This is a genomic window from Bacillus sp. RC252, assembly GCF_044909215.1.
In the GTDB taxonomy this organism is placed as follows: domain Bacteria; phylum Bacillota; class Bacilli; order Bacillales; family Bacillaceae_G; genus Bacillus_A; species Bacillus_A mycoides.
This window is the reverse complement of record NZ_JBIYDV010000008.1, coordinates 1-115,343: the sequence shown is the minus strand read 5'-3', so window position 1 is coordinate 115,343 and position 115,343 is coordinate 1. Positions and strand designations below refer to the sequence as shown.

Genomic DNA, 115,343 nt, shown 5'->3' with positions numbered 1-115,343 from the left:
CGGATACGGATTGATAGAAGAGGGGGCCTTGTAGGAATGCTGCAAGGCCCTTTATCTTTTGGGAATGAATAGAAAGCGAATCATATAAATGCTATACTAAAAAATGTTTGTAATGTCAGTTTCATACTATTGTATAATGCTGACTTACTAGAAAAGATATGAGGAGAATGAATGTGAAAAAGATACAGAAATTATTGCTGTTAATGATGGTAGTAGGATTAACAGTAGGTGTTTTAGCAGGGTGTGCAAATCCGAAAGATACTACAGAAGAATTTTTAACAGCGATACAAAAAGGTGATGTAGAAAAGGCTCGTACATTTGTTGAGAGTGACAAGGAATTTAATAAACTAAATGAAAAAACAGATGATGCTGAGGCAAAAGCAATGCTGAGTGCAATTACGAAAAACTTTAAATTTGAAAAGCCAGAAGAAGTATCGAAAAAGGATGACAAAGCAGAAGTGAAAGTGAAAATTACATCTGCTGATCTATCCGTTGCTGTAACAAAAGCAGTGGGAGAAGTTATGCCAATGGCGTTCGCTAGTGCCTTTAGTGAAGACAAAGAACAATCTGAAAAAGCGATTGAAAAAACGATGACATCAGCAATCGTCAAACACTTATCAGATAAAGATGCAATCATGGCAACTCGCGAAGTTACATTGAACTTAAAGAAGAACAATGATGGCGACTATAAAATCGTTGCAGATGATAACTTGAAAGAAGTATTGTTTGCTAATGCGAAGTCTTTGGAGAAGATGTTTGGTGGGAAGTGATTAACTGGAAAGATTTTTAGTTTTTATAAGCAGTGACTTGGATAAAAAGAGATACCATATCACCTAATAGGTTGATATGGTATCTCTTTTTTATGACCCCGGAGAGGCTCGAACTCACGACCTCCACCCTGTCAAGATGTGGAGGTCTATACCCTGAAAGAAACTTGCATGTTCTAAAGTTGCTTAGAGTCAAGATAAAGTTGCTCAGTTGAGTAAATTAGTGTTTTCTAGTATTCTAGAGTTTCTTTTCGTTTGTGACCAAAAACGTGACCAAATTCAAATGGTTAGCACAGCCCTTATCTAGATATTAATTAAAGCATTTTCACCCTCTTTAAATTCCTCTACTAAGTGAAATTGTTCAAGTTGAGCTTCTTCCCAGATTGATTTTGGAATGTGTTCTAAGATAATAATTTGGAAATCTTTTTTTAACTCTTTGTTTACATACAGGATAAAATCATTTAATAATTTCATCGCGATGGTAATTTTTTTCTTATCTCCTAGATTTACTTCTTCCCATGTTTTCTGTTTAGTCTCTTTCAGTTTAGTATCTTCTCCGTAATAAGGTCTACTAGGTTGGTCTAATATTAAGAACTGAGGGACAAAAGGACTATTTTGTTTTAGGATTAATTCGTGTAAGCCTAAGAAAAGACAAATATGTAGGAAGAGATGATTTGAGCTACTTCCTATAGTTGATGGATTGGCGGTCTTGGGTTTTCTAAGATTTAATTTTTTATTTTTATCATCAAATAAAGCTTTATAGCCAGAATAAATTCCAAGTGCTTCTTTAGATTGTTCTAGGTATCTATCAATTAATTCCTCTAGTAATTTTATAGCGGCATCCTTATCAGTGTTTTCATCTAATGAATCTATAAGTTCAGCTAAGTGCTCTCTTTTAGTTATGATTTGGGTTTCGTAATCTTGGTCAATAGAAACCTTTCTGTCTTCATAAATGGATAATGTATGCTTTAGCTCTCCAATAAAGATATATTTTTCAATGTCATTTGTAAAAGTGTTTTTTTCTGTTGGAGCTAGATTGAGTAATGCTTCAACAGATTGTAATTCTTCTTCAAGTTTTTTGACTTCGGCACGTATGTTTAAGTTAAGAGGATATTTTTGGTTAAGTGTATTTTTAATTCGATAGAGTTCTTTTTCAAAGTCTAGCAAAAGTCCTTTCATATCAGGTGTTTGTATAACTTCGTAGAAATTATCTTTAATATATGTAATAGGTTTTAGGCTGTGAAGGTTATTGCTTTCCACTTCTTTATATTTTTTATATTGGCTATCAAAAGTTTTATAAGTTTTTATTTTTCGAATTAAAGCGTTTTGTTGACTCTTAAGATTACTTATATTGTCTGGTTCGCTAGATACAAACTCTCTATAATTAAATACAACTTCTTTTAATTGTTGTAAACATGTGTCTAAATCCATGATACTATCATCAATTAAATTATATTCTTTAGCCTTCCTTATTAATTCGGCTTTGTTTTCTTCATACAACGATGCTGAATCTTCGTATGAGAGCTTTTTCTTTTCTAATTTATTTATTTCTTTTTCAATGTCACGTATTTTTTCACGAATCAGGATATTTTCTACGGTGTCTATTCCAGTAGCGATGTCAAAAATTCTTTCTAACGCTTCTCTGTATTTTTCATCATTTTGTTTATCGAAAAATACATGCTTGTTGGTGATAATATCTTCGGATTGGGTATTAAACATTAAAAAGTATCTTAATGATATTTTACTTCCGGCGGATAGTTTGTTCCCACCGTAGGGTATAACAATGTTTTTATCAATACTGAATTCTTGTTCCAAAATACTTTTACACTCTTTTTCACTAATATTGGATGATGGAAGATCGGGTATATTGCCTATAGCTGAGAAATAATATTCTTTTGATAATGACTTTGAAGAGCGGAATTTACTTCTAGCTATAGTAAATGTTTTGTTGTTAATACTAAAATTTAAGCCATACCATTTAACATTTTCATTTATTTTTTCATGAGGAATTTCTGTTTTACTGGCAAAAAAGCAATAATCAATGATATCAAGGATTGCAGTTTTACCTGTACCGCTGTCACCAGTTATTACATTTACTTTGTTTTCCTGAAATTCAATTTCACGGCATGTATCGTTTTCTAACCACAGTATCATCTTATGAATAATAAATCTCATAATATCACCCTCAATTGTAAGTATAGATTTGCAATATCATCATTTAATAAACAAGCAAGCGTAGATGATGATTTTATAATATCTTCAACTCTTTTCCCTAAAGTTTCATTTGTATATTCAAATTTATTTTCATGAATATAGTGTATAAATTCATTTTCAATATTCACTAGACCAATTTCTTTTAATAGAATAATGGAATTCATTGAAACAGGAAGTAGTGAAATATATCTTTGATCAAAGTTTACAAAGAAATGAGGTTTTTTAGTTATAAGTTCCTCCATGCTTCTTACTACAGAGTTTTTTCTTTTTAAAAAGTTCAAAGTACCTTTGTGAGAAACTAGAGGGAGAATCAATGTGCATTGAGAAATAGTAGCTTTTTCTAAGTGTTTTAATACAGATGCAATTGCTATACTTCCAATCAATTCATTGTTGTATAAATATCTAGAGAAACTTTTGTTATTAGAATCTATTGGCTTATTCATTTGATTTGTACTTCTCCTCCCAATCTAGCTTCCAGCCTATTCTTGGTGTGTCAGCTAGTAAGTAGAATTGCCCATTACTAAATTCTGTATCAAAACGTGTCTGTTCAAAGTCAAGAATTTGCTTTAAAACTTCGAAGTAGCATTTACGAGCATGATCAATTAAATCATCTTCATCAACACTATTTTTATCTCGTTTCCACTGTCTATGTATAGATTGATGAGCATCATTAAATATATTCTTCCACCGTAATATACAAGTGTCATCAAATTGTTTTCTTTGTAAAGCGGTCATATCACCTTCTTGTTCCCATTCTTCTAAGTTAGTGTATGCAAGTAGCTTATATCCGATGAAAGTTAGAAGTTCTTCGATGTCTTGTTCTTCAATTACTTCAATATCTAGAAGCTGTTTGATGAAAACTTGACTAAAAGGATCGCCTGTGAACTCAGTGTATTTTTTTCTAATGGGTAGGCTACTATCACGAGTTTTTTCAAAATAATTTTCTGCTTGTTTTCTAAAGTCCTCAAAAGAAATTATTATCTTTTCTTTATTTTTAACATTCATATAATTATTTGCGCGTATATTGCTATCTAGAGATTCAAAAACAGAGTTTATCCTATTTTCTTTTACGAGTTTTTCACGAATTTTACTCTTTATTTTATTTATTAAGTCATCCTGATCTAATTCAAAAGATAGTTTATTGAGGAAACTCTTAAGCCATCTATCATTTTGACTTTTGAAGCACTCTATATATCCTTTTATAGTTTTGTCTTTAACGGTTGTATGTAAGTCATCTAGGTATTCTTTAAATTCTTTTATTGTAATAGTCTTTTCCTTAAATTTTGATACATTTTGTAAAAATGTGTTAGATTTATTGCTAGATTTATTAGAAACTAAAATGAATTTTGTAGAATCGATAAAATCCATTTGCTTTTTTAAAGTGCCTCGCTTCTGAGTTTTATCATTTATAATATGCAACCAATTGGAAATGGTTTTCCATAAATCACTGTCTAATTCGGTTAGATTAATGATTGCACCGGATGTCTTTGTTTGAATAGAGTGTTTTAACTGTAACAAAATTTGATTTCCATTTTTTAAATCGATATGCACATCATCTTTGACTTCTATACCAATTTGTTCTCCTTCTTTAAGATTAAGTAGTAAATATAAAAAATAGTAATATTGATAATCAAATCCTATAGATTTATTATCCGCAGTTGTTTTCTCTTGAAAGGATGTCACCACATTTCCTCCTTGTTAATTTTATGAAGCAAAATATTTATTGGGTTGAATAGTACTTAAAGGTTGTTTCGATGTATATAAATATGATATCACAATATAGTGATTTTAATGATCATGAATAAATTTTTATATAAGGGAAGAAGAATAATATTTTAAATCCGGATAGGGGGTGGTTATAAGTTAATAACCACCTGAAAAATAAAATATTTTATGAAACATAGAGAGATTATTGATATAGAACTTTAATAAGATTAAGGATTTTTTGTTTATCGGAATTTGTTAGAGTTTGTCCATTAAATTTAAGCTTTACATTGGAATTTAATAGTTCTTCAATATTTAAATCATTATTTAAGAATTGAGCTACTAGTTCGTATCCAAAATTGTCTGCAAAAGTTTGAACCCATGTACTAACTGCCATTGTCCCTGTAACATAATTAGTAAGTTCTTCAGTACTATGACCAGTAAGAATCATATTTGTATCAACATTAAATTCGTTTGCCAGTATTTTAATATCTTTGGCAGTAGGAATTGTATATCCCCTTTCCCAGTTTGATATCACTTGAGAAGAAACATTAATATTTTCTGCAAGTTGTTGTTGTGTCCATTTTCTTTCTTTTCTCAGTGATTTGATTTGAGATCCAATTGAAAACTTCTCAAGTATTTGCTTCTCTTTCATAAATAATGTTCGCTCCATTCCTTGTTATGTCTATATTTATTTTAGCATTATTAACGGATTTTGAGAAAAATATATAAAAAACAGTTGAAAATAACGAATTACGTTAGTATAATTTAACTAAATCCGTTATATTAAGTTTCTATCTATATTTTTTTGTGTAAAACTAACGAAATCCGTTATAAATGATATTTTGTATTGGTGCACATAGTTTTTTAGATGAGATCAAAAAATATTTAAAGCGGTTATAAAAATGAATAATTCAATAAAAGGTTTATTTTAATTGAATTATAGAAATTTGAAAAAGATTTTGTACAGGTGAAGTCGATACACAGATGAGGATTGGCTAGGTCTTGATTTGGAAATGCGAGCAAGCCCTGCCAGGTTGTTGATAGCTAGGCTAGAAAGGCCAGGCCTCTTAAAGGACTGGCCGTCTGGCTAGCAGAGGCTTACATAGGTTGTATATCAAGATTGGGAGTTTTTATTGATTAAGAACTCCGCAACCATATAACATGCGGGGTTCTAATTACAACATCAGGTAAGGAGGAACATATATTGATTATTAAAGGTATTGATACAGTTGAATTTGGAGTTGAAGTCTTTGACTATTTTCAATCTTTTAAAAGCACATTAGATATGCTAGCTTTATTAAAATCTAAAGCTCAAGAAGAATCCAAAGAGTATGAAGTTGAAATAAACGGAATTAGTTTAAAAGTACATAGAAATGGGATTCCTTTCTATTCCTATAAGGTATCATGTAATGATTTTCTAATGTACTTTATGGATAAGCAAGTAAAAAATACGTCACCGATTAAGGTGCGGTTTCTTGCATCTTATTTATGGTCACTTGGCTTTGAAAAGGCTGTTAAAGAATTTCTTAATTGGTTAAGTGGTTTTGGAGTCTCTATAACAGATACAAAGTTATCAAGGATTGATGTATGTGTAGATAGTGATGAAACTCCTTTTACTAAATATGATTTGGAGAAAGTAGTAACTAGAGCAAGAGGGAAAGTAAATCATTTTGTAAATGATGAATATTACAATGGAAGTGAATTTAGTGGTTTTACAATAGGGCGTGGCGATCCATTGTTGGCACGTATATATAATAAAACGCTTGAAGTGAAAAAATCTCAAAAGCTTTGGTTTTATGATTTGTGGAAAGAACATTTGTGGGATGAAATAAAATCTGTATGGAGGGTTGAATTTCAAATTAGAAGAAAATGTCTAAAAGAATTTGGAGTTAGCTCTATAGAAGATTTTATTCTAAAGGAAAATAACATTTGGTCTTACTTAACAATGGAATGGTTAACCCTTAAGGTTCCATTATCAGATAAAAATAAAACTAGGTGGCCGCTAGATCCTAGGTGGACTGTCGTTCAAAAAGCAGATTTAACACAAAATTTTTCTCCCATTATAAGAAAAAAAGTGAAAATAGGGAATACAGAACAGCTATTAGATCAAATTGCTGGTTTACTGATTTCAGTAGGAGCTTTAAATAACCATGATAGTTTAGAGGTTACTACTAGAATTGCAAAGAGATGGACTGAATCAAAGTTGGATAAGAAAAATACTACTTTTGATCAAGAAAAAATACAAAGAAATAGACGTTTTTTATCAACTCATTCGTACTAAAATAGGAGGATTTTATGAATACATTAGAACAATACCCATCAGTACTAGATGTTGTACATATTCAACAAATATTAGGAATTGGAAGAAGACAAGCTTATGAGTTGGTTAACTCTGGTGATTTTCATATAGTTCGCATAGGGAGAAGAATTAAAGTATTAAAGACTGTCTTTATCTCTTGGTTAGAAGGTAGCGATGTAAAGGAGGAAAATTAATTGGCTGGTTCTGTAAAAAAAGATGGTCATAGTTGGTATTATGTACTAGAACTAGGGAGAATAAATGGAAAGAGACGGCAAAAAAAGAAGAGGGGCTTTAGAACAAAAAAGGAAGCACAAAATGCTTTGACTGAAGCAGAACATGCTCTTTTAAAAGATGGTACATTTAGTGAACCTTCTAAAATGTTGTATAAAGAATATTTAAATAGTTGGCTTGATGATAAAAAGATACTTATAAAAGAATCAACTTTTAAAACTTATAGTTGGTTAATACATAAATATATTATTCCTAACCTAGGAAACATAGAAATTTCCAGAATAAGACCTATAGATATCCAAAAATTGTATAATGAGATAATAAAGAATAATTTATTATCAAGGGAGAATGTACAAAAAATACATTCTTTAATAAATGATTCTTTAAAAAAAGCTGAAAGGTGGGGGTTAATAAAACGTAATGTTGCCTCTTTGGTTGATAGACCTAAAGCATATAAAAGTGAATTAAAAGTCTGGGATATAGGAGAGGTAAAAGGCTTTCTAGAGGTAGCAGAAAGTAGTAGATATTATATTGCATTCCTTTTGGCACTTACTACAGGAATGCGACAGGGTGAGATATTAGCCCTAAGATGGAAAGATATTGATTTTAATAATAATACACTTTCAATTAAGCAGACTTTAAATCATGCAGGGAACAAAATAATAGCAGGAGCAAAAACAAAGTCTGGACAAAGAAGCATTGCATTACCTAATGAAACAATAAAATTTTTAGTAAAGCATAAAGAAACCATTGATAATGAAAAAAGAGTAGCAGGGATTTTATATACAAACCATGATCTTGTTGTATGTACAAATATTGGGACACCATGTTTACCTAGAAATTTATTAAGGTCTTTTTATAGCTTAATAGAGAAAATAGATATAACAAAGATTAGATTCCATGATTTAAGGCATACACATGCAACTTTGTTATTGAAAGAAGGTGTTCATCCTAAAGTAGTTGCAGAACGACTTGGACATTCAAATATACGTGTAACATTAGATACTTATAGTCATGTATTACCGAGTATGCAACTTGAGACTGCAAATAAAATAAATCAGCTATTATTCTAAGTTATTGTACAGGAGGATGTTTAAAATGGAGAAAAATGTTTTAAATGATTTATTAAAACAAAATACACCGATTAATTTTATTGAAGGCAAGGATATAAGAGTGGTTATTCAAGATGATGATATTCAAAATGAAGGATGGAAATCAAATGTTAAGGCTATAAAACTTTTAATTGATGAGTTGCCCGTCGGATTTATTCAAAAAGATACAGAAGACTTTTTAATTAATGAAAAAATTACTTTTCTTTTACTTAATTCAATTGCTGAATTGTTGAAGGATAATGATCCTATTGGATTTATACGCAACAAAAATAATATGGAAGTAATAAGCTATTTTATAGACTTAGTAAGTGATCAAAAATGGGAATCTAATCCGGCTTTTCAAGAGTATATTTAAGAATGAAACGACGATTAAACAAAAACATTTGAAGGAGATTATTGATGTCTTATTGCTATTGTACGAAGTGTGAGAGTGTTTATAGATGTGAAGATGTAAAAGTGTGTTGTGGTAATAAAAATAATTTAATTGATTGGGCAGAATTTGCTTTTATTATGGGATATCCTTTATATCCTGTTAAGAAGAAATATGCTGGGTTTCATTTAGATTTATATAAACGTTTAGATGCTAAATCTATGTATAATCTTAGGGAATATGATCCTGAACTTTTTTATTATGAGTTTAATGGTTGGAAAGAGATTGAATTAAAAAAACATAAATAATAACGTAATATTATTATAATTTGATTAAATGTTTGGGATAAAAGTCGTAGAATAAATATCCGAATTGTATCCTTTACGAAATGATTTAGGACAACGTCCTAAATTATTTTGTAGAGGACAGCAAGCGGAGCGCGGTAGTAAATGAACAACTTTATGGTAGGGTGACCAATATGTGACCAGAGAATCTGTGAAGGCTTTAAAATTAATAAATATAAAATAGAAACCCCTTGACTATCAAGGGGTTTTTCATATGATCCCGACTGGGTTCGAACCAGCGACCTCCACCCTGTCAAGGTGGCGCTCTCCCTGCTGAGCTACGGGATCTTCAAAAATGCTTATGTAACAGCATCTTTAATAATTATGCTAAAGCAATTATATATAATTAACTGAAATTTTACAATATTTTTGTGGTAATCTTTTAAAGGTAAAGTATTTGGAATCAGGCTAGTAGTGTATTAAGGAATATATAAGAAGAGCATTTAATTGAAAGTGGATTTTGAATAAACCGGTTATATTATGATTTCCGATACCAATCCAAAGGACCTTTATCGCTTAAATCAACAAGAAAAGGGAATAAGAAGTGTAAAGGTAAGCTTATAAGTTCTGGCATAGCGTTCAATGTTTTCTTTGATAGATATTGTCTTTCGAAACAATACGGACAATCTTTTTCAAATGTCACGAGTATTGACCATACATCTTTTATTTTCCACTTCGTTTTACAATACGTACAACGCGCCATGGAGTTCCTCCTCATTTTAAGGTATTTTCTAATATATTCGATTTCATTGTACTAAAGTCAAGTGTGTTTGGTGTGATATAATGTAAGTTGGTTTGTTTTTTTATATGGATGTATTCCGTAATTTATGACTAAATGAATGTAGTGTGAGGGTTATATAATAAGAGATTTTCATTTTTAATATGCAAATTGGCCAATATATCCTTTTTACAATTTTCAAGAAATCATGTATAAAAGAAGTACAAGATATTTATAAATATTCAGGAGTAGAGGGAGAATAATTGTAATGGTAAGAAAAACGTTCAAGATGCGTGTGTCTAGAAATAGAACGATTTCGATTGATGGTTCGATTCTTGATGTGGATGTGACGCATGATGAGTTTTTGCAAGAGTTCGTTGAGTGGGTCGATTCTAAAGGGTGGTCATTTATGGGGATGACGGATGAGATTACGGCCGAGGAAGCTGGACAAAAGTTAATAGATTCGTTGATTGATGAGAAGGATAAGAAAGAGTAATTCCTTCTTATTTTTTATTGTATATTTATGTTATTTATCGTAAAAGTATGATATAGTAAAAAACAGTGAATATTCTTCCAATTTAATACAAATTACATATAGATTGGTAGAGTCATTTTATAGAGTGTGAAAGTAAAGTGAAAAGGGAGAGTCATATGGTTAATTTTAAGAAAATTTCGGCTTTTATTATGGTTATTTGTTTATTTTTTTTGACACCTATGACGTTATATGCTGAGACGAATGTTGGAGTGAATCAGGAGCAAGTGGCACCACCACCTGCGGAAGGGCCGAATGTTTTTAGTCAGTTTGCGACTACGATTGATGCGAAAACAGGGGATATGTTGTACGACAAAAATGCACATCATCGTGCGTTCCCTGCTAGTATGACGAAAGTGTTAACGGCGATTTTACTGATGGAGCATACGAAGCCAGAGGATCAATTTACGTTTTCACAATTAGCATTAGATCAAGAGAAGAGTAATTATCAAATTGAGTTTCAATCTGGTGAGACTATTAATAGAAATACTGCACTTATGATTTTAATGGTGCTGAGTGCGAATGATGTGTCGTATGCGATTGCGGAGCGTATTGGAGGAAGTGTTGAAAATTTCGCCAATATGATGAATGAAAAGGCGAAGCAATTAGGGGCTAAAGATAGTCATTTTGTAACGCCAAATGGATTGCATGATCCCAATCATTATACGACGCCATATGATATGGCCATGATTACGAGAGGTGTGCAAAAGTATCCTGAAATTTTACAAGCGATGAATACGAAAAGAACGACGGTTACGACATCTACGCAAACAGTTTCTATTTTTAATAAGTCTACTTATTTTGAAAATCCATATAGCATTGGTGGTAAGACAGGATTTACGAATGAAGCGCGCAATACGCTCGTTTTATTAAATGAGAAAGATGGAAATCGTATTATAAATGTAGTAATGGCTTCTCAAAGACCTGAAATCTATGAGGATTTAAAGCAGATGGCGGAATATTCTTTTGGGCAATTTACGAAACAAACGGTGCTAGATAAACATAGTTGGCATCAAAAGACAACATATTTAAATAAAGATGTTGATTCTGAGTTAGAAAAAAGTGTTGAGCTTATGCTTAAGAAAGATGAAGGGAAAAATGTGAAAACTATTTTTCGAGCCGCTTCATTAGATAAAGACTCTTTGTATCATAAGGGAATCCATCGTGGTGAGATAGTTGGTGTAGTTGATATTACGAAGAATAATCAAACAATTGCGACGATAAATGTTCTTTCAAAAGAAGATGTTACTTTTGCGATGCCTAAAAAAGATACAGTTGCACCTGAAGTAAAGGTATCGAATGTGAAAGTGATAAGTGTTGGGATCGGTGCGATTGTATTATTTGGAGCGATTTTATATGTAGTGCTGCGCCGAAATAACCAAGGGATGAAATCAGAAGAAAAATAAATTGCTAGTAGACCGTGATGAGATTTTGTCACGGTCTTTTTTGTATGCATTTCAAAAGTGATTTAACTAATAATTGTAAATTTTCTTATTGCATTTCCAAATCGTTCGTTATATTATTTACTTGTGTTCTTGTTAGAGAACTAAAGTGGATATTGTATACTTCAAATAACATAAAACAACGGAGAGGGAGAGAGACGATGAAATTAATTTGGAAGGTGATTAGCAACGTTATCTCATTTGTTTTATTTGCGGTAATGGTTTGTTTAGCTTTTGTAGTTATTTCTTCAAAAGCGAGTGGCGGGGATCCAACAGTGATGGGATATCAATTTAAGAGCGTTCTTTCAGGATCGATGGAACCAACATTTTTAACAGGATCAATCATTGCGATAGAGCCAACGAAAGATGGTTCTAAATATAAAAAAGGTGATGTTATTACGTTTAAAGAGAAAGATGACAAAATTATCACTCACCGTATTATCGGTGTGAAAGATACAAATGGAAAAGTAATGTATGAAACAAAAGGGGATAACAACAACGGACCAGATTTAGCACCAGTACTTGCAGAGAATGTAATTGGAAAGTATGCAGATATTACAGTTCCATACGTTGGTTATGGACTGAATTATGCGAGTTCAAAAGCGGGAGCAGCATTACTTCTCATTATTCCTGGAGTCTTTTTACTTGGCTATTCCGCAATTTCTATTTTTGGCGCTATTCGTAGCATTGACGGAGAAAAGAAAGATAAAAAAGTAGAACAATCCGTCTAGTTCGTTTGGTTATACTTTCCGTTTAGGAAGTTAACAAATATATATATTAAGGGGATATGGACATGACTTTAAAGAAAAAATTAGGAATGGGTATCGCATCAGCAGTATTAGGAGCAGCATTAGTTGGTGGAGGAACATTTGCATTCTTTAGCGATAAAGAAGTGTCAAATAATACATTTGCGGCTGGTACGCTTGATTTATCATTAAGTCCATCAACAGTTGTTAATGTATCGAATTTAAAACCTGGTGATACAATTGAAAAAGAATTTAAACTAGAAAATAAAGGCTCTTTAGATATTAAAAAGGTTCTATTAAAAACAGACTATAATGTAGAAGATACGAAGAAAGATAATAAAGATGATTTTGGTAAACATATTAAAGTAACATTCTTAAAAAATGTAGATAAGCATGAGACGATTGTGAAAGAAACTACATTAGATAAATTGAAGGGTGATACACTTACAGCAGTAAATAATGATTTAGCTGCTTGGTTCTGGGATGAAAAAGGTATTTCTGCAGGTAAATCTGATAAATTCAAAGTGAAATTTGAATTCGTTGATAATAAAAAAGACCAAAATGAATTCCAAGGCGATAAGTTACAATTAACTTGGACGTTTGATGCACAGCAAGGCGATGGTGAAACGAAATAATAATGACAACAAAAAGAGACTATCAAAAGTGGTAGTCTCTTTTTGTGTTAAAAGAGAAATGTAAAAAGAAACATAATTTTTATATCATTTTGTAATTCACTTTATTATAATAAAGGTATAGTTCTTGATAAAGAACAAGTTGTTCGATAGGAGAGATTAAAATGCTGAAGGCACCTCGCAAATTCAAAAAGATGCTTATATTGCCATGTTTGTGCTCTATTACTTTTTATTTAGGTTCTCAAATGATGACGTATACAGAGGCAGCTTTCATTCATGAGACGAAAGTGCAGGCAACAATTTCTACAGCAAGTATTTTTCCAAAAACAGTTGATCAGTTGACAGAACAAGCTAAGCAACATAAGGAAGTAATTTTGCATGAGTATGAAGAGATGAAATCGAAAGTAACTTTCACTTCCACTCAAGAATTAGAACAGGCGCTTGTTACGTGGAAGCAAGGACGTGAGAAAATTGTTACTGAGAGGGAACTGTTACAAAAGGTATATGCATCAATAGAAAATCCTTATAACAAAGTGAAAGAAGAGTTAAAGGGAAATAAAAGTGAATCTAATAAGCAAGTATTCTCGTATGTGAATGCTGGTTTTCATATAGTTAAAGAGCACTGTGAGTATGTTGATAAAGAGGTTAATTTACAGGTGATTGATAAACAAATTCAAGCTTTTGAAAAATTATTAGTAGATGAAACAGCAAAGCAAGTGAGTGAGGCTGAGAAGCAAAAGAAATTAGAAGAGGGTAAGAAGCAAGAAGAAGCGAAAAAGCTAGAAGAGAGCAAGAAACAAGAAGAGGCGAAAAAGTTAGAAGAGAGTAAGAAGCAAGAAGAAGCGAAAAAGCTAGAAGAGAGCAAGAAGCAGGAAGAGGCGAAAAAACTAGAAGAGAGTAAGAAGCAGGAAGAGGCGAAAAAACTAGAAGAGAGTAAGAAGCAAGAAGAGGCGAAAAAACTAGAAGAGAGTAAGAAGCAGGAAGAACAGAAGGAATAGTAAGTAAAATACAGCAGCATTTCGGAAGGAATAAATACAATGATAAGAAAAATAGGTGAGAGAGCCTTACGACTCACCTATTTGCTTTGTTTTTCTTATTTCACTATTCGTGGGTATAGGTCTTCACCTAAAAATTTAACGAATGCGAGGAAGTTAGTTGGCAGCCCACCGCTTGGTGAAGGTTAATGATCAGTGGGGATGGACAGAAAAACACTGATTAAGGCTTCACTTTATTTCTCAATACTTTTCTGAAAAAAAGGAAAAAATGTTGAGAAATAAAAATAATCAAAATATATATTGTATTTATATAGTCTTGTTCGTTATAATGAACTTAAGGTTTTAAAAAAAGAACAAATATTAGCTAAGCTAATATAGTTTTAGTTACACCTCTTATTTTGAAATAAGAGATAAAAATACAAAAAACAGCTAGGGGGAATTGATTGTGAGTCTGAAAAAGAAATTAGGTATGGGAGTTGCATCAGCAGCATTGGGGTTATCTTTAATTGGTGGAGGAACATTCGCTTACTTTAGCGATAAAGAAGTATCAAACAATACATTTGCAGCTGGGACGTTAGATCTTACATTAAACCCTAAAACGCTTGTAGATATTAAAGATTTAAAACCAGGGGATTCTGTTAAGAAAGAGTTCTTATTAAAGAACGACGGTACTTTAGCAATTAAAGATGTTAAATTAGCGACAAAGTATACTGTGAAAGATGCAAAAGGTGATAATGCTGGTGAAGACTTCGGTAAGCATATTAAAGTGAAATTCCTTTGGAACTGGGATAAACAAAGCGAGCCTGTATATGAAACAACTTTAGCTGATTTACAAAATGCTGATCCAGATCTTTTAGCTAAAGACATCTTTGCTCCTGAGTGGGGAGAAAAAGGTGGCTTAGAAGCTGGTACAGAGGACTATCTATGGGTACAATTTGTATTCGAAGAGAATGGTCAAGATCAAAACAAATTCCAAGGCGATTCATTGAACTTAGAATGGACATTCAATGCTAACCAAACAGATGGAGAAGAAAAATAATAAATAAAAAAAGCGGGGGATTCCCCGCTTTTTTTTATAAAGAAAAAAAGAAGTGCCCGTTTTAAGCACTCTTTTATATGTATTATTGTTGATTTTTCTTCCATTGTGTGAATTCGAGAAATTCACGAAACTGTTCTTTTGAGACACCAGAGCTCATCGCATCTTTAACGAGCTGTGTCCATTCGGAGTCTAGGTGACCCTCCGTTGTTGTTTCATCGTGAAGTAAAGTATCAACTGGAATTTGTAGAACAGCTGCAATTTTTTCAAGAAACTGAATAGAAGGGTTTTTTTGTAAATTCCGTTCTATAGAACTAATGTAAGATTTAGCGACACCAGCTTTTTCGGCGAGTTCTGTTAGTGAAATGCCTTTTTGTAAACGAAGGCGTTTTATACGTTCTCCTATCATATTTGCGCACCTTTCTATCAATATGTAGTCGTCTTATGATGTGATTATTATAACATAAACTTCGTTAAAAAGAACGAGGCTATTGAGCCTGGCTCGTATGCTTCATACGTTGAAAAAAGTGTTCAATATCTTGCAGGGCAATGCCAGCATCTAGAGCTTCAAGTATTAAATCAATCCATTCTTGATCTAGTGAGTCAGCCTTATCTTTGTACAAATGTAATTCCTCCCTAATTAGTGGTCATAATTGCTGCTACAGAATATATGATAATGCAATCGGATTTTGTATTTTATATAGTGAATTATCAAATATTTTGTAGATGAAACAAAGATAAAATCCCCATTAAATTCCCTCTATGGCGATTATAAAGTTTCTGACAAATATTTTCAATATTTTCTGAAAACATTGTTGAATTGTGATATATTCGTATACTAACTATGAAATTTTTACAAATATATTAAAAAAATTACATAATATAACTAAATATTGAAAATATATTGAATTTTTAATAATATAAAGTATGTAATACATATTTTATATTAGGGGAGGCAATAAGGGATGAAAAAGAAACCATTTAAAGTGTTATCATCAATTGCTTTGACAGCTGTTCTAGGCTTGTCGTTTGGTGCTGGAAGCCAGTCTGTATATGCTGAAACGCCGGAGAACAAGACAGCTACAAGCCCAGTTGATGATCACTTAATCCCAGAAGAGAGATTAGCAAATGCGCTAAAAAAACGTGGGGTAATTGATTCATCTGCTTCAGGGACAGAAACAAAGAAAGCTGTCGAAAAGTATGTAGAGAAAAAGAAGGGTGAAAATCCTGGGAAAGAAGCGGCAAGTGGGGACCAACTTACGAAAGATGCATCTGACTTTTTAAAGAAAGTGAAAGATGCAAAGGCAGATACGAAAGAAAAATCAGAGCAGCCAGCAAACGGGACTACAGCAGGAACAGGTCCAGTTAGAGGAGGCTTAAATGGGAAAGTACCAACTTCACCTGCTAAGCAAAAAGAGTATAACGGTGAAGTTCGTAAAGATAAAGTACTTGTTTTACTTGTAGAGTACGCTGATTTCAAGCATAACAATATTGATAAAGAGCCTGGCTACATGTATTCTAACGATTTTAACAAAGAACATTATGAAAAAATGTTATTCGGTAATGAGCCATTCGCGTTAGAGGATGGAAGCAAAATCGAAACGTTTAAACAATATTACGAAGAGCAATCAGGTGGTAGTTACACAGTGGACGGAACAGTCACAAAATGGTTAACAGTTCCAGGTAAAGCTGCTGATTACGGTGCAGATGCTGGTACAGGTCATGATAATAAAGGACCAAAAGGACCACGTGATCTAGTAAAAGATGCATTAAAAGCGGCTGTAGATAGCGGACTTGATTTATCACAGTTTGATCAGTTCGATCAATATGATGTAAATGGTGATGGGAATCAAAATCAACCGGACGGTTTAATCGATCACTTAATGATTATTCATGCGGGTGTTGGACAAGAAGCTGGCGGTGGTAAATTAGGTGATGATGCAATTTGGTCACATCGCTGGACAGTTGGACCAAAACCATTCGCAATTGAAGGTACACAAGCGAAAGTTCCATATTGGGGCGGAAATATGGCAGCTTTCGACTACACAATTGAACCAGAAGATGGCGCGGTTGGTGTATTCGCACATGAATATGGCCATGATTTAGGTCTTCCAGATGAGTATGATACACAGTATAGCGGTGATGGTGAACCGGTTGAAGCTTGGTCTATTATGAGTGGCGGAAGCTGGGCTGGTAAAATCGCAGGAACAACGCCAACGAGTTTATCACCACAAAATAAAGAGTTTTTCCAAAAAACAATCGGTGGTAACTGGGCGAATATCGTAGAAGTAGATTACGAGAAATTAAATAAAGGTATCGGTCTTGCAACATACTTAGACCAAAGTGTTACGAAGTCAGATCGTCCAGGTCTGATTCGTGTTAACTTACCAGATAAAGATGTAAAAGGAATTCAGCCTGCATTTGGTAAACAGTATTACTACAGCACAAAAGGTGATGACCTTCATACAACGATGGAAACACCACTATTCGATTTAACGAAAGCAACGACTGCAAAATTCGATTATAAGTCATTGTATGAAATCGAAGCAGAGTACGATTTCCTTGAAGTACACGCTGTAACAGAAGATGGACAAAAAACGTTGATTGAAAGAATTGGTGAGAAAGCAAATAGTGGAAATGCAGCTACGACAAATGGAAAATGGATTGATAAATCATATGATTTAAGTCAGTTCAAAGGTAAGAAAGTGAAATTAACATTTGAGTACATTACGGATGGTGGTTTAGCGTTAAACGGATTTGCTCTTGATAATGCGTCATTAACAGTAGATGGTAAAGTTGCATTCTCTGATGATGCAGAAGGTACACCACAATTCAAATTGGACGGTTTCGTTGCATCTAACGGAATGGATAAGAAAAAGCATAACTACTATGTAGAGTGGAGAAACTATGCGGGTTCAGATAACGCATTGAAATTTGCTCGCGGTCCAGTATATAACACTGGTATGGTTGTATGGTATGCGGATTCAGCTTACACAGATAACTGGGTTGGCATACATCCAGGACATGGTTTCCTTGGTGTAGTTGACTCTCATCCAGAAGCAATTGCAGGAACTTTAAATGGCAAACCAACATTTACAAGCAGTACGCGATTCCAAATTGCTGATGCGGCGTTCTCATTCGACAAAACGCCAGCTTGGAAAGTTGTATCTCCAACGCGTGGAACATTCGTATACGATGGATTACCAGGGGTACCGAAGTTCGATGACTCTAAAAAGTATATTAATGAGCAGATTCCAGATGCAGGACGTATTTTACCGAAGCTTGGTCTGAAGTTTGAAGTAGTAGGACAAGCTGATGATAATTCTGCAGGTGCTGTTCGTTTATACCGTTAATACAGTAAAACTACCGGGAGATTTTCTTTCGGTAGTTTTTTGTGAGCAATGAATTTTATATAAAAGAAAAAATTATATATAATGTAATTTTACGAGTAAAAAAGTTCTATATAAATAATGAAAGAATTGGATAAAAATAGTGGGAGAAGGTGAATAGATGAGCATTTCTTCTATTGTAAATAAACAAAAGCAATATTTTTATAATGGATATACGAGAAGTATAGAAACAAGAAAAAATAATTTAAAAAAGCTTTATGATGGAATTCAGCGTTTTGAAGGTGAGATTTTTCAAGCGTTGAAATTAGATTTGAATAAATCAGTTCACGAATCATTTACAACAGAAATTGGATATGTACTAAAAGAGATTTCTTTTCAAATGAAGCATATTTCATCTTGGAGTAAACCAAAGCGTGTTCGCACAGCTCTTACTCATTTTGGATCGAAGGGGAAAGTGGTGCCAGAACCGTATGGTGTGACGCTTATTATCGCACCGTGGAACTATCCGTTTCAATTAGCAATTGCACCACTCGTAGGAGCATTGGCAGCTGGCAATACAGTCGTTTTAAAGCCGTCAGAGTTAACGCCAAACGTTTCAAAAGTGCTTACGAGAATGTTAGGTGAATTATTCCCAGAAGAGCTTGTATCGGTAGTAGAAGGCGGTGCTCAGGAAAGCACTGCACTTTTAAAGGAATCGTTTGACTATATTTTCTTTACAGGTAGTGTTGGTGTCGGAAAAGTTGTTATGGAAGCAGCGGCGAAAAAATTAACGCCTCTTACGTTAGAGCTTGGCGGGAAAAGCCCATGTATTGTACATAAAGATGCAAAGCTAGATGTAACCGCAAGACGTATCGTTTGGGGCAAGTTTTTGAATGCTGGGCAGACGTGTGTAGCGCCTGATTATATGTACGTTCATTCTTCAGTGAAAGAGCAGTTAATCGAGGCATTAAGACATGAAATCGCAGAGCAATATGGAAAAGATGCTTTGCAAAATGACAATTATGTACGAATTGTGAGTGAGCGTCATTTTGAACGCTTATGTACATTTTTGCAAGATGGTAAACCTGTGATTGGCGGGAATTATACGAAAGAAACATTACACATCGAGCCGACAGTGTTAACGAATGTTACATGGCAAAGTGCTGTTATGGAAGATGAAATTTTTGGGCCGATTTTACCAATTATAGAATATGACAAAATAGAAGAGGTAATTGAAACGATTCAGCACCATCCAAAGCCGTTAGCACTATATGTATTTTCTGAAGATAGAAAAGTGCAAGAGAAAGTGACGAGTAATATTTCATATGGCGGAGGATGTATAAATGATGTCGTATATCATCTTGCAACGCCATATTTACCTTTTGGGGGCGTTGGAAGTAGTGGATTAGGCAGCTATCATGGTGAACAAAGTTTTCGGACTTTTTCCCATTATAAAAGCATTTTGTCCCAATCTACAGCATTCGACATGAAAATTCGTTACTCTTCTACAAAAAGTGCTTTAAAATTCATACGAAAGTTGTTAAAATGATGATGGTGTTTATCAGTAGGCGTAGCCGTATGATAAAAACCCCTTCGCAACTGAAGGGGTTTTTCTGTTCGACATATGTATCATGCGAAAATGAATCAAACATACTACATAAAGAATAGAAGAGAACGCTGCTAAACAACCATTTTTGTTTGGATCGAAACAAAAAATAGTCTATAGAACATAAATATTTATTCATGAATATAAAAATTAAAATTTAAGGTAGATAGGACGGGAAAATGAAAAAGATTATTAAAGTTGAAGCAGTAGAAAAACATTTTGGAAATCAAGTGATTATCCCCCCTCTTTCTTTAGATATTAAAGAAGGAGAATTTTTAACAATCTTAGGACCGAGTGGTTGCGGGAAAACGACTTTACTTCGTATGATCGCAGGATTTGAAACCCCAACTAAAGGGAATCTTTTATTAGATGATGAAAAGATTAACGATTTGCCGCCATACAAGCGTCATATGAATTTAGTGTTCCAACATTACGCACTATTCCCACATATGAATGTTGAAAAAAATATTTGTTTCGGTATGAAAATGCAAAAAGTATCAGCAGCAGAACAGAAAGAACGTGCGGAAGAGGCAATGCGTTTAACGCAGTTACTTGAGTTCCGTAATCGTAAACCTTCGAAGCTTTCTGGTGGACAGCAGCAGCGTGTAGCAATTGCAAGAGCAATTGTAAACAACCCACGTGTATTACTATTAGATGAGCCACTTGGAGCGCTTGACTTTAAGTTAAGAAAAGATTTGCAACGTGAATTGAAAAACTTACAACGTAATTTAGGAATTACATTCATATATGTAACGCACGATCAAGAAGAAGCGATGAGTATGAGTGATCGTATTGTCGTTATGAATAAAGGGCATATCGAACAAGTCGGCACGCCTAAAGAAATTTACAATAAGCCGAAAACATTGTTTGTTGCGACGTTCATCGGTGAAAATAATATCGTGAAAAATGGGGAAAACTACGTAGCAGTTCGCCCTGAACATGTAAAAGTTCGCTCGGTTGAAGAGCCAATTTTAAAAGAATACCATCTTGGACATATTGAAGATATTGAATTTGTTGGAAATATGGAAAAGCTATATGTACGTGAGGAGAAAACAGCGGAATTACTAATGGCATACCAAACTGCTGAAGAAGCAACGCAGTGGAGCATTGGAGATAATGTATATGTAGGCTGGGAGCAAGAGGACGAGGTGACCTTAAATTGAAGAAAGGGAAATTACTCGCATTACCTACAGTCGTATGGCTGTTACTCTTCTTCCTAATTCCACTTCTGTTCGTATTAGCATTTGCCTTCATGCAGCGCGGAGCATACGGGACAGTGGAAATGAAATTTACATTAGATAACATAGCACGTGTGTTTGATCCATTATATATGGGGACATTATGGGAAACAGTGAAGATAGCTGTTATTACGACAGTACTATGTTTATTAATCGGTTATCCATTCGCCTATACAATTACAATTGTTGATCGTAAATATCGTTCTATCCTTCTATTATTGGCAACGATTCCGTTCTGGATTAACTTTCTTGTTCGTTCATACGCATGGATTGTTATTTTACGTTCACAAGGACTTGTAAACACATTGCTATTGAAACTAGGTATTATTAGTGAACCTTTAAATCTGTTATACAATACACCTTCTGTAATACTCGGAATGGTATATTCTTTATTACCATTTATGATTTTACCAGTGTATGCAGCAATTGAGCAGCTTGATAAGCGTAAGCTAGAGGCAGCTTATGATTTAGGAGCAACACCAGTAAAGGCATTTTGGAATGTAACAGTACCGATGACGATGTCAGGGATTACTACGGGTTCTATTTTAGTATTCGTTTCGTCTATCGGAATGTTTGTTGTATCAGACGTTATGGGTGGATCGAAAGTAGCATTAATCGGAAACGTAATTCAAAACCAATTCTTAGGTTCACGTGACTGGCCGTTTGGTTCCGCGTTATCTATGATTGTTGTTCTATTCTCTGTTCTGTTAATTTACTTATATTATCGTGCAACGAAAGTATATAAATATGATGGAAACGGAGGGGAATAGGCAAAAATGAAGAAGTTTTTAGTTTCTTATTCTTGGTTAATCTTATTGTTTTTGTATTTTCCAATGATGGTTTTAATGGTATATTCCTTCAATGATTCTCGCATTAATGCGGAATGGGAGGGCTTTACACTCCATTGGTATACAGATTTATTTCAAAAACAAGATGTTATTGATGCGTTTGTAAATAGTATTACGATTGCTCTTATAACGACAATTGTGACGACAGTTCTTGGTGTGATTTTTGCTATTGCAATACACCGTTACAAATATCGTTTTGAAGGGGCCATTAACGGTCTTGTATATTTACCAATTTTAATTCCTGATATTTTAATGGGATTATCTTTACTTATCCTATTTAGTCAATTAGGTATAGAACTTGGAAAAACAACAATTATTATTGCACACATTACATTCAGTATTTCATTTGTTGTTGTTATTTTAGCGGCACGTCTTTCTGGTATGGGACGTGATTTAGAAGAGGCTGCAAACGATTTAGGAGCGACGCCGTGGCAAACGTTTCGTTATGTAACGTTTCCAGCAATTGCACCAGGAGTTATTTCAGCCGCATTATTAACATTCACATTATCGATTGATGATTTTGTAATTAGTTTCTTCGTATCAGGACCAGGATCAACAACATTGCCATTATACATTTATAGTATGGTTAAGCGCGGAGTATCACCTGAAATTAATGCTCTTTCTACAATATTAATTGTTGTAATTGTAGGATTAATGGTGCTATCGGAAATCTTCCGTAATAAAGGTGCAGACGGTGAAGAAAACTCTGGAGGACACCTTCCTTTATAATACGAATGATATAGAAAGAACGAGGAGGTAATAAACCGATGAAATTAGTGAAGAGATTAGCTGGTATAGCAATTAGCTTCAGTCTTGCTGCAGGTGTACTTGCTGGTTGTGGTGAGAAAAAAGAAGAATTAAACATTTATAGCTGGGCTGACAATTTTGATGAGCAAGTTTTAAAAGATTTTGAAAAGAAATATAACGTGAAAATTAACTATGATAAATATGCAAGTAATGAAGAAATGCTTGCGAAATTACAAGCTGGTGGCGCGACATATGATTTAATTCAGCCATCTGATTATATGGTGAAAACGATGGCGAAGATGGACTTATTAGCGCCTTTAGATAAGAAGAACATCCCGAATATCGAGAACCTTGTTTCTAACTTTAAAACACCTGCGTTTGATCCAGAGAATAAGTATTCTCTAGTATATACTTGGGGTGTAACAGGCATTGCATACAATAAAAAGTATGTGAAAGAAGCACCTACAAGCTGGAATGATTTATGGAACGATAAATATAAAGGACATGTTACTTTATTAAATGATTCTCGTGAAGTATTAGGAATGGGACTTAAGAAAAATGGTTTCTCTAATAGTACAAAAGAGGATGCACAGTTAAAGACAGCGTCTAATGATTTACAGAAGCTACTTCCAAACTTATTAGCATTTGATACAGATAATATTAAACAAAAATTCATTACAGAAGATGCGTGGATCGGGACTGTATGGTCTGGAGACGCAGCATTTATCGCGAAAGATAACAAAGATGTAGGATACGTTGTACCAAAAGAAGGCGGCACAATTTGGGCTGACACGTTAGCGATTCCAAAAGGTGCGAAACATAAAGAACTTGCAGAGAAGTTTATGAATTACTTATTAGATGAAAAAGTAAGTGTGAAAAACTATGAGTCAATTGGTTACAGTAATCCAAATGAAAAAGCTCGTCCTCTTCATAGTAAAGAATATCGTGAAAACCACATGATTTTCTTAACGAAAGAAGAATTAGATCGTACAGAATGGCTTGTTGATGTAGACGATAAGTTAAAAGATTACGATCGTTACTGGACAGAGCTGAAAACAAAAGGTAAATAAGTAAGAAAATGCGGTTTCTAAAGTAGAAATCGCATTTTTTCATAAGTAGGAGGAAATTGTTTGAAGAAAAAGTTACATCGATATGAGTTCATGTGTATGATTTTATTACTTGCTTTATTCGGCATTATCGCTTGGAGAGTACAAGCAAGCGGAGTTACAGCAGTGGATACATATGCCCGAGAGATGGTAAAAGGATTACAAACAGAAAGCTCAATTACATTCTTCACATATTTTACAAAGTTAGGATCTGCAATTGGAGTTATAACGACACTAATTATAAGTTTGCTCGTTTTTTGGAAAAAACGTTATTATGCTGCTATGATCGTGTATCCAATGGCTATATTAACGACACATCTTGTTAATAAAGGGATAAAAGAAATTGTAAAAAGAGACCGTCCATCATTAAACGAGGCACTTGATGCACTTGGATATAGCTTCCCAAGTGGACATGCAATGCTATCTATTATGACATTTGGTTTTCTTGCCTATATCATTGCTGCCAATTTGAAGAGTGTAGCTGGGAAATATGGTATTACGATTTTGATGGGAATATTAATTATATTGATTGGATTAAGTAGAGTTATTTTAAATGTTCATTATCCGACTGATATTTTAGCTGGTTACTGCGCAAGTGGTATTTTGTTAATTATAGCAATTTATTGTCATCGTTTACTTACCGAGAGATTGGGACTTAATAACGAGAGATAGAAAAACGTCTAGAAAAACTAGTATTATAGTTTTTCTAGACGTTTTTTGTTTACGGGGAGATGTGATACAGTATAAATGACAAGTGAATTATATAAAGTAGGTGAAAATGTGTGAAGACAAATGTACATAAAATTGATAAGTGGGGGAAGTTAGGAACTTTTTTGTATCAATTTCGTTATACAGTAATTGTAGCATTACTACTACTTGCGATAGTGCTCGGTATTTTTGCTCCAAAACTTCCGGGAGTATTGGGCGGTGATGGTTTCCAAACAGAAGGGGATTATCAAAAGACGAAGGGAATTTTAGATAAAGATTTTAAGCAGTCTCAGGATACACTTTTACTCATTTTTGAGAAGAACAAGAATGCTACACATGAGGAGTTTCAAAAAGGTATAGAGGGAATTATAAAACATATTCAAGAGAAAGAAACGTATGAGTCTTTCCATCATCCGATAGAAAATAAAGTGATGCTACAAGATGATATCGGTTATGCGACGATTTTATTTTCCGGGAAAACAAATAAAGAACGAATGGAAAAGACATTACAATTTGCCGGAAAAATCGAGAAGGAAAGTAATAGCGTATTAAAAGTAACACCGACAGGATATCCGAAAATTAATCAAGAGATTAATGAAAGAACGCAAAATGATTTAAAAGTAGCAGAGATGATTGGATTACCTATTGCTTTTCTCGTACTATTATTCTCATTTGGTAGTCTGATTGCGTCTATTTTACCGATTGTAAATGGCGCGCTTAGTGTAATTAGTACGATGGGGATTTTATATTTTATAGGTAGTGATAAAGAGCTATCTATTTTCGTGTTAAATGTTGCGCCGATGATTGGGCTCGCATTATCAATTGATTTCGCACTGTTATTTGTAAATCGTTTCCGAGAGGAAGTTGCGAAGAGAACAGTGAAAGAAGCGATAGCGATTACGTATCAAACGGCAGGGCGTGCTATCGTATTTTCAGGGTTATGTGTATTCGTCGGTTTATCAGGCTTATTTTTCTTTAAGATAGATTATATTCAGTCTGTTGCTATTAGCGGGATGATTGTCGTTATTATGAGCATTTTGTTTTCGCTCACACTTCTTCCAGCGTTATTATCTTTAATTGGTAAAAGGATATTAAAAAAGAATCAGGCGGCGCCTACCCCATCAAATGTATGGCGTAAATTTGCACAGTTTGTAATGAAACATCCAATCGTCATGATTATTGTTGTTACAACATTTATTGTTATTTGTTTATTACCGCTACGTACAGCTAACTTGCAGTTTCCTGGTGTTGAAGCGTTACCTGAAAAGAGTGATACGAGAGTTGCATTTGAGAAGTATGAAGAAGCCTTTAATAAAACTGTCCAAACACACGCTGATGTTACATTAGTAGTAGAGACGAAGAAAAACATAACAGAAAAAGAAAGTTTACAAAAGATAGAGGCTGTTGTTCAAAAGTTAAAAGATGATAAGCAAGTATATAAGGTAAAAAGTGTATATGACGGGCTAAATGGAATGAAAGCAGATCAAGTTGCTGGAATATTGCAGTCGCCAGAAGCTGCGAAAATAGCTCCTGTATTTGAAGCGTATACGAAAGGAAATAAAACAACAATGGAAGTCTTTTTGGATACGAAGCCAAGTACAGAAACTGCAAAACAATGGGTTCGTGATTTCAAAAAGAATTATAAAGAAAATGATGTTACTTATTATTTGGGCGGTATGACAACGTTCCAGCAAGAGTTAGAAGATGAAATTAAAGATAAAGTTGCAATTGGTATGTCTGTTATATTTGGATCAACCTTTGTCATTTTATTATTCGCATTCCGCTCTATACTCATTCCAATTAAAGCTATTATTATGAACGTACTTAGTTTAAGTGCAACAATTGGAATTGTTATTTGGTTATTTGAAGGTGGCCATTTCGGATTAGAAGAGAGTTCAGTTTTATTTGTATTACCAATCTTTATTTTCGGCCTCGTATTTGGGCTTAGCATGGATTATGAAGTATTTCTTATTTCACGTATTCATGAGCTCTATGAAGAAACAGGAGATAACGATCAAGCAACGTTAGAAGGACTTGTATCGACAAGTAGAATCATTACGTCAGCTGCTTTAATTATGATTGTTGTTACCGGTGCGTTCGCCTTTACTGATATTTTACCAGTAAAGCAGATGGGGCTTGGGGTTGCATTAGCAATATTTCTTGATGCAACAATTATCCGTCTTATGCTCGTACCAAGTTTAATGAAATTGTTTGGGGATTGGAACTGGTGGCTACCATTTCGAAAGAAAAGAGAAAAATCATCATAACAAACTCATCTATAAGATGAGTTTGTTTTATGAATAGCAGGGCCTATATTTTGCGCATAGTATGTGATAAGAAGATTACATACAAGTAGGTGAAGGCAATGTTTCGTTATTTTAAGTTTAAGCTAAATGATACAGTACAGTTTGCTGAAAACGATGGGCATATGTATCGCATTGTCGGTTATCGGTTAGAAAAAGGGTTTTACCCAAAAGATGAATGGACTCATATTATTTATGAACTACTTAGAGAATTTGACGGGTATACGATGGATGCGGAAGAAGAGGAAATTGTAAAAGTTATTCAAGTAGAGGATGAGTATTATAAAATACAAGAAGTATCGGGGTATCGTTATCCAGTAAAAATGAAGCAAAAGCAGCAAGTTATGAAAGGAGAGAAAATAGACGACTTATTAGATACGTACAACGACTATAAACGATTGGCGGATTTCTTTAAAGATTTGTTGTATGAACAAAAAGCTGAAGAAGTGTTGCAGGAGATGAAAAGGTTTAGAGCGTGAGGGGACAGTCGATTATAAGACTGTCCTCTATTTTTGACGGTGCATCAAAGTATGTTTTCCGTTACAATGAGAGAATCAATAGAAATAAGGTGATTATAGTATGGAAACAAAGAAAAAGGGCGAATGGTGCGAAATTACGGTTCCAGCGACGTGGAATGGTATAAGTATTGAGTCGTTGTTAAAAATGGAATGGGAAGTACCAAAAAAGTTATTACATCAACTTCGTATGGAAAAAGGTGTTACGGTTAACGGAGAACAAAGGAGATGGAATGAACTTTTAAAAGAAGGAGATAAGTTACAAGTTCATATGTTTATGGAGGAGGAGTACGGCGTAGAGCCGGAATATGGTGAATTAAATGTAGTGTTTGAAGACGATCACGTACTCATTGTAAATAAGCAGGGGCAAATGGATACACATCCTTCTGAAAAAAATGGGACGGGAACACTTGCCAATCTTGTTGCTTTTCATTTTCAAATGCAAGGTTTAGAGACGAAGGTTCGGCATATCCATAGATTAGATAAAGATACGACAGGTGGTGTTGTATTCGCAAAACATAGAATTGCGGGTGCAATTATGGATCGTTTATTAATGGAACGGAAAATCAAAAGAACGTATATGGCACTTGTTGAAGGAAAAGTAAAAAAGAAGCAGGGGACAATTGATGCAGCTATCGGAAGAGATCGACATCATGCTACAAGGCGTCGTGTTTCTCCAAAGGCAGACCAAGCTATAACGTATTATAAAGTAGAGAAATATTTTAAAAAACAAAATGCGACGCTCGTAACGTTACAGTTAGAAACCGGTAGAACGCATCAAATTCGCGTTCATATGAGCTATAATGGAAATCCATTAGTTGGGGATGTATTATATGGTGGGCAAACAACATATATGTCCGGGCAAGCGTTACATGCGATGAAGATTAATTTTTTGCATCCGATTACGAAAGAAGAGATCGTTGTTGACGTACCTTTCCCTACAAATTTAAACGATACAATGAAAAAATTTGAAAGAGAAAATGGGTAAAGTGTAAATTTAAAGTTGAAAAAGGTAGATTTTTGCAGGGATTTCTCTAAAAGAGGCGAAGCCGTTAAGAGAAAAGAGAGGTGAGAATTACTTGATCAAATATAAATATATGCTAGGGACATTTTTCGCTTGTCTTTCACTTACTCTATGTATTTATCCATATTTACCAACTCGTATGGCAGTGCATTGGAACGAGAATGGTGGAGCTAACGAGTTTATGAGTAAACAAGTTGTCGTATTATTTATCCCTGTCCTTATTATTATTTTACATGGATTAGTATATGTTATTTTACATAATATATATAAGTTTAATGAAGGGGAGTACTTCATTATAAATGGATTTATAAAGAGTATTACTTTATTTATGATGTTTGTCCATATACTAATTCTCTTTATTAATTTGGGAAGTATTATATCCTTTCAGACAGGACTAACGATAGGAATTAGTATGTTTCTTTTTATGTTTAGTAAAGTGTTTAAAAAGGTGAAGGATAGAGAGAAAGAACCGATCAAATTACAAAAAATCCGTTTAGTTAGTAGGCGAATCTTTCAAGTGATGGCATGTAGCATATTATTTTCTTTGCTTTTGAGCCTGAAGTGGGGATTTTACTTGTTAATTAGTGTAATAATTTGCGGGGCTATTTTATTTATGTTCTATATTTTATACGCATACATATTAGAAAGCTATGAAACATAAAAAAAGAGTCTTCTAGGAGAAGACTCTTTTTCTATTTATTTCGTAATAAATTGTTGTGTCCAGTAGTTTCCGCTTTCTACATAGCCAACACCGATATGAGTGAAGCCACTATTTAAGATGTTTGCACGGTGTCCAGCACTGTTCATCCAAGCTTGTACAACTTCTTCTGGTGTACGTTGACCTTGGGCGATGTTTTCACCTGCAGATTTATAAGAAATACCAAATTTCTTCATCATGTCAAACGGAGACCCGTATGTAGGGCTGTTATGATCAAAGTAGTTGTTTTTTTGCATATCTTCAGACTTAATGCGTGCTACTTTGCTTAATTCAGTATCGATTTGTAATGCTGATAAGCCTTGTTTTGTACGCTCTGCGTTTGTTAATTCAACAACACGTTGTTCGAATTCGCTTAAAGATTTTGCTTCTTCAGCAGGCTTTTGTTCAGCTGGTTTTTGAGTTTCCTCAGCAGGCTTTTGAGCTTCTGGCTTAGCTGTTGGTTGTTCAGTAACAACATTTTCAGTAGGCTGTTGACCAGGAATGAAGCAATCTTGTTGGAATTGACCTTGATTCCATTGTGCTAATGATTCAACTCCCATAGATTGTAAGAATGCTTGTAATTCTTGTTGGCTCATTTGCTTCATCATCATTTTTGAATGCTGAATATTTTGAACCTTTATGTTAGATGGTTGTACTGTTGCAGCTTGTGCATCTAAAGAAGATACTCCTAAAGTAAGAGCTGTTGCAGCAGCTACAGATAATAAAACACGCTTTTTCATGATGTGTGTCCCCCTATATAAAGTTTTAATTTGTTTTCACACGATTTGTTTTTGACAGCCTGTCTGACTGACCAATTCATCGTAGCATACAATTTGCGAGAAAAAAGATGGAAAAAAATTCATAGACGTAAAATATTCCTAATTTATCCTAAGAGGAGGAAAGGGATGAAATAAGAGAAACATAGAGTATAAAAGGAATTTTTAGCATTTTTATACTTGATTTTAAGAGGGGGTTTTTGGATAAATGTACCTATATTAAAAATGAAGAATCCTATTGCATCAATGATTTTAGCATTTTTTTGAGGAATATACTGGATGTATTTTTACAAAACTGTAATGTTTCTGTTGTTCTTTTTTATAATAAAGTAACATATTTTTAATGTTGTAGCAGACAAAAAAGCGGCTATCTCTTTACATAGACGAAGGAGATAGCCGTTTTCCTATTATTACGTATGTTACGAGTTATTACGAGTTGGTTTCAATTGCTTCTAATAATAGATCTACAATGTGAATTCCTCTCATTTTATGAGAAAGATCTTCTCGTTCAATACCTAGTTTCATTTGTAATAGACATCCAGGATTTGCAGTAACAATTGTCGCTGCATCTGTTTCATGCACACGGTCCATTTTGTAATCTAGAAACTCCATTGATAACTCTGAATGAACAATATTATAAATACCAGCAGAACCACAGCAGCGGTCTGCATCTTTCATTTCACGATAGATTGCACCTTTGATGGCCTCTAGTAACATACGAGGTTCAGAAGATGTTCGCATAACATTGCGTAAATGACAAGAGTCTTGATACGTAATGATTTGCGGCGTGAGTCGTAAGTCATTACGTTTATGGAAATCTAGTTCTACTAATATAGCAGTAATATCTTTAATTTTAGAAACAAACTGCTTTGCGCGTTCTGCCCACTCTGGATCATCCTTTAGTAAATAATCATAATCTACGAGGTAAGCTCCGCAACCACCTGCATTCGTAATAATATAGTCGATGTTTAAATCTTCGAATGCTTCTATATTTCGCTTCGCTAATTCTTTTGCTCCACTTTTTTCACCAGCATGTCCGTGTAATGCCCCGCAGCAACTTTGTGATTTCGGAATAACGATATCACAACCAGCTAACTGAAGAAGTTTCATCGTTGCGTTATTTGTTTCTAAAAACATCGTATCCATTAAACAGCCTGTGAAGAATGCAACTTGTTTCTTCTTTGCCACCTCAGCAGGTAAAAATTCAGGACGATCTTTCATTGCTTTCATTTTAGGGACTTTTGGCAAAACGAGGTCCATCGTTGCAAGTGTTTCAGGGAATAACTTCATAATACCTGTTTTATGTGTTAGCGTTTGTAAACCAGAACGCTGGTAAAATCCGATTAGTCCTGTTAATGTTCGCATTCGGTTTTGATGCGGGAATAGTCCTTCAAAAACAACTTTACGAACAGCTCTCACGGGCATGGAGAACTTTTTATTTTGATTAATAATATCACGAGCTTCTTCTAATAAATGTCCATAATTCACACCAGATGGACAAACAGGTTCACAAGCGCGGCAGCCAAGGCAAACATTTAATGTATCTTCAACATCTTCATCCGGCTCAATTAAACCATCAGCGACGGCTTTCATTAAGGCGATACGTCCGCGTGGGGAATGTGATTCTTTATACCCAGATTGAATGTAAGTAGGGCAAGTTGGTAAACAAAAGCCGCATCGCATACAGTTTAGTAGTTCATCTTCACTTAATCGTTCTTTAAATTCCTTTTGAATGTTTTCTTTATTTAATGTGGTCATCGCTCAACCACCACTCTTTTACGAGAGTCTTTCGCGAACATCTTTCCAGGATTCATAATGTTGTTTGGGTCGAAGGCTTGTTTAATCCCTTGCATAGCAGCAATACCTTCTTTACCTAATTTCATTTCTAAATACGGAGCTTTCATTGCGCCAACACCATGTTCACCAGTAATCGTACCACCAAGCTCAATCGCTTTCGCAAATATTTCAGCAAAAGCTTGTTCGGCACGATGCATTTCTTCTTCATTACGGGCATCTGTCATACAAGTTGGATGCAAATTGCCATCACCAGCATGACCAAAAGTACAAATAGGAATATTATATTTCTTTGCAATTGCATTAATTGCTTCAACCATTGGAGCGATTTGTGAACGTGGTACAGTTGCATCTTCTAATATTGTTGTCGGTTTTAGTCTTGCAAGTGCTGATAGTGCACTACGGCGTGCTGTACGAAGCGCATCTGCTTCGGCTTCATCTTTTGCAATGCGAACATCGACCGCATTCATAGCACGGCAAACGTTAGCCATTTTTTCAATATCTCGATTGACAACCTCGGGCGGGCCATCTTGTTCAATTAATAAAATTGCTTTGACATCAGTTGGTAAACCGATTTGTGCAAACTCTTCTACAACTTCAATTGTCGGTTGATCTAAAAACTCAAGTGTCGCAGGAATGATTTTATTTGCAATAATAGCAGAAACAGCTCGAGCAGCTTCGTTAATATCTTCATATAGCGCAAGCATCGTTTTCTTCGTTTCAGGCATAGGGACAAGTTTTAATATAGCTTCTGTAACAACACCAAGTGTTCCTTCAGAACCAATAAATAAACGAGTTAAATCATAACCAGCTACATCTTTTGCTAATTTACCGCCAGTGCGAATGATATCGCCGTTCGGTAAAACAATTTTAAGCCCCATTACATAATCACGTGTTACGCCATATTTTAAACCACGTAATCCGCCGGAGTTTTCATTAATGTTACCGCCGATTGTAGAAATTTTCATAGAGCTTGGATCTGGTGGATAAAATAAACCTTTTTCTTCTACTGCTTTAATAATATCAAGTGTAATGACACCAGCTTGTACGGTAATTGTTAAATTCTCTTCATCAATTTCTAAAATATTGTTCATATGGCGGAAAATAAGGACGATACCGCCTTCTAGTGGACAAGTTCCTGCACAAAGGTTTGTTCCAGAACCACGAACATACACAGGGATTTTGTGAGCGTTACATACTTTTAACACTTCAGCTACTTCATTTGTATTACGAGGAGCAATGACTGCATCAGGCATCGCTTGGAAGTTTGGAGTGGCATCATAACTATAAGTTAAACGCCCCATATTGGATGTATCTACATTATCTTCGCCAACAATAGATACGAATGAATCAATAATTTGCTTTTCTAACATTGGAAATCCCCCTCAAACTGTTAACGTATTTCGTCATAATAAAAAACGTTGTAACAGTGCTTTCGTTATAATGATAAAAAAGTTGGGGGATTCTTTCTATGTACAATCATCTAAAGATTAATCTATTTTATCATTATTTTTTGTATGATTATCTAATAAGAGGAGTGCGAAGTATAAAACATTTAAATCTTTGAATTGTTTCGGGTCAAGTCCTGTATGCTCTTCAATCTTTTTTAGCCTGTAATGCAATGTGTTAATGTGTATATGTAATTGCTCAGCTGTCTGCTTATAAGATTGGTTATAATCGATAAATAAACGTAAAGTGTGCATAAGCTCAGGAGATGATACTAAGTTTTCAATGGTACGCTCTAGAAACTGTTCTCGAGTTTCAGTAGAAATATCTTGTAAGCACATTTCTAAACGTAAATCTTCATTAAATACAATTTTTTTCGTTTCAAGTGATACTGAAAGGGCGCGTAATGCTTGTTCGTACGATAAGTTCATATTGCTTGGCGTAACTGTTTGTCCAATCCCGATATATAAAGTAATAGAAAATAAAGTTTCACAGTCTTGCTTTAACCGTTTTAAAAATTGAAAGGTTTGCTCTTTGGATTGGATTGTTGTAAACAAAATAAACCGATCATTTCCCCAGCGAACAAATAAATTTTCTTTTGCTAAAATGTTGCGCATATGTTGCCAAATTTTACGCTGGAGCATCGTATTATCTTGGGCGATTGATAATAAAATAAGTTGTTTCTTCTTATATAAATCAATGCCAAGCGTTTTTGCACGATCGAGAAAACTTGGAGACCAGTCTGTATTTTGAAGCCAATCAAAGACAAATGCTTCATAAGAACGGTGCTCAAGTTCTAGTTGTTCTAAAAAGTAGTTTTCATGAATTAATAATTCGGTCATCTTACGTAATATTTCTCCGTATTGTGAAATATTTTCAGGTTCTCCTGTAATTCCAATCACGCCGATTACTTCGTCATGGAATAGTAAAGGAAGATTCATACCAGCTTTTACACCTTGCAGTCGTCGTTCATCATCTTTTGTAATAATGACAGTTTTCTTTTGTTTCGCACAGCGGAGTGCACCTTCATGAAATTGACCGATTCTTTCCGCATCTGTACTTGCGATAATAATGCCTTGTATATTAATAATAATAATGTTTTCAGTAATTAATCTGCGTACTTCACGTACAATTTTATTCGCTAAATCAGGAAAAAGCATAATTTACACACCTCAAATTCTATTTGTTGTACATTATATATGTAAGTTTATTAATAAAGGAAGATTTCACATTTTCCACACATTTATTTGTTATTTTACAATTATAACGAAATCATCTGAAGATGGAGGGAATCTTTTGAGAAAGTATGTTTTTCTTCTCTGTTTTTTATTTCTATTAGTAGGGTGTCAAGGAAGTTCGTATACACCGATTGCTAAAGATAAAAGTGTTATTATAACAACGAATATAAAGGAAGGTAGTATTAGTTTTATTGATAAAAAAACAAAGAAGCTATTAACAACATGGGAATTAAATGAGCCGATTGCGGGGGTTACGCTACTTCCAAATGGCGAAGAAATACTTGTTTATGGTAAGCAATTAGAATATATGTATGTATATTCACTAGCAGAAGGAAGACAAGTGGACAAATATAAGACTGGAAAAGGAATTGCTAATGTTATCGCATCAGATGATGGAAAACAATTATTTGCTGCCGATCAAAATGAACAAAAGGTAAGGTTCTTTACGATAAAAGGAAAAGAGACAGGGAGTGTTTCAACAGGAAAAGGGCCGATAACGATGGTAGAGCATCATAACCAGTTATCAGTACTCAACTTTTATGATACGAAACTAACGACCATTGATACAAAGAAAAAAGAAGTGATACAGTCCTTTATGATTCCACCAGCATCAACAGGAGCAACGGTTAGCGCTGATGGGAAAGAAATATGGATTGGTGGACATGGTGATGGAAGTCAAGTGAATGAGAAAGTATTAGTGTATTCTTTACAAAGCGGAGAGATGATGCGTTCTTTACATGCTCCGTTTATGCCTGTGAATATAACAAAGGATGATAAGTTTGTATATGCGCTAAGTCACGGTTCAAATACGCTTAGAAAGTTTGATGCAAGTACGTATCAAGAGGTAGGGTTTGCAGAAGTAGGATCTAATCCATTTGCATTTTTGAAAAGCGGGGCAGAAGGATATGTAGCTAGTTATGATAGCGATGAAGTATGCGTAATGGATATGAAGAATATGAAAATAAAACAAACAATTAAAGTCGGAAAAGGACCGTTTCAACTCATAGAGAGAGAAGGGGAAGGACAATGAGTAAATATAACGTGCTAGTCGTAGATGATGAAAGTGATATGAGGCAACTTGTCGGAATGTACTTAGATAACTTCGGATACGAGTGGGGAGAAGCTGAAAATGGAAAAGAGGCACTTCGAAAATTAGAGACGGATCATTACGATTTCGTTGTACTAGATATTATGATGCCTGAGATGGATGGGCTTTCAGTTTGTAAAGAGATTCGAAAAACGTCGGATGTACCTATTATATTTTTAACAGCAAAAGGTGAAGAGTGGAATAGGGTGAACGGCTTACGTATGGGAGCAGATGATTATATTGTAAAGCCATTTAGTCCCGGGGAACTAATTGCTCGTATGGAAGCTGTTTTAAGACGATATACAAAGCAAGAACAGCAAGAAGAGATTCAATTTGGACCGATTCTTATTAATGAAAAAAGTAGGAGGGTCGAGACGAATGGTGAGACGATTCCTCTTACGGTAAAAGAGTTCGATTTACTATATTTTCTTTGCCAACATAATGGACAAGTATTTAGCCGGGAACAATTGCTTGAAAAGGTGTGGGGATATGATTATGCAGGAAGTACAAGAACGGTAGATACGCATGTGAAAACGATGCGTCTAAAGCTAGGAGAAAGTGGAAACTACATTCAAACCGTTTGGGGTGTAGGTTATAAATTTGAGGTGTAACGTATGTTTACGATGGTACAAAAGCTTTGGCTTACAGTAGTATGTGCAGTATGTGTAACAGTTTCCTTTCTTTATTTTGTATCTTTATACTCATATGAAAAGTTATACGTTGATAATTTAAAAGATTCATTAGTAATGGAAGGGAAACGTCTTGCCACGCAATATGATAAACGTGAAGGAGTATCCACTTTTGAAGAGAAAGTAAGGGCATATGATCAAATATCTAGTTCAGATGTCCTTTTCGTATACAATCCGCGTGATTTAAGCGCATGTTTGCCTTTTGATGTTCACCATCATTCTCTTATAAGTGAAGGGGATAGACAGGCACTATTAGATGGGAAAACTGTGACAAAGATAGGGTATGAAGAACATTTTGATCGTAATATTATGGGTGTTGTCATCCCTGTTTTAGATAATAAAAAATTAGTTGGTATTGTATACTCTTATATTCCTTTAAAAAGTATAAAAGACTTAATATTTGATATGGGTCTTATTTTAGCGCCGTTAGCACTTGCAATGATTTTAATTACAATATGGATTGGTAGAAAAATTATTATCGCCATTACGAGACCGCTTTCGCAAATGGAACGAGTTGCAAATCATTTGGCTACTGGAGATTTCTCAGAGCGGATTACAATTTCTTCAGAAGATGAAATTGGACGATTGGGAAAAGCCTTTAATAAAATGGCAAATTCCTTAGAAACAGAAGATGTAAAGCGTAAGGAATTTTTAGCTAATGTTTCGCATGAACTTAGAACACCGCTTAGTTATATTAAAGGATATAGTGAAGCTATTTTAGACGGTGTAGCGAAGGGGCCGCAGCAGGAAAAAGTAACGCAACTTATTCATAAAGAAGCAGGTCGCATGCAGCGCCTCGTTCATGATTTATTAGATCTAGCGCAGCTAGAAGGTGAACACTTTCCCCTAAAGAAACAACCTATCGTTTTTTCACAGCTTATTGAAGATGTACTAAATACGTACGAGTTACAGTTTGTAGAAAAAACCCTTCGTATTTCAACGAATTTAAATCCTGAAATTATCGTAATGATTGATGAGGATCGTATGCAACAAGTACTTCATAATGTGTTAGATAATGCGATACGTTATACAAATCAAAACGGGGATATCATAATAACATTAAAGCAAATCGATGATTATTGTGAATTGCACATAAAAGATACAGGAATAGGTATTGATAGAGAGCATTTAGAAAATCTGGGGGAACGCTTTTACCGAGTAGATAAAGCGAGAAGTCGTCAACACGGTGGAACAGGTTTAGGTCTTGCAATTGTAAGGCAAATTGTTCATATACATGACGGTGAGTGGAGAATAGAAAGTGAAAAAGGTAAGGGCACGACAGTTAGTATTAAATTAAAAGCACAAGATGAGGAGAGCATATTCTAACTTTTGGAATATGCTCTTCATATTGAAGGTAAATAGTTACGCGTAAATGTATTAATTAATATCAAACAAATATCAAAAATTTGACTATTTTATGAACAAAACATTTGTACTTCTTACTAATTCGTTCTAAAATAGTTATGGATGCTAAGTTCTTATAAAACGTTACAATTGTTGTTTGGAAGATACTGAGGTGATTTAACTGGAGTACAAATCTATTAAACCGAAAAAAATTTACGAAGAAGTATCTGAAGCTATTTTAACAATGATTAAAAATGGTACGTTAAAACCTGGTGACAAACTACTTCCTGTTCATCAATTAGCTGAGCAGTTTCAAGTTGGCAGATCTGCTGTTCGTGAAGCGCTAAGTGCGCTAAGAGCAATGGGCTTAATTGAAATGAAACAAGGAGAAGGTACATATGTAAGGAATTTCGATCCTTCTTCATTAACAAAATCACTAAATAACAAGTTATTAATGAAGAAAGAGGATATTTTGAATTTATTAGAAGTACGGAAGGTGCTCGAAGTGGGGGCAGTTCGAGCGGCAGCGGCAAAACGTACGGGAGCTAATTTGCAAAATATGAAGCAGTGGTTAGATGAAATGGCAAAGAGCATTGGAGATGAGAAGGCTGGTGAAAAAGCAGACTTTCATTTTCATATGGGAATTGCAGAATCTTCGCATAATAACATCTTGCTTGAGCTCATGAATCATGTTTCAGAGATGATTGCTGAAACGATTGGTGAATCAAGACGCATTATTTTATATGGTGAACAAACAACATCAGAACGACTTTTAGAAGAGCATCAATCTATATATGATGCGGTGTTAAAGCAAGATGTGGAATTAGCGCAGCAAGCGATGCTAGATCATTTAACAAATGTAGAACATATTGTCACAGGTAAAAGCGATATAAATTCGTAATTTAATCTTTTAAAAATCTAATTTTCTGATAAAATAGAGAGAGATTAAGTAAGCGTTTTCTTTAGAAGGGGGAGAGGATAGGCCATGGTTGAGCCTACTTCTTCTAATCTTAGTCATCTGATGACCATATGATTTTTGGCGGAGTTGTAATGAGGGGGAATTATAGTTATGAAAGTTACTTTATTTGTTACTTGTTTAGTCGATATGTTTGAAACAAACGTCGGTAAAGCAACAGTTGAAGTATTGGAGCGTTTAGGTTGTGAAATTGAATTTCCAGAAGCACAAGTTTGTTGTGGTCAGCCTGCTTATAATAGCGGCCATGTAGAAGCAGCAAAAGAAGCGATGAAACATATGATTGAAACTTTCGAAGATGCAGAATATATCGTTACGCCATCTGGATCTTGTGCGACAATGTTTCATGAGTATCCGCATGTTTTTAAAGATGATCCGAAGTGGGCTGAACGTGCACAAAAGGTTGCTGATAAAACATATGAATTTACACAATTTATTGTAGATGTTTTAAAAGTTACAGATGTTGGTGCAAGTTTACCAGGGATAGCTACTATTCATAAATCTTGTCATATGACACGCCTGCTTGGAGTAAAAGAGGCACCAGGAATTTTATTATCAAGCGTAAAAGGATTAATTGTGAGAGAACTGCCGAACGTGCAAAATTGTTGTGGGTTTGGGGGAACGTTTTCAGTTAAGATGACTCCAATTTCTGAGCAAATGGTAGATGAAAAAGTAGATAGTGTAATGGAAACAGGTGCTGATTATTTAATCGGTGCAGATTGTGGGTGTTTGTTAAACATTGGCGGACGTATTGAGCGTTTAGGAAAAGAAGTAAAAGTAATGCATATTGCTGAGGTCTTGAATAGTCGCTCATGAAGGGGGAACATAAGCTATGTCTATGAAAATCAGTGAGAAAAAATTTAATGATCGCGTTGGCGATGGAATTCAAGATTCGTTTATGCGCGGAGCGGTATCTTCTGCACAAACGCGTTTATATACAAATCGATTAAAAGCAGCTGACGAGTTGGGAAACTGGGAAGAGTGGCGTGAACTAGGTGAACAAATTCGTCAACATACGTTAGAAAATCTTGATTATTATTTAATGCAGTTAAGTGAAAATGTATCAAAAAGAGGCGGTCACGTTTACTTTGCGAAAACGAAAGAGGATGCAGCAAAGTATATTCAAGACGTTGCAAAAAAGAAACAAGCGAAGAAAGTTGTAAAATCAAAATCAATGGTAACTGAAGAAATTAGTATGAATCATGCCCTTGAAGAGATTGGTTGTGAAGTGTTAGAGAGTGACTTAGGAGAGTATATCTTGCAAGTAGATAACGATCCACCATCACATATTATTGCGCCTGCACTTCATAAAAACAGAACGCAAATTCGTGATGTATTTAAAGAAAAACTTGGATATGAAAATTCTGATGATCCATACGAAATGACAAAGTTTGTTCGTAAACAACTTCGTGAGAAATTTATGGATGCAGAAATTGGTGTGACAGGTTGTAACTTCGCTGTTGCAAATACTGGCTCTCTTTGTTTAGTGACGAACGAAGGTAATGCCGATCTTGTCATGTCGATTCCGAAAACACAAATTGCAGTAATGGGTATGGAACGTATGGTTCCGACAATGGAAGAATTAGATGTTTTAGTTGGTTTACTATGTCGTAGTGCGGTAGGTCAAAAATTAACAAGTTATGTAACAGTAGCAGGACCAATTCAAGAGGAAGAGGTAGATGGACCAGAAGAGTTTCATTTAGTCGTTGTTGATAATGGCCGCTCTCAAATTCTTGGATCGGAATTCCGTTCAATATTGCAATGTATTCGTTGTGCCGCTTGTGTTAACGTATGTCCCGTATATCGTCACGTTGGTGGACATTCGTATGGATCTATTTATTCAGGACCAATCGGTGCGGTATTAACACCACTTTTAGGTGGGTATGACGATTACAAAGAGCTTCCTTATGCATCTAGTTTATGCGGAGCATGTACAGAAGCTTGTCCAGTAAAAATTCCATTACATGATTTATTATTAAAACATCGTCAAGTCATCGTTGAGCAAGAAGGTCGTGCCCCACTTGCAGAAAAATTAGCAATGAAAATGTTTAGTATGGGTGCTTCTTCAGCAGCTTTATATAAAATGGGATCGAAAATGGCACCGGCAGCAATGAGTCCATTTACATCTGGTAACCGTGTATCAAAAGGTGTTGGACCACTTAAAAACTGGACGGATATTCGTGAATTCCCAGCTCCAAGTAAAGAACGATTCCGTGATTGGTATAAAGATCATAAGAAAGGCGGGGACAAATAATGACAGGATTAATTCAAAACCGTGAGTCCTTTCTAGATAATATCGCAAAAGAACTTGGGCGCGCGCGTAAAACAGAAGGCGTAGAACGTCCAGCATGGAAAAGTAATGTGAATGTAGAAACGTTAAAAGATTATTCACAAGAAGAATTGTTAGAAGTATTTAAAAAGCAATGTACAAACATTCATACAACTGTTGTGGAAACGACAAACGACCGCTTACGTGAAGATATTCAAAAAGTAATCGTTGAAAACGGCGGAGGACCTATTATATTATCAGCAGATGAACGTTTTGATTCCTATGGATTGACTTCTTTATTTAAAGAAGAGCTTCCAAAGCAAAATGTTGAGGTAAATGTATGGGATCCTGAGAAAAAAGAAGAGAATATGCGTATAGCGGAAAAAGCGAACATCGGTATTGCATTTAGTGATTATACTTTAGCTGAATCTGGTACGATTGTTGTACAAAGTTATAAAGGACAAGGGCGTTCTTTACACTTTTTACCGACTGTATACTTTGCTATTATTCCACGTGAAACACTTGTACCGCGTATTACACAAGCAGTTCAACATATGAACTCACGTGTGGAAAAAGGTGAAGCAGTCGCATCTTGTATTAACTTTATTACAGGACCAAGTAACTCTGCGGATATTGAAATGAATCTTGTTGTCGGAGTACACGGGCCATTAAAAGCCGTATATTTCATCGTATAAAATAGGGGAAAGCAGGCCGGAAAACGGCCTGCTTTTTTAATAGAATAAAGATAATATGAAGTAGAAGTTCTCTCCTTTTTTTGTTATGTTCTTTTGGAAAGGAGAGGAAGGGATGTTCACTTATTTATATGCATTGTTAATAGGTATGGTGTTTGGTTCTTTTTTTATGGTGATTGCGATGAGAGTCCCAGTAGGGGAATCTATTATTACACCGCGTTCGTACTGTCATTACTGCAAGTATACGTTACAGCCGAAAGAACTTATTCCAATCATTTCATTTTGTATACAAAAAGGGCGTTGTACGAATTGTAAAAGGAAAATCTCAAGTTTGTACATAGTATTTGAATTTGTTACAGGCAGTTTATTTTTTCTTACTGTATATGTAATTGGAATGGAACGAGAGCTCATCATCATTTTATCGCTTTTTTCGTTACTTCTAATTATTTCAGTTACAGATTTAGTATATATGCTAATACCTAATCGTATTTTAATTTGGTTTGCGCTTTTGCTTATTTTAGAATGTATTTTTGTACCGTTAGTTACTTGGATAGATAGTTTAGCTGGCAGTGGAACTATATTCATTTTGTTATATTGCATGCAAAAGATTTATCCAGATGGTCTTGGCGGAGGTGATGTAAAATTACTTTCGTTACTCGGATGTATAGTCGGAGTGAAAGGGGTTTTTATAACTTTATTTTTAGCATCTTGCTTTAGTCTTTGTTTTTTCGGAATAGGTATAGCGCTAAAGCGTATAAAAATAAGAACTCCAATTCCGTTTGGACCTTTTATTAGCCTTGGAGCAATATGTTATGTGTTGGTCACATATGCAAAATAGAGAGGAGATAGAAAATGAATGTATATATGGATGATCAAAGAAGTTGCCCATACGGATATGTTTTGGCAACTACAGTAGAATCTGCCTTGCAAATTGTTAGGGACAATGAGGTGAATATTATTTCCCTTGATTATAATATGGGATGGCGACAAAAAAGTGGGTTAGATTTCGTAGAAGCTTTCTGCAACGAAGGTTTATATGTTAATGAAATTCACCTTCATACAAATGATGTCATCGGTATGCATCAGATGAAAAAGAGCATAGAGAGAGGGAAGGAAAACGGGGGAATTAATCCTTATATTGCCTTGAAATATGTAGGGAGCTAAAAACTCCAAAGTGAAACTTTGGAGTTTTTAATGTTTCATATGTGCTTGTAAAGGAATAATTTCCTCTGTTTGAGCTCCAACTAATTGAGTTTTCTCTTGTTCAACAACAGGTGCTTTCTTTGTTAAGTAATGATATACCATACCGACAAATACGGATCCGCCAATAATGTTACCGATTGTAACTGGAATTAAGTTATGAATAGCGCCCGCAAAAGAAATTGTCTCAGGATGTGGTGATACTAAAGATAAAGCAAACAGTGATAAGTTAGCAATGCTATGCTCATAACCAGATAAAAAGAAAGTGAAAACGAGCATCATCATCATTAATATTTTGGCTGTGTCACCTTTCACTTGAGAAGGTAAGAAGCAGGCAAGACATACGAGCCAGTTACATAAAATCGCTTTAAAGAATAATTGCATTGTAGGTGTATTCATCTTTCCTTCAACAACTTTATTCATTAAATGACTGTGATCAATTGCTTCGAAAATTCCAGTTGCGTAAAATAGTAAGGCAAAGAATAAAGCGCCAGCTAAGTTACCTGCATAACAAGCAACCCAGTTGCGAAGTGTATCAGAAATCGTTGTTTCTTTTCTTAAAGTTGCCACTGTGAAGTACATCGTATTGCCAGTAAATAATTCAGCGCCGCCATATATAATAAGTACGAGAGCAATTCCGAAAAACATGGAGGAAGCTAAATATGTTGCTGGTGAATCTGCAATATGAAAAAAGTTACCTAATTTAAAACATAGTACAATAATAAAACCGATATAAATGCCCGCAAGTGCAGCACGAATGAAATATTGCATTGGATTTATATCTAGCATTTGTTTTTTGCTCTTAGCCAGTTTTACAACGTAATCTAATCCTTGTTCTAGCATGAGTAATACGCTCCTTTAATACATCGTCTATAAATACTCCTTATATGAATAAGGTACATGGATTTGTTCATAGTTTCAATAAGTTTGTGCAATGTTTCACAAAAAGGACATACATCTAGAAGGGAAGCGCTTACAAAAGGTAGTATAATGGAATTTTTTCTAAAAATAGAGAGGGGGATTGAAACGAGAAAAAAGAAAAAGCGCTGTAATTACAGCGCTTTTTCGTCTAAATTCTTTTCTACTTTTACTTCTACTTCTTTCGAGAAGAACCAACCGCCAACTGCGATTCCAACTAATACAATCCAGAAAGTAAGTTTCCACGGAGTAGATGTTGGGAATGAATGCGGAATTACATTTAATGCAGGGTGTGCTAATGTATAAACTGCTAATTTCACACCAACCCAACCTACAATTAAGAATGCTGCAGTTTCAAGTCCTGGTTTACGTTTTAAAATTTGTACGAAAGCAGTTGCTGCAAATCGCATAATGATTAATCCGATAAGTCCACCTACAAAGATAACAATGAATTGTCCAGTATCAAGACTACCGATTGTACCTAATCCTGTTTTCGGTAAAGTCATTGCTAATGCAACAGCAGCTAAAATTGAATCAACTGCGAAGGCGATATCAGCAACCTCGACTTTAAATACAGTCCACCAAAAGTTCTCTTGTTTTTTCTTTGCTTCTTTTTCTTCTGTTTCTTCATCTGAATTCTTTTTAACATACGTTTTAAATAAGTGATTACCAGCGATAAACATAAGGTAAATTGCACCGATTGCTTGCACTTGCCATACATCGACTAGGAACGAAATCATAAATAGTGATCCGAATCGGAAAACGAACGCTCCTGCTAATCCATAAAATAGTGCTTTCTTTCGTTTTTCTTCTGGTAAATGTTTTACCATAATTGCGAGAACGAGAGCGTTATCAGCCGCTAAAATCCCCTCTAGTGCAATTAGGATGAGTAATACCCAACCATACTCCAATAATAATGATACATCCATGTAAATTCTCCTCTCACTTCTATAAAGTCTAAACAAGTGAAGAAGTTCCCACTGTTTAGTTTCCCCATACTCCTGCGCATCAACGGTGGAGGAAATTTGAAAACAAAAAAGACCTCTGCCGTTGATAGGCAAAGGTCTTGCTAGACATATGTAATGAAAATGCCAACAAAGCCGGAAGAACTAAGTTCTACGTAATGACGACTTTGTTTCCAAGAAATAGTTCTTGGACGCTACTCCCCTTTGGAGATATGCTATTGTACTCTCATTATATGGATAATTTATACGGTTGTCAACCTGTTAAAATATCTTCGTTTGGATATTTTATTTTTCTTTGTTTTTTACGTGCAAATGAAAAGGCTAATGTTAAAGGCCCCATCTTTCCAAAAAACATCATAAAGATAATAATTGTTTTGCCGATGATTGTTAAGTGTGGTGTCAAATTCATGCTAAGGCCGACAGTTCCAAATGCTGAAAATACTTCAAAAGCACTCATTAATAAAGGAACCTTCTCAGTGATGCTTAAAATTAAAATGGAAAGAAAAATAAACGAAATTGAAATAATAGTAATCGTTAATGATTTGACAATGAGCGTATCTTTAATGGATTTTTTAAACACGACAATATCATCTTGTTCTTGCAAAAATTTAAATACGCCGAAAAACATAATTAAAAAAGTTGTTAATTTAATTCCACCACCAGTAGAAGCACTGCCAGCACCAATAAACATAAGAAGCATCATTAATAAAAGTGATGGTTTAGATAGAGCGGCAATATCCACTGTATTAAACCCAGCTGTACGAGTCGAGATTGCTTGAAAATAAGCAGCCATACCTTCTTCAAATGGTGTAAATCCTCTCATAGAAAGAGAATTATGGAACTCGAATATAAAAATAAAAGCTGTAGCAATAATATTGATGATTAGAGTAGAAGAGAGCATAAGCTTTGAGTGTAAAGTAAGGTTTTTAAAGTTTTTCTTTCTTTTTATATCTACGATAACCGTAAAACCAATCCCACCTAAAATAATGAGGGAAGAAATAACGAGATTGACGAGAATGCTATGGGAGTGCGGCATTAAATTATCGCTCCACACAGAAAACCCAGCATTGTTAAAGGCTGAGATAGAATGAAAAAAGCTATAATATATACCTTTGGCAACCCCGTATTTTGGTACCCATTCAAAAGAGAGAAGTAAAGTAGCGATACATTCTACAGTAAAAGAAAATAAAAATAACGCTTTTGCAAGACGAATGATTCCGCCGACATTTGTTTGGTTTAATGCTTGTTGTAATAAAATCCGGTTTTGAAGGCCGATTTTTCTGCCGAGCATAATTGCAATTAAAACAGCAAAGCTCATAATGCCAAGCCCGCCAACTTGTATAAGTGTTAAAATGACACATTGGCCAAATAAGGTAAATACTTTACCAGTGTCCACAACACCAAGCCCTGTAACCGTACAAGCAGAAACCGTTGTAAATAAAGCATCGAGCCATGAAATAGACGTTGTTGTAGCAATTGGCAATTTCAATAGGCATGTACCGATAATTGATAGCATAATAAAAGATACAGTAAGAACACGGGGAGGACTCATGCTAATGTTAATCCGTTTCATTTCACATATCGTTCCTTTCGATTTGCTCTTACTAGTATGTGAAGAAGCACTATTATGTATGTTAAAAAAGAAAGAGGCAGAGAATATCTGCCTCTAAGCCATAGGTTATATAGTTATCCGCGTAATTGTTGTTGAGCTAAAGCAACAAGACGTTTCGTTACTTCACCGCCAACTGATCCGTTAGAACGAGATGCTGTATTAGATCCTAAGCTTACACCGAATTCTTGTGCGATTTCATATTTGAATTGTTCAAGTGCTTGCTCTGCACCCGGAACTAGTAATTTGTTTGTTTTCACCATGTTGATACACATCCTTAAAGAGTAATCCAGTTTAGCTAAGTGCTATCTGGTAATGTTATTTTATGTGTAAACGACGTACTCATACACGGAAGTAAACGGTGTGATTAGAAGTTCTTGGATAGAAAAAAGAGTAGCAAATTTGCTACTCTTTTTTCAGTATTGTCGCTGTACCTTCTACGACAATATCATCAGATTGATTATATATGTTTGTTTGCAATGTGATAATTTTTTTATCGTCCCGTTTTTTAATAACTTCTGCCACAACGCGAAGTGTATCACCGATTTTGACAGGAGCACGGAATGAAACGTTTTGTGATAAATAAATCGTATTTTTGCCAGGAAGTTTCGTTCCAAGAATGGTAGAAATAAAACTTGAAACGAGCATGCCATGGGCAATACGTTCTTTGAACATTGTCGTTTTTGCAAAAGAGTCTAGAATGTGAATAGGATTTACATCTCCAGTCAATTTTGCAAAATTGATAACGTCCTCATCCGTAATTTTTTTTGTAAGCGATGCTTGATCACCGACTTGAATCTCATCGTAACGAAGCTCCGGAACAGTTTGTGCTTCTTGAAATGGATTCATTTTGTCCTCCTTCTTTTCCATATCGAAAAATGTAAGCCATCTTGATGTAGTAGGAGGAAGAAAGAGTTTTGTTTGTGCTGCAGTTAGTTGCCACATTTTTCTTACTTGATGGAAGTAAATAGATTTTTTGAGTTTTCCTCGAACTGCTTTGCGAGTTCTAGTTGTTTGGACTTGAACTCTCCCAAAAAAACTTCTAACTGTTTTTGAACCTCTTCACGTTGCGACTGTTGTTGTTCGATAAAGAGTTTTGTTGTTTCTTCAAATTGGCCGCTAGTTTGAGTAAGAATAGACAAAGATGTTTTCGTAGGCGAAACAGTAAGTTGGTGCATTTGATTAGAAAGCTCATTCCACTTTTCTTGCCACTCGTTAATTTGATCATTTAAGGAGTTTCCAGTTAATTGCTTCACATAGTCTGTATATTGGTTATTGAACTGAGCAGTGAATTGGTGTAGTTCTTTTTCTAGTTCATCTACTCCTGATGTTAATTTATGCAAAGCGTCTTGTTGTTGTTTTAACGTTTCTAAAGTAAGTTGCTCTAATTGTTTCCCAGCTGAAGAGAAGAGGGAAAGAGATTGAGACCAGTTTTTCCAAAATGCATCGACTAATTCGTATGGCTTAGTTTCCATTGTTTGACCTCCAAATGTTTTTTTGCATATTGTGAACGCAGATTACTCTGCTGTACCACCAGGTGAAGATGAAGAATCCTTTTCATCCTTTTCTGGAGAAGTAGAAAATGGAAAGAATGCATTGGTGTATAACGTGAAAAACGTCCGCAACATATTTTGATAATGTTCAAAAGAAGTCGCACATGTTGTTAAATATTGCTCTCCATATTCTGTTAAAGAATAAATTCGTTTCGCTGGCCCGCCTTCGCTTGTATCCCAAGTAGAAGAAATAAGATTTTCTTTTTCTAATTTGCGTAGTGTCCTATACACATTACCTTGGTCAACAGAAGAAAAGCCGATGTCCATTAGCATTTGAATAAGTTTGTAACCATGAAGACTCCAGTCTTTTAGACAGAGAAGTAAGAAAGGAACTAAGAAGTTTTTTGGCATGGAGTTTGGTTGTTTCGCTTGGTTTTTTTCCAAACTTTCTGGGTGTTCTGGTTCATTATGTAGCATGATTGTGCATCACCTCATGAATCAGTTAGATGGAATTTTTTGCTTATAAGTGCAATTTACACCTATCTGTTTTTAATGTCAATACATTTGTTAGAAAATAAAGAAAAATAAAATATATACTTGAAGTTTTATTCGGAATATTAGAAAATAGTGAATAGGTTGAATTGTTTCAAAAACGAAAAAGGGAGTGTAGTCGAAGTGATTGATCAAAAATTCGATCCATTGCAAGCATGGAAAAATGCTTATGAACAAACCGAAACATTTTGGGGAAAAGCGCTCAATGAAACAATTAAAACAGAAGAATATTCTGCTTGGATGGGCAGCGTTCTAGATTTGAATTTGTTTTATCAAAAAGCATTAAATGATACGACAAAAAATTATTTAGAACAGGTGAATGTGCCGACGAGAGAGGATATCGCTAGAGTAGCTACGCTTGTTATTAACTTAGAAAATAAAGTTGATAATATCGAGGAAATTCTAGAAGAGAAAGTGGATTCATTAGGACAAGCCCCTACATTAAAGCGTGATGTTACGAAAGTAAAACAAGATATGCGCACGTTAGAAACGAAAGTTGATCAAATTTTAGAATTGCTAGAAAAGCAAAATGCAGTACTAGCTAAACTACAAGTACCTGTAAAAGAAGAAGTAAAGCCTGTAAATAAGCCAGAAAATAAAAAATGATAATCGCGTTTGTTTATAACGTGTAAAAGAGAGAGGGAGAATCTCTTTTCATGTATAAACAACGAAACATAATTAATATATGGACTCAATTAGTATGAGTACCAAAATGATTCATAACAATCGTTCACAAATTCATTTAAGGGGGAAAAGAAATGGTTCAATTAAATGGCAAAGTAGCAATCGTAACAGGTGGGGCAAAAGGAATTGGAAAAGCAATTACAGTAGCATTAGCAGAAGAGGGAGCAAAAGTAGTTATTAACTATAACAGCAGTAAAGAAGCAGCTGAAAACTTAGTAAATGAATTAGGAAAAGAAGGACATGACGTTTATGCAGTTCAAGCGGATGTTTCTAAAGTAGAAGATGCAAACAGACTTGTAGAAGAAGCTGTGAATCATTTTGGTAAAGTTGATATTCTTGTTAATAATGCTGGTATTACAAGAGATCGTACATTCAAAAAATTAAATCGTGAAGATTGGGAGCGCGTAATTGACGTGAACTTAAGCAGTGTATTTAATACGACAAGTGCGGTACTTCCATACATATCGGAAGCAGAAGAAGGAAGAATCATTAGTATTTCTTCTATTATTGGCCAAGCTGGTGGATTTGGACAAACAAACTACTCAGCAGCAAAAGCAGGTATGCTAGGATTTACAAAATCATTAGCGTTAGAACTTGCAAGAACAAATGTAACTGTAAACGCAATTTGCCCAGGATTTATTGATACTGAAATGGTAGCAGAAGTACCAGAAGAAGTGCGTCAAAAAATCGTTGCGAAAATCCCGAAAAAACGTTTTGGTCAAGCTGATGAAATTGCAAAAGGTGTAGTATATCTATGCCGTGACGGTGCGTATATCACAGGTCAGCAATTAAACATTAACGGCGGATTATACATGTAATGAAGTAAGAAAAAAGTGCATATCCATAGCAGGAATGCACTTCTTTTTTTAGAAAGAAATTGACCAAAAAGGAGATAGAAAAAATGACTACATTCGTAACAGAATGGGAAAAGCAATTGGAGTTGTACCCAGAAGAATATCGTAAAGCATATCGCCGTGTGAAAAGAGCGAGCGAAGTTTTATTACGCGAACCAGAACCACAAGTTGGTTTAACACCGAAAGAGGTTATTTGGACGAAGAATAAAACGAAGCTTTATCGTTACATTCCAAAACAAGAAAAAACACAGAGAGTTCCAATCTTATTAATATACGCTCTTATTAATAAACCGTATATTATGGATTTAACTCCAGGTAATAGTTTAGTGGAATATTTAGTAGATCGTGGTTTTGATGTGTATATGCTTGATTGGGGCACATTTGGTTTAGAAGATAGTCATTTGAAATTTGATGATTTCGTGTTCGATTATATTGCAAAAGCAGTGAAAAAAGTAATGAGAACTGCAAAATCGGACGAGATTTCTTTACTTGGTTATTGCATGGGTGGAACGTTAACATCTATTTATGCAGCGCTTCATCCGGACATGCCAATTCGAAACTTGATTTTTATGACAAGTCCTTTTGATTTCTCTGAAACAGGGTTATACGGTCCTTTATTAGATGAGAAATATTTCAATTTAGATAAAGCAGTTGATACATTTGGAAATATTCCACCAGAAATGATTGATTTCGGAAATAAGATGTTAAAACCAATTACAAACTTTGTCGGTCCATATGTTGCTTTAGTCGATCGTTCAGAAAATGAGCGCTTCGTCGAAAGTTGGAAATTAGTTCAAAAGTGGGTAGGCGATGGTATTCCGTTCCCAGGTGAATCGTATAGACAATGGATTCGTGATTTTTATCAAAATAATAAATTAGTGAAGGGTGAACTCGTTATTCGCGGACAAAAGGTAGACCTTGCAAATATTAAGGCGAATGTCTTAAATATTTCTGCGAAGCGTGATCATATCGCTCTGCCATGTCAAGTAGAAGCTTTACTTGATCATATTTCTAGCACAGATAAAGAGTATGTATGTTTACCGACAGGACATATGTCTATTGTGTATGGTGGAACGGCTGTAAAGCAAACATATCCGACGGTTGGAAATTGGCTTGAAGAGCGTTCTAATTAAAGAGAAAAAATCCAACTAGCGTATGTTAGTTGGATTTTTTTATGGAAAATGACGAAACATAGAAAGGAGAAAATTATATGGTAGGAGTATAATTATGAAGCTTATGACTGGTAAGTTGTTTTGGAATTCTGGAGTTTCTGTACCTTGTTATCCAACGTTAGAAAATGATATGATATGTGATGTGCTCGTAATTGGAAGTGGAGAAGCGGGTGCTCATATAGCGTATTCGTTAGCTAAAATTGGAATGCGTGTTATGCTCATTGAAAAAAGAGCAATTGCATGTGGTAGCACAGCTGCAAATACAGGATTATTACAATTTGTTCATGATAAATCGTTAACCTCTCTTATTCATACATTTGGTGAAGAGAAAGGGGTACGAGCATATAGACTTTGTTATGAAGCGCTGCAAACAATGGAGAAGGTTGTGCCAACTCTCGATATTGATCCCCATTTTATTCCGCGAAATAGTTTGTATTATGCAAGTAGAGATGAGGATGTTTCATTTTTACAAGAAGAATATAATACGTTACGCCATTATGGATTTCCGGTTGAATATTTTACAGAGTCTGATATTAAGAAACGTTATTCATTTGCAAAACAAGCAGCGTTATATACAAGCGGTGATGCAGAAGTGAATCCGTATTTATTAGCGCATAGTCTTTTGCATAAAGCGAAACAAATGGGCGCTACTATATACGAACATACAGAGGCATTACATATTAAACAAATCCAAAATGATTTAATTTGTTACACGAATACAGGAAATAAAATAGTAGCAAAGAATATTATTATGGCGACAGGTTATGAAGCAATTTTTGGAAAGAAAGAAAAAAATACAACAGTAGAAACGTCTTATGCCGTTGTGACAAATAAGATAGATTATTTTGAAGGCTGGCATGAGCAATCGTTAATTTGGGAAACAGCACGTCCGTATTTGTATAGTCGAACGTATCAAAACCGCATTGTTATAGGCGGATTAGATGAGGCGCTGAAAATTCAAAAAATCGGCGATACGAAATTATTGCATAAGCGTGATCTTCTTATTAACATTGTAAAAGAAATGTTCCCGCAGTATAAAAATATACGGGCAGAGTACTATTGGGCAGCAGCATTTGGTGGCAGTCATGACGGTCTTCCTATTTTAAAAGAAGATAAAAAAATACATAATTTATATTACGCACTGCCGTATGGGGGAAATGGAACTGTATACGGAATGGTATTTGCGAAACTATTTCAGCAGTTATTTACAAATGAAGAAAGTGATGATTTTTCTTTATTTAATCGATAGAAAAAAAAGGTAGCGAAGTGATGGAATGAGAGATATAAAAAAGTTTTTACAAAAGTTACGTCCCGTACAACTTATCGTTGTATTTTATTTACTAGCAGTAGTCGTATCGGTAATTTTGCTTAGTTTACCATTTGTTACGAAGCCTGAAGTGAAATGGACATTTATCGATGCACTATTTACATCTGTTAGTGCGGTAAGTGTTACAGGACTGTCTGTTGTTACGATTTCAGATACGTTTACAACGGCAGGAATTATTGTTTTAGCCCTTATTTTACAATTAGGCGGATTAGGAATTATGGCGCTTGGTACATTCGTCTGGATTATAACGGGGAAAAAGATTGGTTTGCAAAGAAGAAGATTAATTATGGCAGACCATAACCAAGGGAATTTATCGGGCCTTGTAGAATTGATGCGTTCTATTTTAATTGTAATTATTTCGATAGAACTCATTGGAGCAATCCTGTTAGGTACAAGGTTTTTACTATATTTCCCGACTTGGCAAGAAGCTTATTTTCACGGTTTCTTTGCCGCTGTGAGCGCAACAACGAACGGAGGATTTGATTTAACAGGACAATCACTTATTCCGTACAAAAAAGATTATATTGTTCAAATGATTCATATGTTGCTTATTATTTTAGGAGCTATCGGTTTCCCAGTGTTAATGGAAGTAAAACAATTCCTTAGTAAAAGGCGACAACCACTATTTCGCTTTTCGTTATTTACAAAATTGACGACAACGACATTTTTTGTACTCGTTATTGTTGGAACAATTATGATTTTTCTATTAGAACGAAATCATTTTTTAGTAGGAAAGTCATGGCATGAAACTGTATTTTATACATTATTCCAATCTGTGACGACGCGAAGTGGAGGACTCGCTACAATGGACATACGTGAATTATCACAACCAACGCTTTTATTTATGAGTATATTAATGTTCATTGGGGCATCTCCAAGTTCAGTTGGGGGCGGAATACGTACAACAACATTTGCAGTTAGTATATTATCGTTATATACATTTGCAAGAGGCGGGAGAACAGTCCGAGTTTTCAAACGTCAGCTACATGAAGAGGACGTGTTGAAAGCATCTGTCGTTATGACGATGGGGATTTTATTATGTGCCTCAGCGCTATTCATTTTATCTATTACGGAAAATGTACCGCTTATGAGCTTAATCGTTGAAGTTTGTTCTGCTTTCGGAACGACGGGACTATCAACAGGTGTTACTCCTGATTTAACAACTGTTGGTAAACTTGTACTCATTGTACTTATGTTTATCGGACGCGTCGGTATTTTAACATTTATATTAGCTAGTGGCGGAAGAGAGCAACCAGCTCGCTATAAGTACCCGAAAGAGCGAATTATTATTGGATAGTATGAAACCATTCTACCTGAGTTAGGTAGAATGGTTTTTTTAGTCGTTAATTCCGAATTGGGGATGCATAAAAGCATCATTTTTATTATCAACTTCGTTTTTAAGTAATTCTTGATTTTCTTCTGCAATCCATCCGATATCATTTGTAGGATGGATCCATTCTTCCCCAGCCATAATGGCAGGATCTACCTCATCACTCCAATTATTAAGAGGACTGTTAGTGGAATCGTATTTACTGTCTCCAATTACAACATTATATTGATTTATAAAAGGTTGTTGCATCTTTTTGCCTGTGCCTTTAAAAGAAGGAAAGTTCATTTGATGAGGGAGCGTCTCGTCTAAAATTGGCGATTGTATCGTTTCTTTTTCTTTCAAAGTAATCGCTCCTTTTTGTAATGGCTTGTTCGTATGTAGTATTTCCATCTATAAGCTCTTATGTACTTGTTAACACTTCCCAGTAATAATTACTGTAAGTTGTTTCAAACTAGAATAGAAAGTTATTTCGTGAGAGCAGGTGAATATGTTGGTAAAAAGAAAAGTAAAACAAAATGCAGCAATTAATAATAATAAAACTCCGAAAGAAAGCTTACCAGATGCAGAATTTGCATTAGAGTATGAAGGAGAAAATAGTGCGAAGTATGCAAATCGTAATTCAAAAAAAGGTAAACAAAAATGAGGCGTTTTTTACAAACGCCTCATTTTTTTGTGGGATTATAAAGGTTTTTTTAATTATTTGTAAATTTCACGTTTGATATTAGCAGAAAAATGCGAAAAAACATAGAAGTAGCAACGTATTACACAAAAACAAACAACAAACAAAAGATTAATGTTGGTTTAATACTGCTTTTACACTAGTTGTTTATATTAGAGTTGTACATAAGATTTGTAAAAGGAGAGAGAGAGACAGTGAAAAAAACAATCTTTAAAGCTGTAGCAACTGGAATGGTATTTTCGTTATTAATGGGGTGTGGTGCAAAGAAAGAAGAAAGTGCTGGAGCAAAAGTAAAAGATGATAAATTATCTGGATCATTAACTGTCTACACAGCGATTGAAGAAGAGCTTGTACCGATTTATCTTGATTCTTTTAAACAGAAGTACCCAGACGTGAAGTTGAACATTGTTCGTGATTCAACAGGAGTTATTACAGCGAAATTGCTAGCTGAAGGAAAAAATACACAAGCAGATGTTGTATGGGGAACTGCAGCGTCTAGTCTATTAGCTTTAGAGAAAAAAGATATGTTAAAAGGATACTCTCCAAAAGGAGCAGATCGTGTCCTTCCGCAATTTAAAGACGATAAGAAACCAGAAAAATGGGTAGGAAATACTGCATTTATGACGGGGATTGCTGTAAATAAAGAAGAATTGAAGAAGAAAAATTTACCGATGCCAGAATCATATGAAGATTTAACGAAACCAGAATATAAAGGAACGCTAGTTATGCCGCATCCGGCTTCTTCTGGAACAGGATTTTTAACAGTTTCTGCATGGCTACAAATTATGGGAGAAGATAAGGGCTGGGATTACATGAAGAAACTTCATGATAATATGGCAACTTATACTCATTCAGGTTCAAAACCAGCGAAATTAGCAGGCGCAGGTGAATATCCAGTTGGTGTATCAATGGTTTATAGTGCTTTGAAAGAGAAACAAAAAGGTGCACCAGTTGAAGTTGTACTGCCGAAAGAAGGATTAGGCTGGGAAGTAGAAGCGAACGCACTTATTAAAAAAGATAATGCTAAAAATGATAAATTAGCGCAAGCATTTTTAGATTGGGCAATTACAGATGATGTAATGAAGTTATACTTCGAGAAAAATGGATTTGCGACAATTAAAAATGATTATAAACTTCCAGATGGATTCCCTAAAGATGTGACAGAAAAGTTATATAAAAAGAATGACTTTAAATGGGCAGCAGAAAATCGTGACAAAATTTTAGAAAAATGGGAAAAAGAGTTTGGCCAAAAAGCAGAACCGAAAAAGTAAGTGAGTGGGAGAGAGAAAAATGAGCGAATATTTATCAATTCAACACATTCAAAAACAGTTTGATGCATTTACAGCGTTAAAGGATATTTCTTTTACTGTGAAAAAAAATGAGTTTGTTTGTTTATTAGGCCCAAGTGGTTGTGGGAAAACGACATTGCTCCGAATTTTAGCGGGGCTAGAAGAGGCAACAACAGGTAGTATTGCTGTGAATGGAAAAGATATTACAGCATTACCACCTGGAAAGAGGAACTTCGGAATGGTTTTTCAATCGTATGCATTATTTCCGAATTTAACTGCACTTGAAAACATTGAATACGGCTTAAAAACAAAAAAATATGGAAAAGCAGAAGTAAAAGAAAAAGCGCTATTGGCGTTAGAACTTGTTGATTTGCTGAATGTAAAAGATAAATATCCTGCTCAAATGTCTGGTGGACAACAGCAGCGAGTAGCACTTGCACGTGCGCTCGCTCTGTCTCCCGATATTTTGTTACTTGATGAGCCATTATCTGCTTTAGATGCAAAAGTGCGTGAAAAGTTGCGCAGAGAAATGCGTGATTTGCAAGAAAAAGTGGGAGTAACAACTATTATGGTAACGCATGATCAAGAAGAGGCATTAACGATGGCTGATAAAATTGTTGTAATGAATCATGCGGAAATTATGCAGATTGGAACACCAGAGGAGATTTATCAAAGACCAGCCAATCCGTTTGTGGCAGATTTTATTGGTTCTATTAATTTCTTTTCGAAAAATAACGAAGAACATGCAATTCGTCCTGAACATGTAACAGTTGTACAAAATAATGGTATTAAAACAGTTGTAGAAAGCATGGAATTTCGCGGTTCTGTATACCGGACGGAAGTGCGGGTCATAGAAGAGAAAACACACCTTTATAATGAGAAAATTGTAGTGGATATATTGGCATCAGAAGTAGAGGAAACTGCTATTAGAAAAGGAAAGCCAATTCAAATCTCTTTCTCAGAAAATCATATGTTGTCATATGGAAAGAAGGTCATTGTATAGATGGAGATGTTAGAAAACTTTAAGGTAGAAAGTACAAAAAAAAAGATTAAGAGACGTATCGGTAAAGAAGAGTGGATACAAAGACTATTAATTATTGGTATGCTTCTTTCATTTTTTATCATGCTTGTATTGCCTTTATTACAACTGTTTACACAAGCCTTTTATGATAAAGATGGAGCTTTTGTTGGTGTTGCGAATTTCAGTAAATATTTCACAACACCAACGCTAGTTCAATCATTACAAAATACGATATGGATTTCGGGCGCTACAACAATTATTTCGGTTACACTCGCTTTCGCTTACGCATATGCGATCGCTCGTACAAATGTTTTTGGAAAGCGCGTATTTCAATACATAGCATTATTACCATTATTCGCACCAACGATGATGCACGGTATTGCGCTTACATATTTATTTGGTAATCAAGGGTTAATAACAAAAGGGATGTTTGGTTTATTTGAAGGAATACAAATACCGTTATACGGACCAGTAGGAATTGTAATGGCTGAAGTTATGTATACATTTCCGCAAGCATTCCTTATTTTATTAATTGCTCTCCAAGGTTCTGATTATCGTTTATATGAAGCTTCTAATATGTTGGGTGCAAGTAAAGTGAAACAGTTTCTTACGGTTACTTTACCTAGTGTGAAATACGGATTAATTAGTGCGATGTTCGTTGTATTTACACTTAGTTTCACTGATTTTGGGGCACCTAAAATTGTTGGAGGACAATATAACGTACTTGCTACTGACGTATATAAGCAAGTAATTGGACAGCAAAATATGTCCATGGGCGCAACTGTCGGAATGATTTTATTGATCCCAGCTATTTTCGCATTTGCAGTTGATCGTATTACGCAAAGAAAACAGGCGAATCTTTTATCTTCAAAAGCAGTACCTTACAGAATAATAAATAATAAGAAAAGAGATGTTATTTCATTCGTATATTGTAGCGTAGTCACGTTCATGATCATTCTTTTATTTGTGGCAGTTGGTATTGCTGCAAGTGTGAAAGTATGGCCCTATAATATGAGCTTTACACTTGAGCATTTTAATTTTTCAAGTTTGACAGGAGACGGACTTGAAGCGTTTAAAAATAGTGTAATTGTCTCAGCCGTTACGGCAGTTATCGGTGCGATTTTAACATTTGTGTTCGCTTATGCGATTGAAAAAATAGAACAGCTACATTTTTTCAGAAAAGTAGGCTACTTTTTTTCTATTGTACCGTTAGCGATTCCTGGATTAGTACTTGGATTAGGATATGTCTTTTTCTTCAGTCAACCAACAATTCAAATTCTAGGACTTTCAGTAACAAATCCGTTTCATTCCTTATATGGCACAATTGCTGTTTTAGTATTAGTAAATATCATACATTTTTACTCTGTAACGTTTGTTACCGCAACGACTGCTTTAAAGAAACTGGACCGAGAGTTTGAACTTGTTTCACAGTCGATGAGTGTACCATTCTATAAAGCTTTCTTTCGAGTAACAGTACCGATGTGTTTACCAGCTATTTTAGAAATGGTTATGTACTATTTCGTAAATTCAATGGTAACTGTATCGGCAGTAGTGTTCTTATACGCGGCTGATTTTAAACTAGCTGCTGTATCAATTGTAAATATGGATGATGCAGGAAATGTAGCACCAGCAGCTGCAATGAGTGTACTTATTGTTGTTACAAATATTGTAGTGAGGGTTGTATATGAATGGGGAACGAAAGCACTTCGTAACCGAACGTCACAATGGCAAAAAAGATAAGTAAGAAGGGTGATGGATAGAATGAAAATTGAAGCAGTTATTTTTGATTGGGCAGGTACGACAGTTGATTACGGATGTTTTGCACCATTAGAAGTATTCATGAAGATTTTTCATAAACGCGGTGTTGAAATTACAGCAGAAGAAGCTCGTAAACCAATGGGGTTATTGAAGATTGATCATGTTAGGGTATTAACGGAAATGCCCCGTATTTCGAATGAGTGGAAGCGTGTCTTCGGACAATTACCAACAGAAGAAGATATTCATGAGATGTATGAAGAGTTTGAAGAAATTCTCTTTGCTATTTTACCGTACTATGCCACGCCAATTGATGGGGTAAAAGAAGTGGTTTCTTCACTACGTGAAAGAGGTATTAAAATTGGATCAACAACTGGTTATACGAGAGAAATGATGGACATTGTTGCAAAAGAAGCAGAAATACAAGGGTATAAACCTGATTTTCTTGTGACGCCAAATGATGTTCCAGCAGGTCGTCCATATCCGTGGATGTGTTATAAAAATGCGATGGAACTCTGTGTATACCCAATGAATCATATGATAAAAGTTGGAGACACCGTGTCAGATATGAAAGAGGGCAGAAATGCTGTAATGTGGACAGTTGGTGTAATCCTCGGTAGTAGTGAGCTCGGTTTAACGGAAGAGGAAGTTGAGAATATGGATCCGTTAGAGCTTCGTGAAAAAATAGAAGTAGTTCGTAATCGTTTCATTGAAAATGGGGCTCATTTTACAATTGAAACGATGCAGGAGCTCGAAAACGTAATTGAACATATCGAGAAACAAGAACTTATTATTTCATAAAGGGGGGCACACGATCATGAATGAAAATCACTATTTATTATTAACACCAGGACCATTAACGACAACAAAAACTGTAAAAGAAGTTATGTTATACGATTGGTGTACGTGGGATGTTGAATATAACACGATGGTGCAAGATGTAAGAAATAGGCTTGTATCGTTAGCGACAAAGGAAGAAGAAAAGTACACAACAGTTTTAATGCAAGGAAGCGGTACGTTTTCGGTTGAAGCAGTAATTGGTTCTGTTATTCCTAGAAACGGAAAGCTGCTAGTTTGTACAAATGGTGCGTATGGTAAGCGGATTGTACAAATGGCAGAGATGTTACATATAGATGTGGTGGTCAGTCAAACAGAAGAGTGGGAGCCCACTAATATTGCAGAAGTAGAACAGTTATTACAACAAGATAAAGAGATTACGCATATTGTAGTTGTTCATTGTGAAACAACTACAGGTATTATTAATCCAATTGTAGACGTATGTAAATTGGGAAAACAATATGGAAAAGTTACACTGGTTGACGCAATGAGTAGTTTCGGTGGTATTGAAATAGATATCGCTGAGTTGCAAATTGACTTTCTAATTAGTAGTGCGAATAAATGTATTCAAGGTGTTCCCGGATTCGGTTTTGTCATCGCAAATCGTGATGAACTATTGAAATGTAAAGGACAAGCTCGTTCTTTATCATTAGATTTATATGATCAGTGGGAAACGATGGAAGAGCAAAATGGGAAATGGCGCTTTACTTCACCTACACATGTTGTACATGCTTTTTATCAGGCATTGCTTGAATTAGAAGAAGAAGGCGGGGTAAGAGCCCGTTACAATCGATATTATAGCAATCAAAAACTACTAGTGCACAAAATGAATGAAATAGGCTTTAAGCCATTAGTAGATGAAAAATATCAATCTCCTATTATTACATCTTTCATTTATCCAGAAGCAGGATTTGAATTTTTGCAGCTATATAATGAATTAAAGCGATATGGATTTGTTATTTATCCAGGTAAAATTTCGAAAGTAAATACGTTCCGCATTGGAAATATCGGTGATGTACATGAAGACGATATTAATCGCTTAGTTGATTGTATTGCTAAAGGGGTTGTTATAGGGTGAAAGTATTTTGCTTAGGTGGAGCAGGTAAAATTTGTCGTGAAGCAATTTTAGATTTAGTTCAATTTTCATCTTTTGAGACGATTACGGTAGCCGATTTTAATGAAGATGAAGGCCGAAAAGTAGTAGAGTGGTTAAATGATCCTCGTGTTGATTTTGTGAAAGTCGATGTGACAAATCATGAGGATACGGTCGCAAAAATGAAGGGCTATAACATTGTAATGGATGGTACGACGATAAAGTTAAATGGATTGTCTACTCGCTGTATCGCAGATGCCGGTTGTCACGGTGTGAACTTAAATGGATTTGGTGAAGAAAATGAATCCCACTCTAAATTTGTTCAACATGGAACAACATGTTTACCTGGGTTTGGTATGACACCAGGTGTAACGCAAATGATGGCCATGTATGCAGCAAATCAGTTAGATACTGTAGAGTCAGTTCGAGTAAGTCATGGCTCGTATCGTCCAATTGCTTTTTCTGCATCAATTACAGAGACAACGACATATGAATATGATCCACATTTGCCGACGCGTACAGTGTATGAGGAAGGTGAATTTAAGCAAGTACCTCCGTTTGCGCGCCCGAGAGAAATTGAATTACCAGCACCTTACGGAAAAACAATGCAATATATAATCCCGCATTCAGAAACGATTACGTTAGCGAAGGCACTGGAAGATAAAGGTGTACAACTTATTGAAACAAGAGGAACTTGGCCAGAGCAAAATATGCAGCTCGTTCGTGCTTTATATGATTATGGTATATTGCGTAATGATCAAATTGAAATAAACGGTAAAGAAATTGGTATTATGGATTGTATTTCGAAGTATCTATTAAAATCGAAAGAAGGACAAGCAACAGAGCTTTATGGTTATGCACTTCATGTAGAAGTAGTAGGTATGAAAAATAATCAAAAACAAAGGCATGTGTTATACCATACGCATCCGCTATCTGACGGTTCTGTAGTAGGTTGGGAGAAATTAAGGGCCTATACAAGAAATGTTGGTATCCCATTTGGAATCGCTACAGAGTTAATTGCAAAAGGAGTAGTTAATAAAGTCGGTGTTATTACTCCTGAAGAAGCTTTCGAAAATCCACAAATTATTTTTGACGAACTAGAAAAGCGCGGTATTTATATTCATGAAGAGATTTTCACTGAAAAAGAAAATTATAACTTTGTATAAGTAAGACAGTTTATGAGGTAGATATAAATGGGGTGAGGCTATGTCTGTAGTAGGTGAAGAGAGAAAGAGGACAATTCTTGAGAAGGTAGAGTTTAAAGGAAAAGTAAAAGTTTCAGAATTAGCGAGAGAGTTCGCAGTATCAACAGAGACGATTCGTCGGTATTTAGAAGAATTAGATCGTGAAAAAAAATTGAAGAAAGTGTACGGTGGAGCCGTTCAACTTCCGGGAGCTGGGATAGAGGCACCGATGTTAGAACGAGAGATGCTGCATATAGAAGAGAAGAAAAGAATTGGGTATAAAGCAGCAACGTTTGTGGAAGATGGAGATGTTATTGCGATTGATGATGGAAGTACACCACTTCAAATGGTGCCATATCTTGTTCATCGTAAAAATTTAACGATTGTAACAAGTTCATTTCCGGTAGCAACACAATTAATTTCTTCTATTAATAAAAAGATGTTTCACGGTGAAGTTTTATTTATAGGCGGGAAAGTATCCCCAAAACATTCACGTGTGTCGGGGTCTATTTCACAGCAAGTAATTCATCAATTTCATTTTCATAAAGCATTCGTTTCGATTGATGGGTTGTTGCAAGGTTTTGGGGTTTCTAGCTTTGAATTAGAAAAGGCGAAACTGTCAGAAGCGATGATGAAATTAGCTGAGAAAACGTATATTTTATGCGATCATACAAAGGTAGGCGTAAAAGGGAACTACCGAATAGCAGGATTTTCTCGTATTCAACATATTATTTGTGATAAGAAAATGCCCTATAGTTTTGAAGAAGAAGTCAAAAAGCATAATATTCAATGGACAGTTTGCTAAATGAATTGAATACGTTTAGACTCCCACCTGATTTTTAGGTGGGAGTTTTACTAGCAGCAAGTAAAAAAATAAAAGCTTTGTATTTATGCAAAAAGTGGACACATTTTCTCATCTCGTTCATATAATTTACCAATACAAAAAAAGTTGGTCGAAGGAAAGAAGGGAAAGTATGTCGGAACGGATATATAATAAACTTGTATTGTATGCAAACATTTTGCAAAAAATTGGTGTTATTAATGAAAAAGAAAAAAGTGAAATCCTTCATACGATAGGCAAAAAAGCCCTTTGAGTAAAGGGTTTTTTATTTTTTATCTATGGAAATATAAACTTAATGTAATATTCTTATTGACAATGATAATGAGATTCATTATCATTTATTATGTTAGTAATTGATAGTAATTATCAATTGAAATATATATAAGATAAGGGGATATTATTTTGAAAAAAAGTTATATTAAAGCTCTAGTAGTAGCAACAACATTAGCTATTCCATTTGCTGCGTATTCTACTCCAGCGTTAGCAGCAATAAAAATTGAAGCAAACCAGTCGGTAGCAGCAGCCAGTGATCGCACGTATGATACTGAGATTAAAATATATAAGGATCAAAAAGATGAGCCATCTATGGTTTCTCAGTACATAAAAAATCCTAAAGTAGCAATTAAAGACGGGAAAAAAATCGTTACTGTAACAATACAAGATAGCGATTATTTTCAATATCTTAGAATAGAGGATAAAAACCAACCTGGTGTATTTCAAGATGTGAAAGTTTTATCAGAAGATAAGAGGAAAAATGGAACGAAAGTAGTCCAATTTGAAATTGGCGAATTTGAGAAGAAGCATAATATGCAAATGCATATACTTATTCCGGCCATCGGATATGATCACAAATATCAAGTTCAATTTGAAATTAAAGATCCAACTGTAGGCGAAAAAGATACAGAGAAACCAGATGATAACTCTAATTCAGGCAATACGGAAACGGATCATCCAGTTGATAGTCAAAATATGATAACAGATAACAAATTAAGAGAACTTGTTAATAAAAAAGTATTTAATCGAAAAGATTTAAATACACCAATTACGAAAGAGGAGTTATTACAAGTAAAGGACTTGTTTTTAAACACGAATGAGATTCTGGATTATAGTGCATTAAAATATATGCCAAATTTAAAATCTTTAACAGTTGCGAATGCGAAGATAACAGATCCGTCGTTCTTTGCGAATTTAAAGCAATTAAATCATTTAGCTTTGCGTGGTAATGAATTTTCAGATGTAACACCACTTGTTAAGATGGATAATTTAGAATCTCTTGATTTGAGTAATAATAAAATTACAAATGTTGCACCACTAATTGAAATGAAAAATGTAAAAAGTTTATATCTATCAGGCAACCAAATAGAAGATGTAACAGCATTAGCGAAAATGGAACAACTAGATTACTTGAATTTAGCAAATAATAAAATTACGGACGTTGCTCCATTAAGCGCGTTGAAAAATGTAACATACTTAACTTTAGCTGGTAATCAAATTGAAGATATTAAACCGTTATATTCATTACCTTTAAAGGACTTAGTATTAACGCGTAATAAGGTTAAAGATTTATCGGGTATTGATCAAATGAATCAATTAAATAAATTATTTATCGGGAAAAATCAAATTGAAGATGTGACACCACTTGCTAAAATGACTCAGCTTACAGAATTAGATTTACCTAATAATGAGTTAAAGGATATTACTCCATTATCAAGTCTAGTAAACTTACAAAAGCTTGATTTAGAGGCAAATTATATTTCAGACTTAACACCAGTTAGCAATTTGAAAAAGTTAGTATTTCTAAGTTTTGTGGCAAATGAAATCCGCGATGTGAGACCAGTTGTGGAACTAAGTAAGACAGCTTACATTAATGTTCAAAATCAAAAAGTCTTTTTAGCGGACACAGAAGTAAATAAAGAAGTGAAAGTACCTGTATACGAAAAAGATGGTAAAATCTCTACAAAAATTCGTTTGAAGAGTGAAGATGGTACGTATAGTAACGATGTAGTTAAGTGGAGTACACCAGGTGAGAAAGTATATGAATTTGGTGTGAAAGACCCATTTGTAGATACAGGAATCTTCTTCACAGGATCTGTTATTCAAAATGTAGTAGAAAGTAAAGAGGACAATCCTTCTAAAGAAGACGAGAAAATAGAAGCAGTAATAGAATTTAATGATGTGCCGAAAGGACATTGGTCAGAGACAGCAATTAACTATTTAGCGAAAGAAGATATTTTTAAAGGATATGGAAATGGTAAATTTGGATTTGGGGATAATATTACTCGTGGACAAGTTGCGTCTTTAGTACAAAGGTACTTGAAATTAGAAAGTAAAGTAGAGCAGAAAGAGATGTTTACTGATACGAAAGGGCATATGTTTGAGCAAGATATTGCTACAGTTGCACAAGCTGGAATTATGCAAGGAGATGGTACAGGTAAGTTTCGTCCAGAAGGAGTATTAACTAGGTACGAGATGTCAGTAGTATTACAAAAAGTATTTCAGTTAAATGAAAATAATTTGGAGAACTTTACAGACGTACCAACAGGTCATTGGGCAGCAGGATATGTGAAAGCATTAGTGGATAATAATATATCAAAAGGTGACGGGAATGGGAACTTTTTAGGGGATGATTTCGTAACACGTGAGCAATATGCGCAATTTCTGTATAAGGCAATAAAAAAATAATAAATGAGAAAAATACGTTATTCTTTAATAAGAAGAATAACGTATTTTTTATATGTACAAAATCAAGTGCTAAATAGACAGGAGTGTTTACATGTGATAGGCCTATTTTTCCGATAGGTGCTGAAACTATATTGACAAAAAGGCATTCTCGTGTGATAATTCAATTAAATTTTTAGAATAATCAAAAAACATTCCTTTTATATAGAAAGGATTTGAACATTATATTAATATTACGCCGGGGGTGACGAAATGTTATTTTTTCTGAAAAAATGGAACGAATTAAAAGATGTGAAAGCAGAATTGGCACTTCGCGATTGGTTTTATGGTACGAAAATTAGTTTATCGATGTGTACGTCAAAAGAGCCATTAACATTTTTAGTGAATGTAGAGGGAAGAGATAAAGGGGTATTTTCTGAAGAAGATTTTATTGTCGTAAATTGCATGTGTGAGCCAGTATTTGAAAACGAAGAAAAACCAGCTATAGAGTCATTTATGCATGCGGATATTTATAAAAAAAGTAGTGCAGAATGCATTTTACAAGTACAGACTGTAGATAGTCATTTAATGTCAGAGCTATATGGGAAAGAAGGAGAAGTAACATTCGAAAAACGTAGTGTGGAACGTGTTTTTGGAAAAGATGGTATTACAGAAATGACAATTCCAATTGTAGAAGATGAAAAGAAATTCGCTAATTTATTAGAAAATAATGTTCCGAATTTTATTGAAGGTGGAGGAGTAGTCCTTGTTCATAATTACGGAATGATCGTGTGGGGGAAAACTCCAGAAGAAGCGAAAAAATGGTTGGAAGGTATAGAGTATTTAATGAACTATCACGTAAAGCTTTTAATGATAAAAGGGGCAAAAAGTTCTGTTATATAAAGATGTATTCACAGAGATTACCATTCTATAAAAATGAAAGCGTTTTAAAAAGAAATTTCACTCATAAAATATAGGTCTCCTTATTATATATAGATTACATGTTGACATGTAAGGAGGAACATATTTTGCGAGTTAAATATCATTTTCTGCCAAAACAGCAGGTGACATTTTGTAAAACGAATGATTCTGGTGAAAAGGCGTTACAAATTATGAATGAAACGGGATTTCGCGCAATCCCTGTATTAGCAGAAAATGAGAAGGAATTCACGGGGATTATTTATAAAGTAGATCTTTTAGAAAAGAAGTGTAATAGCAGATTAGAGGATGTAAGTACAGAAGATGTACTGGAAAATCCAAATTCGTTTATTTTTGAAAAGGATTCTTTTTTTAGAGCTTTTTACGTTATTCGTCGTCTCCCGTTTTTAGCGGTTTTAAATGAGTATAATGAATTTGTCGGCATTTTAACACATTCTAATGTATTTGATGTTATTGAGGATTCGTTCGGTATGCGGACGGGTGGTTATATATTAACAATTGCAACACAAGATTGTAAGGGAACAATTAAAGAGCTTGGGACATTATTAAAAGCATATAATATCGGTGGGCTGTTTACGCTTGATAATGGTGATCAATATATTCGCCGTGTTATCGTAAATATATCGGATGAGTTAAATGAAAAAAAATTAAAGCAATTAATTGAAAAGATAGAGAAAAAGGGATTCAGGGTGAGTCATGTAGATTATATTTAAGTTGAAAAGGAAAGGTACCTATCTGCTATACGTAGATAGGTACCTTTTTTAGTGCGAGAAATGAATCTTATTTTGAAACAGAAGGTGGAGATAACGCTAAATCAGATAAAAAAATAAAGTCTGCATGCTCACGAATTTTAGGAATAGAAGTTTCGATAATACGTGATGTAATTTCACCTGGAGCCCCAACGTGTCCGATAGCTACCATAATGGGTTTGTCTTGGATTTTTTTTATGAGTAATTGTGCTTGTTTTGAAATGTGACTTACCGTATATACATCATCAAAAAATAATTGGTTTTCAATAATAGGCACGCCTAATTCTTTACCGATTTTTGGGACAACACTATTAGGGTTTGTTTTACTATCTAAATAAAATAAACCGTGTTTTTTACAGGCAGAAAGTATAAGACGTACAATCCTTTCATCAGCGGTTACTTTTGATCCCATATGATTGTTCATTCCTATTGCATGAGGTATTTCTTGAATTGCTTGTTCGAGTCGTTTGTTTATTTCTTCATCGCTTAAATCTGTTGTAATCGCTTTTGGTCCAAGCCACTCTTTTTTTCCTCTAATTGGTTCCATTGGCATATGTATAATAACTTCATGCCCTTTTTTATGGGCAGCTATTGCGTCTTGTTTAGTAGAAGGAAGAAATGGCATAACAGCAACAGTGAGTGGAATTGGAAGTGATAACATCTTATCTGTGCCTTTCATATTATTGCCGAAATCATCGATGACAATAGCAACCTTATTCGTATGAGCGTTTGCTTGAATAGGAAAGAAGAAGAAGGGTATGAACAGGGTGAAGACGAGAAATGCAATGGTATATTTGCGCATATAAATATTTCCTTTCTATTTTATCCCGCTATTTGCGGGCAGTAAGACTCCCACCTCAAAATTCGGCTGGAGCAAAGAAGTTAGGTGGGAGATCCACTGCCCGTAAGCGCTCGATTGGTGAAGGCTAATAATTAGTGGGGGATGAACAAAATCCCCACTAATTCAAGTTTCACTTTATCAATCATCATTATGTTTTGCGTTTTTACATAAATTAAACAAAAAATGTCGAAGAAAAGTACATTGAAAATAGAGAATCCACTGTTTACTGAGTATTCACAAAAAAGAAGATGAAAAAAATGTCTATTATTGCGAATGTATTTACAAAGATAGAATAATTTGTAATAATTCTCAAAGTGAGGGTAAAGATTTGTAAATTACAGGGGAAAAATGTTAAATTTTCTGATTCTTCAATTTTAAATAGGATTAAGTGTTTAAAGGGCTAAAGTAGAAGAGGCGTTGAGAGTATTGAAGAAAAATAAGGGGGATATGGATGTTTACTGTAAAAAGGAAGTACACATTAGAAAAGCTTTCGCATGATATTCATATGAAACGTGAAGAAATGATTCATTTAGGATTAACAAGTGGGTTAAATAGTATGGAGACAATTCAAGTTAGTCAAGAATTGGACAAGCTTATCGTACAGTATCAGCGTTACAAAGAAAAACAAACACCGAAATGGTTTTCAATTATAAAGGTTCCTATTTTTCAAATTGGGTATGAAGGGAAATCAAATAATTTTTGGAGAATGTTTGTAGCTGGTTTTATGAAATAAGTATAATTACCCTTTTAAGATAAGGATAATTATACTATGTGTAATGGAATCTCTATATGAACTGTCGTTCCTTTGTTTTCTTTACTATCAATAAATATATGCCCATTGTACATCTCTACAATTCGTTTACATATAACAAGCCCAAGACCTGTTCCAGTATCTTTATTAGTAAAGAACGGATGAAAGAGGTGTTTTTGAATATGTTTAGGAATCCCTTTTCCAGTATCAATAATTTGCAAGTGTGCGTGTTTTTCGTTGTTTGTTACTACAATGGTTAATGTATCACCAGAAGCCATGGCTTCAATTGCATTTTTTGTAATGTTTAAAACCACTTGTTTCATATGGTCTTTTGAGCAACGTATATGAACAGGGTGGTCTGGCAAATGTAAATGAAATACAATGTTATGTAGATTCGCTTCAGATTGGATAATTAATGATACCTCATTAAGAATCGTTCTTACATCATATGTTTGTTCAGTGATGGCAGTTGGTTTTCCAAGAATAAGAAATTCGCTTACAATTTCATTAATCCGTTCTATTTCTTGTTCGATTACGGAAAAGTAGAACTGATCCTGTTCATCTTTATATTTCTCTTTTAACAGAGCAACGAGTCCTTTAATTCCAGTAAGAGGGTTACGGATTTCATGAGCTGTACTAGCTGCAAAAGTTCCAACCAATTCAATTTTTTGTAGTTCATTTTGTTGTCTTTCTAGTTTTGTTTGACGTTTTAATAACATATATTGAGCAAGTAAAAATAAAATAGACATTAAAAATAAAGTAGCTATACACTCTATTGAAACTAACTGGTATAAAGTTTGTTGATGAATAGGTAACGGAGAAACAGAGACTTTCCAATTTAATCTTTGGAGTGGGGTAGTAAGCATGTTAGAATACCCATCGCTTGTTTCGTTATTATCATCGGTTAGAAAAACTACATCATGTTTATCAGTCACTTCGAAATGATATTGTGGTTTAATAGCATTTAAAGAGGCTGAAATGTAGTCAAAGCGTAAACTTGCTAATAATAATCCTGAGAGTTCCTTTTGTCTATTAAATATTGGAGACGCAATCATAATAGCTTGATGTCCAAGAACGCGATCTGTAATAACTGATGATACAGTTGTTTTCTTAGATTGCAATGCATCTTGGATGTATTGGCGGTCAGAAACGTCAATAGGCGGCGAATCGCCTTGGGATGCGAGTGTAATCATCCCATCTGTCGTAGCGTAATATAGACCGGAAAAACGTTGATCATTTCCATCGGTATCATGTACAATCTGTTTAATCCCATTGATGTTGCCAGTTTCGGTCCCTACGACTTTTGCGAGCATTTCTAAGGCAGATATAGCTTCACCAAGGTGATGGTCTAAATAGTCTCTATATAAAAAGAGAACAGTGTGAGCAGATAGTTTGTTTGCCTGTTTCATTTGATAAGTGTGATATGAAAAAAATGTGGCACCAATCCCTATCGTTGGCAGTATAACAAGCAGTATGTAAAAAACTATGCTTTGTAATTTGACTTTCAAATTTGGTACTCCTTCTTTTTTTATTATCATTATATATAAACTATGTTAAAATTGTCATGTTTTTATTCAAGAATCATTTGCATTACATTAGGGAAAGGAAAAGGAATGAGTGAATATTCATTCGGAAGTTGTAATGAGGTGCTACGTTGCTTTTCTTTTTGTTGCGGAGAATTTAAGTGAAGGGTTGAAATGGTATGACATCAAATAATGAGCGAGAAGACATTTCTCAATCTTTAAAAGTATTTATTGCATTATCCCGTGTACATCGTTCTGTTATGGATACTACAAATAAATCCATACAAAGTAACGGATTAAATCCAACTGAGTTTGCTGTATTAGAATTACTATATCATAAAGGAGGCCAACCACTTCAGCAAATCGGTGAGCGTATTTTAATAGCTAGTGGCAGCATTACATACGTTGTAGATAAGCTAGAGAAAAAAGGGCTTGTAAAACGAATTCCATGTCCAAATGACAGGCGTGTTATTTATGCACAATTAACGGAGTCTGGAGAGAGCTTTATTGCTTCTATTTTTCCAGGTCATGAGCAAGTTATATATCAGTCTTTTGAAATGTTAACGAAGGATGAGAAGGATGAATTACTCGAGCTATTGAAAAAAATTGGAAAGTATGAAAAATGATGATATGTTCTAAAGGAGCTTTGGATAAAGAAATCCAAGGCTTTTTTGCATATAAGCAAGATGGAAGCTGCCGAATTTTGTTGAAAACTAAGAGGGGATTTGGGAATAAGTATTGAATTATAGTAAAGGTATACATAACGGAGAGGGGGCTTGTTCATGTCATTTAAAGACTATGAATATAAACGGCCAAATATTGAAGAATTAAAAGGGAAATTTACTGTTGCTTTAGAGAAATTTGATAACGCAAAAACTGTAGAAGAACAAAAACAAGTTATCAATTCAATTAACGAAATTCGTAATGATTTTGGTACAATGGGGAACCTTTGTTACATTCGTCATTCTGTTGATACGACAGATGCCTTTTATAAGGATGAGCAGGATTTCTTTGATGAATTCTCTCCAGTTGTACAAGGGTATGGTACAAAGTATTATAATGCGTTAATTCATTCTCCATTCCGCGAAGAATTAGAGGCGTATTATGGAAAGCAATTATTTGCTCTTGCGGAGTGTGATTTGAAAACATATTCTGATGAAGTCGTGAAAGATTTACAATTAGAGAATAAACTGTCTTCACAATATACACAGTTATTAGCATCTGCAAAAATTGACTTTGCAGGAGAAGAAAGAACGTTATCGCAACTTATTCCATTTATGCAAGGAAAAGAAAGAAGTGAACGTAAAGCAGCAAGTGAAGCATACTACGGATTTTTAGCTGAGAAAGAGGAAGAGTTAGATCGCATTTATGATGAGCTTGTTAAAGTGAGAACGAAAATCGCAAAAACACTTGGTTTTAAAAACTTTGTTGAATTAGGATATGCAAGAATGTATCGTACAGATTATAATGCTGAAATGGTAGCGAACTATCGTCAGCAAGTATTAGATTATATCGTTCCGGTTGCAACCGAGTTAAGAAATAGACAAAAAGCACGCATTGGTGTAGAAAAGCTCGCTTATTATGATGAAAACTTTGAGTTTGCTACAGGTAATCCAACTCCAAAAGGCGATGCCGATTGGATTATTAATCACGGGAAAACGATGTATAAAGAATTATCAGCTGAAACAGATGAATTTTTTAATTTCATGCTCGATAATGATTTATTAGATTTAGTTGCGAAAAAAGGAAAAGCTGGTGGTGGATATTGTACATATATCGAGAATTATAAAGCGCCATTCATCTTCTCAAACTTTAATGGAACGTCTGGTGACATTGATGTGCTAACACATGAAGCAGGCCATGCTTTCCAAGTATATGAAAGTCGTAAGTATGAAATTCCAGAATATAATTGGCCAACATATGAAGCGTGTGAAATCCATTCAATGAGTATGGAATTCTTTACATGGCCATGGATGAAGTTATTCTTTGAAGAAGATGCGGATAAATATTATTTCTCACACTTAAGTTCAGCACTTCTATTTTTACCGTACGGTGTATCTGTAGATGAATATCAACATTATGTATATGAAAATCCAGAAGCATCGCCAGCAGAACGTAAGTCAGCATGGCGTAACATAGAGAAGAAGTATTTACCACATCGTGATTATGAAGATAATGATTATTTAGAGCGTGGTGGTTTCTGGCAACGTCAAGGTCATATTTATAGCTCACCTTTCTACTATATTGACTACACGTTAGCTCAAATTTGTGCACTGCAATTTTGGAAACGTGCAAGAGATAATAGACAAGAGGCTTGGGAAGATTATGTGAATCTTTGTCAACAAGGTGGAAGTAAATCATTCTTAGAATTAGTAGAGGTTGCAAATTTAACATCACCATTCGCTGAAGGGTGTGTAAAAAGTGTAATTACAGAAATTGAAGCGTGGTTACGTGCTGTTGACGACACAAAATTGTAAAAAAACATGCACTTTTTTCCTATGTTTAACATCGACATAATAGAAAAATGATGAGATAATAAAAGAAAATTCAGAATTATTTTAGGGGTGTTTCTAATGGGGAGCGCCCCTTTTCACCAACAAAAGGGGGGAAAGCACTATGCTTCAATCTAATATGGATGTTAGTTTAGAAACTTTAGTCCACTCATTACAGTCTACACGAAGCACGCTGTTATCAGAAATTGAAATGTTAAATGATACGGAGGTGAATGTAAAGCCACGCCGTGATAAATGGAGTATTATTCAAATTTTGCATCATTTGCATTTAGTTGAACAGTCTGTCACATCTGCCCTTGTATATGCTTTGCAAAAAAAAGAAAGAAAACTTGCTCCATTTAAAGACCTCCAACTTACGCTTGATCGTACACATAAAAGGGAAGCTCCTCAACAAATGAAACCAACAGAAACATTAATGAAAAAACTGCAAGGAATTCAATTACTTGAACATTCACGACAAGAATTATTACATGCCCTTCATAGTGTAATAGATGAAAAAGAATTATTTGAAAATGGATTAAAACATCCTATTTTTAATGATTTGAATTTATATCAATGGGTTCAATTTCTAGATTTACACGAACAAAGACATCTTACACAGCTAAAAGAAGCGAAACATGCAATTTTACAGCGTTAAAATGAAAGAAGTGGGGAACCGCTTCTTTTCTTTTTTACTCATGCATAGTTTTCTTTCTCATTTTGGAATACTACATGGAGAAAAGAAGGAGTTGAAAAGCATGTCAAAGAAAAAGAGAGAAGAAGAGCGCGCCTGGAAAGCTCGGAAAGAAAATCAAAAGCCACATGGGAAAGTGAAAGCTTTTGCAGAATTAGTTGAAGGAACAGAAAAAACGTGATGAAGTTCATCACGTTTTTTGTATGAGTGGGAAAGTTAATAAGAAGGTTGTACCTGTCCCTTTTTCGCTTATAATATCAATCTTTCCATCCATTGCTTGAATGACGCTGAAGACGACCATCATTCCGAGTCCGGTCCCTTTTTCTTTCGTTGAGTAGAAAGGTGATCCAAGGCGTTTTATTTGTTCTTGATCCATACCAACTCCTGTATCTTTTATATATAATTGTATATGTTTATGGTCTGGAACTAATGTAAGAATAAGGTCGCCACCTGTAGGCATAGCCTCAATACAATTTTTAAAAATATTTAATAAACATTGGTTCAGTTTTTGCTTTTCGCCAGCGATAAAGAAAGATGTACTTTGTTTTATATAATTTATACGAACATTTGCTAAATTGGCGAGAGGTGTGATCAAAGACAACGCATGAAGTAATTCTTCCTCTACTTGTAATTGTTGTTCTTTTTCAATACTCGGTTTTGCAAAAGTTAAGTAGTCTGTAAGAACGTGATTTGCTTGTTCGATACCATTAATGGCTATGTCGATATATAATTTTCGTTCTTTCTCAGAACATGCATCTGACTGTAAAAGTTGTAAAAAACCTTTCGTTGCAGTTAAAGGATTACGAATTTCATGAGAGATAGAAGCTGCCATTTCGCCGATTAAATGAAATTTCTCAGCGTTCATAAGTTCATTTTGGAGACGAACTTGCATTTGTAATATGTGTAGTAAATATAAAATAAGGATCGTACCAATCATCGTACATAGTTCGTACACAATGATATGTGGTATATAATCTGCCTCATTTGTAACACTTGCAAGGAAAAATGGTATCCAACCAAATCCATAAGTAAGACTGTAAAAAATAGCAAGTGTTATTTTTATATGATTAGAACTTCGATTAAAAAATTTGTATGTTAATAGTAGAACAATAAATAGGAGAATAGAAGCGATAAAGGATGGAAATGCACCTATTCCTCCCAATAAAAAGCGATAAATGTTTAATACAGCTAAAATAGAACCACCAGCAATAGGCCCTCCCGTTAACGTGCCGACAATTAATACGATATGTCGCATGTCGAACTGAAAACCATTATTTGTTTTTGCTGCGAAAGTGATACATAGTATGGTAGCGAGGCAACACAATACAATAAATATGGCTGAATTTAATTTAGGAGATCGTTTCCCTTTCTGATTCCAAAATAAATGATATACGAGCATTGTAACGAGAATAGATAATATATTTAAAAAGAGGTAAATAATAAAGAGTTCCAGTGGGATGCCTCCTCTCTTCTAACATTAAATTAATCATACTATAAAATGAAATAAATGAAATGCGAAATAGCGGAAAAAATCAGAAATTTTTTCTGGTAGTATACAATATGTTACAATAATCTTTGTCAATGAAAGAAGAAATTCCGTGCACTGCATGGGAGAGGTTCGCGAACTCCCTCTATAAAAAACTATGGAAACAACAATATCATTAGGTATTGTTTTGTTTTTTTATTGTGACAGTTCAAGAACGTTCTTTCTTCTTATTCGTAGTAGAGAAGGAGAATGAGTGAAATGAAAAAAGAAAAAGCAGTTGTTGTTTTTAGTGGTGGACAAGATAGTACAACATGTTTATTTTGGGCGATACAGCAGTTTGAAGAAGTGGAAGCTGTAACATTTAACTACAATCAACGTCATAAATTAGAAATTGATTGTGCAGCGGAAATTGCGAAAGAGCTAGGAATTAAACATACGATACTAGATATGAGCCTATTAAATCAACTTGCTCCAAATGCGTTAACGAGAACGGATATGGAGATTACACATGAAGAAGGTGAATTGCCATCAACATTTGTAGATGGACGAAATTTACTATTTTTATCATTTGCGGCTGTATTAGCAAAACAAGTTGGAGCACGTCATATTGTAACGGGTGTATGTGAAACTGATTTCAGTGGTTATCCAGATTGTCGTGACGTGTTTGTGAAATCATTAAACGTTACATTAAATTTATCTATGGATTATCCGTTTGTTATTCATACACCACTTATGTGGATTGATAAAGCAGAGACATGGAAACTATCTGATGAACTTGGAGCATTTGAGTTTGTTAGAGAAAAAACATTAACATGTTATAACGGAATCATTGGTGATGGTTGCGGTGAATGTCCAGCATGTCAACTTCGTAAAGCGGGATTAGATACGTATCTACAAGAACGCGAAGGAGCGAGCAACTAATGGATAACTTTTTTGGATTTCGCATCGTAGAAAATTTGCAAAAAATGGACAAGGATATTCAGCGTGAACAACTCAAATATCATAATAAAAGAGTAATGGTCAGCAAGGAATTTACATTTGACGCAGCGCACCATTTACACTGCTATGAAGGGAAATGTAAAAATTTACATGGACACACATATAAAGTCGTATTTGGAATTAGCGGATATGTAAATGAAATAGGCCTTGCAATTGACTTTGGAGATATAAAAGAGATTTGGAAAAATGAAATAGAAATTTATTTAGATCATCGTTATTTAAACGAAACATTGCCAGAAATGAATACGACTGCTGAAAATATGGTCGTTTGGATTTATGAAAAGATGGCAGAAGCATTAACGAAAGATAATCGTGCGAACGAATATAAGGGAGCTCGTGTTGAATTTGTTCGTCTTTTTGAGACGCCGACTAGTTATGCGGAAGTAAGACGGGAGTGGATGCTCGATGAGTAAAATCCCCGTCTTAGAAATATTTGGCCCAACCATTCAAGGAGAAGGGATGGTTGTAGGACAAAAGACAATGTTTATCCGTACAGCGGGCTGTGATTATAGCTGTGCTTGGTGTGATTCTGCTTTTACATGGGATGGATCGGCCAAAGATCAAATTAAACAAATGACACCGGAAGACATTTGGAATGAGCTTGTAGAAATTGGTGGAGAAAATTTTTCTCATGTTACGATTTCGGGTGGAAATCCTGTTTTGCTGAAAAATATGCAATTTCTTCTTTCTATATTAAAGGAGAATGGAATGCGAACAGCGGTAGAAACGCAAGGGAGTAAATGGCAAGATTGGTTGCTTCAAATTGATGAGGTAACGATTTCTCCAAAACCACCAAGTTCAACTATGAAAACAGATTTTCAGATGTTAGATTCTGTTATTCATAAACTAGCAGGGAAAGATTTTAGTTTAAAAGTAGTAGTATTCGATGATCAAGATTTTGAATATGCAGTTAAGATGCACGAGCGTTATCCGAATGTACCATTTTTCTTACAAGTAGGGAATGATGATACGAAAACAGTGGATGATGCGGTGCTTATAAAAAAACTATTAGAAAAATATGAGTGGCTTATTGAAAAAGCTGTGAATTGTAAAGAAATGAATGATGCGAAAGTACTGCCTCAGCTTCATGCGTTAGTATGGGGAAATAAACGAGGGGTATAATGAGAAGGGATGTTTAAAATGGCAGGAAGATTAGATGAAGATTTAAAAGATGTAACATTATTAGGAAATCAAAATACAAAATATTTATTTGAATATAGCCCGGAAATTTTAGAGGTATTTGATAATAACCATCCAAATCGTGATTACTTTGTAAAATTCAATTGTCCTGAATTTACAAGTTTATGTCCGAAAACAGGACAACCAGATTTTGCAACAATTTATATTAGCTACATTCCAGAACAAAGAATGGTAGAGAGTAAATCTTTAAAGCTATATTTATTTAGCTTCCGAAATCATGGTGACTTCCACGAAGATTGCATGAACGTTATTATGAATGATTTAATTAAATTAATGGATCCACGCTATATTGAGGTATGGGGGAAATTTACACCACGTGGTGGTATTTCAATCGATCCTTACTGTAACTACGGCCGCCCAGGAACTAAGTATGAGAAAATGGCAGACTACCGCATGATGAATCACGATTTATATCCAGAAAAGATCGATAATCGTTAATATAGAAAGAAAGGATCTGTATGATATACAGATCCTTTCTTTCTATTATATTATGCATGTTGATTAATGACAGTATAGTTTTTATGGCTTACAACTGTAAGAGGTTCCATATCTAGTTCTCTAAAATTCTCCATAATTGTTATATCAACAATAACGGAGTTTTGATTTACCTTTTGAACACGGCCTTGCATTCCACCTTTAAATTCAATGATATCTCCAGTTTCTGCGATCTGCATAAGCAACTCTCCTTGTTCCAGTTTTCCCAAAAAAAGAATAATTTGGGCTTTTTTATTTCTTCTTATTTTGAACTATATTTACTACTTTGTAAATGTTTCCAAAGTAAAAATTCGAAAAATATTCACTTTTTGTAAGAAAATATGTAAAAAATATTGTTTAGGAGAAGAATGATGAAAATGCATACATCTTTATACGGGAGTATAATAAAAGATACAATGACCTACTAAAGTGGGAGGAATTAGGGGATGGAAAATGATGTTTGAAGTTGTGGGGAGCTTTATAGCGATTTTATTATTTTTATTTTCATATATACAGTTGAAGAAAGTGCGTCATCATGAAACAACTACATATTTTGATGGACTGGATGGTGTGCACACTTCGATAACACATGATAGTGGTGGGGATATATAACTTTCTTTTTATGCATGGTATGATGGCAATAAGAAATAGTACGTAATATAGTTCGTAAGTGATGAATGGGGAGTGGAAAGAATGCGAATTTCTTTTATTCGTCATGGTCGTTTGGACAGTACTATAGAGCCAATGACAATTATTTCATTTCGTGAATGGATGAAGCAATATGATTTAGGGACTACAGTAAAAGAAACTCCTATACCAATTGAAACAATTGAGGCGATGGAATCAGCGAAACTGGTTGTAACGAGTGATCAAAGGCGCGCTGTACAGTCAGCGGCTGAGTTATTGGATTCCCTATCTTTTGTGCAAAATCCTCTTTTTAGGGAAGCTGAAGTTCCAACGAGTTTTTATGCTCCAAAATGGTTGAAATGTAAACCGAATGTATGGATGTTTATTGGACGTACACGATGGATAGTTGGTTATAGTAAAGAGGTTGAGTCTTATAAGGAAGTACGAGAAAGAGCAAGGCAAGCCGCTAATATGTTGCACCGCTATGCGCTCGTACATGGACATATTGCCCTTGTAGGTCATAGTTATTTTAATGCGATGATTGGGACTGAACTGAGGGCAATGGGGTGGTCTGGTTCGCCTATTTTCCATAAGAAGCCATGGGGATGTACAACGTATACATTTCATGAGGCGATGGATGGAAATGTATTAAATACAAAATTAATTTAAAAGAGGCTGTCCCTTTGGCAGCCTCTTTCTCTACATAACAAGTAAAAAAGAATTGTCCTTTTAAGATATAGAAACCAATGACCGTAATGGTTTTATTAGATGGGCATACGGTTCACCGACGAGCATAACGGTTTTATCTTCTTTGTAACCAAGTTTTTCATATAGTGAAAAAGCGCGTTTGTTTTCTAAATTAACAAGTAAGGCGATTTTTTCATGTCCTTTTTCAGTTGCATGAAGTTCAGCTGCATCGATTAATTTAGAGCCAATACCACGTCCACTGTACATACTTGAAACTGACAACGTGTCAATATAATACTCATCGAGTTCAGCTTCTTTTTCTAACGTAATGGATTCGTCTTCATGTAGTTCTCTTAAGTAGTGCATGATTGGTGCATCAAGTTGTTCAGCGTCACTACCGTGATAAACGACAATAACCCCAACTACCTTTCCACCTTGTTCAGCCACTAAACAGTTTTCATAGCTCAATCGATTATTTTCTTTTTCGAACCATGTTTCAAGTCCTAGTATTACTTTTGCTTCAACTGTGCTACCTGTGATTTTTTCAGCAATTTCGTGCAGAGCGTTATACAATAAAGGTGCTACTTCTACCGCATCTGTCTTTTTTGCTTTCCGAATCATAGTATCCCTCCTAGTTCTAAATGTATATTGTAGCATAAAATAAAATATCAAACAGTGATTTGGAACTTTGTTATACAGGGCATCAAAAAGTTTGATATAGAGAAGTAGCTATGTTAGTATATGATATTTAGTGCGAATATAATAAAGTGATATAGATATAAAAATAATGAAAGTGAATTACATAATAGTAACGGGATAATTTTACCGTTGTCGACCTATAGAAGATGCGATAAAATAAACTATTGCAGAGAGGTGAAATACATGGATGAACAATTAGCAAATACAATTTTGGATCAGCTGAAAAATGGTGAAATAAAGGAGTATGTTGCGACGAAAGATGTATTTTATACGTTCAGAGAAGTTGTTGTAAATCGAGAAGATTTTAAACATATTATCGGGAACGCACAGCGCGGTGGACAGGTCATTTATACATATTCAGAAACACCACGTTCATAAATAGAAGATAAAGGAGAGGAGAATTATGGGGGATTTTAAACAAGGCATATTGCCACATTGGGATTACATGTGGAAAGATAGAGCTGGGAATAGGTTTATGGGAATGGTTATGTATCCAGAGAAACGAAAATGTTCAGCAAAAATGCTTCAGAAAATAAAAAGAGCATATGAGCAAGCAATAGAAATTAAAGTAACTGTACAAGTTCAACATATATATCAGTACGTAGAAGGAATGATCGTATACTTTGATGAAGAAGCTCCTGTATGTACAATGCTCGATAAAGATGAGAATCCACATCATATATTTGTAAAAGATATTTTGCGTATTGAGCAGCCTGAATGATTTTTTTCATAAATAAATTGAAGTTCCATAATAATAATCTTTTTCTATAATAGTTATCTTTTAGTATGTAACGAGGAACGAAAGAGTATGTATAAATATTTAATAAAGTAAAATTGATAAATGTAATCGTTTTTTGGAACAGATTATCGTTTAAGGTCTGTTCTTTTTTGCGTGATGCTGGAGAAATATATTACTCCAGCATTTACTGTTTTATGACAAAAAATATTGTTAACTTTTTTTAAAATAAGGTTAAATTCGTTGACAAGTTTTTTGAAAAGCACTTTATTGACATGAGTTTTAGAATGTTGTTTCATAGTCTTTGTATTGAAAAAAATCGACGGTCATGTCGAAAAGTAAAAGTTAAAAAAAGAAAGAATTTATACATATATCTTGTGTCTTATTTTGAAACGTAATACAATATATAGAGAAATCAAGAAACGACATACAGAGAATATAGATTGGAGAGGGAGGGTCGGAAATGTTAGTTGCATATGATTCTATGACAGGAAACGTGAAGCGTTTCATCCACAAATTAAATATGCCGGCCGTTCAAATTGAAGAAGCTCTAGTATTAGATGAAGACTTTATTCTTATTACGTATACAACAGGTTTTGGCAATGTACCGGAACGTGTTTTAGACTTTTTAGAACGCAATAATGAAAAATTAAAAGGCGTATCTGCAAGTGGCAATCGTAATTGGGGAGACATGTTTGGTGCAAGTGCTGACAAAATTTCTACTAAATATGAAGTGCCTATTGTATCAAAATTTGAGTTATCTGGAACAAATAATGATGTAGAATATTTTAAAGAAAGGGTGCGGGAGATTGCGACACATTGAACTGAATAATGAAATCACGCAAATGCAGGACGGTTTTTATCAGCTTCATAAAGATAAAGAGGCATTAGAAGTCTTTATGGAAGAAGCTAGAGAGAATACCGTTCATTTTAATAGCGTGGCAGAGCGAATGGAGTATATGAAAGAACATGATTACTATTACAACGTTCTGGACGAGTATAGCTTGGAGGAAGTAGAAGGAGTTTATAACATCGCTTATGGTGAAAACTTCGAGTTCCAATCTTATATGGCAGCATCTAAGTTCTATAAAGATTATGCGTTAAAAACGAATGATCAAAAACAATACTTAGAAAGCTATGAAGATCGTGTAGCAATTGTTTCATTATACTTAGGACGCGGTGATGTTGCGAAGGCAAAACACTTCGCAAGCATGATTGTAAAACAAAACTACCAACCAGCGACACCAACCTTTTTAAATGCGGGACGAAGCAGAAGAGGAGAAATGGTGTCTTGTTTCTTGTTAGAGATGGATGATAGCTTAAATTCAATCGGCTTTAACATTAATACTGCAATGCAATTATCGAAAATCGGTGGTGGAGTAGCTTTAAACTTATCTAAGCTACGCGCACGTGGTGAGCAAATTAAAGGTATTGATAACGCCGCAAGTGGTGTAGTACCTGTTATGAAATTGCTTGAAGATTCGTTTTCATATGCGAATCAGTTGGGTTAACTTTATGGCTCAACTATAAAACCGGGTCAATTGCTGGAACGCCTGAGTATATCGAGGTAGGATACTACGAAGAAATTACGTAGCGACCCCTGAAAATCCAAGATTGCAGGAAATCAGCAGCCAAGCTCCTAAATCTATTAGATAAGGAGAAGGTTCAACGACCAAGTGGCTATGTAGGTGACTAAGTAGCTCGAACCTGGCTTCTCAAAACAACCAAATTCAAAGGGTGTATACAGTTATTATAGTTTATGCCATATTCATGTGCATCAAACATATGATAAATGGTTAAATGAAGAATTTGGCGAGAAGAAGATATGGTCTGAACTCTATAGCGATATAGAGAGGGTAGCAGAAATGACTATCCCCCATACGTTTTGACGATATGGAGTAACAATATGCAACGAAAAGGTGCAGGTGCAGTATACTTAAACATTTTCCATTGGGATATTATTGAATTCCTTGATACCAAAAAAATAAATGCCGATGAGAAGAGCCGTATTCAGTCTCTATCAATCGGAATTATCGTTCCAAGTAAGTTCTTTGAGCTTGCTGAGAAAAACGAACCTTTCCATGTTTTCGCGCCTTATACAGTATTTAAAGAGTACGGAAAACATTTAGATGATATAGATATCGACGAAATGTACGATGAATTAATGAGTAATCCGGAAGTGAAGAAGAAGCCACTAGATATTAGTGCGCGTGATATGCTTATTAAAATTGCTATGATTCAGCTGGAGTCTGGTTACCCATACTTAATGTTTAAATCAAATGCAAATAACCAGCATCCACTGAAGGATATTGGAACTGTGAAGATGTCGAACTTATGTACAGAAATCTTCCAGCTACAAGAAACTTCTGAAATAAATGATTACGGTACAGAAGACATTATCCGCCGCGATATTAACTGTAACTTAGGATCGTTAAATATCGTAAACGTAATGGAAAATAAAGAAATCCGTGAAGCAGTTCATGCGGGAATGGAAGCTTTAACAGCTGTTTCTGATATGACGATCATTCCGAATGCCCCAACTGTGAAAAAAGCAAATGATGAGCTTCATTCAGTTGGACTTGGAGCAATGAACTTACATGGATATTTAGCAAAAAATAAAATGGCTTATGAAAGTGCTGAAGCGAAAGAATTCGCTCGTACATTCTTTATGATGTTAAATTACTACTCGATTGAGAAAAGTATGGAGATCGCTAAAGAAAAAGGCGAAACATTTAAAGACTTCGATAAGTCTGATTATGCAAACGGCACATACTTTGAAAAGTATGAAACGACAGATTACAGCCCAGTAACTGAAACAGTTCAGCAATTATTTGAAGGAATTCATATTCCAACAAAAGAAGATTGGACAAGTTTAAAAGAGCAAGTACAGAAGAATGGTTTATACAACTCATATCGTCTTGCAATCGCTCCGACACAATCGATCAGTTACGTTCAAAATGCAACTTCAAGCGTAATGCCAATCGTAAGTCAAATTGAATCAAGAACGTATGCGAATGCGACAACATATTATCCAATGCCGTATTTATCAAAAGATACGTTCTGGTACTATAAATCTTCTTACGATATGAATCAGTTTAAATTAATTGATTTAATCGCAGAAGTTCAAGAACATATTGACCAAGGAATTAGTACTATTCTTTATGTTAATAGTGATATTTCAACACGTGAGTTAGCACGTTACTACATTTATGCACATAAAAAAGGCTTGAAGAGTCTTTATTATACGAGAACACGTAAATTAAGCGTGGAAGAGTGCGTGGCTTGTACCGTTTAATATAAAAAGTGAGACATTATGAGCAGGGTTTTTCTGAACCCTGCTCATGCTTAGTTATCAATTTTTTATGTTTATTTAGAGAAGGGGCGATTTAATGCGTGCGGTAAACTGGAACAAAAAAGAAGATGATTTTAGTTTAATGTTTTGGAAGCAAAACATCGCTCAGTTTTGGACAGAAGAAGAAATCGCAGTGTCTTCTGACAAGAATACTTGGGCACAATTATCAAAAGAAGAGCAAATTGCTTATAAGCGTGTATTAGGTGGTTTAACACTTTTAGATACGAAACAAGGTGGCGAAGGGATGCCACTTGTACTTGTTCATCTTGAAAATTTACAAGCGAAAAGTGTATTAGCTTTCATGGGCGCTATGGAAGAAGTACATGCGAAGAGTTACAGCCATATTTTCACAACGTTAGCTACTGAAGAAGAAATTGATGATATTTTTGAATGGGTAGATAACCATCCATTACTTGAGAAAAAAGCTGGTATTGTTACTAGTTACTATCGTCGCTTATTAAAGCCTGAAGTAACGAAAAAAGAGTTATACATGGCAATGGTAGCAAGTGTGTTCTTAGAAAGTTACTTATTCTATAGTGGATTCTTCTATCCACTTTACTTAGCAGGTCAAGGTAAATTGACGGCAAGTGGTGAGATTATTAACCTAATAATTCGTGACGAGTCAATTCACGGCGTATTCGTTGGTATTTTAGCACAACAAATCTTCACAGAACTTTCTGCAGAAGAGCAACAAGAAGTACAAACGGAAACGCAAGAGTTATTAATGGAACTGTATGAAATTGAATTGGCATATACAGAAGAAATTTACACTTCTATCGGTCTTGTAGAGGATGTAAATCGTTTCGTTCGTTACAATGCGAATAAAGGACTTATGAACTTAGGGCTTGAGCCGAAGTTTGAGGAAGAAGAAATTAACCCAATCGTTTTAAATGGTTTACGTACAGATACGAAAAACCATGACTTCTTCTCTGTAAAAGGAAATGGTTACGTAAAAGCAACGAATGTTGAAAAGTTAGCAGACGATGACTTCGTATTCAATTTTTAATATAGTGTTATAGAAAAAGCTGTCTTTATAGAAAAGACAGCTTTTTTGCTGTGAATAGTTTACATAATGTTATTATTTCATGGAAATATTTTAATCTTGTAAAAGCCCAATTTTTTAGGAAGTGAGAATGAAAAAACAAGGATTAAAGTTGTATTTTTCATATTTAGTCGTATGAGAGATTGAATAACTTATGTCAAAATGAATAAAAAATGAGAAGAAATGAGGACCAACTCCACCTATACGTTCTTTCTAGTATTGAATTTTCAAATGCTAGAAATTTTGGCTTGAAAATTGCATGAATATTTAAAAAGTAACAAAAAGGGAGGTAATACTCGGTGTGATATATAGTTATTTGAAAACGCTTCCTTTTGAGTGTCGATTTTTAAATGGAAATTAGATAGAGAACGTAGGAGGAATGATAGGTGGGGAAAGTAGTTGGTTTAAAACGTTCATTAGGGCTTTGGTCAATTGTTATGCTAGGGGTCGGGTATATGACACCGATGGTTGGGTTTGATACATTTGGAATCGTTTCTGAAAAAACGGGTGGTCATGTTCCAGGAGCTTATCTTATTGCATTAGCGGGGATGTTGTTTACCGCTGCAAGCTACGGCAAAATGGTAAAGGCTTTTCCTACCGCAGGATCTGCTTATACGTATACACAGAAGACAATTAGTGCAAGGCTTGGGTTTCTTGTTGGATGGTCCGCGTTATTGGATTATTTGTTTCTACCAATGGTGAACGCACTATTAACGAGAATTTATATGTCAGCATTTTTCCCAAGTGTTCCTAGTTGGGTATGGGTCATTGGCTTTGTTCTCCTGGTTACATTAATAAATATGATTAGCGTAAATGTTACTGCTAATTTCAATACGTTCTTAGTAATATTTCAAGTGTTAGTAATGGCCGTATTTGTTTTTCTAGTTATAAAAGGCTTATTAGCGGGAGAGGGAACAGGAGAAGTTTTTTCCATTCAGCCGTTTTTTCAATCAGATATACAAATATCACCGTTAGTTGCAGGTGCAACAATTCTTTGTTTCTCATTTTTAGGTTTTGATGCAGTAACTACATTTTCAGAAGAGACACCAAACGCCAAAAAAACAATTCCTCGAGCTATTTTTCTTACTGCTTTAATCGGCGGAGTTTTATTCATTACTACAACGTATTTTACACAATCTATGTTTCCAGATACATCTGTATTTAAAAATCAAGAATCAGCATCCCCAGAAATTGCGCTATATGTTGGCGGGAAATTATTTCAAGCTTTCTTTTTAGTAGGAACCCTTATGGGGACACTTGCGTCTGGTTTAGCTTCTCAAACAAGTGTATCCAGGTTATTATACGTAATGGGGCGAGATAATGTAATTCCGAAGAAAATATTCGGATACATTCATCCTCGCTGGAGAACCCCAGTATATAATATTATTTTTGTAGGAATTATTTCGCTCTTCGCTATATTCATTGATTTAGAAACAGCAGCATCTCTTATTAACTTTGGAGCGCTTATTGCATTTACATTTGTTAATTTGTCTGTAATTTCTTACTATATAATCAAGAAAAAAAGATATAAGACGATAAAAGATTTCTTAAATTACTTAGTTATGCCTATTTTGGGTGCTGCTACTGTAGCCGTACTATGGTTTAATCTCAATATCCATTCACTTATTTTGGGACTTTGCTGGGCTGCTATTGGAATTGGGTACCTTCTATATGTTACAAATATGTTCCGTTCAGCTCCTCCGCAAATGCATTTTGAAGAAGCACAGGAAATATAAAAAGAAAAAGGCATCGGATAAGTTCCGATGTCTTTTTTTTATATTTGATAATCATGCAGCATTGCATAAGTCATTCAAAGATTCATAAGTAAAGGGGATGACACGATATGATTAACGTAGTATTTTCATTTGGCACGATTATTGCTTTGTACAATTAGTAAAAATATAAAGAGGGGTGTTATCGTGCCGATTCAATCAGAAAAACATACAAATACAGTTGAAGTTGAAAATCCTTTAGAGGAATTTCAAGCTATATTAAAAGAGGCGCTTCATTTTTTAAGTTATCCAGACGAAGTATTCGAATTTCTGAAAAAACCGATGCGTTTTTTAGAAGTAAGCATTCCTGTTCGAATGGATGATGGAACAACAAAGGTATTTCAAGGGTATCGCGCTCAGCATAACGACGCAGCAGGGCCAACAAAAGGTGGTATTAGATTTCATCCAGATGTTACGGCAGAAGAAGTAAAAGCACTTGCTGGCTGGATGAGCTTGAAATGTGGAGTGACAGGACTGCCATATGGAGGCGCAAAGGGCGGGATTATTTGTAATCCACAGGAGTTGAGTTTTAGAGAACTAGAGTTACTGAGTCGTGGGTATGTAAGAGCAGTAAGTCAAATTGTGGGGCCGACGAAAGATATTCCAGCACCTGATATGTATACAAATGCGCAAATTATGGCTTGGATGCTAGATGAATATGACCATATCAGGGAGTTTGACTCTCCAGGCTTTATAACCGGGAAGCCATTAATGCTAGGAGGATCACAAGGGCGGGAAACAGCAACTTCTAAAGGTGTATTGTATACACTTCAGTTAGTAAGTGAGTTAAAACAAATTCCGCTACAAAATATGCGAGTTATTATTCAAGGGTTTGGGAATGTTGGAGGTTATTTGGCAAAATATTTATATGATATTGGTGTGAAAGTAGTCGGGGTATCAGATGCTATAGGAGGAATTTATAATCCAGACGGTCTAGATGTTCCTTATTTACTAGAAAACAGAGATTCTTTCGGTGTAGTATCGAATCTCTTTAGTAAAATAATTTCTAATCAGGAGTTGTTAGAAAAAGAATGTGATGTACTCATTCCGGCGGCAATTGGAGGAGTCATTACAAAACATAATGCAGGAAAGCTTGGATGTAAGATTATCATTGAGGCTGCAAATGGACCAACAACAAAAGGGGCGATAACCATGTTAGAAGAAAAAGGAATTTTGGTTGTTCCAGATATTTTAGCAAACTCTGGTGGCGTGATTGTTTCATATTTTGAATGGTGTCAAAATAACCAAGGATATTACTGGACAGAGCAATATGTTGATCAATGTTTAAAGGAGAAAATTACATCTAGTTTTTCTAACGTACTTGATACTTCTAAACGCTTTGGAGTAAATATGAAAATTGCTGCTTATATGGAAGGGGTTCGCAAGATTGTAGAAGCATCGCGCCTAAGAGGTTGGTTGCATTTTTAACCTAAAGGGAGGGCTAAAATGAAACTGGATATTTTATTAGAAGAAGTGGAGAGACAACAAATCGGTTATTACTGTATTGTGTCGAATAGTCATCGTTACGATATAGCTGTTACGTATTCGCAACAGTTTCTTGGAAAAGCAATGGTTACCTCAATTCAAAATGGGAGAATGGTTTTATTAAGCCAAGAAGATATTGGAGAGGAACAATATTGGGCAACAAGGTTAGGCATTGAGGTAGAGGACATAGAAGAGTTTCAAAGCTTTTTCTATATGATTCTTCAGTCACAAAGGTTAGAAGAACAATATTAATAGAATAAAAGAAAGGGATGATTGATTATGTATTATGATATTATTACGAGTCCGTGTTATGGAATAATTGAAAAAGTGTCTATCGATAAGGATTCTCGAATTTATGAATGGGAGCCATTATTCGCTATTAAAGATATGAATGGTAAACTGGAAGTAATTAAGATGGGATGTAGTGGAGAAGTTCAATCTTTAGAAGTAGAAGCGGGAGATAAAGTAATTCCAGGTATGGTATTAGCTTATATTCAAGAAGATCTTTTCGTTAGTGGTAGTGATTAATGATAGAACTATGAGGAAGATGGAGGCACTCATCTTCCTTTTTTTATTAAATAAAGAAAGAAATGTTTTATTTTCAGATTAATTAAAAAAATCTGTTTTTAATGATACAATACAAATTAAATAGTTCAAAGGAGGAATAGCAGAATGTTTTCCATCGCTCATACAAAAATTAGACCCATAGTTTCTCTACCTATCGATCAATCTGAAAAGGAATGGAATATAGATGTTAAAAATATAAAAGAATCGTTTCTATTTTTAAAAAGAGGAGAGAAATTATTTGCATACGTTCATGTGAAGGATCTGCTATCAAATAGTAAGGAATTAACTTCTAAGCTATTACTTTCAAATGCTGTTTCACTAGATACAATATGTCATCTTAGTAAAGATATTTCTTTAACAGCTCTTTTTCAAATTATTGGAGCGCCGATTGCCATAGTAAAAAATGAAGTGGATGAGCTAACAGGATATATAAGAAGAGAGGATGTTTTTGCAGAACTATTTAAACAAGAAAATCAGAGTGTTGATATATTAAAAATTATTTTAACGTCTATTCCAATGGGGATTTTTGTAGTAGATCGTGAAAAGAAAATTGTAAATTGCAATGAGTCTGGTTTGAAGATGATTAAATCGACTCCTGAAAAAGTTATGAATGTACCAGCAAAACTGATTTTTAACGAAGAGCACATTAATAACGTATTTACAACGGGAAAAACGATCTTGAATCAATTACAAATCACAAATGAGATGGGTGTATTAGTTGACTATAGTCCAATTCCAAACTTTGATCAAAGTATTGAAGGAATGGTTATTATTGTGCAAGATTTGCCGATGGTCGAGGACATGGCGATGGAAATTGAATATATAAAGGATTTAAATAAAGATTTACATGCAATTTTGTCTAGCATTTATGATGAAATATTAGTTGTTAATCATAAAGGGGAATTAATTCGTTATAGTGAAACTGTTATCAATGATTTTTGGGGGAGTAATTTGAAGGACTTGTTAGGAAAAAATCTTTTAGACCTAGAAAAGAAAGGATTATTTAGTCCATCGGTTACGCGATTAGTGTTGGAAAAACAAAAAAAGGTATCAGTTGTACAAGAAACAAAAAGCGGAAGAAAAATATTAGCAGTTGGAAACCCTGTATTTAATGAAAACGGAGAGCTTCATCGTATTATTATTGCCTCCAGGGATATTACCGAAGCAACGAGATTGAAGACGGAATTACATGAAATAAAGAAGATATCAGAGCAATATAAGAAGGAGTTAGATGACTTTAAAAATAAAGATCGTTTTCTTAAGAAGCTTATCTACTGTAGTCCGAAAATGGAGCAAATTATTAACCAAGCTAAAAAAATAGCAGATTTTTCTTCCAATGTTCTTATTTCTGGAGAATCTGGCGTCGGAAAAGAAGTAATTGCTCAGGCAATTCATCAACTTGGAAACCGATCTTCAAAGCCATTTTTAAAATTAAATTGTGGTGCAATTCCAGAAACTTTGCTAGAAAGTGAACTATTTGGTTATACGAAAGGTGCTTTTACAGGAGCCGATAAAAATGGAAAAGAAGGATATTTTAAGCGGGCGGATCAAGGTATTTTATTTTTAGATGAAATTGGAGAAATGCCTTTACATTTGCAAGTAAAATTGCTTAGAGTCCTGCAGGAACAAGAAGTAATTCCTATTGGAAGTACAACACCTATGAAAATAAATGTACAAATTATTGCTGCTACAAATAAGAGCCTTGAAAAGATGGTCGAATCTGGAACATTCCGTGAAGATTTATTTTATCGGCTAAATGTAATTCCGTTGCGAGTGCCTCCTCTACGAGAGCGAATGGAAGATGTTCCGGTACTTGCCTTTCATTTCTTACAACAGTTAAATGAAAAATATAATAAAAATTATCATTTAACTCCAGATGCGCTTAGCTTACTAGAGTTTTACTCATGGCCAGGAAATGTACGTGAATTACAAAATATGATTGAACGTTTAGTAGTATCAGCAGACGATCCAGTAATTGAAGCGGAGTTTGTTAGTAAGTTTTTAACAACTGGTTATGACTTTAAAAAATCAAAACCAGTTATTACAAGAGTATTACCATTACAAGAAGCACTACATTCTGTAGAAGAACAATTGATTTTACTTGCAATGAAGCAGTACAAAACAACGACTAAGGCTGCAAAAGCTCTTGGAATCAGCCAATCTTCAGTGAGTCGTAAATATCAAAAGATTGTTAGTGAAAAAGAGATAGCGGCTGATATCATCTCATATTCCTAAAAAAGGAGAAGGTCACATAGACTTCTCCTTTTTGTGTGTGCTCAGCATGTACATATTCTCTGGGATTCAAGTCCCGAGTGGTGAAGGCGGTAGCGGAAATGATTAAAGTTTCACTTTATGCAAAATGGAATAGTGTATGCGGAAATGCATAAAATGTTTGTTGTTTTTAAGAAAATAGTCAGTTTATCCCGCTATTTGTGGGCAGTAAAACTCCCACCTCAAAATTCAGGTGGAGCAAAGAAGTTAGGTGGAAGCCCTGCTGTCCGTAAATGCCCGATTGGTGAGGGCTAATTAAAGTTTCACTTTATGTATGATTCTTTTGAATTTTAAATATTGGCATGGAAATTGCTTATAAATATATAAACGATCGATGAAGGGGGATTCAATATAGTGCTAGATTTAAAAATGTATGTAAACGGTGAATGGAGAGACTCTAGTGATCAAGAAAAAAGAACGATTATTAACCCTGCGAATGGCAAGGGTATAGCATATGCACCTGAGGGAACGATTGAGGATGCAAAATACGCGATAGAAGTGGCAAGAACGGCTTTCGATAGCGGAATTTGGTCAGCAACATCCACTGCTGAAAGGGCATCATATTTATTTAAAATAGCAGATGAAATTGATAAAAATATGGAAGAATTAGTATACCTTGAAACAATGGATAATGGAAAAACGTACCGTGAGGCAGAAGGAGATATTGGAGATGCAGCGGCTTGTTTTCGCTATTATGCCGGATTGATTACAAAGCCAGATGGTCAAACATATCATGTAGCCGATCCGATGCAAGCGATGGTTGTAAGAGAGCCAGTTGGTGTTTGTGGATTAATTGTTCCATGGAATTATCCGCTATTGATGAGTGTATGGAAAATTGCACCTGCTTTAGCAGCTGGAAATACCATTGTGTTTAAACCTTCTGAAGTGACACCAATCACTGCAACAAAACTATTCGAAATCATTGAAAAAGTAGGGCTACCAAAAGGTGTTGCCAATATGGTAATGGGGGCCGGTCCAATAGTAGGAAATGAAATTGCAGCGAGTAATAAAGTGGACATGATTTCCTTTACAGGTGGAACAAAAACAGGTAAGCACATTATGAGAACAGCGGCAGATAATATGAAAAAGATTTCGTTAGAACTTGGAGGGAAATCTCCAAATATTATTTTTGCAGATGCAGATTTTGAGACCGCTATTGATTATGCTCTATTCGGTATTTATGCAGGTAGCGGACAAGTATGTTCAGCAGGATCAAGAATCCTTGTCGAAGAAAATATTTATGATAAATTTGTTAATAGTTTTGTAGAGCGAGCACAGCAAATTAACGTTGGGCCTGGTGATAATCCAGAATCAGAAATGGGGCCACTTGTAAGTCAAGAACATATGGAAAAAGTATTGCGTTACATTGAAATCGGGAAAGACGAAGGTGCAAACGTTGCTTGCGGAGGTAGACGAATAATGGAGGATGGAAAAGGTGATGGTTTCTTTATTGAACCAACAGTCTTTGTCAATGTAAAACCTGATATGCGTATTGTCCAGGAAGAAATCTTCGGTCCTGTTGTAGTAATTCAAAAGTTTAAAGACGAACAGGAAGCAATTGAGTTGGCAAACGGTACAGACTATGGTTTGGCTGGAGGAGTATTTACAGTTGATGGTGCAAAAGCAATGCGTGTGATTCGCAAACTTCGCGCAGGAATTACGTGGATTAATAGTTATCATCCAACATACAATGAGGCACCTTGGGGCGGATATAAGCAAAGTGGTATAGGTCGTAGTCTAGGGACGTTTGGGTTAGAAGAATTTCAAGAAATTAAGCAGATTAATATAAATCTAGAAGTAGAGCCAATAGGTTGGTTTGCAAATAAAAAAAATGTAGGAGTGAATTAGATGGAAACGAACGTGAAAAATAAATTGAATGAGAAAGAATCAAATGTAAATGAGTATATTACGAAAGTACTACAGTTAATTGAAAAAGAAAAGGTTACTGAAGAAGAGGCAAACTGGATTCAAAAAGAAACAGTAGACGGATTTAGAGAGCATGTAAACCCTGGTTTTCTTGCTTATAGAAAAACAGTAACAAAAGATGGACAATTTGCAGCAGTAGAGTGGTCAGATGAAGGATCTTGTTTCATGGATATTAACGGTAAAAGATATATTGACTGTTTAGGTGGATTTGGAATTTATAATGTTGGTCACCGTAATCCGAAAGTGGTAAAAGCTGTGACAGATCAATTAAAACGTCAAGCATTACACAGTCAGGATTTACTGGATCCACTTCGAGCAATGCTTGCAAAGATTTTAGCGGATATTACACCTGGTGATTTGAAATACGCCTTCTTCACAAATAGTGGAACAGAAAGCGTAGAGGCAGCATTAAAACTAGCAAAAATGTATAGTGAACGAACAACTTTCATTGCTACAACGCGTGCTTTCCATGGTAAGAGCCTTGGTGCTTTATCTGGGACGGCAAAAGGAATGTTCCGTAAGCCATTTTTACCATTAATTCCGGGTTTCCGTCATGTTCCGTTTGGCGATATTGATATGATGAGAAAAACATTTGAGACATGTGCATTAGTGGGAGAAGATGTTGCAGCAGTTATTTTAGAACCAATTCAAGGAGAGGGCGGTATTATTTTACCTCCAGAAAATTATTTGAAACAAGTACGAGAGCTTTGTGATGAGTTTGGATCACTCCTTATCTTTGATGAAGTACAAACTGGAATGGGACGTACAGGAAAAATGTTTGCTGCAGAATTATATGATATCGTGCCGGATATTATTTGTCTTGCGAAGGCGTTTGGTGGAGGTGTAATGCCAGCGGGAGCTATTGTTGCGAAAGAAACAGTATTCAAAAGTTGGTTTGAAAATCCATTTATGCACACAACAACATTTGGAGGAAATCCACTTGCATGTGCTGCTGCAATTGCAACAATTCATGTATTATTGGAAGAGAAATTACCGGAACGAGCGATGGAAGTTGGGGAGTATTTCTTAAATGGATTGAAACAAGCAGCAGAAGGACATGAAGATAAAATCTTTGAAATCCGTGGTCAAGGTTTAATGATTGGGATTGAATTCCATAAAGACGAGATTGGTTATGAAGTGTCAAAGGCGATGTTTGATCAAGGTATTCTTGTTGCGGGAACATTAATTAATTCAAAAACAATTCGTATTGAACCATCCCTTACAATTAGCTATGAAGAAGTAGATACAGTTATTAATACGTTTAAATCTGTGCTAACTCAAGTAAAAGTAAAATAAATTTCGCATAAGATTATATGTGAATTCAAACGATTGAAACTATAATTAGAATAGATTTACTTATATTGTATTACAGGAAGGCAGTGTAACGAAAAGTTACACTGCCTTTTTATTACATTTTTTGTTTTAAGTATTTACATGTAATTTGTCTTAGTGTACTATTTAACTAACACACTAAGACAGGAGGGGAGAAATGAAAATCGAGTTTTCTCCAAATACACCAATTTACATTCAAGTAATGGAATACATAAAGAAAGAAATTGTAACGGGTCATTTATCGCCTGGTGATAAAATTCCCTCTGTACGTGAATTAGCGAGTGAATTACAAGTAAATCCAAATACGATTCAACGTACATTTCAAGAGTTAGAGCGGGATGGAGTTGTAGTAACACGTAGAGGAATGGGACGATATGTAACGAATGAAGGGGAGAAGATTATGGAGCTGCGAAAAGATATGGCGAAAGAATTACTTCATTCTTTTATAGATGGAATGGACAATTTAGGTTTTTCAGAAGAAGAAATTCTTACAATCCTTCGTTCTTCATTACATGAGAAAAGGGAGGAGAGCGAATGACAGAGTTATTAAAAATAGAAAACGTATGGAAGCGGTACGGATTAAAAGCAGTGATCCGTGAGTTAAACATAGAGATTACAGAAGGAAAAATCGTTGGGCTTGTTGGAGATAACGGAAGCGGGAAAACGACGTTATTAAAAATGATTGCAGGATTGCAGCATCCTTCTGAAGGCAGCATAGTAATTAACGGTAAAAAAGTAGGGTTAGGGACGAAAGAAATCGTTTCATTTATGTCTGATAAGCCAGGCTTTGATGATTGGATGACTGTAAAAGATGCCCTATTTTTCTATCGAGATTTTTATAAAGACTTCGATATTCAAAAAGCAGTAGATACGATTGCAGAATTTAAAATACCATTAGAAGAAAAGATTACAGCATTATCAAAAGGGATGATTGAAAAGCTTCAAATTATTTTAACGTTTTCTCGAAAAGCGAAGTTATATATACTAGATGAACCACTTGGCGGGATTGATCTTGTTTCTAGAGAACACGTATTAGATCTCATTCTACAATTTTATAGAGAAGATTGTACGATACTAATCTCGACTCACCTAATAAATGAAGTTGAAAATATTTTTGATGAAGTAATCTTTTTAAAAGATGGGGAAATTGTATTGTATGAAAATGTAGAAGAGTTACGTTTTCAGAGAGGGAAAGCTGTCACGGAGGTGTTTAAGGAGGTGTTTAGTAGATGAAGTCGAGCTTAATATATATGTACAATGTAAATAAAAAGCAAATTATTATTTCATTGTTATCATTTATATTCGTTGTAGCTGTAGCTTTCGTAAGTTTGGGAAATTATATTAAGCAAGAATCAGGAGAGATAAGGCAAATAATTATAGTTTCCTTAGTTATCTTAGTATATATAATTTTTATAGCATTGCTATTTATTCAGGCGATGTCTGCATTTGGAAAAATGACTGAAAGTACATTATTTCGATTAACGCCGACATCAGGTAAAAAGATTGTTTTAGCAATATTGTTATATACTGCAATTAGTTTACTTATTTTTGAAGTAATAGGTTCTATTTTTTTATATAGTATTTCTATGAAAATAATAAAGGGTACAGAGCTCTATGAAGTGCTATTTACCCAAAGTGGATTAAATCCATTAGGGCACTTATTTAGTACTATTGTATATGTATTTAATTTATCTAGTATATTACTTGTATTGCTTTTTGTAGTAGCTAGCGTTAAAGTGTTTTCTTTGAAAAAGAAGAAGTTAAAATATCCAATTGTATTTTTCTTATTTTTACTAGTAACAAAATTATTAGGTACTATATATGGAATGTTGGGCGGTCTTGCACCTACTGCGCCTTTAATAACAAAGTTAGTATATATAGATGAATCATCAGAAGCAAATGTGTTGCTTTATCAAGAAAAACTTATGAATTTATATAGTATTGCTTTTTCAATCGGTATATTTGTTTTACTTGTTTATATAACAGGTCGCATAATCGACAAAAAGTTAGAAGTCTAGAGGAGGAATCAGCATTGGGAAACGTAGTAGTGAAATTAGAAAATGTTCGAAAAAAGATTGGTAAGGCAGAAATCATTCGCGGCCTATCGTTTGAGGTTCGAGAAGGAGAAGTATACGGGTTCCTTGGACCGAACGGTAGTGGTAAGACGACGACAATTCGTATGATGACAGGTCTTATTTCGATGACAGAAGGCGATATTACAATTTGTGGTCATAGCATTCGTACGGAGCGTGAAAAGGCGTTAGAGCAAATTGGAGCAATTGTAGAAAATCCTGAACTATATGATTATATGACTGGAATGCAAAACTTGAAGCATTTTGCGAACATGGCAATTACACCAATTAGTAAAGAGCGCATTGCTGAAATTGTAAAGCTTGTTGACTTAGAGCATGCGATTCATCAAAAGGTGAAAACATATTCACTTGGTATGAAACAACGTTTAGGAATTGCACAGGCATTACTTCATCAGCCGAAAATCTTAATTTTAGATGAGCCGACAAATGGATTAGATCCAGCTGGTATTCGTCAAATTCGTGATTATTTACAACGTTTAGCGAAAGAAGAGAATATTGCCGTAATCGTATCAAGTCACTTATTAAGTGAAATTGAACTAATGTGTGATCGCGTCGTTATTATAAAGCAAGGTGAGTTTGTACAAGAGTACAACTTACATGAACAAGCGAAACATGATGAGAAAGTAGTTGTAGCGTTTGAAGTAGATCAAGTACAGAAAGCAAATGAAATCATTAAAGGTAAGGCGCAAGGAAATGTAATTGCAGTATCTGTAACGAAAGAAGAAATTCCACAACTTGTAAAGAAACTTGTGAATGACGATGTGCTTGTATACGGAGTTACCGTTCAAAATAAAACGTTAGAGGATGAGTTCTTAGCAATTACAGGGGGAGTGAAAGCGTAATGTTTAAATTAATTCAAAATGAATTTTTAAAGTTGCATGCGAAAAAAGGTATGTATATTTTAATTGGTGTTATTGCAGTATTGGAGATTTTGGGAGTTTTAGCGATGATGAAGTGGGGCGACGGAAGTGAATTTAAAGGATCATATTTAGATTTTGCAAGTTCAGAGATTGGTTTAATTACTTTATTTGCAACAATTTTTGGAATTACGATTGCTTCACGTATGATTACTGATGAGTTCCAAAAAGGTACAATTAAGCAGTTATTAATCCGTCCAAGAAAAAGAATTACCGTTTTATTCTCTAAATATATTACAGTGTTACTTACTATAGTATTTATCATATTTGCTAGCACGTTAATTGCAATGATTATTGGCGGAATTGTAAAGGATGGTAGTAAAACAGAATTAACGTTAGGAATCGTAATGAAATCTACTTTATATCAAGTACTTTCACCGTTCTTCTTTGCGACGCTTGCATTTTTCTTAGCAAACGTATTTAGAAAGTCTGTATTACCATTGATTATTACGATGTTCCTCTTCTTTTTACAAGGACCAATTAATATGGTACTGATGATGTTTGCAAAAGGTGTAGCGAAATTTGTGGTATTTTTCCATTTGAATTTAAGTGCTTACGATAGTAATAAATTAGTAAGTGGCGGAGCAGAACCACCATTTACAGAATTTACGTTTACAACCTCATTATTACTTGTAGTTGCATACTTTGCTGTATTACTTGTAGCATCAAGTGTATTATTCCAAAAACGTGACGTATTATAATAATAAAAATCCCCGCTTGTAAAAACGGGGATTTTTATTACATAACGTTCCCCTAGATTTCAACTGGAAGAACAGTAATACGGTATTTTAAATAAAACGTACTATATATTTTAAGAGATATGTTGTTTGAAATTATTTGAGAAAAATAGGAAGATTTTCAACTATATTCATATTATAATTTAGTTATTCGGCCATTTGTGGAGAAGGGCTACCCATAAAACACTGAATAAATTTTCACTTTACATCATCTCTGGAGGTGTTCAATATGCAACATGCATTTTCACGTATAAGGCTACGTAGTTTTTTTGGATGGATGATTATAGGGATGTTCCTGACAATGATTCCATTAAGTTTATCAGGTGCTTCTGACAATACGATAGAGTTACTGTCACAAATATCAATATTTTTTGCATTTCCACTATTGTGGCTATATTTAAAAACAAGTAAAAATAATGTTGTTTTTAAAAGCTTTTTTGATAAGCCTGGACGTTTACATTGGGGGTTAATTGTATTAGCAACGATCATGGGAATGGTTTTTGCAGTCGGTATATCCCAAATTCAATTTTATATTTTAGCACATACTTTACCTGATTTCTTAGTTACCATGTTAGAAGATGGAAATGTAATTAATACGAGTAACATATACATGACGGTATTTACTTTCATTTCAGCATGTGTATTAGCCCCAATAATGGAAGAGGTTATTTTTAGAGGTTTTTTCTTGCAGCGAATGGCTTACAAATGGGGGATTAAACGAGCGGTTATTATATCCTCTCTTATTTTTGGACTAGGACACTTTGATGTTATCGGTGCTTTCATGTTCGGTGTTATTATGTGCCTTCTATACATAAAGACAAAAAATATATGGACGAATATTGCTGTGCATGCTCTAAATAATTTGATTGCAACGAGTATGCAATTTGTAGGTGGAGATGGAAGTGACGCAATCTCGATTACTGAATTACAAGCACAAAGTAATTTATGAATCGGCATTGGTCTTGTGATTATCGGTTTATTATGGTTCATTCCTTTTACTTGGAACCAGTGGCGTACAGTAAAAGAAGTTGGTGTGCCACCGATTCGTTTCATAAATGAAGAAAAAGTAGTGAATACATCAGAAGAAAATGAAATATATAGCCAAGTGATAGTAACAGATAGATTGATGGCTGTAGAATTACCTGATGAAGCTGTAAATAAGCTTCGGTTAGAAGAAAATGATTATGTAACAGTTTCTGTAGAAGAAGATAAAATTGTTATAAAGAAAGCGCATAATAGATAATTAAAAAGTAGCTCCTAAAGAGCTACTTTTTAATTTGTAATAATCTCTACACGAAAATTATTACCGTTCTTTACATATTTAATATCTGTAACGATCCGAACGGTTTTTAGAAGTTCAACTTTTTCACCAATTCGAGGGATGGTCGGAACATTGTCCCAAATACCAAGCAAGTCATCTAATTGTGCCGTTTTTTCATAAAACCAGATTTTCAATGTAAAGCCCCTTTCTCGAACTTTATGTATTTTAATACATGATATATCATTTTTATTCTTAATGTAAGGGGTTTTTACTCTTTTTGTGAATAAAGATGAATTAATCTTCTGGGAATATATGTTCAATGTCCGGAGTAAGAGCTACTTCTGATAATACGATATGAGAAACTGTCGTTGCATATGAAGAAACATCATTGATAAATTCTTCAAGTTCAACGAGTGAAGGAACAGAGATTTTTACAATGTAGCACAAGCTTCCTGTTACTCGGTAACAAAAACTTGCAGATGGATAAGACTGAATAAACTGTTGCATACGTGTTGTATCACCATTTTTTAAAGTGATTTCTAAAATACAATCTAAAACAAGTCCTGCTTTTTTATAATTGATATCGATTGTGTATTTTTGAATAATCCCTTCACTTTCAAGTTTACGTACACGTTCTGTAGTAGACGGAGCCGATAAGTTTACTCGTTTTGCTAATTCACGCATCGAAAGGCGGCTATCATTATATAATTCATTTAAAATTTTTCGATCAACACGGTCTAATTGCATTTGTAAATATACCTCCAGTAAAATGATAATTTTTGTAAAGAAAAATTAAAAATTAAGATTCATATGAAATGTAAAGTGAACTTTATTTATTTTACAATAAAAAAGAAGGAAATAGGAGGGGAAATGATGGAGAGAATTACATTATCAAATGTAGGAGATACAAAGTTTCAAAAATTATTAGGTCATAATCCAGATATATTAAATTCGTGGAGTACGTTAGAGAATACACTGTATAGTACAGGGGCCCTTTCCGTAGAGTTAAAGGAGCAAGTAAGAAGAACATTAGCGTTTGGGAATGAATGTCCGTACTGTATGGCAAAGGGAAAGCCGGATGATATACAAAAAATAGAAGAAATTAGCGTAGCCGTTACTTTTGCACATGCATTTGTTCATGACCAAAAGGCGATAGATGATAATATGTTTCATATATTAAAACAATATTGGACTGAAAAAGAAATTGTAGAGCTTTGTGCCTATATTTGTTTTATTACTGCTTCGCAGCAACTTGGTTTTCTGTTTCAATTACAGCCCAATTAATTAGGAGGATATTATGCTTAATCAAGCAGCACTTATAATCATTGATGTACAGGAAGCATTTAACTTACCATACTGGGGCGTGAGGAATAACCTTTTGGCGGAAGAAAATATGAAAAGTTTGTTAGAAGAATGGAGAAAAAGAAAACTACCAGTTTTTCATATTCAACATGTAAATAAAGAAAATGTTCAATCGATGTTTTATCAACATGCGGAAACGGTAAACTTTAAAGAAGAAGTGCAACCAATGCCAGATGAAATAATTATCCAGAAATCCGTTAATAGCGCGTTCATTGGGACAAATTTGGAAGAACAATTAAGACAACAAAAATGTAATACGGTAGTGATTGTAGGATTAACAACAAGTCATTGTGTGGAGACTACAACACGGATGGCAGGTAATTTAGGGTTTACAACGTATTTAGTGAGCGATGCGACGGCTACATTCAATCGTAAAGGTCTGGACGGGACAGAGTATAGTGCAGAGGACATTCACAATATGACACTTGTAAACTTACATGATGAATTTGCCAAAATCGTTACGACTGAAGGTGTTTTAAAATTATTTCAAGAAAATAATTGTGGAATTATGTAGAAAAAAATAAGAATATTTCGTATAATCTAAGTATAATCATTTTGAAAATAGGGGTGGCATCATATGGAGCAAATTTCAGTAAAGAAAATAGAAAAAGTACTCGTTTTAGCAGGAGAGGATAAACAAAAGCAAAAGGAATTTTATGAATTGCTCTTATCAACGGAGTTTTATGTTGCTGGTTCACTTGAAGCAGAAGACGGGGCAACGGAAGGAACACTTCGTTTGCGTCATTTCCAAGGAGAGGGTAGATGGATCGTTCCGTTCTTTACACAATTGAAATTTGTAAAAGATGTGTTGCCAGAAGGTACGCCCCTTATTACGATACGTGGAAAAGAATTATTTGGTGGCATTGAGAAGGATGCAACAGCTGTATTAAATGTTGGTACTGATATAAGTAAAACATTTATTCCAGAAGAGATTTCAGATATCTCATCTGGACGGATTTTTAATTATTATAAGTAAAAGGAAAAGCTTAGCAGCTTTTCCTTTTTAATTTGAACATGGAGTGGCTATACCAGAAGAAATAGAAACAGTTTTGTTAGTTGTATTTATTGTTGCTGTAGCTCCGAGGGGAATACCGATATTTGGACTTATATGTCCAATCGGTAAACCGAATAACACAGGTATATTATATGGCGTGAAATATTCATATAATATTGTTTGCAATGATTGAGATGGCTTAGAAGGGTTGCAGTCGTGACAACTTGTAAAAATAACGCCGCTGCATTCATTAAACTGTCCAGATAAAAGTAGTTGATTTAACATCCGGTCAATGCGGTACGGTTCTTCACCAATATCTTCAAGCAATAAAAGTTTATTTGATGTATTTATTTCATAGGGCGAGCCAATTATACTTGTTAACACAGTTAAATTCCCTCCAACTAATGTGCCTGTAACTGTACATGGAGAGGTAGGTACGATACATTCTGATGCATATAAGATAGATGAATACGGATGGAATAGTTGATTGAAAGAAGATAAGGAGAGAGAATCTATACCTTTTCCTAATTCTTCAATCATTGGACCATGAAAAGTAACCAGCTCCGCATAACGTGAAAAGGCAGTATGTAAAGCCGTAATATCGCTATATCCCCAAAAAATCTTTGGATTCCGTTGAATGATTTCATATTGAATGTAAGGGAGGAGACGAGCACTGCCGTAACCACCTCGTGCACAAAAGACTGCTTTGACCTCAGTATTTGTAAATGCTTCATGTATATCATCAAGACGAACTTGATCACTTCCAGCTAAATATCCATATTTTTCATAAACACTCTTTCCAATTATTACGGATAATCCCATCTCTTGTAATACGTTCACACCTTTTAATATATTCTCAAGTGTTGGTGGGCCAGACGGTGCAATAACCATTACTGTATCACCTTTTTGCAACGCATTTGGATAAATCATTGTTCTCAGCCTCCTTCTCTTTCAATATATTCGCTTGAGCGAAAGTTCAATCCTTGTAAAAGAAGGGGAAAGCATGTCATATAAAGAAGGTATAGGGAAAGTAGGAGGGAAAATGATGTTTACAAGTCGAGTAATAGATATATTACAAATTAAGTATCCGATTATTCAAGCAGGTATGGCAGGAGCGATTACAACGTCAGAACTTGTTGCAGCTGTGAGTAATAGCGGAGGATTAGGTACGCTTGGAGCAGGGTATATGAGCCCAGAACAAATCCGTGAAGCGATTTATAAAATAAGGGAACTAACAAATAAGCCTTTCGGTGTTAATTTACTTTTAACGAAAGAGATACAGATAGAAGAAGAGAAGGTAAACGAGGCGAAAGTATTACTTAGTGGAGTGAATAGAGAATTAGGTATAGAGGAAGAAAAGACTTTAAAACTTCCAAAAAGCTATAAAGAACAATTACAAGTATTATTAGAGGAAAAGGTACCAGTCGTTAGTTTTGCATTTCAAACGTTAGAAAAAGAAGAAATAGATGATTTGAAAAAGGAAGGGATAAAAGTTATCGGAACAGCTACCCATGTAGCGGAAGCGAAAGCACTTGCTAAGTTAGGGGTAGATATTATTGTCGGGCAAGGTAGCGAGGCAGGAGGGCATAGAGGAACGTTTATTGGGAAAGAACAAGATGCGATGATTGGTACATTTGCATTAATCCCGCAATTAGTAGCGGAAGTACCTCATATCCCGATTGTTGCAGCAGGTGGTGTAATGAATGGGCAAGGGCTTGTTGCGGCATTTGCGTTAGGGGCAGAGGCTGTTCAAATGGGGTCAGCCTTTTTAACGAGTGAAGAAAGTATTACGCATGACGTGTATAAAGAGGCGATTTTACATAGTACAGATACGAGTACAACGGTAACCCGTGCGTTTTCCGGGAAATATGCACGGGGTATTCGTAATGAATTTATAGAGAAACATGAAGGAAGAGAAGAGAATTTACCGATGTATCCAGTGCAAAACGTATTAACTTCAAAAATACGTCAAGAAGCAGCGAAGCAAAATAAGGAAGAGTATATGTCGCTTTGGGCGGGACAAGCATCATCATTAGCACGAACGGAATCAGCTCAGCACGTAGTGAAACGTGTCATGAAAGAAGCAGAGAACGTAATTGAACAATTACAAGATGTATATAAAAAAAGACCACTTGAATAATTCAAGCGGTCTTTTCGTTAGTTTGCTTTATAAAATTGTTGGATAGCTTCGTCGATGTAAACCCAGCCTTTCCAACCTAAGTGCATATGATCTTTTAAGAAGTACTTATCATATTCATGATTTGAGAAATCAGCAATTGGATAGCCAGCTTGCTTAATTTGCTCATGAACTTTATTGTAGTATAATTCGCGTTTTTCTTTCGGGAAGCCAGCGTAATCATACCAAGGACCTTTTACAGGAACAGAAATGAAGAGCGGTTTTGCGCCAGATTGTTTTAATAAATCAAGTACAATTTGTAAATCTTCATATTCTGGTGATTGGTCATAAGCATCATTTTTTAAGTAACCTTCACGTTGTTTTAATTTCTTCTTAATTTTGCTATTGAAGTAATCATCTTCGATACCATATTCGTTAGAGCTTGATTCTACTGCACCTGTTTGATCAGCATGCTTACGAGCTTCTTCCCAGTTCATTTGTTTCAATGATGGATCAAGCTGTTCTTTATGTGGCTTAATATTAAACATAGCTGTAAATAAGTCTTTACGATCTAGAATGTTACGATAAATATAAGCGAAAGGTTTAGCAGCAAGTGCTTTTACTTTATACTTTGTATCATCGTAGGCGATACCTTCAAGTGAAATTTTTAATAAAGTTTCTTTTTTAACAATCTCAAAGTTTAATAAGCGTTTTGCAATTTGTTTTTTCATTTCAGGTTTTAAATCATCGTTGAAAATGAAGTGGTAACCTTGTTGTTTTGAAAAGTTAGGTGCAAAGTGTGTCTCATCAATACCTTGTGGTACAAACCATTGCGGAGAAAGAACGAATATCATTTTCTTATCTTTCAATTGATCCATTGTAGATGCGAAGTTTAATACATGTACAAGGTCTTGTGTTCCACCGCGCCCAAGTAGGAATGGTGTGAATCCTTCAGGCTTTACTTTGAAATAATTCGATGGATGGAAAGCATCCATACGTGCGAATTCCGATGAACCGTACATCGGAAGATATTTCGGGTCTGCTAACATCTTTTGCTGTAAAATCATACTTTGAATCTTTTCTTCTTTTAAAGAAGTCGCAGCTTGTTCTACTTTCTCATCACTTAAAAGTGGAAGTAGGAAGCGCGTTGGAATAAGTAAGAATACAGCAAAAAGGGCCAATGCTAAAAGCATCGGACCAAATTTTACTTTGTTCATCGGATTTCTTCCAACTTTTTAATAACCATATTTGGTGTAGCCCATTCATCGCGGTCAAAATCAGAAATAGAAACTTCAATCTCTAAACGCTCTTGGAATTCTACTAATAAAGATACTACAGCGAAAGAATCAAGAATACCTTCTTCAAATAATTGAACATCTAAGTTTTCTTTCACAATATCGTTTTCACATACTTCTTCTAAAATATCTAATACTTGCTCTTTGAATTCTGCCATTTTTAAAATCTCCTTTATATCCGAAATATATTATATGTGCAACTTCTTAATGGGATAAGAAGGGTGCATTAAAAGTATCTGTTAAGGTGTCCAGAGAAGATCAGGAAACCGAAACATACAACGTGGAACGTAATTACAATCGCAAGGACGTGTGTAAATTTATTGTTTGGCCAAAACTTATGCTTCTTGTTTTTTCGTTCGAAAATATCGAATAAGATAAACAAGGCAGCGTGATATAGACCATAAATAACATACTGCGCAACAGCGCTTCCTTGGATGTGCCAAATTCCCATAATGAAAAAGTTTAAAAATGCACCGATATACGAAATTGTGTAACGGTTCTTAATTAACTTTTTCTTCGTTGCAAAAAAGACGAAACGCATGTAAATAAAATCACGGAACCAGAATGATAAACTCATGTGCCAGCGGTTCCAGAAGTCTTTAATGTTACGACTAAGGAATGGCTTATTAAAGTTTTCTGGAGTTTTAATTCCCATCATGTAACTGATACCAATTACGAACGCACTATAACCTGCAAAGTCAAAGAATAACTGCATGCTAGTAGCGTACATAAAAATCACATTAGATAAAAGTGTATCTTGATTGGCGAATACTGCCTTTACAAGATATGTTGTTATCAAGTGCGCGATTATAAATTTATACAGAAAACCTTGGAAAATACGGTTAATCCCTGTATATAGTAACTTTTGATATTCCTCAGCACTAGGCGGCTTTTGAATATCTTTTTGGAATCTACGGTAACGATCGATAGGTCCACTTGAAATCGCAGGGAAGAATAAAACGAATTCCCAGAAATTAAAGAAGGAAAGTTCTTTAATTAAATTATCACGAACTTCAAAGACCATCTGTACAGCTCTAAATGTTACGTAAGACATACCTGCGAAAACAATAAAATGCAATTCAGGTACAAACGGTGCGATTTTTGCCAAAATAAGCGGTAAAATCGATAAAATAACAGCTATACAAAACGTGAATGTACTATTATTTTGTTTTCTTAAAATTAAATAGCCTTTAATAAGGGCATATTGCCAAATAATAAATGCGGCTAACATGATTGCTTGCTTCGGTTTATCAGAGAAGATAATAACGAGCATTACTAATGTTAAAACGGCATTATATTTACGCAACATTTTACCTTTTAATCCAGCTATGATAGTAGGTATTAATAAAATGCCTACTATAGCGAAAAAATAAAATGATCCATATGCGGTCATGCTGTAACCTCACTCAATAATTTTTTGCGATCTACCTTTCCATTTGGTGTCATTGGAATAGAAGATTGATACATGAATTTACGTGGAATCATGTAATTTGGTAATCGCTCATTGAGTTCTTTTTTGATTGCAGATGTTAATTTGAATTCTTTTTCAAACGAATGCTCTCCAGGAACAACAACCGCTAATAAGTAATCATATTTTTCACCTTTTTTAATTGGAACAACAACTGCACCTTCTACGTAAGAACACGCGCGAAGATGATGTTCGATTTCTTCTAATTCCATTCGATAACCATGAAGCTTAATTTGGAAATCAAGACGACCATTATAGAATAGAAGACCATTTTCTACATAGCCAGCATCACCTGTTTTATAGGCGCGCTCACCATCAATCATGGTAAATACTTTTTCTGTTAATTCAGGGCTTCCTAAATAGCCAACGCTTACGCTTGGACCGACAATTACGATTTCACCTTTTTCACCGTCAGGTGCAATTGTACCATCTTCTTTCATAATAAGAAGGCGACAGTCTGATTTACAGTAGCCAACTGGAAGTGATTTGTATTGATCAAGCACTTCTTCTGTAACGTGAATGCCTGTTACAGCAACAGTAGCTTCTGTTGGACCGTACGTATTCATAATTGCTGCTTTCGGGAAACGCTCAATTAATTTTCTAGCTACTTCATTTGGTAACACTTCACCGCAGAATAAGAATGTTTTCATGTTTGGTAGCATACTTTCAGAGAAAGAGGCTTCCATTAAACACATTTCTGCGAAAGATGGTGTCGAAGTCCATACTTGTATATCCGATTGCTCTAAAGAAGCAAACAAGTCTTTTGGACGTGCAATCATGTCTTTATCGATTGCCCAAAGTGTACCACCTGTTACTAATGATGGGTAAATATCCATTACAGATAAATCGAATGAGAAAGGTGCTTGGTTTAAGAATACTTGCCCTGTTTGTAAGTTGAAATCTTCTACAGCCCATTTTGTAAAGCTAACAAGACAGTTATAAGTAATCTGAACCCCTTTCGGATTACCTGTACTTCCTGATGTGTAAATAATGTAGAAGTTCTCATCACCTTTTACCGCATGTTCAGGATTTGGAGTATTCCCTTTATGAGTAAAGAAAATATCTTTTAAGTTATCTTCACTTGTAATGCGAACTGGTAAGTCCGTTACCGTTACTTCTGCCCCTGATAACAGTAATTTCGCACCAGAACTTTCAGCAATACGTTGTACACGATCAGCTGGAATAGATAAATCTACAGGAATGTAAGCATGTCCAGCTTTTACACAACCTAAAAAGTTAATAATCATTTCAGGTTGCATATGGCCATAAACCATAATTGGTGAACGATCATCTGGATACTCAGAAGAAATCCAATGTGCTAACGCATCAGAATCTTCCTTTAATTGTTTGTACGTAATTTTCGCATCTCGCCAAACAAAAGCGGTTTGATCAGGCGTTTCTACAGCCCACTTTTCAATTTGTTCTAATAACTTCATAACGTTCCCACCCTAGAATTCATTGTAAATAAATGTACTTGTGTTTGTATCATGGAATCCATACAACCAAAGTAATGCAAATAAAATTGCAAGGTAATAAACCGTCTTTGCAACCCATTGTGTGAGTGGTTGAGACCATATCTCTTTTAATCTTTCCATGTCTTTCCCTCGCTTAATGAAATAATAGCTCTTTGTAGGTATCATGTCCTACATGATTGTGAAAAAAACAAAATCCCACATTTTAGGTAAAAATAAGTCAAAAGGCTCTTTTCTGATATTAGCACTAAATACTAAAAAAGAAAATCCCTAACTTAGCAATTATATTACATTCAGCATGAATTTGTAATGGGTTTGACATGTAAATAGGAAGTGGATTGTGTGAATGTATAAAAGTGGATTGTGAGAAGGCGAGAAAATATAATATTTGTTTTGTTATTCCTGAATTGGAGTGGGTTAATAATCACTGGGTACTTAGTACATTTTCAAGGTATAGAGCCTTTTAAAAGGAGGTAATTATTATGAAAAGAGAGTGGAGGAGTGTTATTTCAGAGGAAAATATCATTAAATGGAGACGGCATTTCCATAAGTATCCGGAATTATCGTTTCATGAAAAAGAAACTTCGCAATTTATATATGAAACATTATGCTCATTTTCTTCTTTTGAAGTAACGAGACCAACGCAGTACAGTGTGCTAGCAATTAAAAGAGGAAGGCAACAAGGAAAAGTAGTTGCGATTCGAGCTGATATAGACGCATTACCAATTCAAGAAGAGACACTAAAGCCATATGGATCGGTTAATAAAGGTGTAATGCACGCATGCGGGCACGATGCACATACAGCTATTTTATTAAGTACAGCAGAGACGCTAGCAAATATGAAGGAAGATTTTGCAGGCGAAATCCGTCTGTTCTTTCAGCACGCAGAGGAAGTGTATCCCGGTGGTGGACAAGAAATGGTGGAGGCCGGTGTTATGGACGGCGTCGATTATGTAGTAGGTTTGCACGTTATGTCTGGATTAGAAAGTGGAAAGATAGGAATTGTATATGGCCCTATGATGGCAGCACCAGACGTATTTACAATTGAAATTTTAGGAAAGGGTGGTCACGCGGCACGACCAGAAGAAACGATAGATCCTATTGCTATCGGAGCACAAATTATTACAAATTTACAACATATCGTATCAAGAAATACAAGTGCTTTTATGCATAGAGTAGTGTCAGTTACACAATTTCATGGGGGGATGGCCGATAATATCATTCCTAGTGCAGCAGCTTTAATGGGAACTGTTCGATCTTTTAATCAAACATTAAGAGAGGAAGCAAAAGAGAAAATTGAGCAAATTGTAAAAGGAATTACAGAAGCACATGGGGGAGATTATACATATACGTATCGTTACGGATATGATCCAGTTGTTAATAATGAGTACATTACGAAAATAGTAGAAAAAAGTGCGATAAAATTGTTCGGAAATCAGCGTATTGTGCATCTTGAACCTTCTATGGGAGGGGAAGATTTTTCAGCGTATTTAAGAAAAGCACCTGGTTGTTTCATTAAATTAGGAACAGGGAATAAAAATATTGATACTTGTTATCCACATCATCATCCGAAATTTGATGTGGATGAATCGGCTTTAATTAATGGAGTGGAACTATTTTTAGAGGCAACTATAAGACTACTAGAAATTGATAAAGCATAAAAAAAGGCAACTGCACTCTATTGCAGTTGCTTTTATTTCTTCCGTCAGAGAGGGCTGAGAAAGAACTATGCTCATTTATAGTATATGAATAGCTAACGGACAAGCTTGTACATTTTAACTATTTTTAAAAAAATAGTTATTGACTTTGATAATCAATTTCAATTAATCTAATGGTATAATTGAAATTGATAATTATTATCAATAAAATAGATGAGGAACCTTAATGAGAAAAACATTTCACCTTTTACGAAGGGAATTAAAAAATAAAGATGTTGATAAGCATATTGAATGGCAACGAAATATAATTCGTTCTGAATATGTAGGTGAGAAGAGTACACTTCAAACAGAAAAAGAGATACAAGGTAAAAGGAGAGGTTCAGTTGAGTAAGTTAGTAATGATTTTTGCAAGTATGAGTGGAAATACAGAGGAAATGGCTGACCATATTGCGAGTGCGATTCGTGAAACAGAAAATGAGATTGAAGTAATTGATATTATGGATACACCAGAAGCTTCTATATTAGAGCAATACGACGGTATTATTTTAGGTGCTTATACTTGGGGAGATGGTGATCTTCCTGATGATTTTTTAGATTTTTATGATGCAATGGATTCTATTAACTTAACTGGTAAAAAAGCAGCTGCATTCGGTTCTTGTGATTCGGCTTATCCGAAATACGGGTTAGCGGTTGATATTTTAATAGAAAAGCTACAGGAGCGCGGGGCAGCAGTTGTGTTAGAAGGATTGAAAGTAGAATTAACGCCAGAAGATGAAGATGTAGAAAAATGTTTACAGTTTGGAGCTGAATTCGTAAAACACCTTTCTTAATGGCAGAAGGGAGATGAAGAGCAATTGCATGAAAAAATCTCAATCAAAACGATGACAGATTACCATTTGTATGATTTTATGCGTTGTCCACAAAAATTTTATTTCCGTCATATAAAAAGAAGAGAACCTTCTTCATTTGAATGGCAACAAATAGCGCAAATGATTGTGAATCAAATTATTAATGAATATTACACGCTACCTGCGGGCCAACAAACGAAAATTGTACTTTTAATATTAATAGAAAAGTATTGGAAAAAAGTAAGGATTAATATGTTTGCTTCAAAGGCGGAGTACTATATTGTTTTAGCGAAGCTAACTGATCACTTATTACAGTTTGTTGAAAGGGATGATAGTCAGGCACCGCCGTTATTTTTATATGAGAAGTTTCAAACATATATGGAAGAGTTAGGTGTCCACATGTCATTGACATTTGAAGTTGGTGAGTGGAGTACTGAATCGTTTGTAATTAAAAAGTATGTTGTCGATGCGGATGAGGAAATGCTTGCTCTTTGTCAGAAGCTAATGACAGTATTCAGTTATAAAGCTTTCGGTATTCTTCCAGGGAAAATTGAAGTTATTAATTTAATAGAAGGAACTAAGTATGAGTACATTCCAAAGCAGGAAGATATTATAACTGGAATGGATGATTTATTTAGAATGAAAGAAATGTTGCAGCAACCTGAGCACTATACAGAGCGTCATTTTCGTTATGAGTGTATGAGTTGTGCGTTTCGTAGTGAATGCCAAAGGGAAGAAGTAAAGAAAGAAGCGAAGCAGAAGAAAAATATAGTACATTAAAGGATGCAAATTTGCATCCTTTTTTGTTATTGACATGAAAAGCTTTTCATCATTTACCGTATATTTGTAGCAGATTAATAAAGGGGGGAATAATCAATGAAAGATGAAATGAAAGTATTTCAATGGTTAAAAGAACAGAATGCTCCTTTTGGAATTCAACTGCAAATTTTACAGGCGTTTCAATTGTATAAAGTTATTGTTGAAATGGATAAAAAATTAATGATGTATGAGGAGAGAGAGTATAGGGAGAGAATTTAATCTCGTCCCTGTAGTATTGCTTTAAGCTGTTCTTCATTCTTCTTTAATGTTATTTCATTGTTTGTTTCAATGTTATAAATAAGGTTATGTAGTAAAGGGCTGTATTGATAAAAGGTAGTGATGCGGTGAATGAGTAATGGATCGCGGTGAGAAATAACTGCACTGTATTGTTCATATACAGATGTAGTAAACTCATGACCGAAATCATAATATAGCCCAGCGAAATCAAAAGCGGGATCGCCAATTTGAGCATCTCCAAAATCGATAACACCTGAAATGTTTTTGTGCAGGTTGTTAAATAAAATGTGATGATGTGTAAAGTCGGCATGAATGATTGCATTTTGAAAGGTAGATTTAGTTATACAGGTAAAGAAACTTTCGAATAAACGATTTAAGGCTAATTTCTGTAATGAAGTAAGACTATTAGTAAGATATTGATTTAATTTTGTTTGTAGTTCTTTCCAGTAGGTAAGTGTTTTTTCGATAGGGAACCCTAGCGTTTCAGTACGTTTTAAAGGAATACTATGTAAAGCCGCAAGGAAAGTGGCTAATTGTGTAATGATTGCTTTCAATTCTTTTTTCTCTAGCTCGGTAACTATTTCAGTTGTTAACGGTTCACCGTGAATGAGAGGATAATAGCTACAAAATGGAACGGTATTACAATTATTCTTATACAATAGTTTATACTTAGGGACTGCAATTTCTTGTAATGAATGAGAAAGAATAGTGCACAGTTCTTTTTCTAACGGAATTCGCTGTGCATATTCAAGTTTTCGCGGGAAACGAAATAGTAGTTCGTCATTTATAATAACCGCTATATTATCCCAACCTTCTTCATTTTGTTTATATGAATGTATAGAAAGACCGGGCAGAGCTTCTTTTATATATTGTTTGTAAGAGTCCATAATTGTTCCTCGTTTCTAAGTTAAAGGTAGGTTATTCCACTTTATGATATCAGAATTTTCTTTCTATATGTTAAAATATAACTATCATTATGGAGGAGGGTGGGGTGCATTACGAAGAAAAGAATATTAATCATTTCTCTATGTATCGCTTTTGGATTATTTTGGTCATATAAAGAGGAGGTTTTTTCCACTTTTAAACCGATAGATCGCTACGAGTTAAATAAGGAATTAAAGAACAAAAGTATAGAAACTTTAACTCATAAAGAAAAGAAAAATGTAGGAGAACACTTTGTGACAGCGCAACTAGCAGTGTTTGAGTTTAATAATAAAGAAGATGTGAAACGAAAAGGTGAAGAAATATTTGTAAATAGAGGGTATGAACAGCTAATAGAAAATTATTACCCAAACCGTTTTCGGGATTTAGAGTATAAATTTACAAACGAAGAGATACGTGAAGAGACAGATGAGAGTTTTCGCTATCATGCTGTAGCGTACGTTACTGGTATTGAAAATGGCAAGAGAAGTGAAATGAAATTAAATTATGACATGAAAATTGTAAAGGTTAATAATTTATTCATGGTGTTAGAACAAAAACAATATGTACAATAAAAAACCCTCTAGAAGCAGAGGGACTTTAAAGATTTTCATTTTGTTGACCAAGTTCTTTTTGAGCAATGTATAAATTTCCTTGCTCAACTTGTTTCAGTGTATGAACAGAATCTCCTGCATATCCTTTTTCTGTTTTAACAGTTCTTTTTGAACGATTTGAATCTTGTTTTTTCATATAATAGACCACCCTTCCTTAAAAATAGACGAAAATGATGAGCACGAGTAATACAGCTGCGAAAATGGTAATGCCCATTAAAAAAGAAGTGTTTTTATATTTAGGTGGTTTATGTACATCTTGCCGATATCCAGGTGAAATTTCAGGGGCGAATTCTTCATCGAATGATTGTTTCTTTTGTTTTTCGTCCATATGTATCCACCTTTCTTTTTCATTATGTTACACGTTACAAGAAAAAATATGCATGAAGAAAACAGCCGCTATATCATTAGCGGCTGCTTTGCGTTGTATATTTTCTTTGTACTTGAAAGAGACGGATAAGCAGGAAGATTGCCCCAAATGCTAGACCGATAATAAGACCGATCCAATAACCTTTTGCTGCCCAGTCAGTATAAGTTGCTAACATGTAGCCAAGAGGTAGACCTATTACCCAATAAGCTATTAATGTCATAATTAAGGCAACATTTACGTCTTTATAACCACGAAGTGCTCCTTGTACTGGAGTTGCAATCGCATCTGAAATTTGAAATAAAATCGCGAATATAAGAAATTCTTTAGCTAAATGATGGACATTTGCATTTGTCGTATAAATAGAAGCAATTTCATCATCAAAGAAATAAAGAAGGATTGAATATAAAAGAGCGAAAGCAAGGGCTAACCCAATTCCGATAAATCCATATTGTTTCGCATTATTGTATCGTTTTGCTCCAACTTCAAATCCAACGGCTATCGTCATTGCCATTGCTAAACTTAAAGGAGTCATATATAACAAGGAAGCAAAGTTCATAGCTGCTTGATGTGCTGCTATTGTTGTCGTACTAAAATTGCTCATCATAAGTGTTACCGCAGCGAAAATACTCGTCTCAAAAAAGATAGCAAATCCGATAGGGACGCCAAGTTTCAGGAATTCCTTCCAGCTAGTAAAGGAAGGGCGGTATAACTGTTTAAAGATATTGAAAGAAGCGAAAGGCTCTTTCGTACGAATAATAATGACGGTAATAATTAAAATACACCAATATGTTGCTGCAGAAGCGATTGCCGCACCAACACCACCGAGTTTTGGAAAGCCAAAGTGACCAAAAATTAATAAGTAATTTAATACTACATTAATTGGTAATGATAGTAATGTAATAATCATCGTTGTTCGAGTTTTTCCTAATGCATCAATAAATCCACGTAAGACGGTGTAAGTAAATAAAGGGATAATTCCAATCGCGATAATACTTAAAAATTGTGCTGCAATACGTTCCACGGGTTCTTCTAATTGCATGCCATTTAAAATAGGTGAAACAGCGAAGAATCCGATAAGGATAACAACGAAACTAGCACAAATTGCTAAATATACTGCTTGTATGACAATGTGAGGAACGTCCTCCTTTTTCTTTGATCCAACGAGCTGTGCAACAATAGGAGTAGTAGCCATTAAAATTCCGGTTAAGCCGGTACTAACGGGAAGCCATATACTTGTTCCGATAGCAACACCCGCTAAATCAATAGGACTCGCATGTCCTGACATTGTCGTATCAAAAAAGCTCATCGCAAATAATGACATTTGCGTTACAAAAATCGGAAAAAAGAGTAATGAAAATTGCTTTAACTTTTGTGAGAATGAAGTAGTTTCTTTCATAAAATCCCCTTTCAACGTAAAAAACAAACTCTTATTATCATACAATTTAATCAAAAAATAGAAAAGAAATAAGCGTATACAACAAATAAAATCAATAAAAAAAGGATGCACTTTGAAAAGGGATAAGGTATTATGATAAGGTGTGAAAAAATTACATATTCGTTATTAAGGAGGCACTACTTGTGGCTGATTGGTTAATTGGTTTAATCATGGGTGCTGTTGAAGGGTTAACAGAGTTTTTACCAGTATCATCAACAGGACATATGATTTTAACAGGACATTTAATTGGATTTGAAGACGATAGAGCGAAAGTTTTTGAAGTTGTAATCCAATTGGGATCGATTTTAGCAGTTGTTGTTATATTTTGGAAACGTCTATGGTCATTAGTTGGAATAGGGAAAGTAACTGATGGACCATCGTTAAATTTATTACATATTATTATCGGGATGATTCCTGCCGGCATACTCGGCGTATTATTCCATAGTGCAATTAAAGAAGTTTTATTCGGTCCAGGACCGGTTGTTATTAGCTTAGTAGCTGGTGGTATTTTAATGATTGTTGCTGAGAAGTTTTCAAAACCAAGTACAGCAAGAACGTTAGATGAAATCACATATAAGCAAGCATTTACAATCGGAATGTTCCAATGTTTAGCACTTTGGCCAGGATTTTCTCGTTCTGGATCAACAATAAGTGGTGGTTTATTAGCACGTGTTTCGCATACAGCGGCAGCGGAATATACATTTATTCTAGCGGTGCCAATGATGGTAGCTGCAAGTGCCTTAGATTTAATTAAAAGCTGGGATATATTAAGCGCGGCTGATATACCATTATTTGCAACTGGATTTATTACAGCATTCGTTGTTGCGATGCTTGCAATTGTTTCATTCTTAAAATTATTAGGTCGTGTAAAACTAACACCGTTCGCTTACTACCGTTTCATTTTAGCTGCGGTATTCTATTTCTTCATTATGTAATAAAAAAACCTGCCGAAATCTGAAGTGAACCCGAATAGTGGTACATGAAAAAAACACCTCCTGAATTCGCATACTAAGTATGCAAATTCAATGGAGGTGTTTTTCGTTTGAAGAC

General features: G+C 34.8%; 124 protein-coding genes, 1 tRNA gene, 3 pseudogenes and 2 riboswitches (1 of these 130 running past the window's edge). Of the genes and pseudogenes, 91 read left to right on the top strand and 37 right to left on the bottom strand.

What is annotated here, in order from left to right; genetic code table 11:
* Positions 1 to 14: the end of a hypothetical protein gene (locus ABH960_RS13650; RefSeq protein ID WP_404445759.1), read on the top strand. It extends 532 nt beyond the left edge of the window; 14 of the gene's 546 nt are visible here — the last part of the coding sequence; the start codon falls outside the window, past its left edge; its stop codon occupies positions 12 to 14.
* A gap of 159 nt (positions 15 to 173) precedes the next feature.
* The gene (locus tag ABH960_RS13645) at positions 174 to 770 is read left to right on the top strand and encodes a hypothetical protein (RefSeq protein ID WP_002140900.1); all 597 of its coding nucleotides are present in this window, start codon (positions 174 to 176) and stop codon (positions 768 to 770) included.
* 300 nt (positions 771 to 1,070) lie between these two features.
* On the opposite strand, the gene ABH960_RS13640 is transcribed toward ABH960_RS13645, so the two are convergent.
* From ABH960_RS13640 to ABH960_RS13625, 4 genes are all read right to left on the bottom strand, one after another.
* Entirely contained in the window at positions 1,071 to 2,942 is a 1,872-nt protein-coding gene (locus ABH960_RS13640) for a DUF3732 domain-containing protein (RefSeq protein WP_340951655.1), read from the bottom strand.
* On the bottom strand, positions 2,939 to 3,424 hold the full coding sequence (locus ABH960_RS13635; protein ID WP_193663435.1) for a three component ABC system middle component: 486 nt from the start codon (positions 3,422 to 3,424) through the stop codon (positions 2,939 to 2,941). Before ABH960_RS13635 ends, ABH960_RS13640 begins: the two co-directional genes overlap by 4 nt.
* The gene (locus tag ABH960_RS13630; RefSeq protein ID WP_193663434.1) at positions 3,417 to 4,664 is read right to left on the bottom strand and encodes a hypothetical protein; all 1,248 of its coding nucleotides are present in this window, start codon (positions 4,662 to 4,664) and stop codon (positions 3,417 to 3,419) included. Before ABH960_RS13630 ends, ABH960_RS13635 begins: the two co-directional genes overlap by 8 nt.
* A 226-nt stretch (positions 4,665 to 4,890) precedes the next feature.
* Positions 4,891 to 5,340: a helix-turn-helix domain-containing protein gene (locus ABH960_RS13625; protein WP_227494697.1), complete on the bottom strand. Its 450-nt coding sequence runs from the start codon at positions 5,338 to 5,340 to the stop codon at positions 4,891 to 4,893.
* A 552-nt stretch (positions 5,341 to 5,892) separates the two neighbouring features.
* On the opposite strand from ABH960_RS13625, the gene ABH960_RS13620 reads away from it, so the two are divergent.
* From ABH960_RS13620 to ABH960_RS13600, 5 genes are read left to right on the top strand one after another with little or no spacing between them, the layout of a single operon-like run.
* Positions 5,893 to 6,969 carry a replication initiation factor gene (locus ABH960_RS13620; protein ID WP_193663432.1) on the top strand — a complete coding sequence of 359 codons (1,077 nt, stop codon included), beginning with the start codon at positions 5,893 to 5,895 and terminating at the stop codon, positions 6,967 to 6,969.
* Positions 6,970 to 6,983: 14 nt separating this feature from the next.
* Positions 6,984 to 7,181, top strand: coding sequence for a helix-turn-helix domain-containing protein (locus ABH960_RS13615; RefSeq protein ID WP_048557220.1), 198 nt, complete (start codon positions 6,984 to 6,986; stop codon positions 7,179 to 7,181).
* Positions 7,182 to 8,291 (top strand): site-specific integrase, encoded by a 1,110-nt coding sequence (locus ABH960_RS13610; RefSeq protein ID WP_340951662.1) that lies wholly within the window; start codon positions 7,182 to 7,184, stop codon positions 8,289 to 8,291. It begins immediately after the preceding gene.
* A gap of 25 nt (positions 8,292 to 8,316) precedes the next feature.
* Complete coding sequence (locus ABH960_RS13605) at positions 8,317 to 8,685, top strand: hypothetical protein (RefSeq protein WP_340951665.1); 369 nt, start codon at positions 8,317 to 8,319, stop codon at positions 8,683 to 8,685.
* Between the two features lie 44 nt (positions 8,686 to 8,729).
* Entirely contained in the window at positions 8,730 to 9,008 is a 279-nt protein-coding gene (locus ABH960_RS13600) for an aldehyde dehydrogenase (protein WP_193663429.1), read from the top strand.
* A 251-nt stretch (positions 9,009 to 9,259) separates the two neighbouring features.
* Here ABH960_RS13600 and ABH960_RS13595 read toward each other — a convergent pair.
* Both ABH960_RS13595 and ABH960_RS13590 read right to left on the bottom strand, forming a co-directional pair.
* A tRNA-Val gene (locus tag ABH960_RS13595) sits at positions 9,260 to 9,332 on the bottom strand.
* Between the two features lie 190 nt (positions 9,333 to 9,522).
* Positions 9,523 to 9,747, bottom strand: a complete 225-nt coding sequence (locus ABH960_RS13590) for a hypothetical protein (RefSeq protein WP_404445751.1) — start codon at positions 9,745 to 9,747, stop codon at positions 9,523 to 9,525.
* 283 nt (positions 9,748 to 10,030) lie between these two features.
* Here ABH960_RS13590 and ABH960_RS13585 point away from each other — a divergent pair, with 283 nt between their 5' ends.
* The 6 genes from ABH960_RS13585 to calY all read left to right on the top strand — a co-directional run bounded on the left by ABH960_RS13585 (position 10,031) and on the right by calY (position 15,148).
* Positions 10,031 to 10,258 carry a hypothetical protein gene (locus tag ABH960_RS13585; protein ID WP_002064332.1) on the top strand — a complete coding sequence of 76 codons (228 nt, stop codon included), beginning with the start codon at positions 10,031 to 10,033 and terminating at the stop codon, positions 10,256 to 10,258.
* A 155-nt stretch (positions 10,259 to 10,413) separates the two neighbouring features.
* Positions 10,414 to 11,700, top strand: coding sequence for a D-alanyl-D-alanine carboxypeptidase family protein (locus tag ABH960_RS13580; RefSeq protein WP_404445748.1), 1,287 nt, complete (start codon positions 10,414 to 10,416; stop codon positions 11,698 to 11,700).
* A 197-nt stretch (positions 11,701 to 11,897) separates the two neighbouring features.
* Complete coding sequence (gene sipW, locus ABH960_RS13575; RefSeq protein WP_002064334.1) at positions 11,898 to 12,467, top strand: signal peptidase I SipW; 570 nt, start codon at positions 11,898 to 11,900, stop codon at positions 12,465 to 12,467.
* A 62-nt stretch (positions 12,468 to 12,529) separates the two neighbouring features.
* Positions 12,530 to 13,117 carry a CalY family protein gene (locus tag ABH960_RS13570; protein ID WP_044437854.1) on the top strand — a complete coding sequence of 196 codons (588 nt, stop codon included), beginning with the start codon at positions 12,530 to 12,532 and terminating at the stop codon, positions 13,115 to 13,117.
* 161 nt (positions 13,118 to 13,278) lie between these two features.
* Complete coding sequence (locus tag ABH960_RS13565; protein ID WP_078422193.1) at positions 13,279 to 14,112, top strand: DUF4047 domain-containing protein; 834 nt, start codon at positions 13,279 to 13,281, stop codon at positions 14,110 to 14,112.
* Between the two features lie 442 nt (positions 14,113 to 14,554).
* Positions 14,555 to 15,148, top strand: coding sequence for a biofilm matrix protein CalY (gene calY / locus ABH960_RS13560; RefSeq protein WP_002030430.1), 594 nt, complete (start codon positions 14,555 to 14,557; stop codon positions 15,146 to 15,148).
* 82 nt (positions 15,149 to 15,230) lie between these two features.
* Here calY and ABH960_RS13555 read toward each other — a convergent pair whose 3' ends face one another.
* Positions 15,231 to 15,554: a helix-turn-helix domain-containing protein gene (locus ABH960_RS13555; protein WP_002030429.1), complete on the bottom strand. Its 324-nt coding sequence runs from the start codon at positions 15,552 to 15,554 to the stop codon at positions 15,231 to 15,233.
* 79 nt (positions 15,555 to 15,633) lie between these two features.
* Positions 15,634 to 15,768, bottom strand: a complete 135-nt coding sequence (locus ABH960_RS13550; protein ID WP_002011474.1) for an anti-repressor SinI family protein — start codon at positions 15,766 to 15,768, stop codon at positions 15,634 to 15,636.
* Between the two features lie 342 nt (positions 15,769 to 16,110).
* On the opposite strand from ABH960_RS13550, the gene inhA1 reads away from it, so the two are divergent.
* From inhA1 to ABH960_RS13495, 11 genes are all read left to right on the top strand, one after another.
* Positions 16,111 to 18,498, top strand: coding sequence for a M6 family metalloprotease immune inhibitor InhA1 (gene inhA1, locus ABH960_RS13545; RefSeq protein ID WP_098167303.1), 2,388 nt, complete (start codon positions 16,111 to 16,113; stop codon positions 18,496 to 18,498).
* A 157-nt stretch (positions 18,499 to 18,655) separates the two neighbouring features.
* A complete protein-coding gene (locus tag ABH960_RS13540; protein WP_107886983.1) occupies positions 18,656 to 20,023 on the top strand; it encodes an aldehyde dehydrogenase in 1,368 nt (455 codons plus the stop codon).
* A gap of 236 nt (positions 20,024 to 20,259) precedes the next feature.
* Positions 20,260 to 21,243 (top strand): spermidine/putrescine ABC transporter ATP-binding protein PotA, encoded by a 984-nt coding sequence (potA, locus tag ABH960_RS13535; RefSeq protein ID WP_113937745.1) that lies wholly within the window; start codon positions 20,260 to 20,262, stop codon positions 21,241 to 21,243.
* Positions 21,240 to 22,088 carry a spermidine/putrescine ABC transporter permease PotB gene (gene potB / locus ABH960_RS13530; protein WP_002126118.1) on the top strand — a complete coding sequence of 283 codons (849 nt, stop codon included), beginning with the start codon at positions 21,240 to 21,242 and terminating at the stop codon, positions 22,086 to 22,088. The genes potA and potB overlap by 4 nt, the downstream gene beginning before the upstream one ends.
* Before the next feature lie 6 nt (positions 22,089 to 22,094).
* On the top strand, positions 22,095 to 22,895 hold the full coding sequence (potC, locus tag ABH960_RS13525; RefSeq protein ID WP_002135065.1) for a spermidine/putrescine ABC transporter permease PotC: 801 nt from the start codon (positions 22,095 to 22,097) through the stop codon (positions 22,893 to 22,895).
* A gap of 38 nt (positions 22,896 to 22,933) precedes the next feature.
* On the top strand, positions 22,934 to 23,983 hold the full coding sequence (gene potD, locus ABH960_RS13520) for a spermidine/putrescine ABC transporter substrate-binding protein PotD (protein ID WP_016093032.1): 1,050 nt from the start codon (positions 22,934 to 22,936) through the stop codon (positions 23,981 to 23,983).
* Between the two features lie 60 nt (positions 23,984 to 24,043).
* Positions 24,044 to 24,691, top strand: a complete 648-nt coding sequence (locus tag ABH960_RS13515) for a phosphatase PAP2 family protein (RefSeq protein WP_113937746.1) — start codon at positions 24,044 to 24,046, stop codon at positions 24,689 to 24,691.
* A gap of 110 nt (positions 24,692 to 24,801) precedes the next feature.
* Positions 24,802 to 26,994, top strand: a complete 2,193-nt coding sequence (locus ABH960_RS13510; protein ID WP_404445736.1) for an MMPL family transporter — start codon at positions 24,802 to 24,804, stop codon at positions 26,992 to 26,994.
* A 98-nt stretch (positions 26,995 to 27,092) separates the two neighbouring features.
* Positions 27,093 to 27,509: a histidinol dehydrogenase gene (locus ABH960_RS13505; RefSeq protein ID WP_404445733.1), complete on the top strand. Its 417-nt coding sequence runs from the start codon at positions 27,093 to 27,095 to the stop codon at positions 27,507 to 27,509.
* Between the two features lie 100 nt (positions 27,510 to 27,609).
* A complete protein-coding gene (locus ABH960_RS13500; protein WP_404445730.1) occupies positions 27,610 to 28,533 on the top strand; it encodes an RluA family pseudouridine synthase in 924 nt (307 codons plus the stop codon).
* Between the two features lie 91 nt (positions 28,534 to 28,624).
* Positions 28,625 to 29,230, top strand: coding sequence for a DUF1648 domain-containing protein (locus ABH960_RS13495; protein WP_404445727.1), 606 nt, complete (start codon positions 28,625 to 28,627; stop codon positions 29,228 to 29,230).
* 35 nt (positions 29,231 to 29,265) lie between these two features.
* On the opposite strand, the gene ABH960_RS13490 is transcribed toward ABH960_RS13495, so the two are convergent.
* The 4 genes from ABH960_RS13490 to ABH960_RS13475 form a co-directional block, all read right to left on the bottom strand.
* Positions 29,266 to 30,006 carry a CAP domain-containing protein gene (locus tag ABH960_RS13490; protein WP_404445724.1) on the bottom strand — a complete coding sequence of 247 codons (741 nt, stop codon included), beginning with the start codon at positions 30,004 to 30,006 and terminating at the stop codon, positions 29,266 to 29,268.
* Positions 30,007 to 30,471: 465 nt separating this feature from the next.
* A complete protein-coding gene (locus ABH960_RS13485; protein WP_404445721.1) occupies positions 30,472 to 31,800 on the bottom strand; it encodes a (Fe-S)-binding protein in 1,329 nt (442 codons plus the stop codon).
* A complete protein-coding gene (glcD, locus tag ABH960_RS13480; RefSeq protein ID WP_404445718.1) occupies positions 31,797 to 33,209 on the bottom strand; it encodes a glycolate oxidase subunit GlcD in 1,413 nt (470 codons plus the stop codon). Before glcD ends, ABH960_RS13485 begins: the two co-directional genes overlap by 4 nt.
* A 117-nt stretch (positions 33,210 to 33,326) precedes the next feature.
* A complete protein-coding gene (locus ABH960_RS13475) occupies positions 33,327 to 34,442 on the bottom strand; it encodes a CdaR family transcriptional regulator (protein WP_404445715.1) in 1,116 nt (371 codons plus the stop codon).
* A 136-nt stretch (positions 34,443 to 34,578) separates the two neighbouring features.
* On the opposite strand from ABH960_RS13475, the gene ABH960_RS13470 reads away from it, so the two are divergent.
* The 9 genes from ABH960_RS13470 to ABH960_RS13430 all read left to right on the top strand — a co-directional run bounded on the left by ABH960_RS13470 (position 34,579) and on the right by ABH960_RS13430 (position 42,738).
* A complete protein-coding gene (locus ABH960_RS13470) occupies positions 34,579 to 35,550 on the top strand; it encodes a YncE family protein (RefSeq protein ID WP_404445712.1) in 972 nt (323 codons plus the stop codon).
* On the top strand, positions 35,547 to 36,218 hold the full coding sequence (locus ABH960_RS13465) for a response regulator transcription factor (RefSeq protein ID WP_002126137.1): 672 nt from the start codon (positions 35,547 to 35,549) through the stop codon (positions 36,216 to 36,218). Before ABH960_RS13470 ends, ABH960_RS13465 begins: the two co-directional genes overlap by 4 nt.
* A 3-nt stretch (positions 36,219 to 36,221) precedes the next feature.
* Positions 36,222 to 37,622, top strand: coding sequence for a sensor histidine kinase (locus ABH960_RS13460; protein ID WP_078421964.1), 1,401 nt, complete (start codon positions 36,222 to 36,224; stop codon positions 37,620 to 37,622).
* Between the two features lie 229 nt (positions 37,623 to 37,851).
* Positions 37,852 to 38,541 (top strand): FadR/GntR family transcriptional regulator, encoded by a 690-nt coding sequence (locus ABH960_RS13455; protein ID WP_404445982.1) that lies wholly within the window; start codon positions 37,852 to 37,854, stop codon positions 38,539 to 38,541.
* 168 nt (positions 38,542 to 38,709) lie between these two features.
* On the top strand, positions 38,710 to 39,429 hold the full coding sequence (locus ABH960_RS13450) for a (Fe-S)-binding protein (RefSeq protein ID WP_060751334.1): 720 nt from the start codon (positions 38,710 to 38,712) through the stop codon (positions 39,427 to 39,429).
* 16 nt (positions 39,430 to 39,445) lie between these two features.
* Positions 39,446 to 40,867 (top strand): LutB/LldF family L-lactate oxidation iron-sulfur protein, encoded by a 1,422-nt coding sequence (locus ABH960_RS13445; RefSeq protein WP_002011586.1) that lies wholly within the window; start codon positions 39,446 to 39,448, stop codon positions 40,865 to 40,867.
* Entirely contained in the window at positions 40,867 to 41,577 is a 711-nt protein-coding gene (locus ABH960_RS13440) for a LutC/YkgG family protein (protein ID WP_404445707.1), read from the top strand. The genes ABH960_RS13445 and ABH960_RS13440 overlap by 1 nt, the downstream gene beginning before the upstream one ends.
* Positions 41,578 to 41,689: 112 nt before the next feature.
* Positions 41,690 to 42,412: a prepilin peptidase gene (locus ABH960_RS13435; protein WP_242309976.1), complete on the top strand. Its 723-nt coding sequence runs from the start codon at positions 41,690 to 41,692 to the stop codon at positions 42,410 to 42,412.
* 14 nt (positions 42,413 to 42,426) lie between these two features.
* Positions 42,427 to 42,738 (top strand): cyclic-phosphate processing receiver domain-containing protein, encoded by a 312-nt coding sequence (locus ABH960_RS13430; RefSeq protein ID WP_016101507.1) that lies wholly within the window; start codon positions 42,427 to 42,429, stop codon positions 42,736 to 42,738.
* Between the two features lie 27 nt (positions 42,739 to 42,765).
* On the opposite strand, the gene ABH960_RS13425 is transcribed toward ABH960_RS13430, so the two are convergent.
* The 7 genes from ABH960_RS13425 to phaQ all read right to left on the bottom strand — a co-directional run bounded on the left by ABH960_RS13425 (position 42,766) and on the right by phaQ (position 48,236).
* The gene (locus ABH960_RS13425; protein WP_002011581.1) at positions 42,766 to 43,617 is read right to left on the bottom strand and encodes a formate/nitrite transporter family protein; all 852 of its coding nucleotides are present in this window, start codon (positions 43,615 to 43,617) and stop codon (positions 42,766 to 42,768) included.
* 209 nt (positions 43,618 to 43,826) lie between these two features.
* On the bottom strand, positions 43,827 to 44,621 hold the full coding sequence (locus ABH960_RS13420) for a TerC family protein (protein ID WP_113936968.1): 795 nt from the start codon (positions 44,619 to 44,621) through the stop codon (positions 43,827 to 43,829).
* 76 nt (positions 44,622 to 44,697) lie between these two features.
* Positions 44,698 to 44,872: riboswitch (yybP-ykoY riboswitch) on the bottom strand.
* A 38-nt stretch (positions 44,873 to 44,910) separates the two neighbouring features.
* Complete coding sequence (locus tag ABH960_RS13415; protein WP_113936969.1) at positions 44,911 to 46,230, bottom strand: TrkH family potassium uptake protein; 1,320 nt, start codon at positions 46,228 to 46,230, stop codon at positions 44,911 to 44,913.
* Between the two features lie 113 nt (positions 46,231 to 46,343).
* Positions 46,344 to 46,529 (bottom strand): alpha/beta-type small acid-soluble spore protein, encoded by a 186-nt coding sequence (locus tag ABH960_RS13410; protein ID WP_000241212.1) that lies wholly within the window; start codon positions 46,527 to 46,529, stop codon positions 46,344 to 46,346.
* Between the two features lie 142 nt (positions 46,530 to 46,671).
* Complete coding sequence (locus ABH960_RS13405) at positions 46,672 to 47,115, bottom strand: MaoC family dehydratase (RefSeq protein WP_001067911.1); 444 nt, start codon at positions 47,113 to 47,115, stop codon at positions 46,672 to 46,674.
* Positions 47,116 to 47,216: 101 nt separating this feature from the next.
* Complete coding sequence (gene phaP / locus ABH960_RS13400; protein ID WP_404445698.1) at positions 47,217 to 47,741, bottom strand: polyhydroxyalkanoic acid inclusion protein PhaP; 525 nt, start codon at positions 47,739 to 47,741, stop codon at positions 47,217 to 47,219.
* A 42-nt stretch (positions 47,742 to 47,783) separates the two neighbouring features.
* Positions 47,784 to 48,236: a poly-beta-hydroxybutyrate-responsive repressor gene (gene phaQ, locus ABH960_RS13395; protein WP_000903018.1), complete on the bottom strand. Its 453-nt coding sequence runs from the start codon at positions 48,234 to 48,236 to the stop codon at positions 47,784 to 47,786.
* Positions 48,237 to 48,434: 198 nt separating this feature from the next.
* On the opposite strand from phaQ, the gene phaR reads away from it, so the two are divergent.
* The 5 genes from phaR to ABH960_RS13370 all read left to right on the top strand — a co-directional run bounded on the left by phaR (position 48,435) and on the right by ABH960_RS13370 (position 53,645).
* Complete coding sequence (gene phaR / locus ABH960_RS13390) at positions 48,435 to 48,917, top strand: polyhydroxyalkanoic acid synthase subunit PhaR (protein WP_000566956.1); 483 nt, start codon at positions 48,435 to 48,437, stop codon at positions 48,915 to 48,917.
* A gap of 152 nt (positions 48,918 to 49,069) precedes the next feature.
* Complete coding sequence (locus ABH960_RS13385) at positions 49,070 to 49,813, top strand: acetoacetyl-CoA reductase (RefSeq protein ID WP_000250406.1); 744 nt, start codon at positions 49,070 to 49,072, stop codon at positions 49,811 to 49,813.
* Between the two features lie 83 nt (positions 49,814 to 49,896).
* Positions 49,897 to 50,982 (top strand): class III poly(R)-hydroxyalkanoic acid synthase subunit PhaC, encoded by a 1,086-nt coding sequence (phaC, locus tag ABH960_RS13380; protein WP_002011573.1) that lies wholly within the window; start codon positions 49,897 to 49,899, stop codon positions 50,980 to 50,982.
* 94 nt (positions 50,983 to 51,076) lie between these two features.
* Entirely contained in the window at positions 51,077 to 52,270 is a 1,194-nt protein-coding gene (locus ABH960_RS13375; protein WP_002011571.1) for an NAD(P)/FAD-dependent oxidoreductase, read from the top strand.
* 25 nt (positions 52,271 to 52,295) lie between these two features.
* Positions 52,296 to 53,645, top strand: a complete 1,350-nt coding sequence (locus tag ABH960_RS13370; RefSeq protein WP_404445692.1) for a TrkH family potassium uptake protein — start codon at positions 52,296 to 52,298, stop codon at positions 53,643 to 53,645.
* 39 nt (positions 53,646 to 53,684) lie between these two features.
* On the opposite strand, the gene ABH960_RS13365 is transcribed toward ABH960_RS13370, so the two are convergent.
* The gene (locus tag ABH960_RS13365) at positions 53,685 to 54,068 is read right to left on the bottom strand and encodes a DUF3905 domain-containing protein (RefSeq protein WP_404445689.1); all 384 of its coding nucleotides are present in this window, start codon (positions 54,066 to 54,068) and stop codon (positions 53,685 to 53,687) included.
* 97 nt (positions 54,069 to 54,165) lie between these two features.
* Here ABH960_RS13365 and ABH960_RS13360 point away from each other — a divergent pair, with 97 nt between their 5' ends.
* From ABH960_RS13360 to cbpA, 11 genes are all read left to right on the top strand, one after another.
* A complete protein-coding gene (locus ABH960_RS13360) occupies positions 54,166 to 54,321 on the top strand; it encodes a hypothetical protein (protein WP_002011566.1) in 156 nt (51 codons plus the stop codon).
* Between the two features lie 230 nt (positions 54,322 to 54,551).
* Positions 54,552 to 55,628: a putative 2-aminoethylphosphonate ABC transporter substrate-binding protein gene (locus ABH960_RS13355; RefSeq protein WP_113936972.1), complete on the top strand. Its 1,077-nt coding sequence runs from the start codon at positions 54,552 to 54,554 to the stop codon at positions 55,626 to 55,628.
* Positions 55,629 to 55,647: 19 nt separating this feature from the next.
* Positions 55,648 to 56,649 carry a putative 2-aminoethylphosphonate ABC transporter ATP-binding protein gene (locus ABH960_RS13350; RefSeq protein WP_212935314.1) on the top strand — a complete coding sequence of 334 codons (1,002 nt, stop codon included), beginning with the start codon at positions 55,648 to 55,650 and terminating at the stop codon, positions 56,647 to 56,649.
* Positions 56,650 to 58,407, top strand: coding sequence for a putative 2-aminoethylphosphonate ABC transporter permease subunit (locus tag ABH960_RS13345; protein WP_404445685.1), 1,758 nt, complete (start codon positions 56,650 to 56,652; stop codon positions 58,405 to 58,407).
* 21 nt (positions 58,408 to 58,428) lie between these two features.
* On the top strand, positions 58,429 to 59,223 hold the full coding sequence (phnX, locus tag ABH960_RS13340; protein WP_404445682.1) for a phosphonoacetaldehyde hydrolase: 795 nt from the start codon (positions 58,429 to 58,431) through the stop codon (positions 59,221 to 59,223).
* A gap of 16 nt (positions 59,224 to 59,239) precedes the next feature.
* Positions 59,240 to 60,337 carry a 2-aminoethylphosphonate--pyruvate transaminase gene (phnW, locus tag ABH960_RS13335; protein WP_404445679.1) on the top strand — a complete coding sequence of 366 codons (1,098 nt, stop codon included), beginning with the start codon at positions 59,240 to 59,242 and terminating at the stop codon, positions 60,335 to 60,337.
* On the top strand, positions 60,334 to 61,518 hold the full coding sequence (locus ABH960_RS13330) for a saccharopine dehydrogenase family protein (RefSeq protein WP_404445676.1): 1,185 nt from the start codon (positions 60,334 to 60,336) through the stop codon (positions 61,516 to 61,518). Before phnW ends, ABH960_RS13330 begins: the two co-directional genes overlap by 4 nt.
* A gap of 40 nt (positions 61,519 to 61,558) precedes the next feature.
* Positions 61,559 to 62,341 carry a DeoR/GlpR family DNA-binding transcription regulator gene (locus ABH960_RS13325; protein ID WP_002030497.1) on the top strand — a complete coding sequence of 261 codons (783 nt, stop codon included), beginning with the start codon at positions 61,559 to 61,561 and terminating at the stop codon, positions 62,339 to 62,341.
* 438 nt (positions 62,342 to 62,779) lie between these two features.
* Positions 62,780 to 65,059 carry an NEAT domain-containing leucine-rich repeat protein gene (locus ABH960_RS13320; RefSeq protein WP_404445673.1) on the top strand — a complete coding sequence of 760 codons (2,280 nt, stop codon included), beginning with the start codon at positions 62,780 to 62,782 and terminating at the stop codon, positions 65,057 to 65,059.
* 249 nt (positions 65,060 to 65,308) lie between these two features.
* A complete protein-coding gene (locus ABH960_RS13315; protein WP_002011549.1) occupies positions 65,309 to 65,938 on the top strand; it encodes a class II aldolase/adducin family protein in 630 nt (209 codons plus the stop codon).
* A 125-nt stretch (positions 65,939 to 66,063) separates the two neighbouring features.
* On the top strand, positions 66,064 to 66,687 hold the full coding sequence (gene cbpA / locus ABH960_RS13310) for a cyclic di-AMP binding protein CbpA (protein WP_002140932.1): 624 nt from the start codon (positions 66,064 to 66,066) through the stop codon (positions 66,685 to 66,687).
* Between the two features lie 67 nt (positions 66,688 to 66,754).
* On the opposite strand, the gene ABH960_RS13305 is transcribed toward cbpA, so the two are convergent.
* Positions 66,755 to 67,525 (bottom strand): divergent polysaccharide deacetylase family protein, encoded by a 771-nt coding sequence (locus ABH960_RS13305; RefSeq protein WP_404445669.1) that lies wholly within the window; start codon positions 67,523 to 67,525, stop codon positions 66,755 to 66,757.
* A gap of 490 nt (positions 67,526 to 68,015) precedes the next feature.
* On the opposite strand from ABH960_RS13305, the gene ABH960_RS13300 reads away from it, so the two are divergent.
* Positions 68,016 to 68,297 carry an aspartyl-phosphate phosphatase Spo0E family protein gene (locus tag ABH960_RS13300; protein WP_002011543.1) on the top strand — a complete coding sequence of 94 codons (282 nt, stop codon included), beginning with the start codon at positions 68,016 to 68,018 and terminating at the stop codon, positions 68,295 to 68,297.
* A 29-nt stretch (positions 68,298 to 68,326) separates the two neighbouring features.
* Here the strand turns inward: ABH960_RS13300 and ABH960_RS13295 are convergent, their stop codons facing one another.
* Positions 68,327 to 69,823: a DUF3149 domain-containing protein gene (locus ABH960_RS13295; RefSeq protein WP_404445666.1), complete on the bottom strand. Its 1,497-nt coding sequence runs from the start codon at positions 69,821 to 69,823 to the stop codon at positions 68,327 to 68,329.
* Positions 69,824 to 70,017: 194 nt separating this feature from the next.
* On the opposite strand from ABH960_RS13295, the gene ABH960_RS13290 reads away from it, so the two are divergent.
* The 4 genes from ABH960_RS13290 to ABH960_RS13275 all read left to right on the top strand — a co-directional run bounded on the left by ABH960_RS13290 (position 70,018) and on the right by ABH960_RS13275 (position 73,205).
* Positions 70,018 to 70,464, top strand: a complete 447-nt coding sequence (locus ABH960_RS13290; RefSeq protein ID WP_002011538.1) for a MarR family winged helix-turn-helix transcriptional regulator — start codon at positions 70,018 to 70,020, stop codon at positions 70,462 to 70,464.
* Between the two features lie 156 nt (positions 70,465 to 70,620).
* Positions 70,621 to 72,315, top strand: a complete 1,695-nt coding sequence (locus ABH960_RS13285) for a M3 family oligoendopeptidase (RefSeq protein WP_113936979.1) — start codon at positions 70,621 to 70,623, stop codon at positions 72,313 to 72,315.
* A gap of 139 nt (positions 72,316 to 72,454) precedes the next feature.
* The gene (locus ABH960_RS13280; protein WP_002030551.1) at positions 72,455 to 72,988 is read left to right on the top strand and encodes a DinB family protein; all 534 of its coding nucleotides are present in this window, start codon (positions 72,455 to 72,457) and stop codon (positions 72,986 to 72,988) included.
* Between the two features lie 100 nt (positions 72,989 to 73,088).
* On the top strand, positions 73,089 to 73,205 hold the full coding sequence (locus ABH960_RS13275; RefSeq protein ID WP_000038354.1) for a DUF6254 family protein: 117 nt from the start codon (positions 73,089 to 73,091) through the stop codon (positions 73,203 to 73,205).
* A 9-nt stretch (positions 73,206 to 73,214) separates the two neighbouring features.
* Here ABH960_RS13275 and ABH960_RS13270 read toward each other — a convergent pair whose 3' ends face one another.
* Positions 73,215 to 74,423 carry an ATP-binding protein gene (locus ABH960_RS13270; RefSeq protein WP_113936980.1) on the bottom strand — a complete coding sequence of 403 codons (1,209 nt, stop codon included), beginning with the start codon at positions 74,421 to 74,423 and terminating at the stop codon, positions 73,215 to 73,217.
* 208 nt (positions 74,424 to 74,631) lie between these two features.
* A riboswitch (PreQ1 riboswitch) is annotated at positions 74,632 to 74,675 on the top strand.
* Positions 74,676 to 74,768: 93 nt separating this feature from the next.
* On the opposite strand from ABH960_RS13270, the gene queC reads away from it, so the two are divergent.
* Genes queC through queF form a run of 4 tightly spaced genes read left to right on the top strand, consistent with a single transcriptional unit; the run spans position 74,769 to position 77,147 of the window.
* Positions 74,769 to 75,431: a 7-cyano-7-deazaguanine synthase QueC gene (gene queC, locus ABH960_RS13265; protein WP_002086813.1), complete on the top strand. Its 663-nt coding sequence runs from the start codon at positions 74,769 to 74,771 to the stop codon at positions 75,429 to 75,431.
* Positions 75,431 to 75,922: a 6-carboxytetrahydropterin synthase QueD gene (gene queD, locus ABH960_RS13260; protein ID WP_002011526.1), complete on the top strand. Its 492-nt coding sequence runs from the start codon at positions 75,431 to 75,433 to the stop codon at positions 75,920 to 75,922. Before queC ends, queD begins: the two co-directional genes overlap by 1 nt.
* Complete coding sequence (queE, locus tag ABH960_RS13255) at positions 75,915 to 76,631, top strand: 7-carboxy-7-deazaguanine synthase QueE (protein WP_002086811.1); 717 nt, start codon at positions 75,915 to 75,917, stop codon at positions 76,629 to 76,631. The genes queD and queE overlap by 8 nt, the downstream gene beginning before the upstream one ends.
* A gap of 18 nt (positions 76,632 to 76,649) precedes the next feature.
* Positions 76,650 to 77,147, top strand: coding sequence for a preQ(1) synthase (queF, locus tag ABH960_RS13250; RefSeq protein WP_002086808.1), 498 nt, complete (start codon positions 76,650 to 76,652; stop codon positions 77,145 to 77,147).
* 50 nt (positions 77,148 to 77,197) lie between these two features.
* On the opposite strand, the gene ABH960_RS13245 is transcribed toward queF, so the two are convergent.
* A complete protein-coding gene (locus ABH960_RS13245; RefSeq protein ID WP_002064385.1) occupies positions 77,198 to 77,383 on the bottom strand; it encodes a YkvS family protein in 186 nt (61 codons plus the stop codon).
* A 253-nt stretch (positions 77,384 to 77,636) separates the two neighbouring features.
* On the opposite strand from ABH960_RS13245, the gene ABH960_RS13240 reads away from it, so the two are divergent.
* Both ABH960_RS13240 and ABH960_RS13235 read left to right on the top strand, forming a co-directional pair.
* Positions 77,637 to 77,795 carry a hypothetical protein gene (locus ABH960_RS13240; protein ID WP_033706566.1) on the top strand — a complete coding sequence of 53 codons (159 nt, stop codon included), beginning with the start codon at positions 77,637 to 77,639 and terminating at the stop codon, positions 77,793 to 77,795.
* A gap of 81 nt (positions 77,796 to 77,876) precedes the next feature.
* Positions 77,877 to 78,479 (top strand): histidine phosphatase family protein, encoded by a 603-nt coding sequence (locus ABH960_RS13235; RefSeq protein ID WP_404445657.1) that lies wholly within the window; start codon positions 77,877 to 77,879, stop codon positions 78,477 to 78,479.
* A gap of 60 nt (positions 78,480 to 78,539) precedes the next feature.
* On the opposite strand, the gene ABH960_RS13230 is transcribed toward ABH960_RS13235, so the two are convergent.
* Positions 78,540 to 79,118, bottom strand: a complete 579-nt coding sequence (locus ABH960_RS13230; protein ID WP_404445654.1) for a GNAT family N-acetyltransferase — start codon at positions 79,116 to 79,118, stop codon at positions 78,540 to 78,542.
* Positions 79,119 to 79,379: 261 nt separating this feature from the next.
* Between ABH960_RS13230 and ABH960_RS13225 the strand changes: the two genes are divergently transcribed.
* From ABH960_RS13225 to ABH960_RS13130, 20 genes and pseudogenes are all read left to right on the top strand, one after another.
* Positions 79,380 to 79,574 (top strand): abortive phage infection protein, encoded by a 195-nt coding sequence (locus tag ABH960_RS13225; RefSeq protein ID WP_113936983.1) that lies wholly within the window; start codon positions 79,380 to 79,382, stop codon positions 79,572 to 79,574.
* A gap of 25 nt (positions 79,575 to 79,599) precedes the next feature.
* A complete protein-coding gene (locus ABH960_RS13220) occupies positions 79,600 to 79,917 on the top strand; it encodes a hypothetical protein (protein ID WP_404445650.1) in 318 nt (105 codons plus the stop codon).
* A gap of 478 nt (positions 79,918 to 80,395) precedes the next feature.
* Positions 80,396 to 80,755 carry a class Ib ribonucleoside-diphosphate reductase assembly flavoprotein NrdI gene (gene nrdI, locus ABH960_RS13215; protein ID WP_105584136.1) on the top strand — a complete coding sequence of 120 codons (360 nt, stop codon included), beginning with the start codon at positions 80,396 to 80,398 and terminating at the stop codon, positions 80,753 to 80,755.
* Positions 80,742 to 81,440: pseudogene (locus ABH960_RS13210) on the top strand (ribonucleotide reductase N-terminal alpha domain-containing protein); the annotation flags it as partial. The gene nrdI and the pseudogene ABH960_RS13210, both read left to right, overlap by 14 nt.
* Positions 81,441 to 81,841: 401 nt before the next feature.
* Positions 81,842 to 83,227, top strand: a pseudogene (locus tag ABH960_RS13205) (ribonucleoside-diphosphate reductase subunit alpha); the annotation flags it as partial.
* Positions 83,228 to 83,321: 94 nt separating this feature from the next.
* Positions 83,322 to 84,290, top strand: coding sequence for a class 1b ribonucleoside-diphosphate reductase subunit beta (nrdF, locus tag ABH960_RS13200; protein ID WP_002011508.1), 969 nt, complete (start codon positions 83,322 to 83,324; stop codon positions 84,288 to 84,290).
* Between the two features lie 422 nt (positions 84,291 to 84,712).
* Positions 84,713 to 86,062, top strand: coding sequence for an APC family permease (locus tag ABH960_RS13195; RefSeq protein WP_016093021.1), 1,350 nt, complete (start codon positions 84,713 to 84,715; stop codon positions 86,060 to 86,062).
* Positions 86,063 to 86,245: 183 nt separating this feature from the next.
* Positions 86,246 to 87,526: a Glu/Leu/Phe/Val family dehydrogenase gene (locus ABH960_RS13190; RefSeq protein WP_404445979.1), complete on the top strand. Its 1,281-nt coding sequence runs from the start codon at positions 86,246 to 86,248 to the stop codon at positions 87,524 to 87,526.
* Between the two features lie 18 nt (positions 87,527 to 87,544).
* Entirely contained in the window at positions 87,545 to 87,835 is a 291-nt protein-coding gene (locus tag ABH960_RS13185) for an SAV0927 family protein (RefSeq protein WP_000762559.1), read from the top strand.
* Positions 87,836 to 87,862: 27 nt separating this feature from the next.
* Positions 87,863 to 88,111, top strand: coding sequence for a biotin/lipoyl attachment domain-containing protein (locus ABH960_RS13180; RefSeq protein WP_002011502.1), 249 nt, complete (start codon positions 87,863 to 87,865; stop codon positions 88,109 to 88,111).
* A 144-nt stretch (positions 88,112 to 88,255) separates the two neighbouring features.
* Complete coding sequence (locus ABH960_RS13175) at positions 88,256 to 90,385, top strand: sigma 54-interacting transcriptional regulator (RefSeq protein WP_404445644.1); 2,130 nt, start codon at positions 88,256 to 88,258, stop codon at positions 90,383 to 90,385.
* Positions 90,386 to 90,502: 117 nt separating this feature from the next.
* Complete coding sequence (locus ABH960_RS13170; protein ID WP_404445641.1) at positions 90,503 to 90,676, top strand: hypothetical protein; 174 nt, start codon at positions 90,503 to 90,505, stop codon at positions 90,674 to 90,676.
* Positions 90,677 to 90,775: 99 nt separating this feature from the next.
* On the top strand, positions 90,776 to 92,269 hold the full coding sequence (locus tag ABH960_RS13165) for an aldehyde dehydrogenase family protein (protein ID WP_201055840.1): 1,494 nt from the start codon (positions 90,776 to 90,778) through the stop codon (positions 92,267 to 92,269).
* The gene (locus tag ABH960_RS13160) at positions 92,270 to 93,643 is read left to right on the top strand and encodes a putrescine aminotransferase (protein WP_404445638.1); all 1,374 of its coding nucleotides are present in this window, start codon (positions 92,270 to 92,272) and stop codon (positions 93,641 to 93,643) included.
* A gap of 193 nt (positions 93,644 to 93,836) precedes the next feature.
* Positions 93,837 to 94,217 carry a GntR family transcriptional regulator gene (locus tag ABH960_RS13155; protein WP_201055843.1) on the top strand — a complete coding sequence of 127 codons (381 nt, stop codon included), beginning with the start codon at positions 93,837 to 93,839 and terminating at the stop codon, positions 94,215 to 94,217.
* Positions 94,214 to 94,912, top strand: coding sequence for an ABC transporter ATP-binding protein (locus ABH960_RS13150; RefSeq protein WP_404445635.1), 699 nt, complete (start codon positions 94,214 to 94,216; stop codon positions 94,910 to 94,912). Before ABH960_RS13155 ends, ABH960_RS13150 begins: the two co-directional genes overlap by 4 nt.
* Positions 94,909 to 95,697 (top strand): ABC transporter permease, encoded by a 789-nt coding sequence (locus ABH960_RS13145; RefSeq protein WP_340850989.1) that lies wholly within the window; start codon positions 94,909 to 94,911, stop codon positions 95,695 to 95,697. Before ABH960_RS13150 ends, ABH960_RS13145 begins: the two co-directional genes overlap by 4 nt.
* Positions 95,698 to 95,711: 14 nt before the next feature.
* On the top strand, positions 95,712 to 96,614 hold the full coding sequence (locus ABH960_RS13140) for an ABC transporter ATP-binding protein (RefSeq protein WP_404445632.1): 903 nt from the start codon (positions 95,712 to 95,714) through the stop codon (positions 96,612 to 96,614).
* Entirely contained in the window at positions 96,614 to 97,390 is a 777-nt protein-coding gene (locus tag ABH960_RS13135) for an ABC transporter permease (protein WP_201055849.1), read from the top strand. The genes ABH960_RS13140 and ABH960_RS13135 overlap by 1 nt, the downstream gene beginning before the upstream one ends.
* 265 nt (positions 97,391 to 97,655) lie before the next feature.
* Positions 97,656 to 98,669 (top strand): annotated as a pseudogene (locus ABH960_RS13130) (CPBP family glutamic-type intramembrane protease).
* A 29-nt stretch (positions 98,670 to 98,698) separates the two neighbouring features.
* Here the strand turns inward: ABH960_RS13130 and ABH960_RS13125 are convergent.
* Together ABH960_RS13125 and ABH960_RS13120 are read right to left on the bottom strand one after the other, a co-directional pair.
* The gene (locus ABH960_RS13125) at positions 98,699 to 98,881 is read right to left on the bottom strand and encodes a DUF3913 family protein (protein WP_000707108.1); all 183 of its coding nucleotides are present in this window, start codon (positions 98,879 to 98,881) and stop codon (positions 98,699 to 98,701) included.
* 100 nt (positions 98,882 to 98,981) lie between these two features.
* Entirely contained in the window at positions 98,982 to 99,434 is a 453-nt protein-coding gene (locus ABH960_RS13120) for an Lrp/AsnC family transcriptional regulator (RefSeq protein ID WP_002011610.1), read from the bottom strand.
* A 123-nt stretch (positions 99,435 to 99,557) separates the two neighbouring features.
* Between ABH960_RS13120 and ABH960_RS13115 the strand changes: the two genes are divergently transcribed.
* The 3 genes from ABH960_RS13115 (at position 99,558) to ABH960_RS13105 (ending at position 101,025) form a co-directional block, all read left to right on the top strand.
* On the top strand, positions 99,558 to 99,971 hold the full coding sequence (locus ABH960_RS13115; protein WP_170935223.1) for a carboxymuconolactone decarboxylase family protein: 414 nt from the start codon (positions 99,558 to 99,560) through the stop codon (positions 99,969 to 99,971).
* 13 nt (positions 99,972 to 99,984) lie between these two features.
* A complete protein-coding gene (locus ABH960_RS13110) occupies positions 99,985 to 100,563 on the top strand; it encodes a cysteine hydrolase family protein (protein WP_404445627.1) in 579 nt (192 codons plus the stop codon).
* 63 nt (positions 100,564 to 100,626) lie between these two features.
* Positions 100,627 to 101,025 carry an SseB family protein gene (locus ABH960_RS13105; protein ID WP_002135134.1) on the top strand — a complete coding sequence of 133 codons (399 nt, stop codon included), beginning with the start codon at positions 100,627 to 100,629 and terminating at the stop codon, positions 101,023 to 101,025.
* A 27-nt stretch (positions 101,026 to 101,052) separates the two neighbouring features.
* Here the strand turns inward: ABH960_RS13105 and ABH960_RS13100 are convergent, their stop codons facing one another.
* The gene (locus ABH960_RS13100) at positions 101,053 to 101,973 is read right to left on the bottom strand and encodes a S66 peptidase family protein (protein WP_002011617.1); all 921 of its coding nucleotides are present in this window, start codon (positions 101,971 to 101,973) and stop codon (positions 101,053 to 101,055) included.
* Positions 101,974 to 102,046: 73 nt separating this feature from the next.
* Here ABH960_RS13100 and ABH960_RS13095 point away from each other — a divergent pair, with 73 nt between their 5' ends.
* Positions 102,047 to 103,183 (top strand): NAD(P)H-dependent flavin oxidoreductase, encoded by a 1,137-nt coding sequence (locus ABH960_RS13095; RefSeq protein ID WP_002140949.1) that lies wholly within the window; start codon positions 102,047 to 102,049, stop codon positions 103,181 to 103,183.
* Positions 103,184 to 103,200: 17 nt separating this feature from the next.
* Here the strand turns inward: ABH960_RS13095 and dltD are convergent, their stop codons facing one another.
* The 5 genes from dltD to ABH960_RS13070 all read right to left on the bottom strand — a co-directional run bounded on the left by dltD (position 103,201) and on the right by ABH960_RS13070 (position 107,517).
* Entirely contained in the window at positions 103,201 to 104,376 is a 1,176-nt protein-coding gene (gene dltD, locus ABH960_RS13090; protein WP_113936993.1) for a D-alanyl-lipoteichoic acid biosynthesis protein DltD, read from the bottom strand.
* Positions 104,373 to 104,612: a D-alanine--poly(phosphoribitol) ligase subunit DltC gene (gene dltC, locus ABH960_RS13085; protein ID WP_002011622.1), complete on the bottom strand. Its 240-nt coding sequence runs from the start codon at positions 104,610 to 104,612 to the stop codon at positions 104,373 to 104,375. Before dltC ends, dltD begins: the two co-directional genes overlap by 4 nt.
* A gap of 68 nt (positions 104,613 to 104,680) precedes the next feature.
* Positions 104,681 to 105,847, bottom strand: coding sequence for a D-alanyl-lipoteichoic acid biosynthesis protein DltB (gene dltB / locus ABH960_RS13080; protein WP_002126234.1), 1,167 nt, complete (start codon positions 105,845 to 105,847; stop codon positions 104,681 to 104,683).
* A complete protein-coding gene (dltA, locus tag ABH960_RS13075; protein ID WP_002086765.1) occupies positions 105,844 to 107,358 on the bottom strand; it encodes a D-alanine--poly(phosphoribitol) ligase subunit DltA in 1,515 nt (504 codons plus the stop codon). The genes dltB and dltA overlap by 4 nt, the downstream gene beginning before the upstream one ends.
* A gap of 12 nt (positions 107,359 to 107,370) precedes the next feature.
* Complete coding sequence (locus ABH960_RS13070; RefSeq protein WP_002011626.1) at positions 107,371 to 107,517, bottom strand: teichoic acid D-Ala incorporation-associated protein DltX; 147 nt, start codon at positions 107,515 to 107,517, stop codon at positions 107,371 to 107,373.
* Positions 107,518 to 107,876: 359 nt separating this feature from the next.
* Here ABH960_RS13070 and ABH960_RS13065 point away from each other — a divergent pair, with 359 nt between their 5' ends.
* From ABH960_RS13065 to ABH960_RS13045, 5 genes are all read left to right on the top strand, one after another.
* Complete coding sequence (locus ABH960_RS13065) at positions 107,877 to 109,055, top strand: amidohydrolase (RefSeq protein WP_113936995.1); 1,179 nt, start codon at positions 107,877 to 107,879, stop codon at positions 109,053 to 109,055.
* Between the two features lie 223 nt (positions 109,056 to 109,278).
* Positions 109,279 to 109,443, top strand: a complete 165-nt coding sequence (locus ABH960_RS13060) for a hypothetical protein (protein WP_181777915.1) — start codon at positions 109,279 to 109,281, stop codon at positions 109,441 to 109,443.
* Positions 109,436 to 109,882, top strand: a complete 447-nt coding sequence (locus ABH960_RS13055; RefSeq protein WP_113936996.1) for a flavodoxin — start codon at positions 109,436 to 109,438, stop codon at positions 109,880 to 109,882. The genes ABH960_RS13060 and ABH960_RS13055 overlap by 8 nt, the downstream gene beginning before the upstream one ends.
* A 24-nt stretch (positions 109,883 to 109,906) precedes the next feature.
* Positions 109,907 to 110,680 carry a hypothetical protein gene (locus tag ABH960_RS13050; RefSeq protein ID WP_404445617.1) on the top strand — a complete coding sequence of 258 codons (774 nt, stop codon included), beginning with the start codon at positions 109,907 to 109,909 and terminating at the stop codon, positions 110,678 to 110,680.
* A gap of 96 nt (positions 110,681 to 110,776) precedes the next feature.
* The gene (locus tag ABH960_RS13045) at positions 110,777 to 110,938 is read left to right on the top strand and encodes a hypothetical protein (RefSeq protein WP_000651005.1); all 162 of its coding nucleotides are present in this window, start codon (positions 110,777 to 110,779) and stop codon (positions 110,936 to 110,938) included.
* On the opposite strand, the gene ABH960_RS13040 is transcribed toward ABH960_RS13045, so the two are convergent.
* The gene (locus ABH960_RS13040) at positions 110,935 to 111,843 is read right to left on the bottom strand and encodes an aminoglycoside phosphotransferase family protein (RefSeq protein ID WP_113936998.1); all 909 of its coding nucleotides are present in this window, start codon (positions 111,841 to 111,843) and stop codon (positions 110,935 to 110,937) included. The genes ABH960_RS13045 and ABH960_RS13040 overlap by 4 nt on opposite strands.
* A 99-nt stretch (positions 111,844 to 111,942) precedes the next feature.
* Here ABH960_RS13040 and ABH960_RS13035 point away from each other — a divergent pair, with 99 nt between their 5' ends.
* Entirely contained in the window at positions 111,943 to 112,452 is a 510-nt protein-coding gene (locus tag ABH960_RS13035) for a biotin transporter BioY (protein WP_404445613.1), read from the top strand.
* A gap of 25 nt (positions 112,453 to 112,477) precedes the next feature.
* On the opposite strand, the gene ABH960_RS13030 is transcribed toward ABH960_RS13035, so the two are convergent.
* The 3 genes from ABH960_RS13030 to ABH960_RS13020 all read right to left on the bottom strand — a co-directional run bounded on the left by ABH960_RS13030 (position 112,478) and on the right by ABH960_RS13020 (position 114,254).
* Positions 112,478 to 112,627, bottom strand: a complete 150-nt coding sequence (locus ABH960_RS13030; RefSeq protein ID WP_000743737.1) for a hypothetical protein — start codon at positions 112,625 to 112,627, stop codon at positions 112,478 to 112,480.
* Positions 112,628 to 112,645: 18 nt separating this feature from the next.
* Positions 112,646 to 112,819: a hypothetical protein gene (locus ABH960_RS13025; RefSeq protein WP_000343684.1), complete on the bottom strand. Its 174-nt coding sequence runs from the start codon at positions 112,817 to 112,819 to the stop codon at positions 112,646 to 112,648.
* A 76-nt stretch (positions 112,820 to 112,895) separates the two neighbouring features.
* Positions 112,896 to 114,254, bottom strand: coding sequence for an MATE family efflux transporter (locus ABH960_RS13020; protein ID WP_113937000.1), 1,359 nt, complete (start codon positions 114,252 to 114,254; stop codon positions 112,896 to 112,898).
* Positions 114,255 to 114,436: 182 nt separating this feature from the next.
* Here ABH960_RS13020 and uppP point away from each other — a divergent pair, with 182 nt between their 5' ends.
* Positions 114,437 to 115,228, top strand: a complete 792-nt coding sequence (gene uppP, locus ABH960_RS13015; protein ID WP_002086752.1) for a bacitracin resistance undecaprenyl-diphosphatase — start codon at positions 114,437 to 114,439, stop codon at positions 115,226 to 115,228.
* The last annotated feature ends 115 nt before the right edge of the window (positions 115,229 to 115,343 follow it).

What these genes read in the sequence shown, in the direction of transcription:
- ABH960_RS13640 (WP_340951655.1), bottom strand. Translation starts at nt 2,942, where the DNA reads ATGAGATTTATTATTCATAAGATGATACTGTGGTTAGAAAACGATACA.
- ABH960_RS13635 (WP_193663435.1), bottom strand. Translation starts at nt 3,424, where the DNA reads ATGAATAAGCCAATAGATTCTAATAACAAAAGTTTCTCTAGATATTTA.
- ABH960_RS13625 (WP_227494697.1), bottom strand. Translation starts at nt 5,340, where the DNA reads ATGAAAGAGAAGCAAATACTTGAGAAGTTTTCAATTGGATCTCAAATC.
- ABH960_RS13615 (WP_048557220.1), top strand. Translation starts at nt 6,984, where the DNA reads ATGAATACATTAGAACAATACCCATCAGTACTAGATGTTGTACATATT.
- ABH960_RS13605 (WP_340951665.1), top strand. Translation starts at nt 8,317, where the DNA reads ATGGAGAAAAATGTTTTAAATGATTTATTAAAACAAAATACACCGATT.
- ABH960_RS13600 (WP_193663429.1), top strand. Translation starts at nt 8,730, where the DNA reads ATGTCTTATTGCTATTGTACGAAGTGTGAGAGTGTTTATAGATGTGAA.
- ABH960_RS13590 (WP_404445751.1), bottom strand. Translation starts at nt 9,747, where the DNA reads ATGGCGCGTTGTACGTATTGTAAAACGAAGTGGAAAATAAAAGATGTA.
- ABH960_RS13585 (WP_002064332.1), top strand. Translation starts at nt 10,031, where the DNA reads ATGGTAAGAAAAACGTTCAAGATGCGTGTGTCTAGAAATAGAACGATT.
- ABH960_RS13580 (WP_404445748.1), top strand. Translation starts at nt 10,414, where the DNA reads ATGGTTAATTTTAAGAAAATTTCGGCTTTTATTATGGTTATTTGTTTA.
- sipW (WP_002064334.1), top strand. Translation starts at nt 11,898, where the DNA reads ATGAAATTAATTTGGAAGGTGATTAGCAACGTTATCTCATTTGTTTTA.
- ABH960_RS13570 (WP_044437854.1), top strand. Translation starts at nt 12,530, where the DNA reads ATGACTTTAAAGAAAAAATTAGGAATGGGTATCGCATCAGCAGTATTA.
- ABH960_RS13565 (WP_078422193.1), top strand. Translation starts at nt 13,279, where the DNA reads ATGCTGAAGGCACCTCGCAAATTCAAAAAGATGCTTATATTGCCATGT.
- ABH960_RS13555 (WP_002030429.1), bottom strand. Translation starts at nt 15,554, where the DNA reads ATGATAGGAGAACGTATAAAACGCCTTCGTTTACAAAAAGGCATTTCA.
- inhA1 (WP_098167303.1), top strand. Translation starts at nt 16,111, where the DNA reads ATGAAAAAGAAACCATTTAAAGTGTTATCATCAATTGCTTTGACAGCT.
- ABH960_RS13540 (WP_107886983.1), top strand. Translation starts at nt 18,656, where the DNA reads ATGAGCATTTCTTCTATTGTAAATAAACAAAAGCAATATTTTTATAAT.
- potA (WP_113937745.1), top strand. Translation starts at nt 20,260, where the DNA reads ATGAAAAAGATTATTAAAGTTGAAGCAGTAGAAAAACATTTTGGAAAT.
- potC (WP_002135065.1), top strand. Translation starts at nt 22,095, where the DNA reads ATGAAGAAGTTTTTAGTTTCTTATTCTTGGTTAATCTTATTGTTTTTG.
- potD (WP_016093032.1), top strand. Translation starts at nt 22,934, where the DNA reads ATGAAATTAGTGAAGAGATTAGCTGGTATAGCAATTAGCTTCAGTCTT.
- ABH960_RS13505 (WP_404445733.1), top strand. Translation starts at nt 27,093, where the DNA reads ATGTTTCGTTATTTTAAGTTTAAGCTAAATGATACAGTACAGTTTGCT.
- ABH960_RS13500 (WP_404445730.1), top strand. Translation starts at nt 27,610, where the DNA reads ATGGAAACAAAGAAAAAGGGCGAATGGTGCGAAATTACGGTTCCAGCG.
- ABH960_RS13490 (WP_404445724.1), bottom strand. Translation starts at nt 30,006, where the DNA reads ATGAAAAAGCGTGTTTTATTATCTGTAGCTGCTGCAACAGCTCTTACT.
- ABH960_RS13485 (WP_404445721.1), bottom strand. Translation starts at nt 31,800, where the DNA reads ATGACCACATTAAATAAAGAAAACATTCAAAAGGAATTTAAAGAACGA.
- glcD (WP_404445718.1), bottom strand. Translation starts at nt 33,209, where the DNA reads ATGTTAGAAAAGCAAATTATTGATTCATTCGTATCTATTGTTGGCGAA.
- ABH960_RS13475 (WP_404445715.1), bottom strand. Translation starts at nt 34,442, where the DNA reads ATGCTTTTTCCTGATTTAGCGAATAAAATTGTACGTGAAGTACGCAGA.
- ABH960_RS13465 (WP_002126137.1), top strand. Translation starts at nt 35,547, where the DNA reads ATGAGTAAATATAACGTGCTAGTCGTAGATGATGAAAGTGATATGAGG.
- ABH960_RS13460 (WP_078421964.1), top strand. Translation starts at nt 36,222, where the DNA reads ATGTTTACGATGGTACAAAAGCTTTGGCTTACAGTAGTATGTGCAGTA.
- ABH960_RS13450 (WP_060751334.1), top strand. Translation starts at nt 38,710, where the DNA reads ATGAAAGTTACTTTATTTGTTACTTGTTTAGTCGATATGTTTGAAACA.
- ABH960_RS13445 (WP_002011586.1), top strand. Translation starts at nt 39,446, where the DNA reads ATGTCTATGAAAATCAGTGAGAAAAAATTTAATGATCGCGTTGGCGAT.
- ABH960_RS13440 (WP_404445707.1), top strand. Translation starts at nt 40,867, where the DNA reads ATGACAGGATTAATTCAAAACCGTGAGTCCTTTCTAGATAATATCGCA.
- ABH960_RS13435 (WP_242309976.1), top strand. Translation starts at nt 41,690, where the DNA reads ATGTTCACTTATTTATATGCATTGTTAATAGGTATGGTGTTTGGTTCT.
- ABH960_RS13430 (WP_016101507.1), top strand. Translation starts at nt 42,427, where the DNA reads ATGAATGTATATATGGATGATCAAAGAAGTTGCCCATACGGATATGTT.
- ABH960_RS13425 (WP_002011581.1), bottom strand. Translation starts at nt 43,617, where the DNA reads ATGCTAGAACAAGGATTAGATTACGTTGTAAAACTGGCTAAGAGCAAA.
- ABH960_RS13420 (WP_113936968.1), bottom strand. Translation starts at nt 44,621, where the DNA reads ATGGATGTATCATTATTATTGGAGTATGGTTGGGTATTACTCATCCTA.
- ABH960_RS13415 (WP_113936969.1), bottom strand. Translation starts at nt 46,230, where the DNA reads ATGAAACGGATTAACATTAGCATGAGTCCTCCCCGTGTTCTTACTGTA.
- ABH960_RS13410 (WP_000241212.1), bottom strand. Translation starts at nt 46,529, where the DNA reads ATGGTGAAAACAAACAAATTACTAGTTCCGGGTGCAGAGCAAGCACTT.
- ABH960_RS13405 (WP_001067911.1), bottom strand. Translation starts at nt 47,115, where the DNA reads ATGAATCCATTTCAAGAAGCACAAACTGTTCCGGAGCTTCGTTACGAT.
- phaP (WP_404445698.1), bottom strand. Translation starts at nt 47,741, where the DNA reads ATGGAAACTAAGCCATACGAATTAGTCGATGCATTTTGGAAAAACTGG.
- phaQ (WP_000903018.1), bottom strand. Translation starts at nt 48,236, where the DNA reads ATGCTACATAATGAACCAGAACACCCAGAAAGTTTGGAAAAAAACCAA.
- ABH960_RS13385 (WP_000250406.1), top strand. Translation starts at nt 49,070, where the DNA reads ATGGTTCAATTAAATGGCAAAGTAGCAATCGTAACAGGTGGGGCAAAA.
- phaC (WP_002011573.1), top strand. Translation starts at nt 49,897, where the DNA reads ATGACTACATTCGTAACAGAATGGGAAAAGCAATTGGAGTTGTACCCA.
- ABH960_RS13375 (WP_002011571.1), top strand. Translation starts at nt 51,077, where the DNA reads ATGAAGCTTATGACTGGTAAGTTGTTTTGGAATTCTGGAGTTTCTGTA.
- ABH960_RS13370 (WP_404445692.1), top strand. Translation starts at nt 52,296, where the DNA reads ATGAGAGATATAAAAAAGTTTTTACAAAAGTTACGTCCCGTACAACTT.
- ABH960_RS13365 (WP_404445689.1), bottom strand. Translation starts at nt 54,068, where the DNA reads ATGGAAATACTACATACGAACAAGCCATTACAAAAAGGAGCGATTACT.
- ABH960_RS13360 (WP_002011566.1), top strand. Translation starts at nt 54,166, where the DNA reads ATGTTGGTAAAAAGAAAAGTAAAACAAAATGCAGCAATTAATAATAAT.
- ABH960_RS13350 (WP_212935314.1), top strand. Translation starts at nt 55,648, where the DNA reads ATGAGCGAATATTTATCAATTCAACACATTCAAAAACAGTTTGATGCA.
- ABH960_RS13345 (WP_404445685.1), top strand. Translation starts at nt 56,650, where the DNA reads ATGGAGATGTTAGAAAACTTTAAGGTAGAAAGTACAAAAAAAAAGATT.
- phnX (WP_404445682.1), top strand. Translation starts at nt 58,429, where the DNA reads ATGAAAATTGAAGCAGTTATTTTTGATTGGGCAGGTACGACAGTTGAT.
- phnW (WP_404445679.1), top strand. Translation starts at nt 59,240, where the DNA reads ATGAATGAAAATCACTATTTATTATTAACACCAGGACCATTAACGACA.
- ABH960_RS13325 (WP_002030497.1), top strand. Translation starts at nt 61,559, where the DNA reads ATGTCTGTAGTAGGTGAAGAGAGAAAGAGGACAATTCTTGAGAAGGTA.
- ABH960_RS13315 (WP_002011549.1), top strand. Translation starts at nt 65,309, where the DNA reads ATGTTATTTTTTCTGAAAAAATGGAACGAATTAAAAGATGTGAAAGCA.
- ABH960_RS13305 (WP_404445669.1), bottom strand. Translation starts at nt 67,525, where the DNA reads ATGCGCAAATATACCATTGCATTTCTCGTCTTCACCCTGTTCATACCC.
- ABH960_RS13300 (WP_002011543.1), top strand. Translation starts at nt 68,016, where the DNA reads ATGTTTACTGTAAAAAGGAAGTACACATTAGAAAAGCTTTCGCATGAT.
- ABH960_RS13290 (WP_002011538.1), top strand. Translation starts at nt 70,018, where the DNA reads ATGACATCAAATAATGAGCGAGAAGACATTTCTCAATCTTTAAAAGTA.
- ABH960_RS13285 (WP_113936979.1), top strand. Translation starts at nt 70,621, where the DNA reads ATGTCATTTAAAGACTATGAATATAAACGGCCAAATATTGAAGAATTA.
- ABH960_RS13280 (WP_002030551.1), top strand. Translation starts at nt 72,455, where the DNA reads ATGCTTCAATCTAATATGGATGTTAGTTTAGAAACTTTAGTCCACTCA.
- ABH960_RS13275 (WP_000038354.1), top strand. Translation starts at nt 73,089, where the DNA reads ATGTCAAAGAAAAAGAGAGAAGAAGAGCGCGCCTGGAAAGCTCGGAAA.
- ABH960_RS13270 (WP_113936980.1), bottom strand. Translation starts at nt 74,423, where the DNA reads ATGCTCGTATATCATTTATTTTGGAATCAGAAAGGGAAACGATCTCCT.
- queC (WP_002086813.1), top strand. Translation starts at nt 74,769, where the DNA reads ATGAAAAAAGAAAAAGCAGTTGTTGTTTTTAGTGGTGGACAAGATAGT.
- queD (WP_002011526.1), top strand. Translation starts at nt 75,431, where the DNA reads ATGGATAACTTTTTTGGATTTCGCATCGTAGAAAATTTGCAAAAAATG.
- queE (WP_002086811.1), top strand. Translation starts at nt 75,915, where the DNA reads ATGAGTAAAATCCCCGTCTTAGAAATATTTGGCCCAACCATTCAAGGA.
- queF (WP_002086808.1), top strand. Translation starts at nt 76,650, where the DNA reads ATGGCAGGAAGATTAGATGAAGATTTAAAAGATGTAACATTATTAGGA.
- ABH960_RS13245 (WP_002064385.1), bottom strand. Translation starts at nt 77,383, where the DNA reads ATGCAGATCGCAGAAACTGGAGATATCATTGAATTTAAAGGTGGAATG.
- ABH960_RS13240 (WP_033706566.1), top strand. Translation starts at nt 77,637, where the DNA reads ATGATGTTTGAAGTTGTGGGGAGCTTTATAGCGATTTTATTATTTTTA.
- ABH960_RS13235 (WP_404445657.1), top strand. Translation starts at nt 77,877, where the DNA reads ATGCGAATTTCTTTTATTCGTCATGGTCGTTTGGACAGTACTATAGAG.
- ABH960_RS13230 (WP_404445654.1), bottom strand. Translation starts at nt 79,118, where the DNA reads ATGATTCGGAAAGCAAAAAAGACAGATGCGGTAGAAGTAGCACCTTTA.
- ABH960_RS13225 (WP_113936983.1), top strand. Translation starts at nt 79,380, where the DNA reads ATGGATGAACAATTAGCAAATACAATTTTGGATCAGCTGAAAAATGGT.
- ABH960_RS13220 (WP_404445650.1), top strand. Translation starts at nt 79,600, where the DNA reads ATGGGGGATTTTAAACAAGGCATATTGCCACATTGGGATTACATGTGG.
- nrdI (WP_105584136.1), top strand. Translation starts at nt 80,396, where the DNA reads ATGTTAGTTGCATATGATTCTATGACAGGAAACGTGAAGCGTTTCATC.
- nrdF (WP_002011508.1), top strand. Translation starts at nt 83,322, where the DNA reads ATGCGTGCGGTAAACTGGAACAAAAAAGAAGATGATTTTAGTTTAATG.
- ABH960_RS13185 (WP_000762559.1), top strand. Translation starts at nt 87,545, where the DNA reads ATGAAACTGGATATTTTATTAGAAGAAGTGGAGAGACAACAAATCGGT.
- ABH960_RS13180 (WP_002011502.1), top strand. Translation starts at nt 87,863, where the DNA reads ATGTATTATGATATTATTACGAGTCCGTGTTATGGAATAATTGAAAAA.
- ABH960_RS13175 (WP_404445644.1), top strand. Translation starts at nt 88,256, where the DNA reads ATGTTTTCCATCGCTCATACAAAAATTAGACCCATAGTTTCTCTACCT.
- ABH960_RS13170 (WP_404445641.1), top strand. Translation starts at nt 90,503, where the DNA reads ATGCAAAATGGAATAGTGTATGCGGAAATGCATAAAATGTTTGTTGTT.
- ABH960_RS13160 (WP_404445638.1), top strand. Translation starts at nt 92,270, where the DNA reads ATGGAAACGAACGTGAAAAATAAATTGAATGAGAAAGAATCAAATGTA.
- ABH960_RS13155 (WP_201055843.1), top strand. Translation starts at nt 93,837, where the DNA reads ATGAAAATCGAGTTTTCTCCAAATACACCAATTTACATTCAAGTAATG.
- ABH960_RS13150 (WP_404445635.1), top strand. Translation starts at nt 94,214, where the DNA reads ATGACAGAGTTATTAAAAATAGAAAACGTATGGAAGCGGTACGGATTA.
- ABH960_RS13145 (WP_340850989.1), top strand. Translation starts at nt 94,909, where the DNA reads ATGAAGTCGAGCTTAATATATATGTACAATGTAAATAAAAAGCAAATT.
- ABH960_RS13135 (WP_201055849.1), top strand. Translation starts at nt 96,614, where the DNA reads ATGTTTAAATTAATTCAAAATGAATTTTTAAAGTTGCATGCGAAAAAA.
- ABH960_RS13120 (WP_002011610.1), bottom strand. Translation starts at nt 99,434, where the DNA reads ATGCAATTAGACCGTGTTGATCGAAAAATTTTAAATGAATTATATAAT.
- ABH960_RS13115 (WP_170935223.1), top strand. Translation starts at nt 99,558, where the DNA reads ATGATGGAGAGAATTACATTATCAAATGTAGGAGATACAAAGTTTCAA.
- ABH960_RS13110 (WP_404445627.1), top strand. Translation starts at nt 99,985, where the DNA reads ATGCTTAATCAAGCAGCACTTATAATCATTGATGTACAGGAAGCATTT.
- ABH960_RS13105 (WP_002135134.1), top strand. Translation starts at nt 100,627, where the DNA reads ATGGAGCAAATTTCAGTAAAGAAAATAGAAAAAGTACTCGTTTTAGCA.
- ABH960_RS13100 (WP_002011617.1), bottom strand. Translation starts at nt 101,973, where the DNA reads ATGATTTATCCAAATGCGTTGCAAAAAGGTGATACAGTAATGGTTATT.
- ABH960_RS13095 (WP_002140949.1), top strand. Translation starts at nt 102,047, where the DNA reads ATGTCATATAAAGAAGGTATAGGGAAAGTAGGAGGGAAAATGATGTTT.
- dltD (WP_113936993.1), bottom strand. Translation starts at nt 104,376, where the DNA reads ATGAACAAAGTAAAATTTGGTCCGATGCTTTTAGCATTGGCCCTTTTT.
- dltC (WP_002011622.1), bottom strand. Translation starts at nt 104,612, where the DNA reads ATGGCAGAATTCAAAGAGCAAGTATTAGATATTTTAGAAGAAGTATGT.
- dltB (WP_002126234.1), bottom strand. Translation starts at nt 105,847, where the DNA reads ATGACCGCATATGGATCATTTTATTTTTTCGCTATAGTAGGCATTTTA.
- dltA (WP_002086765.1), bottom strand. Translation starts at nt 107,358, where the DNA reads ATGAAGTTATTAGAACAAATTGAAAAGTGGGCTGTAGAAACGCCTGAT.
- ABH960_RS13070 (WP_002011626.1), bottom strand. Translation starts at nt 107,517, where the DNA reads ATGGAAAGATTAAAAGAGATATGGTCTCAACCACTCACACAATGGGTT.
- ABH960_RS13065 (WP_113936995.1), top strand. Translation starts at nt 107,877, where the DNA reads ATGAAAAGAGAGTGGAGGAGTGTTATTTCAGAGGAAAATATCATTAAA.
- ABH960_RS13060 (WP_181777915.1), top strand. Translation starts at nt 109,279, where the DNA reads ATGAGAAAAACATTTCACCTTTTACGAAGGGAATTAAAAAATAAAGAT.
- ABH960_RS13045 (WP_000651005.1), top strand. Translation starts at nt 110,777, where the DNA reads ATGAAAGATGAAATGAAAGTATTTCAATGGTTAAAAGAACAGAATGCT.
- ABH960_RS13040 (WP_113936998.1), bottom strand. Translation starts at nt 111,843, where the DNA reads ATGGACTCTTACAAACAATATATAAAAGAAGCTCTGCCCGGTCTTTCT.
- ABH960_RS13030 (WP_000743737.1), bottom strand. Translation starts at nt 112,627, where the DNA reads ATGAAAAAACAAGATTCAAATCGTTCAAAAAGAACTGTTAAAACAGAA.
- ABH960_RS13025 (WP_000343684.1), bottom strand. Translation starts at nt 112,819, where the DNA reads ATGGACGAAAAACAAAAGAAACAATCATTCGATGAAGAATTCGCCCCT.
- ABH960_RS13020 (WP_113937000.1), bottom strand. Translation starts at nt 114,254, where the DNA reads ATGAAAGAAACTACTTCATTCTCACAAAAGTTAAAGCAATTTTCATTA.